The organism is Limnohabitans sp. Rim28, from assembly GCF_000293865.2.
Classification (GTDB): domain Bacteria; phylum Pseudomonadota; class Gammaproteobacteria; order Burkholderiales; family Burkholderiaceae_C; genus Limnohabitans_A.
The window spans coordinates 55,417-165,793 of record NZ_ALKN02000007.1; the positions used below are offsets into that span (position 1 = coordinate 55,417).

Sequence of the window (110,377 nt, forward strand, 5' to 3'; positions counted from 1 at the left end):
TGCTTCTGAAAACTGCGGTGCAGACAAGGCGTCCGTCTTGAGGTAGAGGGTGTCATTGGCGACGAGGCCAATCATCAAGCCTTGGTGGTAGATGCCGTACCCACCAAACATCGGTTTTGAGTTGATCGTCCCGAACAGGCGGAAGACCTCGTGCAGGTGCTCGATGAATTGATTGACTCTCTTCATAAGGGGGCCCAAATTGTGTTTTGAATTCTTGGTGACCGAGGGGTTGGGCCTCACCGCGCTGGCTGACTGCTAACGGGCGTTGCTGCGGAGGGCCCGCGTGACGGAGCGCTTAGTGTTGCCGGTGTAGGTAGTTCGTTGATTGGCACTGGCCGGGTGATGTACCCCGTGAAGATTGAAAGAAACAAGCAGGCGAGATTCATGAAGGCTGCTGGCTTCTGCGATGGTTGCTGGCGCTCCATTCCAGGGGTGAGTAGTAGGACGTAGATCACGGCGGCCATACCGGCGAACGTGAGAAAGGAACTTGGTGGAAGTCGGAGGAAGATGGCCAAAGCTGGAACAGTGAAGAGTGCTGATAGGAATGGGCTGGTTCTACTGCCGCCTGTGACGGCAACAAGGTAACCGACGAAGCCCAAATTGAGCACGAACACGAGAAAAATCGCTTTGCGCGCAGACATAGTGTTTATTCCAACGCCCTGGAAAAGTGGGCTCCAGATGGAATAGAGCTCGTCCGAGATCAATAGCAAGGCGAACGATCCAAGCGCAAGGAGCGTAGTGGGAGAACGCCTTAACTGAGATGGGTGCAGTAGCCTCTCGTCGAATGCCGAGACGGGCGACATAGCCCACCGGGGCGATTGATACAGTGTAGAAGTGACTCCCAGGATCGCTACGAACATCAGCTGTATCAAGAGCGTAGCGGCAGCTACGTTCAGAGGTTGGATTGACTGTTCGGCCGCCATGGGGGTTAGGCCCCAGCCGCGAAGATGAATGTACTGCCAAGGAATGCAAGGAACAGAACAATCTGAATCAAGGCGAACATACCCTGGGCGTTTATCGTCTTGATGAGCAGCAGGTACTTAATCTGTGGATCCCCACTGTTCCTTCTCAGATGTCGGTGTGCCATCCAACGGGCCCAAGCGGGGAAGGGTTTATAAAACTCACTTAACACGCGTTCCATTCGTACGCCAGTCTGTATGGTGATGCCCCAGAACTTTGCGCCTTCTTCAATCCGTTCGGCTTCTTCCTCGTACCGCTTTAGGTGCGCAAGAAATGTCTCCTTGACCCTCGCGCTCATCTCCTTCATGACCCTCGCCCTCAGTGCAAGGGCTTTCGCGAGGATGCCGAATACGCAGGAGAGAACGAGTAGGACTCCAGCCGTTACAAACCCTTCTCTTGTGATGAGCGGAATCAACTGGTCTGCATTCGACACTACAAAGCCACCAACTGCAGCAGTCCCAAGTAGGAGCCATGTTGAGAATGAGTCGATAGGCTCGCTCGCAACCACTGCAGCCTCGAACATTGATGAGACGATCGCGTTCTCGGTGTTTTCTTGCGCAAGGCGGTGCCATTCGCGGAGCGGCGCGGTGCGGGGATCGTCTGTCATCTGGGGCCTAACGTGATGTAGACCGCAAAACCCGGCGGATACATCCGAACCCAGTCGATACATCCTGTGAAAGAAATTGTGACAAATGGCGTGCAGCAAGGCTTTGGGGCTTGCATGTTGTTATTCCATGAAGGTATGAATTTCCCATGAAACCCGGTGTTCCCTTTTTTATTCCACCCGCTGACTGATCCAACTGCGCGCATGGATTCTGAGTAAGCACTATATGTTGAAAACCCCAATTTTCAACTTAATCAGATTCTTTTTTATCCAATTCAATGCCCATTTGCCCGGCTGTGCGCAAGTGATCAAGCTGCCCCGTTGCACACCCGCAGCACTTGCGGGCCATAGGCCTCGAGCTTCTTGACGCCCAGGCCGCTGATGCCTTGCAGCTGGACCAGGCTTTGGGGTGCGGCCTCGGCAATGGCGGCCAGCGTCGCATCGTGGAAGATGACATACGCGGGCAGGTTGTGTTCTTTGGCCACTTCGGCGCGCCAGGCCTTGAGGTTGATGTAGCGCACCATCGCGTCTTGCCCCAGGTTGGCGGCGGCGGGGGATGGGGCGCTGCGGCTGCGCGTGCGTTTGTCGGCGCGTTGGCTGGTGCTCTCGCGCAGCTGCACCGGTACATCGCCCTTCAGCACGGCGCGCGAGCCTTCGGTCAGGTGCAGGGTGCTGAAGCCTTCTTCGGTGTGCACATGCAGCGCGCCAATGGCGATCAGCTGGCGCATCACGGCGCGCAGTTGCTGCTCGCTGTACTCGGCCCCCACACCAAAGGTGCTGATGCTCTCGTGGCCGCGTTGCGCCACTTTCTCGGTTTTTTTGCCGCGCACGATGTCCATGGTGTGCGCTGCGCCAAAGCTGTGGCCGCTGGCCTGGTGGCAGCGGTACACGGTGGACAGCAGTTTGCGCGCCGCATCGGTGCCGTCCCACACTTCGGGCGGGTTCAGGCAGTTGTCGCAGTTGCCGCAATAGGGCATGTACACGCCTGCCCCGGTGTCCGTTTGTCCGGGGTAGATTTCGTCGAAATATTTCAGCAGGCGCACGCGTCGGCAGTCGGTGGCCTCGGCCAAACCCAGCAGGGCGTCGAGCTTGCCGCGCATGACCTGTTTGAACTCTTCGCCCGCCGGGCTTTCGTCGATCATGCGGCGCTGGTTCACCACATCTTGCAGGCCATAGGCCATCCACGCGTCCGACGCCAGCCCATCGCGCCCGGCGCGCCCGGTCTCTTGGTAATAGCCTTCGATGTTTTTGGGCATGTCCAAGTGCGCCACAAAGCGCACATCGGGTTTGTCGATGCCCATGCCGAACGCGATGGTGGCCACCATCACCACGCCCTCTTCGCGCAAAAACTCGTTCTGGTGGCGCTGGCGCATCTCGGGGGGCAGCCCCGCGTGATAAGGCAGCGCATGGACGCCCGCCTCGCACAGCATGGCCGCAATCTCTTCCACCCGTTTGCGCGATTGGCAATACACCACGCCCGCGGCTTCGGGGTGGTCGCGCTCAATGAAGCGCAGCAGCTGGGTGCTGGCTTCTTTTTTCTCAACGATGGTGTAACGGATGTTGGGCCGGTCAAAGCTGCTGATGAACAGCTGGGCGCTTTGCAGTTGCAGCCGCTCGATGATGTCGGCGCGCGTCAGCGCATCGGCCGTGGCCGTGAGCGCCACACGCGGCACGCTGGGGTAGCGCTCGTGCAGCACCGTCAGGCCCCGGTATTCGGGCCTGAAGTCGTGGCCCCACTGGCTCACGCAATGCGCTTCGTCGATGGCAAACAGGCTGAGCAGGCCGCGCTCTTGCAGCGAATCCATCTGCGCCAAAAAACGGGCATTGGTCACGCGCTCGGGTGCGGCATAGAGCAGTGTGATTTCGCCGCGCAACAAGCGTCGTTCTATGTCAGATGCTTCTTCGCTCGTCAGGGTGGAGTTCAAAAAAGCGGCGTTCACGCCCGCCTCGTGCAGCGCGCCCACCTGGTCGTGCATCAGCGCGATCAGCGGCGAGACCACCACCGTGATGCCGTGGCCAGCCCGCTGGCGTGCAATGGCCGGAATTTGGTAGCACAGCGACTTGCCCCCGCCCGTGGGCATGAGCACCAGCGCATCGCCCCCGGCGGCCACATGGTCAATGATGGCCTGCTGCGGTCCGCGAAAGGCGTCGTAGCCAAAGACTTCGCGCAGGATGGGGAGGTGGGGGGACACGGGGGATTGACGGCTTTTTGAAGGCTTGATTGTCCGCTATTGATGGGTCGGATTTTTGCGGGTGTGGTGTGGGTGGGCGAGGGCGGGCACAGGGTTCCTCATGAGGCGGGGGTACGCCAAAATCGTCACCCTCTGCCCGCCCTCACCCACCCACAGCAGACGATGGGCTTCGCGCCTGCGTTTACCATCCTTCCCCATGTACACATCCGCTCTTGTTCTGTTTTCTGGTGGCCAAGACTCCACCACCTGCCTGGCCCATGCTTTGAGCCGTTACGAACGGGTCGAAACCCTGGCGTTTGATTACGGCCAGCGCCACAAGGTCGAGTTGGATGCCCGGCTGAACGTGTTGGCCGCCATCAAGGCGCGCTTTCCGGCTTGGGCCCCTAAGATGGGCGAGGACCACCTGCTGGACGCGGGCATTTTGGGGCAGATCAGCGAAACGTCTTTGACCCGCGACACCGCCATTGAGATGGAAAGCTCGGGCCTGCCTAACACCTTTGTGCCGGGGCGCAACCTGCTGTTCCTCACGCTGGCGGCGGCTTTGGCTTATCGCCGGGGTTTGCAGGTCATCGTCACCGGCGTGTGCGAGACCGATTTTTCGGGCTATCCGGATTGCCGCGACGACACCATGAAGGCCATGCAGGTGGCCCTGTCCCTGGGCATGGACCGCAAGCTGCTGATCGAAACGCCGCTCATGTGGATCGACAAGGCACAGACCTGGCAACTGGCGCACGATCTGGGCCAACAAGCCGACCCGGCGCAAGGTGGGCAGGCGCTGGTGGACTTGATCGTGGAGCACACCCACACCTGCTATCTGGGCGATCGTACGCAGCGCCACGATTGGGGTTATGGCTGCGGCCAGTGCCCGGCATGCCAGTTGCGGGCAGCGGGCTTTGCGCGGTTTCAAAAAAACTGAAACCCCAACTTTTACAATACAGCCCATGAAGACCCCCGTTTACACCCGCGCCCAAGCGCTGCCCGAGATCCTTAAAAACCGCATCGCCATCCTCGATGGGGCCATGGGCACCATGATTCAGCGTTTCAAACTGTCTGAGGCCGATTACCGGGGTGAGCGTTTCAAGGACTTCCCCAAAGACGTCAAGGGCAACAACGAGTTGCTGAGCCTGACCCGGCCTGACGTGATCCGTGACATCCATGAAGGCTATTTGGCCGCCGGCGCCGACATGATCGAGACCAACACCTTTGGCGCGACCACCATCGCCCAGGCCGACTACGACATGCAGCACCTGACCCGCGAGATGAACCTGCAGTCCGCCAAATTGGCCCGCGCCGCTTGCGACAAGTTTTCTACGCCCGACAAGCCCCGCTATGTGGTGGGCGCTTTGGGCCCCACGCCCAAGACCGCCAGCATCAGCCCCGATGTGAACGACGCCGGTGCCCGCAACGTGACCTTTGAAGAACTGCGCGCCGCCTATTACGAGCAGGTCGAGGCTTTGGTCGAAGGCGGCTCGGATGTGCTGCTGGTCGAAACGATTTTTGACACGCTCAACGCCAAGGCCGCGCTGTTTGCCATTGAGGAATTTTTTGAAGCCAGTGGCGAGCGCCTGCCTCTCATCATCAGCGGCACCGTGACCGACGCATCGGGCCGGATTTTGAGTGGCCAGACCGTCACCGCCTTTTGGCACAGCGTGCGCCACGCCCAGCCCCTGGCCATTGGCCTGAACTGCGCTTTGGGTGCCACGCTGATGCGCCCCTACATCCAAGAGCTGAACAAGGTCGCAGGCGACACCTTCATCAGCTGCTACCCCAACGCCGGTTTGCCCAACCCCATGAGCGACACCGGCTTTGACGAAACCCCCGAAGTCACCAGCCGCCTGCTGCACGAGTTTGCGGCCGAAGGCCTGGTCAACATCGTGGGTGGCTGCTGCGGCACCACGCCTGAGCACATCGGCGCGATCAGCAAAGCGGTCAGCCCGCTGGCGCCGCGTGGTGTGCACGGGGGCTTCTTTTACAAAGAAGCGGCCTGATCGGTCACGCTCAGGCCGTTCAGGTCATTCAGGCCAGCGCGCCGAAAGCCTTGCTGAAAAAGTCTTCGGTGCCGAAGTTGCCCGACTTGAGGGTGATGTGCACCCCGCCAGATTCGGTGGGCGCATGGCACCACGGCACACCCGGGTCAATTTGAGGCCCGATCTGCAGCTGCGCAATGCCCAGCGCCTGCACGCAAGCGCCCGAGGTTTCGCCGCCCGCCACCACCAATTGACGCACGCCCAAACCCACCAGGCCACGCGCCACGGCGGCCAGTGCATGTTCGACCAAAGCACCCGCTTGGGCCACGCCCAGTTGTGCCTGCACGGCTTTGACGGCATCGGGCTCGGCGGTGGAGTACACCAGCACCGGGCCGTTTTTCAAAAGCGGCGCGGCCCAGGCCAGCACCTGCTGCACCACGGCGTCGCTTTGGCCATGCATCAAGCTGGCGGGGGCGATGGCCATGGCGGGGCGCCCCGTGGCTTTGAAGTGCGCGACTTGCGCGTTGGTGGCCACCGAGCAACTTCCTGAAACCACCGCCTGCAGGCCTGAGGCCACAGGCAGCTGGCTGGCTTGCAGCGAAGGCTTGAGGCCAAAGTTGGGGGGCAGGCCAATGGCCACGCCCGAACCGGCGGTGACCAGCGGCATGCCTTTCAAGGCAGGCCCGAGCAGGTGCAGGTCGGCGTTGCTGGTCGCGTCCACGATGGCCACGCTCACGCCTTCGGCACGCAGTGCGGCGATGCGCTCGCGGATGGCCGCTTCGCCTTGCCCCACGGTTTTGTGGTCGATCAGGCCCACTTTGCGCTTCGTTTGCGCCTGCATCACGCGCACCAAGTTCGCGTCTGTCATGGGTGTGAGCGGGTGGTTTTGCATGCCCGATTCGTTGAGCAGCACGTTGCCTGCGAACAGGTAGCCCTTGAACACCGTGCGGCCGTTGTCCGGAAAGGCGGGCGTGGCGATGGTGAAGTCGGTGCCCAGCGCGTCCATCAGCGCCTCGGTCACCGGGCCAATGTTGCCTTCGGGCGTGCTGTCAAAGGTGGAGCAGTATTTGAAATAGATTTGCTCGGCGCCTTGCGCTTGCAGCCACTTCAGGGCTTCCAGCGATTGCGCAATCGCCTCGTTAGCCGGGTTGGTGCGCGACTTGAGCGCCACCACCACCGCGTCTACCTCAGCCGCCAAAGGTGCGGTGGGCACGCCAATGGTCTGCACCACCCGCATGCCCGAGCGCACCAGGTTGTTGGCCAGATCGGTCGCGCCGGTCGAGTCGTCGGCGATGCATCCGAGTTTCAGCTGGCTCATGCTTGGCCCTTCGGCAACTCAATGCCCGGGAAAATTTTGATGACCGCGCTGTCGTCTTCTTTGGCAAAGCCTGCGGTGCTGGCCTGCATGAACATCTGGTGCGCGGTGGAAGACAGCGGCAGCGGGAACTTGCTGGCACGCGCCATGTCCAACACCAGCCCCAAGTCCTTCACAAAAATGTCCACAGCCGAGAGGGGCGTGTAGTCGGCCGCCAGCACATGGGCCATGCGGTTTTCAAACATCCAGCTGTTGCCTGCGCTGTGGGTGATCACCTCGTACAAAGCGGCGGCGTCCACGCCTTCGCGCAAGCCCAGCGCCATGGCCTCGGCCGCAGCGGCGATGTGAACACCTGCCAACAACTGGTTGATGATCTTGACCTTGCTGCCCGCGCCCGCGCTGTCGCCCAGCTTGTAAACCTTGGCGGCCATGGCGTTCAAGAACGGCTCGGCCAGGGTATAAGCCTCGGGCTTGGCGGCGGTCATCATGGTCATCTGGCCACTGGCCGCTTTGGCCGCGCCACCCGAGATGGGCGCGTCCACATAGCGCAAGCCCATGGCTTCCAGGCGCGCTTCCAAAGCCACCGACCAGTTCGGGTCGACGGTGGAGCACATCACGAACACGCTGCCAGGCTTCATGCTGGCGGCGCAACCGGGGGTGGTGCCATCGCCAAACAGCACGGCTTCGGTCTGTGCGGCATTCACCACCACCGACACGACCACGTCACACGCCGCACCCAAAGAGGCCAGCGTGTCATGCGCTGTGCCGCCCGCGTTCGTGAACGCCTCGGCCACTTCGCGGCGCACATCAAACACCTGCACGCTGTGCCCAGCGCGTCGCAGCGACCCGGCCATGCCCGAACCCATGGCGCCCAAACCAATCAAACCGACTGTTGTCATCTCACGTCTCCATTGTCAATCGCTGAAATATCAATGTTGCAAACCGCTTGGGTCAGTCCAAAGTGATCTTGGCAAAAGCGGCCACTTTTTTCCATTGCGCTGCATCTGCCTGCATGAAGTTGCCCAGACCTTGGGCGTTGGCCCAAGCGGGTTCGGCGCCCGCTTTGAGCATGGCGGTTTTGACCTCGGGCTGACTGGCCACGCGTTCCAATGCTTGTTCCAGTTTTTGCAGCACGGGGGCAGGCAAGCCCGCTGGCGCGGCCACGCCAAACCAAGCGAACACCTGATAGCCCTTCATGCCCGCTTCTTCCATGGTGGGCACGCCCGGCAAAGCGCTGCTGCGCTGGGGCGTGGTCACGGCCAGGGCCTTGAGCTTGCCACCGTTGATGAGACCCAGCGCCGAGGGCAGGTTGTCAAACATCATGTTCACCTCGCCCGCCATCAGGCCCGTCAGGCCCGCTGCTGCACCCCGGTAAGGGATGTGGGTGACGAACGCGCCCGACTGGCTTTTGTACAGTTCGGCGCTCAGGTGCAAAGAGGTGCCCTGCCCGTTGGATGCGTAGTTGAGTTGGCCCGGCTTGGATTTGGCCAGCGCCGTGAGGTCCGCCAAGGTGTTGATGCCCGAGCTTGGATTGACCATCAGCACATTGGGCACGCGGCCCAGCAGGGCCACCGGGGCAATTTGCTCAGGCTTGTAAGGCAGCTTGCTGTACAGCGCGGGGCTGATCGTCAGCGGGGGCGAGGCCATGAGCAAGGTGTAGCCGTCGGCTGGTGCACGCGCCGCTTCGGCCGCGCCCAGGTTGCCACCGGCACCCGGTTTGTTGTCAATCACGATGGGCTGGCCCAGCTCCAGCGCCAGTTTGGGTGCCACCAAGCGGGCCATGTTGTCGATCAAGCCACCCGGTGGAAAGGGCACCACCAGCTTGATGGGCCGTGTGGGCCAAGCCTGAGCCACAGCGGTCGAGGCCAAAAAGGGCGTGACGGCCAGCCAAAGGGCGGCTGCCGTGGTCCAAGTTCTGCGTTGCATGGGATCTGTTTCCTGATTTGAATTGATCAGGTCATCATACAAATTTTGAATGGGCTTGGTATCAGGGTGATCACGGCGGTGACTGCCGATACTGAGATTGGCCACCACCCCAATAAAGGCGGCTTGGGTTGTGAGCCATGATCTGCTCAAAGGACTCGGCACCTGTCCACGCATGGGCTTGGGCGATGAGTGTTTCAAAATTCGCAAACGCCTCATGGTTGGTGCAGGGCCAGTCGCTTCCCCACAGCAATGCGCCAGGGCCCAGTTCGCTCAATAAAAGAGAAGCCAAAGTTTCTGGATGGACGCCGCCCAATCGGTAAGCGCCACTCAATTTCACGTAAACCGGGGCAAGGCTTGCGTGCTTTTTCAAGGCCATCAAAGTGGGGTCAGAGGCGGAGGCTTCCAAAGGTTTGGCCATGTGGTCCACCACAAGGGGTGTGTCAGAGGGTATTTGACGCAACACTTGGGGCAGCTTCCCTTGATCGGTGTGGATCTCAAGATGCCAACCCAGTGAGTGGATGGCTTCCCAAATGTTGTCCGACAGCGTCCATTCGGGGATGTCATGCGAGACACCCGACAAATTCAAGCGGATGCCCCGCACGCCAGATATGTGCAGGGTCTTCAAGGTTTCAATGTCCACACTTGGGCTGACCACGGCAATACCGCGCAGCTTGTCCGGGTGAGACGCGAGGGCATCGATCATCAGGCTGTTGTCTGTGCCCAGAAAGCTCGGTTGCACCCAAACACCGCGAGCCACTCCCACATTTTGGGCCTGGCGCATCCAATCGGACAGCTTCGCGCAGTATTGCGGTGCGTATCGGGCGCCTTCAACGGCAACCCCTGCGTTGAAAACATGGAAATGGGTATCGATCCAATTTTTTGACATGTTGAAATCCATGATGTACATTCTAGTCCTCTAGATGTCTAGAATCAATGCATGACAACCCTCTTTAAAACCCATTCACTGGGCCAAAGTCGATACGGCAATTTGGCGACTGCTTTGCGCGATCGAATCCTGCAAGGTGAATGGGTGCCGGGTGAGGTTATCCCTGCCGAATCGGCTTTGGCGCAAAGCTATGGTGTGGCATTGGGCACCATCCGGCAAGCTTTGTCACTGCTGGTTCAAGATGGCGTGTTGCAACGCCGGCATGGCAAAGGCACCTTTGTGAGCAAAGGTGTTGATGGCGCCTCCATGATGCGATTTTTCAGATTTCGGGGCACAGACGATGCGGCCAGCATGACGCCTCATTCCCAGATTTTGGGCAGTCGTTTGCGCAGTGCCAGCGTGCAAGAAACTCAGGCCTTTGGCATGGCCAAGGGGGCTCAAGTCCTTCAAATTGAACGCCTTCGAAGCCTGGAGTCTGAACCCTGCCTGCTTGAAACCATCGTTTTGCCTCTGCCACTTTTTGGTGCTTTGGCCGACGCCGACACCGATGGGTGGGACGACTTGCTCTACCCCATGTACCAGCAACGGTGTGGGGTTGTGATTCAAAAAACACAAGACAGTCTGAGCTTTTCGCAACTCAATGCCAGACAAGCCAAGCGCCTCAAACTGGCTGCATCCCACCCCTGCGTTCTGGTGGAGCGTCAGGCTTTTGACATGGCGGGCCGCTGCGTCGAACTTCGCACCACACGTGGCGACGCGTTTTCTTTCAAATACACCGCACAGGTGCAATAACAACTTACTAGGAGATATGTCATGAATGGTTTTTCCCGACGCCAATCCATCGGCTGGATGGCGCTTGTCACCTCTGCCCTGTGCGGGACAGCGACAACTGGTTTTGCACAAACGGCGTACCCCACCAAGCCGATCACTTTGGTGGTGACCTACCCGCCAGGGGGCGGCGCTGATGCCATGGCCAGACTGATTGCGCCCAAAATGGGTGAAGCACTGGGTCAGACGGTCGTCGTTGAAAACAGGGCTGGCGCCAGCGGGCAAATTGGCGCAGCAGCGGTTGCCAAAGCCAACCCGGATGGCTACACCTTGATGCTGGATGCTTCATCTTTTTCCGTCAACCCTTCGCTGTATCCCAAGCTGCCTTATGACAGTCTGAAAGCTTTTCAGCCTGTCGGCGTGGTGGCCTTGTTCCCGAATGTGGTTTTGGTCAACGCCAATTTCCCGGCGAAGAACATGGCCGAACTCACGGCAGCTGCGCGTAAAGCCAAGGATGCCGTGTCCTATGCATCATCGGGCAATGGCTCCGCACAACATTTGGCGGGTGCATTGTTTGAATCTGCTGCCAAAGTGGACATGATTCATGTCCCTTACAAGGGTGGCGGCCCCGCACTCAATGACGTGATCGGCGGCCAAGTGCCACTTTTCTTTGGCAATTTGGCGTCCACCTTGCAGCATGTCCAATCGGGCAAATTGAAAGCCTTGGCCGTGACCTCGGATAAGCGCTCTCCCATCCTGCCCGATGTCCCCACGCTCGGTGAATCTGGCTTGAAAGGCACCGAAATTTACGAGTGGAATGCGGTATTTGCCCCTGCCAACACCCCTGAGCCTGTGATGAAAAGACTGGCAGCGGCGTTTCAACAGGCTTTGGATGCGCCTGAGGTGAAAGCGCGCGTGGCCCAACTGGGTGGCGAGTTGCAAAAAGGCTCCCCCGAGCAGGCCAGAGCATTCATTGAGCAACAAATCAACCTCTGGGGTCGCGTGGTCAAAGAACGCAAAATCACCATTGAATAAGCGAGTGAAAGGGCTTGGGCCACAACTGCGCACACGCCACGGGCCCATCCCAAACCGTGGCATGCTCGCTGTTTTTGGGAAGGGTCCTTCGTGATGCAGTTTTTGGCCCGCTGGTTCAGCCTTTTTGGCTTGTTGCTGTTGTCAGCTTGCAGCAGCGTCCCCACTTCAACCTACGCCCCCAAGTTGGGGCAAATGGGCAAAGACGTGATGTGGCTGCCCACGCGCGATGAGCTGGTGACCCAAATGCTCACGGCAGCGCAGGTGTCACCCGAAGACGAGGTGGTGGACTTGGGGGCCGGTGACGGCAAGATCGCGATCGCGGCCGCACGGCAATTTGGTGCGCGGGCTTGGGGCATTGAGTACAACAAAGACCTCGCCGCCTTGGCGCAGCGCAATGCCGAAAAAGCCGGTTTGGCTGGCCGGGTGCGCATCGTGCAGGGCGACATTTTCAAAGAGGATTTTTCCAGAGCCAGCGTGGTCACCCTGTATTTGCTGGAAGAGTTGAACGAACAATTGCGCCCCACCTTGCTGGGCATGCGGCCAGGCACGCGCGTGGTCTCCAACACCTTTGGCATGGGCGACTGGGAGCCCGATCAGGTGATCCGGGTGGGCAGCAACACCGGGTATTTTTGGAAGGTGCCCGCCCAAGTGGCAGGTCAATGGTCGGTGCAGGGGCTGGACCGCCGTGGTCCGGTTTCGCTTCAGTTGACCCAGCATCACCAGCGCGTGGCCGGCACGCTGAATTGGGCCCCAGCCTCGGGCAACAAGGCACAAGCATTGTTGGGCGCGCGCCTGGACGGTGCCGACTTGCATTTCAGTTTCGTCAAAGAAGACGGGCAATTGCAAGCGGTTCAAGTCCGCGTGCAAGGGGGCACCATGGCGGGCGAATGGGCAGGGCCTTACGGCATGTTCGAGTTTCAGCCCGAAGTGGTGAAAGTCAGCGCCCAGCGTTTGGGCCACTGACTTTGGCTGAGTCCCCTGTGCGCAGGCGACTCACGTCCCGACGGGTTCAGGGCTGGGGACCCCAAGGGGCCGACAACATCAGCTTGTTTTGTTGCTCGGCAATCAATGGACGGATTTTGGCGGCGAAGGCCATGAAGTCGGCATCTCCGTAGACACCGGCCCAAAAGGCACGGCGGTCGGCATCGTCTTCAAACTTCCAAATGTGGATCAGCTGGTTCAAAGCGCCCACATCCCCCGTGAAATAGCCCACCAGCTTGGGTGGGTGCTTGGACAGCACGGGCCAGCCTTCGTTTTTGTACAAGCCGACGAGTTCAGACATTTTGCCGACGATGGCGTTGTAGGTCCGCAGTTCATAGATGGCCATGGAGACTCCAAAAATTTGTGAAAAAGGAACCTCACTTTAGGATCTCAAAGCAAGCCGACCTGTCGGCAAGGTGACGCCTGGTGGTCACTGGCCCTGTAAGATCAAAAACGCCCTCAACGGGCTTTTTGATGGAATCAGACCATGAACGCCCCAATCTCACCCACCGCCTTGGCCCCAGCCGCCGCTGTCCAAGCCGCCGACCTGGCCGCCTTGCCCCTGATCGAAAAATGGATCGCCTTTGCCACCGTCTCGCGTGACAGCAACCTGGCTTTGCTCGATTGGACCGAGGCCTATTTGAAGGATTTGGGCATCACCTGCAGCCGCACCTACGACGACAGCGGCCAAAAGGCCAACCTCTGGGCCACGCTGCCTGCGCACGACGGCGAAACCAAAGTGGGCGGCCTCGTGCTCTCGGGTCACACCGACGTGGTGCCGGTGGACGGCCAGCCCTGGGACACCGACCCGTTCAAGGTCGTGATCCAAGGCGACAAGATGTTCGGCCGGGGCGTGACCGACATGAAGAGCTTTGGTGCCATCTGTTTGATGATGGTGCCCGAGCTGATGAAAAGAAAACTCAAGCGCCCGATTCACTTGGCTTTCAGCTACGACGAAGAAGTGGGCTGCATCGGTGTGCGCCGCATGATTGCCGACATTCAGGCGCAGGGCTTCAAGCCTGCGGGTTGCATCGTGGGCGAACCGACCGGCATGCAGGTGGTGATTGCACACAAGGGCAAACATTCGTACAAAACCACGGTGCACGGTTTTGAGGCGCATTCTTCGCTCACGCCGCTGGGTGTGAACGCGGTCGAGATCGCTTGCGAATTTGTCGCCAAGCTCAAAAGCATGCACCGCGAGTTGGTGCAAAACGGCCCGTTTGACCCGATTTACGACGTGCCGCACACCACCATCCACACGGGTGTGATCGCCGGTGGCACGGCGCTCAACATCATCCCGCGCCAGTGCGAGGTGAGCTGGGAAATCCGCCACCACCACCTGAACACGCCCGAAGAGTTGTTTGCACGGGCCAAGGCTTTTGGCGAGGGCTTGGTGCCTGCCATGCAGGCAGTGGCCCCAGACACCGGCATCACGCACGAGCTCAAATCGGTGCTGCCCGGTTTTGCCACGGCCGCCGACAGCGAGATCGCGCAGCTGTGTTTTGACTGCGCCGAGGTCGATCCGGCCAGTGGCGCGGGCAAGGTGTCGTTTGGCACGGAGGCGGCGCTGTTCCACCAGGCGGGTGTGCCCACCATCGTCTGCGGTCCTGGCCACATTGCCCAGGCGCACCAGCCCAACGAATGGGTCACGCTCGAACAGCTGGCTTGGTGCGAGCGCTTCATGCGCCGCTTGGCCGACCGGGTTTGTGTGTGCTGATGGCGCTCAGGCCGTGTGCCTCAGTGAAACACGTAGCCATCCATGGCGATCACATGGTCGCTGATGCCCCGGAAAAAAGCGCCAGGCTGAGCATCAGCGCCAGCTGCGCCCAAGGCGGTGAACAGCGGCAACAAGTGTTCGTCTGTGGGGTGTGCGCGCTGACCTGAAAGCTGCTGGCGGTAATTCAGCAAACCGGCCACATCGCGCTGCACCAAATGGGTGTGAACCCAGTCGGCAAAGGTCTGCACATAGCCGGGTGTGGCACCGCCGTGCATGCGAATCGCCATCAAGTCCCGCAGGTTGTGGGTGATGTTGCCCGAACCCACGATCAGGATATGGTGTTCAGCCAGTGAAGCGAGCGCTTGGCCGACCCGGTAAGCGTGTGCAGGCCCCAAGTGGCTTTGTACCGACAGCGGCACTACGGGGATGTTGGCGTCTGGGAACATCTGACGCATCGGAATCCAGGTCCCGTGGTCCAGGCCGCGCTGGGCGTTTTGCGCGGCGGGCAAGCCCGCCTCTTGCAGGGCGGCCATGACCAAGGCCGCCACATCGGGGCTGCCAGGCGCAGGGTAGTGCATCTCGTACAGCCGTGGGTCAAAACCACCAAAATCGTGAATGGTTTCGGGTCGGGTGGCAAAACCCACGGTGGGCAGGGCCGTTTCCCAATGCGGGCTGACCACCACGATGGCGCGGGGCTTGCCCAACTGCGGCACCAGCGCGCTCATGGCGGCGCCAGCCGCACCGGGGTACAGGGCAAACATGGGCGAGCCATGGGGGACAAACAAGACAGATTTGGGGGCGTGCATGGTATTCACAGGACGATGAATGGCTCCACTGTAGGGCAAAGCATCGGTGAGCTGTTGCACACCCGCAGCGTCAAGCTTCAAAGCCCCACTTGGCGGTACAGGTCGCTGGCGCGGGTCAAGTGGGCCGACATGGCTTGGGCCGCGCCTTCGGCATCGCCTTGGTCAATGGCGTCCACGATGCGTTGGTGCTCGGCCAGGGTGAGCGACTCGGCGCCCGGTGCCCGCACGATGTGGTGGTAGTACTCGCTGGCCCAGCCAAACAGGGCTTCTACGATGGCCGGGTAAATCGGGTTGCCACCAATGCGGGCGATCTCGCGGTGGAATTCCATGTCGCGTTTCAGAAACTGGTCGAGGGTGCTGAGCGAATCTTGGTGTGCCGCCAGCCGCTCGCGCAGGCGCTGGACGTCCTGCGGCGTGGCCTTTTCTGCCGCTTGCCGCACCATGCTGACTTCCAGAAACAGCCGCGCCTCTTTGAGGTGCTCTAAGGTTTCGGGTTGTATGCGCAGCAAGTGGCGTGCGCCTTCGGCAATCTGTGCAATCAGCAATTGGGCGGTGGGCACCACCACTTTGGCGCGTTCGCCATGCGAGATTTCGACAATGCCCGAGCGGGCCAACTCTTGCAAGGCTTCGCGCACCGCGACGCGGCCCACGCCATAAAACGCCATGAGTTCGCGCTCAGAGGGCAGCGGCTCACCCGGTGCGATTTCGCCAGACGCGATGCGGGCCATCAGGCGGTCCAACACCTCTTGGTAGAGCTTACGCCGCTGGATGTGTTCAGCCATACCTTGGCCCTTCAAGCGACGCGGCCAGCACGCACAGCGCCATAAAACGAGGGCAAGCCCAGTTGCCCACCTTTGAGGGCGATTTCCAGGCCATCGCGGCGCGCATCGTCGGACCAAGCCCGGCACAGCGGTACACCGGGTGCCATGCCTGCAGCCACCGTGAACGCCTGAATGCCCAAGTGGCTGGCCACGGCGCCCGAGCTGTCCCCTCCCGCCACTACCACACGGCGCAGGTGCGTTCGGTCGAGCAAGCGCCGCATGACCTCGGCCAAGGCCATGCCGACGCTTTCGCTGGCTTGCGCTTTGTCCAGGCCCAAGCCTTGCGCCACAGCCTCAAAGCCTTGGACGGCCGGGTCGTCGGGCCCTTTGGCCGAATAAATGACAGGCGACACGCCTTGGGCCACAGCGTCTGCCGCCTGTTGCGTGAGCCGTTCGATTTCTGCTTCGGCATGCACGGGGTCGAGGCACAGGGGCACGCTCATGCGCAAGGTCAAAAAGCCATGCGCCTGTGCCCAATCAATTTGGGCTGCGCTCATGGGCGAACAACTGCCACTGACCACGCCAATGCAGTCATGGGCCTGGGCGATGGGCAAGCCGGGCCATTCAGGCAACCAGCCGCGGCTGCGCCAGTACTCGGCCAAGGCGTATTGCAAGCCAGAGGACGATGCACTGAAGACCCCCGGCCCACGTTGCTCCCAGACCAGCCGCCCGGCTTCACGTTGCGTGGCGGTATCGGCCACATCGAGCATCAGCACGGGCTGGTCTGCGCCCTGCAGGCTTTGCCACACCGCATCGGCTTGGCCTTGCGCCATGTGGGCCAGATTGACCAGCCCGGTGCGGCGTGGGGTTTGTTGGGCCAAGTGCACACGCAAATCGCTCTCGTGCATGGGCGTGACCGGGTGGCGCGACATGGTCGGGTGCCGGTCGATGCGCCAGACCTCGTTGTGTGCCGCGGCAAACAAGTGCCCAAAAACTTGGTAGCGCTGCAGCCTGGGCGCGCCCACCACCATGGGCGACCAAGGGGCACTTGTGCAGCGCACGCCCAAGTCAATGGCTTGCCCGATCGAGCCCACTTCGGGGGACGAATCGAAGGTCGAGCAGACCTTGTATTGGACGACAGGGGCACCCAAGCTGGCGAGGCTTTCAAACACCGCAGGCAGGTGGGCGCGCATCCAGGCAGGGCTTTTGCCCCGAGACTGCCCGGCCACGCCAACACAACGCGCCCCCGGAAAACGGGCCAAGTCTTCGGCGCGGGGGGCGTGTAAAAACAGCACCGTGGGCACCCCTGCGGCGGTGAAGGCTTCGAGCACATCGGTGGAGCCGGTGAAGTCGTCCCCGTAATAGGCCAGCCACAGCCCTTCGGGCAAGCCGTCCTGTTCGCACCTTGGGTTCATCTCATTCACCAAAAACCGAGTGCGCTTTGCAGGGCTGGGCGTGTGGCGGCGTAGGCCTTGAGGTCGATGCCCGCTTGGGCCGCGTCCCAGGCTTCGCGCAGCGCAGCCACACCCGCAGCCACGCCTTGGGGGTGACCAAAAATACCGCCCCCAGCGGTGCACAGCAAGTCCGCATGGCCCAAGGCCTTGAAGGTGTCGTGCGCTTGCAAGCCGGTTTGGGCCGAGCTGAACACCGGCATGGCGGCCATGGGCAGGTCTTGGAACAGGGGGCGTGTCACGGCACGCGCCGAGGCGATGACGGTGTCGTCGCTTTCGCTGAACTTGTTGCGCAGGCCGTTGACATGCAGGTGGTCCACGCCCACCAGACGCCACAGCGATTGCCAAGCTGCAAAGTCCCAACCCAGCGCTGGGCTGCGGCTGAGGTAACCCCAGCCCGCACGGTGTCCGTGGATGGGCAAGGCACTGTGACGGCGCAAAGCGTTCATGCCCACCAGACCCACCGATTGGACGCAGGCCATCACGCAGGTGCCGCCGTGTTTCAGCACCCAGTCGTGGCGCTGGCGCATTTGGTCAAGGTCACCCGTCAGGTTGAAAGCCACCATGACTTTTCGGCCAGTGCGCTGCGCTGCGTCGTTGACCACGCGCATGACGGCGGTGACGCGCTCTTCAAAAGGGCAGTGCGGCCCATCGGCTTGCAGCTCGTCGTCTTTGATGAAATCGATGCCACCGTCCACCAGCATCTTCACTTGCTCGGCTGTTTTATCGGGGCTGAGGCCCACGCTGGGCTTGATGATGGTGCCGATCAGGGGCCCTTGGCGCACGCCGCTCATGCGCCGGGTGCCCTCGATGCCAAAAGCAGGCCCCAGATAGGCCTTGGCAAAGGCTTCGGGCAGTTGCAGCGACAAAAGCCGCAGGCCCGAGACTTGGCGCAGTTCAAACAAATTGCCGGCCACGGTGGACATCAAGGTGGGCAAGCAGGGGCCCATGTTTTCCAGGGGCCACGACAAAGTGAGCAGGCAGCGTGTGTAACGCTCAGACACCATGCCGCCGGGCAGGCTGGGGCGGTCCACCACCTCCAAAATCTCCAGGGCTTCGATGCGTGCGCCTGAGCGCTCTTTGAGTTCAGGCGTTTCGTTGGCCAGCTTCAAAAAAGTCCCGCTGGACTGCTCGCCTGCAATGGTCTCGGCGGTGCGCAGTGGGTCGTCACCGGTTTCAAGCCAGTACTGGGCCACGATTCTGGAGTTCATGGTTTGGCCTGCTTCAGGTGATGCGCTGGATGCTGTCAGCGATTTCTTGGCGGTCAAAAATCTTTTTCCAGTCGTCTCGCATCAGGCGGGGCTTGCCAAAGGTGATGGCTTTGTTGCACGCGTCAGAAAACTGGCCTGGTACCTGCTTGAAGATGACGGCCGACAAAATGGTCATGTGGCCCAACAAAAAGTCGCGTGCCGCATCTGGGGGCACGCCGCGTGCCACCACTTCGTCCATGGCTTCGCGCATGACGTCGAGCAAGGTGGCGCAGACCGTCTCGGACAAGCCAGGCTCCAGCAAGGCCATTTGCTCCACGGTGACACGGTATGAGCGTTCGATGGGTTGGTAAATCAAACGGGCAATCGATTCGCCCAAGTCATACGAGGCTTCGGGGCCCTGCATCAGGGCATTCACGATGGATTGCGAAGCCCGGATGCCGCCGAAATAGTCGGGCGCACCCGCCACATGGACTTCGGGGTTGAAGATGTTGGGGTGGCAGGGGTGGGTGACAAAGTAAACCAAATCGTCCCGCTTGGGCAGGTGTCCGGCGAACGGGGCTGCGGCGTCGAGGGTGATGACCATGGTGCCGGGTGCCAGTTGGGGCGAAATCTCGGCGGCGATGCGCCCGATCAGGGTGTCAGGCACGGCCAAGATCACGGCGTCTACACCGCGCAGGGCGTCGTCCAGGCTGCAGCAGGCGATGCCCAATTCGGCTTTCAGGCGTTGTTGGCCTGCGGCGCTGACTTCGACGTGGCGAATTTCAAAGGCCGAGCCCTGGAGGTTTTTGGCCAAACGGGCGCCCATCTTGCCGCCTGCGCCCAACAATGCAATAGAAGTCATGCTTTCTTTCTGAAATTGAACCAGACCTGCCGTCATCGGCGCTTGTATTGGTCTGATGGTATGACGAGTTGACCCGTTGATGGGCTAATGGCTTACCCCAATATCGGCGTTTCAAGCCACAATCTGCCCCACCTTATGTCCCCTGTTTTTCGACTGGAAACCGCCATGACTTACCCCAACACCCAACTTTTCATCCATGGCCAATGGTGCGATGCCGAAGACGGTCGCACTTTGGCCGTGTTCAATCCCGCGACGGGCACCGAAATTGGCCGATTGGCCCATGCGGGCATTCCCGATCTGGAGCGTGCCGCGCAAGCCGCGCAAAAGGGCTTTGAAATTTGGCGCGATACCCCTGCCAACGAGCGCAGCGCCGTGTTGCGCAAAGCCGCGGCCTTGATGCGCGAACGCGCCCCACAAATTGCCGAGCTGCTCACGCAAGAGCAAGGCAAGCCACTGGCCGAAGCCAAGGTCGAGGCCATGTCGGCGGCCGACATCATCGAGTGGTTTGCCGAGGAAGGCCGCCGCGTGTATGGCCGCATCGTGCCCCCACGCAACGTGAATGTGCAGCAGCAGGTGCTGAAGCTGCCGGTTGGCCCTGTCGCCGCCTTCACGCCCTGGAACTTTCCCATCAACCAGGCTGTGCGCAAGATGTCTGCTGCACTGGCGACGGGCTGCTCGATCATTGTCAAAGCCCCTGAAGAAACCCCAGCAGCACCTGCTGAGTTGATCCGCGCCTTTCACGATGCGGGCGTACCCGCGGGTGTGATCGGTCTGGTTTATGGCACGCCCGCTGAGATCTCGAACTACCTGATCGCGCACCCTTTGATCCGCAAGATCACCTTCACCGGCTCTACGCCTGTGGGCAAGCAATTGGCCGCGTTGGCCGGTCAGCACATGAAGCGCGTGACCATGGAGTTGGGCGGCCACGCGCCGGTCATCTTGGCCGAAGACGCAGACATTGCGTTGGCCCTGAAAACCGCCGGTGCGGCCAAGTTCCGCAACGCGGGCCAAGTCTGCATCTCGCCCACCCGCTTTTTGGTGCACCACAAAATTGCCGATGCTTTTGCGGAAGCATTTGCCGCGCAAGCGCAGGCGCTGAAGGTGGGCGATGGCATGACGGCAGGCACACAAATGGGGCCATTGGCCAACGAGCGTCGCTTGTCGGCCATGCAGGCCATCGTGCAAGATGCCCGCGCCAAAGGTGCCAAGGTGCTCACCGGCGGTGAGCGCATCGGCACGCAAGGTAACTTTTTTGCACCCACTGTGCTGTCGCATGTGCCGCTCGACGCCGATGTGGTGGTCAACGAGCCGTTTGGTCCCATCGCGGCCATCCGCAGCTTTGAAAACATCGAAGACGCGGTGGCCGAAGCCAACCGCTTGCCTTTCGGCTTGGCCGGTTATGCCTTCACCAACTCGATGAAAACCATGCATATGCTGAACCAGCGTCTGGACGTGGGCATGCTGTGGGTCAACCAGCCGGCAGCACCTTGGCCTGAGCTGCCCTTTGGCGGCATGAAGGATTCGGGTTACGGCTCTGAAGGCGGACCTGAGGCGCTGGAGGCATACCTCAACACCAAGACGGTGTCGATTTTTAACGCCTGAACGGCCAGCCAAACGGTTCCGGCATGCGCATTCTTGTCACCGGCTTTGAGCCCTTTGGCGGGCAAAGCGTGAACCACTCATGGGAGGTGGCGCACGCGTTGCAGGGCTTGGTCTTGGCGGGTGCACAGGTCTCGGCCGTGCAATTGCCTTGCGTGTTTGCCCAAGCCCTGCCTGCCGTGCATCAGGCGCTGGCGCAACATCGGCCGGACATCGTGCTGGCGCTGGGGCAGGCCGAGGGGCGTTGTGATTTGTCGCTCGAACGCGTGGCCATCAATGTGCAAGACGCCCGCATCCCTGACAACGCAGGTCGACAACCCATCGACGTGCCGGTGATCCAGGGTGGCCCCGCGGCGTATTTCAGCACCTTGCCCATCAAGTCCTTGGTGGCGGGTTTGAAGGCCGCCGGCTTCCCGGCTTCTGTGTCGCAAACGGCAGGCACTTTTGTGTGCAACCAGGTGTTTTATGGCTTGCAACACGCTGTGGTGGGTCAAGGTCTGCACAGCGGCTTCATGCACCTGCCCTTGTTGCCGGAGCAGGCGGCCCACTGGCCTGGCCCCAGCTTGCCCAGCTGGCCTGTGGCTTTGCAAGTGGCCGGGGTGCGGCAGGCCTTGGCGCTTTTGGTGGCCCACCGACAGCAGGGTCTGAGCGAGTTGAAGCAAACGGGCGGTGCCCTGAATTGAACAGCCTTGAGCGCTTCAAAAAGTTTTGATTTTCAGGTCCATTTGGCGCGCCACCGTACAGACTGAAACACCGGTTCTTTGGATGATCTGGCTCTTGCAAAACAACAGGAGCTTGTATGAACAAACAAAACATTTGCAGCTGCGTCGTGGCCAGCTTGCTCAGCGTGACCGCATCGTCATGGGCGCAAACATCGGTCGCACTGGGCCGGGCCGACTTCAAAGACAACTGCGCCAGTTGCCATGGCCATTCAGGCCGAGGCGACGGCCCGGTGCAATCGTTCTTGGTCAAGCGGCCTTCTGATTTGACCACCATCACCCAAAGGCATGGTGGCAAGTTCCCGCAAGAGCTGATGTGGGAGGTGATCGATGGCCGATGGTCGGGCGATGGCGGGCCCCACGGTTCGCGCGAGATGCCGGTGTGGGGCCAAGAGTTCAAGGCCCGCGCCATGACCCAGCCGGGAGACTCGGCGACCATCGCCGAGTGGTCAGCTCGCCACCGCATCGTGTCTTTGCTTCAATACCTGGAGACGATTCAACGCCCCTGAAGGTGGCATTGGGGTGACATGGCGCCAAGCTGAAGAAGGCTAAACAGGGGTTGGCGCAGAAGCCTGGGGTGTCTGCATGCGCTGGTGCGCGCGAGCGGCCACGCCCGTGTCGGCAAACGCCCAAGCCAAAGACGCCCCCATGCCTTGCAGGGCGGTGCGCACAGCGGTTTGTTCCAGTGCGCAGCGGCGTTCGCGTTCCAACATGTCCAGCGCCCAGTCGGGCAGCATTTGCAACGCGGCCCGCACGATCAGGGTGATCAATGGGCGGTCTAAGGGTTCACAAGGGTAGTTTTCAATCAGGTGCAGTGTTTCGCGCGTGCGCGCGTCGGCCCGCAATTGAGGCCGGTAGTCTTGCAGTTGCATCAGGGCTTGGTGGCGCGTCAGGGGCAAACTGTGTGCGCCCAAGCGCTCGCCAATTTGCGCCATTTCGGCAAAGTACAGGTCTTGCCTGGCCGCGCTCAAAGGCTGCAGCGAGAGGTCTTGGTAAGCCCGCAAGAAACTGGTGGTTTCGCCCAGGTGTACCCAACGGATCAGTTCCGGGTCATTCGCCACATAAGGCGTGCCGTCGGGCAATTGGCCACGAATCTGGGCGTGGATGCGGTTGACCCGCTCGATGGTTTGCAAGGCTGCGGCGGTGCCGCCATAAGTGGTGGTGGCCACAAACAAGGCCGTGCGCCCCAGTCGCGCCTGCAGTTGGGTGCGAAAACGCGAGTGGTCCCACACGGCCCCCAAAGCCTGCGGGTGCAGCGCTTGCAGCATCAGCGAGGACAAGCCCCCGGTCATCATCGCCACAAAATGCGCGTGCACCTGCCACGCGGCCGAGTCGGGGCCGAACAAGCCGGGGTCGCCTGCGGGCTCTAAAAAGTCCCGCGCATCGCCTGTGGCCCCGGTCATGGCCCGAACGCGCTGGCCCAGCCGGTCTTTGACCTCCGATGCCAGGTGTGCCCGCACCTGTTGGGCCAACTGTCCGACCAGGGGATGTCCCAGGCCACACGTCGATTCAGCGCGGCTGTTGGCGTTGGCGGCAGACCGGGCAGCGCCCAGCAGCGTTTGGATCAAGGAGGGGGGTGTCATGGGGCCCGGTGACATTCAAAGAGGTGCCAGTGTGTGACACCGCCCCATACCTTGCAGGGCGCCCGACAAAGGCCATCGGTCAAGGCTGGGTTTGGGCCATTGGCCGTGGTCAATAACCACGTGTCCATCAGGACCATTGAGGGGGCTCATGGCCTGGATCACGGGGCATGAAGGAACATCCGCACCTCAATTTGGAGACATCTGATGGCTTGGCTGGATTTTTTGAAAAATGGCAATGAACTGAGTGAACTCTTGATCGAGGGCGCCAACCCCTACGGCGCGCAGTTGCTGAAAAACGCCGATGTGGACCAGATGCGCGACCACATCCAGCCCACCGAGCGTGTGTTGGCTTATGTGCTGGGCCGTGTGGTCTTGTCTGGCCGCGGTTTGTGGTTGCTGACCGACCAGCAGTTGCTGGTGTCAGAGAACGACAGCGGCAGCTTGGTGCACCGCTTTGCACTGACGGATGTGACCGAGGCCGAGTGCGTGAAGGGCAAGTACGGTTACACCTTGCGCGTGACGGCTGCTGGCCAGCAACGCAGCGTGTACGGCGCATCGGCGCACATGGCCGCTGTTTTCTACCGAGCGCTGGGTCAAAAAGTGCGGTGTATGCCCGTGGCCAAACCCACCGCTTTGAATGCCGATGACGTGGCCGAAGTGGTTCACCATTTCTCGGATGCGGCTTTGCGCCTGCAACCTGTGGCCTTGGTCAATGCCGATGCCCGTGCTTTGATTGCCCAATTGGCCCAAGACGCGGCCCGCCAAGGCTGGCTGCAAGCCAGCGAGGCCAACCAGGTGCGCGTGGCCGAAGCGGCGCACTGAAGCTCAAGGCGGGCTGGCTTCGATCCGTTTGAGGTCAAAGCCCAGCTTGTCCAACTTGCTCAGCAAGGCTTGGTAAGTGGCTGCAGGCATTTGCGGTGTGCGCGACAAGATCCATAAATATTCGCGCCGGGGTTCGCTCACCACCACCCATTGGTAATCGGCGTCCAGATCGATGATCCAGTAATCGCCCCACACCATCGGAATGAAGGACAACCACTCCGGCGCAAACCGGACCTTGAGTTGTGCAGAGGTGGGGCCGCCAATTTGTTTGGCAGCGCCCAGCGCCTCGCGCCATTCACCCTTGGCCGTTTTGCAACGGTTGATGACCTGCACCTGGCCTTGCGCCTGCAGGCTGTAAGTGGCTTGGGTGCTGCTGACACATTTCTTTTGGAACCAGTTGGGGTATTTGGCGATTTCATGCCAAGTGCCCATGTAGCGCGGCACATCGACGGCAGGCACCGTCGGCAAGGGCGCCTGCTGGGCCACGGCCGAGTTGTTGTGCAGGCTGAGCACACAGGCAAGAGCCAGCGAAAAAGTTCGGATTTGGACAAACAGGTTCATACCACGATCGGGTTCAAAGCCCCGTCCATGCTCATGCAAATGCCGGTGACGTAACTGGCTTTGTTCGATGCCAAAAACAGTACGGCGTTGGCGATTTCCTCGGGCTCGGCCATGCGGCCCAAGGGGATTTTGGCCACGGTTTGGGCCATGACCTGGTCTTGGCCGATGCCCTGGAGTCGGGCTTCTGCGGCGAAACCCTCGTGCAGCCGCTCGGTCAGGGTCAGGCCGGGGTTGACCGCGTTGACCCGAATGCCTTGCGCCCCATAGGCGGCGGCCATGCCGGCGGTCACCAGCATCAAGGCCGCATTGGCCGCACCGCCCGGCAGATGGATGGGGCTGGCCACTTTGCCGCCATTGCCGATCACGTTGACCACCGCGCCCTGCCCGCGTGCGGCCATGCGCTGGATCACGGGCGTGAGCATGTGGATGGTGGTGAAGTACTTGGCCTGCATGGCGTCGGCAAAGGCCTCGGGCGTGAGCTCGGGTGCCGGGGTGCGCTTGGCCGCACCGGCCGAATTGACCAACACGTCGACCGGGCCCAGGGCGGTTTCTGCCGATGCCAGTGCCGCCAACGCAGCCGATGCATCGCGCAAATTGGCCGCGACGGTGTGGATGCGCGCGCCCGGGCAAGCGGCCAGCAAGTGCTGCTGGGCCCGAGCCAAATGGGCGCTGTCGCGCGAGACCAGACTGACGCGGGCGCCTTCGGCCAAAAAGCCCTGCGCACACGCCAGGCCAATGCCTTTGCTGCCGCCAGTGATGAGGATGTGCTTGTCGCTTAGGTGCAGGTCCATGGGGGGCTCTTCTGATGAAATCAATGTTCTGATCGTGTCCATTTAATCACTCTTGCAAGCGGCTCGTGCCATGAACAAAAAAACCTCTGCGCTGTGTGCGCGTTTGAAGCAACCTGGCCTGATCGTGGCCCCCGGCGTGTTCGACATGGTGTCCTTGCGCCTGGCCGACAGTTTTGGCTTTGACGCGCTGTACATGACCGGCTACGGCACCGTGGCTTCGCACATGGGTTTGCCCGATGCAGGCCTGGCCACCTACAGCGACATGGTGGGCCGCGTCACGGCCATGGCCGGCATGGCGCGCACGCCCTTGATTGCCGATGCCGACACGGGCTATGGGGGCCTGCTGAACATGCGTCACACCATCCGGGGCTATGAGGCGGCGGGCGCTTGCGCCATCCAGCTGGAAGACCAGGAGTTCCCCAAAAAATGCGGCCACACGCCGGGCCGCCGCGTCATTCCCATGGCCGACATGGTGCGCAAGATCCAGGTGGCGGTGGATGCGCGCGAATCGAAAGATTTCTTGATCATCGCCCGCACCGATGCCCGCACCACGCTGGGCCTGGATGAAGCGCTGCGCCGGGCCGAGGCCTATGCCAAAGCCGGTGCCGACATTTTGTTTGTCGAGTCGCCCGAGTCTGAAGAAGAGATGCGCCGCATTGGCCAAAGCTTTGAGGTGCCTTTGGTGGCCAACATGGTCGAGAAAGGCCGCACGCCTGTGTTGACCCGCCCCGAGCTGGAGGCGCTGGGCTACAAGATCGCCATCTTCCCGGTCACCGCCTTGCTGGCGGGTGTACAGGCCATGACCCAGGTTTACCGGCAGTTCAAGGACACGGGCTCATCGGCCAATGGCCCAACGCCGCTTTACGACTTCGCCGACCTGACCCAACTCATGGGTTTTGAAGACGTGTGGGCGTTTGAAAAGCGCTACGCCGAGACCGATTGATTCCCCCGAAAAACCACCAGGAGACCACGATGCACAAGAAAAGCACAACACCCCGCCGCCAATGGCTCAAAACGGCCCTCAGTACCGGCCTGATGGCCGCCGCTTGCGGCAGCTTGGCGCTGGGCGCCAGCACGGCTGCAGCGCAAGCCGCCTATCCGGCCAAACCCATTCGCTTGGTGGTGCCCTTTGCGGTCGGCGGTGTGACCGACACCAGCGGTCGCCTGATTGCCGAGCAGCTGTCCAAGCGGCTGGGCCAGCAGGTGGTGGTCGACAACAAACCCGGAGCTTCGGGCAACATCGGCACGCAAATGGTGGCCGCGGCCGAGCCGGATGGTTACACCTTGTTGTTGGGTTTTGATGGCACCATGGTCATCAACCCGCATGTGTTTCCCAAGGTGGGTTTTGACACGGTCAAAGACTTTGCCCCGGTTGGCAAAATCGGCGATGCGATCTTGATCTTGGTGTCCCACCCTGGCGTGCCCGCCAAGACGCTGCAGCAAGTGATTGCTTTGTCCAAAACCCAGTCGGGCGGCCTGTCGTATGGCACCTCGGGCACCGGCGGCACGCCGCACATTGCGGGTGAACTGCTCAAGCAGCGCACGGGCGCCAACCTGGTTCACATCCCCTACAAAGGCGGTGGTCAGGCTTTGACGGATGTGCTGGGCGGCAACATTCCTTTGGTGTACACCGCTGTGGCCGGTGCTTTCCCGCACGTCAAGTCGGGCAAGCTGCATGCGGTGGCGGTGTCGAGCGCCCAGCGCGCACCGTCTTTGCCGGACGTGCCCACCTTCATCGAAGCAGGCTTGAATGATTTCGACATCAACTCCTGGGTGGGCTTGCTGGCGCCAGCCAAAACACCGCGCGCCATCGTCGAGCGGCTCAACACCGAGTTGAACGCGGTGCTGAACGACCCGGCTGTGCGCGAGCGTCTTGTGACCCTGGGCATCACCGCCAGCCCCGGCGGCCCTGAGAGATTTGGCCGCGACATGGCACGCGATTTGTCGCGTTACGCAGCGGTCGTCAAATCGGCCAACATCAAGGCCGAGTGATTTGCCCGCCGAACTTCACCAACGACAAACTCCGCGCAGGGGTTTGTTGCAGCAACAGCCATGGGGTCTCGCAGCGACCGGTTTGATTTCATTCCGAGGCCACAAAAGCACCGACTTGCCCGTGGTTTGCCAAACGCGACACCTTGGTGAATTTCGAGGCGCTAAGGCTGTCACCGAGTGGCCAGGCTCGGTGTTTACGGGTCGATTCAATCGGCTTAAACTGAATTTCCATCAGAAAAATCCAAGCAGGAGACCGTCATGATTCGTTTGTGCCTCACCCTTTCCATCGCGCTGCTGGCTGGCTGCGCAACACAACAAGGTGGCCTGGCCATCAAAGACATGGGATCTTTTCATGTAGGGGGACGAGAAGTGACTCTCTCGGGCCTGCCCGTGAAAGAGGTGCTTTTCACGGCGGGGGGTGTACCTGCAAAGCTGGACCCCAATGGCGTGTACCAAGTTGAGCAGATGTATGTGCAGTATTTTGTGCCCAGCCAACAACGCGGCAAACTGCCACTGCTCATGTGGCACGGAGGTGGCCTAACGGGCGTCACCTACGAAACCAAACCCGACGGGGGTGAGGGCTGGGTCAATTTCTTCATCAAACAAGGCTGGACGGTGTACAACTCCGATGCGGTCGAACGCGGCCGTTCGGGTTGGGCCATGTACCCTGAAATCACCAAAACCGAACCGGTCTTCCTTACCAAGGAAAACCCGTTCGAGCGCTTTCGCATTGGTGCCGGCGCCAACTCCTACAGCAAAGACGTTTCCAAAATGAAACCTTTGCCTGGGAACCAATTTCCCCTGGAGGGCTACGACAACTTCACCAAGCAGGTTGTGCCGCGCTGGACCAGCACCGATGCGCCCATCATTGCCGCTTACACCGCCTTGGTCGACAAGGTGTGCCCCTGCATCGTTTTGGCCCATTCACAAGGGGGCCCATTCGCCTATCGCGTGGCACAAGCGCGGCCGGACAAAGTGAAAGCCTTGGTTTTGGTTGAACCCGCTGGCGTGGGTGACGCGGCCAATGTGTCTGCGTTGAAAAACATCCCCAGCGTCAGCATCTACGGTGACTATGTGGAAACCGATTCACGCTGGCCCACCATCCGAGCCAACAACATGAAATTCCAGGACGCGATACGCGCAGCGGGTGGCAAGGCCGATCTCATCAACCTGCCTGCCATGGGCATCAAGGGCAACAGCCACATGATGATGATGGACAAAAACAGCGGTGACATTGCAGCCGTGATTCAAAAGTGGCTTGAAGGCAAAGGCTTGGTGCAGTAAGCGCGCCGTCCTAAACCCCAACCCAAGGGCCCGGCAGAGTTGATTTTTTGGCGATCACTTTGCCGCGACAAAGCTGCCCGACTTGCCCCCGTGCTTTTCGAGCAGCTTCACATCGGTGATGACCATGCCCCGGTCCACGGCTTTGCACATGTCGTAGATGGTGAGCAGGGCGACCTGCACGGCGGTGAGGGCTTCAACAAAATCAACAACTTACAGCACACGGTATTCCATCGCTTGGCCTGATCCTGTGTGTTTAGTTGGACAAAATTTGGACAAGATTTCTTGCCCGATTGCAGTCTACAGTCGAATTCGCATCTGTGTCGCAATAAAGTACGAAGTCAAATTCCTACTGGGAGGAGCTACCCCGTCGCTTTATTTATTACCGGTAGCCACCCCACTCCCCACCCCCCCAGTTTTGATTTGGGTCCCTCCAAGGAAGCTATGCATCAAGTTCTGCGTAAAGGAAGACGTAAAAATTAGTCAGGTTTATCTAAAGGCTTAAAAAATTCACTTATTTCCACATCAAGCTGATTTGCTAACTTCAGAAGAACCTCAAGCGATGGGTTGGTTACAGCCCGTTCTATCTTGCTCACGACAGTACGATCAACACCCGCATCGAGCGCGAGACGCTCTTGCGCAACTCCACAACCATGCCGAATCGACTTTAGATTGACAGCAAGTGTGGCTTTGAGTTCTTCAAGTGTTACGGACTTCATGTCGGATAAACCGACGAGTCTTGCCAAATATGAGAATACTAGCCACGGCTTGACAGGCCACGGTTTAAAAGCAACAATGATCTTTTAAGCTTCAAAAACATATTGTCATGCTGCCCAAAACACACATGCTTGCCCCCCTACTGCTGATATTTTTTTTGGTTGGTTGTGGCGGCGGCGGCGGCGCTTCACCACAATCAAGTAGCTACCCATTACGGACTGGAGTAATGAATATTTACGGGGCGGCATGGCAAAAATCAGGAGTTGTTAAAGGCACATACACTTATCTGTGCACAAATCCACCCCCAGGCACTGGCGGTATGTGCAGTACATCAGTTACCGGAACATTTACAAACACGGTAGCGACCGGCGTACCGGCTAATTTGGGTGGAGTCGCTGTAAATTTGATTTCTGTGAACCGAGTAGAAATAACAAGTATTTCAGGAGGATCAACTGTCTCTTATCAGGTTGGTTTGAAGCCTGATTTTTCTGCAATCGTAGATGCAAATGGTTGCACACTTCCGATTCCCGAGGTTGTCTCAATTGGATATACCGCAATGCTCAATTGCCCGAATGGTGTTAGGGGAAGCGGGATCACACTTTCAGTTACGGCTGATACTTCAAGTGGTGATGCGATGGTTACAGTAACAAGTGGATTTGGCAAAGAGTCTTACAGACTAGCAGCGAATGGGTTTGCAACTCCCGTTGCAATTGGTCCTTTTAGCGTGATGAGTAATAACCAATTTTCATCAAGTCTTAATTACACGCTGTTTTACTAATAGTATTTAGCGTGTTCGCATGTCACTTTCTTAAATAAAAATAAATTCTGGGGTAGGCCTTCTTGATCCGATCTGGTCAGCGACTAGAAGTGGCAGTGCTCTCAACAATTACTCAATATACTTGCAATAAGTCTTTTAATTTTTTTAGCAAGAGACTTGCTGGTGGATGATCGAACGAGTATTTATCTTGAAAGCAAATCTTTTGCAAACCGCTGGCGGAAGAATTCATTGCTTGCGCTGCACTGCACGTAGTAGTCGGACAGGTGATCAATGTGGCCGACCGGCACTCAAAGTCAGCAAAAACCAAAAGTGCCAGTATCACGGTGGTCGCGGGTCAGGTCCTAAGACTGAGAAGGGCATAGCGCGGATTGCTGCTGTGCATACCGTGCATGGTCAAGCGACCAAAGCAGCGAGAGCCGAGCGTTCGTTAGCGTCGGCCAGACTCAACCAGCTTGAGGATGCCATGCACGTACTGGGCATGACCACCGCCGTCCGCAGTCGGGGACGCAAAGCTCAAGGCTACGTTCCTGTGAAAACAGTGGCTGATGTCAAACGCATGGTGATTGACGACTTCCTGCACCGTAATAAAGGCTCAGTCGAGGAGCAGGAAAAAATAAACCGCAAGACCCATCGTCCGTAGCAAATAGCAGGCAGGGCATAGTGGCACTAACAAGGGCTGCCGCTAGTCAGGTACCACTGCTGAAACCCGCATGGATACTGGGTTGCTGCTCATTAGTGGCACCTTTAGGGTGGTTTTTATATAAAAAGAAATGCAGGTAACTGAGGGCGTAGGAGTAGCCGCCCCCTGCATATACCTATTAGAAATACCACTTCAGGTGCCTCTGGTGCCACTGGCTGACAGCCAGAAAGCGGCTACCTATCTTGCTGGTACGTAGTGGTACTTGACGCCATTGGACTCCCGTGGCCGCCGTCCTCCGTTGTGTCGACGAATTGCCTCAGCAAGGCGCATAGTCTGGGACCTAGAGGGTCTTTCAATTCCAATGACGACACAGATATCTTGCATCTTCACTTCTGCCCAATTGGTACAACCTGCAAAAGCGTATTTGGTAAGCAATGTTTCCACATCAGGGTCATTGACGATAAAAATCTCGCTGTATTGCCGCAGCATGTCGGTTTCAGTCTGATTGAGGTACCACTTCTCGCCTGCGTCATACCAAGACTTAACTTCTGCCCACAGCTGCTGGTAGTCAATCGACGTGTCACGGTTTATTGTGTGGACATCAATGGGCCAGAATCGTCTGTTCCCGGTCGGATCATGTAGAAATTCAGCGTCATTGACCGTCCCTGCAAATACGGTCCTGCGTGGAAAAGTTGAATCCTTACGGGCATATGGACGCCGCAGCGTGTCCTGACTTTTGGTAATGAACGCCTTTAGTTGAGCGAGGTCTGCCTTGCGAAACGTCGAGTCAAGCTCACCAAGTTCCACAATCCAGTGACTCACCGTCGACATGACACTGTCCTTGTCAGCGGGGTTGAGTGTTTGACCTTCAAGGAAAACATCAGGAATGTCGGACATGAGGTCTTTGAACAGCAATGTTTTCCCGACACCCTGCGCACCAGTGAGAGCAAGAACTCCAGCGTTGGAGATCCCCTTGTGCTCAAAAACAGCAGCTACTGCCTGAATGAGCCACTTTCGCCACAGCAGTAATGCAACGGTCGGGTTGCCACAAGCAATCTGTCCGGTAAATTGTGAGAAACGCGATATACCGTCCCAAGAAGCGGAGGTGATGTAAGCCTGAACGGGGCAATATGGTCGCTGCGCGGCCAAAGCACTGAGCATTTCCGGTATACGTGAGGGCGTCATGCCTGCCCTCAGTGCATAGTCGGTCACGCTATTCATCGCTGTGTTATCAGTTTCATCCAGAACACAGAACAGGCCGGGAACCAGAACCTCGGACGATTTACTGATCTGGTTGTACCGCACAGTAATCGAATTGGCAGCTAAAACCGCATCCAAATTCTCGCTGACCTGTAGAGGCTTGTTATTCTTGTTCACTGCTGGGAATGCCACTTGCGATGTGGGCATGCCTCCCTGTACTAACTGCACAAGTGGCATTTCAAACTCCACTTGATCCATACGAAGGCCAGACAGTCGAATCAGGTGCCGAACCCCGTACCCATTGGGCTTGCCGGAAAGTTCGCGTATCGCCCTTGTGAATTTTTCGTTTGCCTCTTGGGGGCTGTACTTTGCATATGCCGTGCCTGAGAACTCCCCGCTGCTAAAACGCTGGAACACATCCCGACCTGCTTCGCCATAGACACGCGCCAGTGAATTACATACGGCAAACCATGTCGGTTCGTAGTTGCAGTCAATCATGCCAAGTATTCTGACCAGCGAATCCAGAGTGACTTTTGCATAACTTTGAACGGTTGCGCCCTCATCAGTTCCGCCGTTACCCGTTTCCATCTCATCGAAGGGTTCAGGCATCGGCTCCGGAAACCGACTCATCAAATCATCGACATTAATCACCTTGCCGCTGAAATGAAAAATCTGTGCATCTGGTCCGGGCGAGTAAACCTGCTGTTCATTTTGATAGACGCACTGGTCCAAAGTCACTGCGCCGACGCCAAACACCGATTCCAATAATCGGTCCAGCGCACGACCCAAAGCAATCCCTTCAACACGTGTCACTTCTCTGCCAAGTTCAAACACCGCACGTGCTCTCGGATGTTCATCGGTATGACTCCATGTGGTGTAGCCAAAACCACGGAATGCCTTCAGGTTATCGAATACCTCTGCAAATACGTCTGGGCTGCTGAAACCGTCAAAGTCCATTGCTATGAACCGTCTGGTCTGATGACGTTTCGCCAGCCGGTAATGCGCTGCATATGGATACTTTTCAGGTCTGTCGTGTGGTCCAAATGACAGCGGCCCAGTAAAGTATGTGGTCCCCTTTGAGGGGCTACGGTCAGCCAGTATTGCCTTCTCGAAGGCGTCAAAGTCCTCTGACGTCATCTGTTTGGGCTTGTTGTCGTACTTGTCGACGCCGCGCGAATACCTGATGGTCTGTTGAATTGAGGAGCGGATTTTCATAGTTCCCACTCCCCGCCGTCGAGTTCGCGAAGTGCAGCATCAATCCAAGCGCCATTCTCTGCTGCCCTTTTGGCCAGAGCCTCAGCGGCATACGACTCCTTGAGAAAGTCGCCGTCGCGCATCGCCCAATATTTGCCGTCGGTCCTCCTTCGGCCAACAACAAGTACGACGCCGTTGATGCGTCGCCACTCGTTGCCCTTGGCTGATGTCGCCCAGTCTGTATCGTGGGTCGGGTACATGCGTCATGCCTTTCTGCCCAAAGTGGCAAAGATTTGTCATGACGTAATTTGAAAGCCGAGAGTTACCCTCTTATTTTTTATGTACCCTGATATTTTTTAAGTGGGTCAAGCGTATCGGATCCGCTCAGTATTCAAGAGCTTTGTCCAAGCGTTTTCAAAAACTGAACCGTGCTTAAAAAGCGGTGTGTTTTGCAACCGTTTTTTTATCGCACCCTTAACACCCTTCTTACCCGGCAGGTTTGAGGGAAGGCTCAAAGGGTCATAGCCACTTTGCTTTATCACCTCCAGAATGGCCATGCATGCTACTTCTGATTTCTGAGGCGGGGCAACGATGCCCTCTGGCGCAGTTAGATCATTCTCAGTTTCGATACAAGCGAATATCTCGCCTCCAAGTATTCGCATCTCATGTGGAAGGTCTGCAAGTTGAACATCCGCTACCGCCCAACTGCAAAATTTTTGGAAGTCAATTGTTGTGTGGGCTGCGTCAACGTCAAAACTGCATTTGGCCACTCGTCCAATTACCCACGTTGAACCGAAGATATGTGACTTGGCGATTTGAAAATGGTGCCAATATTTTTCTGCGTATTGCCTTTCCACCTCGTTGTTGTTTTCGTGACCATATGAATTTGGGCAAAGATTAATGCTGAGGACCAAAGCATCACGAAGGGTAATGTCTCGGATTCGACCCCAATGTTCCCAGTTTGGCAGTTCAAGCATTGTTCACCTCCATCACAAAACTTGTTTCGAACGATACCGCCAAATCCATCAGAGCGGAACCCACTACCCCGGCACCCCCAATATCCCAATCAGGAGTCCCTGACTCAGGTTATGCACTGTTTCGGACATACGACAAAACGTGGCAACGATGCCGCAAAAGCGGAACTACCAACCGTAAAAGATTTCCGCCACCCAGAAAAAGGCTCCGCATCAGCGAGGCCCAGCGCCGCAAGCCCATGTAACTCAAAAATTCATCCAAGTTTTTGAGCAAGCTCAGCCGCTGTCGGACGGTAATACCGTTTCAGCACCATAAGACTTTTGTGTCCGCTGACCGCTGCCAGTTCGATTACGTTAGGCAGTTTTTCTGCCATGCGTGTGATTGCTGTACGTCTCAAGTCATGAAATCGAACTCCGTCCAAGCCCACTCGACGAACCCCACGCTTGAAGGCAGCATCCAGCGTGAAATATTTCACCGGAATCACCAAACCACTGATATGCCGGGGCAACTCAGCAAACACCTGAACCGCAACCGAGGAGAGCGGTACTGTCCGAGAGTCACCGTTTTTAGTGTCGGGTAAGAAGGCTGTCCTGCCTTGCAAGTCAACGTTCTCCCACTTTAATGACAACAACTCACCTCGGCGCATCGCCGTTGCTAGGGCAAGCTGCACAGCAGGTTTGGTCCAGTGGCTTCTTCGGCCAATTGGCTCCAATGCCTGCAAAAGCTTCGCGACTTCCTCGTCATTCAAAACCCTTGACCGCGCCTGAGGGCTTTGTGGTTTGCGCACCATCTGAACTGGATTAAGCACATTGATTCCCCACTCCCTTCGGGCGTGATTGATGATGGCCGACAGATATGCAAGTTCCCGGATGACCGTTCCCGCGCTGACCTCCTTGAGCCGCTCATCCCTGTAGGTTGCAATGTGGGCTGCACTCAGGTTTGCCATGCTCCACCGTGCGATTGGTTTGCGCATGATGGCTTTTAGCCTGATCGTGTCTTCCGCTGCGCCCTTCATGGTCGGCGTCACCTCAACCAGATACCGCGCAATCGCATTACCCAAGGTTGTCCGCTGGGCCTCGTTGATGCTTACGAACTGTCCTCTGTCTATCTCCGACTCAACCGAACGCGCCCATTTTTCTGCATCAGTCTTGGACTCAAACGTCTTGGATTGATCGGGATACCCGTTACGCAGGACACGTGCCTGCCACTTGCCGCCACGTTGCCTAAAAGAAGCCATTTCCTGTTCCTCAGTTGGACAGAATTTGGACAAACGACGCTTCGCCGTGCTCCTAAGCTGTTGATTTGTTGGCGATCACTTCGCCGCCACAAAGCTGCCGCTCTTGCCGCCGTGCTTTTCCAGCAGCTTCACATCGGTGATGGTCATGCCCCGGTCCACGGCTTTGCACATGTCATAAATGGTGAGCAGGGCCACCTGCACGGCCGTGAGTGCTTCCATCTCGACGCCGGTCTGGCCGTTGACTTCGGCGGTGGCGGTGCAGGACACGCTGCTGGTGGCGGCTTGCACTTCAAATTCCACCGCCACACGGGTCAGGCCAATCGGGTGGCACAAGGGGATCAGGTCGCTGGTTTTTTTGGCCCCCTGGATGCCTGCGATACGGGCGATGCCCAAGACATCCCCCTTTTTGGCGGAGCCGGAGGTGATCAATTCAAGCGTGGCGGGCAGCATGGTGATCACGCCCCTTGCCACCGCCACACGCCGGGTGCTGGCTTTGTTTCCTACGTCGACCATGTGGGCTTGGCCTTGGGCATCAAAGTGGGTCAGGGCATCGTGGGTCATGCGGGTGATTTTCTGAATGGACGACAGACTTTTAACAAGCGTGCATCATACGGGGCTTGTCAATGACATGGATCGCTTTGAAACGCTCAGACCGTCGACTTCAGTGGGCTCTTGGCATGGCTTTGGCCATCGGTTTGAGCGCGGGCGCCTCTCAAGCGCAAAACACGGGTTTGCCGGCCTTGGGCGATGGCGACAGCATGTCCTTGAGTGCCGAGCGGCAGTTGGGCGACCGCATTGCACGGGAGCTGTTCCGTGACCCGGATTACCTGGAGGATGCGGTGCTGGACGAGTACGTCCAGCAGTTGTGGGCGCCCCTGGTGCGGGCCGCCGTGGCACGCGGTGAGTTGTCGCCTGAACTGCAAGAGCGCTTTGCTTGGCGCATTTTGTTGGGCCGAGACCGCTCGGTGAACGCGTTTGCTTTGCCGGGAGGGTATTTGGGTGTGCATTTGGGGCTGATGGCCGTGGTCAGCACCGCCGACGAGCTGGCATCTGTGCTGGCGCATGAGCTGAGCCACGTCACGCAGCGGCACATTGCACGCGGCATGAGTGACCAGTCCAAGATGACGCCTTGGGTGGTGGGGTCGATGATTTTGGGTGCTTTGGCGGCCAGCAAAAGCCCTCAAGCTGCGCAAGCCCTGATTGTGGGTGGCCAGGCTGCAGTGATTCAAAACCAACTGAGCTACACCCGCGATATGGAGCGCGAGGCTGACCGCGTGGGTTACGGCATTTTGGTGGATGCCGGCTATGACCCCGGTGGGTTTGTCAGCATGTTTGCCAAGCTGCAGCAAGCGGCAGGTCTGAATGACAGCGGTGCATTTCCTTACCTGCGCAGCCACCCTTTGACGACCGAGCGCATGGCCGACATGCAGGCACGTCAACAATTGAATGGGGTCGGACCCAAGCCCTTGCCGGACATGGCCCACGCCATGATGGCTGCCAGGGCCAGGGTCTTGTCGCAAAACAGCCCCGATGCCCTGAAGGCCTGGATTCAAGGGCCGGCGTCATTGGCTGTCACTGCATCGGCTGCTGATCAAGCCGCCGCCTTGTATGCGGCCTGCTTGTCGCATGTGTTGTTGCGTGATGCTTCGGCCACCCAACGCAACTTGCAAGCCTTGGGCGCACTGGTTCAGTCGCAAAGCCACCTGCCCACTTATGCGGCGGCTTTGCGTTGGTGGCGCTTGTTGCAAGCCGAGGTGGCTGAGCGGCAAAACAACCCGGCTTTGGCAGCACAATTGTTGACACCTGAGGTGAGCGTGCAGACTTGGCAGCGCCCCGAGTTGATGCTGCTGGCGCAGGTGTTGCAGCGTTTACCGCAACACGCGTTGGTGCCGACGGTCAAGACGCAGTTGCGCCACGTGGTGCAGCAAATGCCACAGGATGCGCAAGCCTGGGACCGCTTGTCGGGATTGTTGTCGGTACAGGGCCAAACCTTGGCTTCTTTGCGGGCTGCCGGCGAGGCCCAGGCCGCTCGGCTCGATTGGCCGGGTGCCGTTGACCGTTTTCGGGCGGCACAAGAAGTGGCCCTGAAAGGCCGCTTGCAGCCGGGAGAGCACATTGAAGCATCGATTGTGGACGTTCGCTTGCGCTATGCCCGAGAGCGCTTGCGGGGGTTGCAAGCACCAGGGCGCTGAACACAGCCATTGGCGCTATGATCGCGCTCCTCTTCATCAGCTCCCATCATGGCCGGCATCCACATCACCGACATCGAAGCTGCCATCAACCATTGGCGCAGCAAAAATCCTTCTGAGGATGGCGTGGCCTTGCCCCAAGAATTGCGCGCCTTGGCTGAGGTGTATGGCTTGATGGTTTACCACCGTCAGGACCTGGCTGACGAGTTCACCTTGCCTTTGGCGGCGGCCCAGGCTTGGCAAGACTGGTATGCCAGCACGCCCGATACCCCTTGCATTGCGATTTGCTCCACCAGCCAAGGGGATGAGACCTGCAAAGGTTGTGGCCGCAGTTTTGAAGAGGTGCAAATGTGGATCGAGTTGAGTCCCGGTGAAAAGCGAGCGGTGTGGCGCCGCATCACGGTGGACGGGACGTCTTGGCGTTTCAACCGTTATGCCGAGCGCGCGGCCGAAGACCGGCATTGGGCGAAGGCCGCTGCGGATGCCCAAGTGCCACTCGACTTGAAACCCTGAGCCCGAGAACCCAAGCCGAACCAGCACGGCCAAGTCAGCCGAATGAAGCCTTGTGCGGCGAGGGAGCGGCTGCTCACTCGATGTCGGGCACGGTGCGCCTGACCACTTCGGCGTTGAAACCGCGGCTGAGCAAAAAGCGCATTTGTTGAGCCCGTGCCTGCAGATCTTGCGGTGCACAGCCAAATTTTTTTTGCCAAACTTCTTGCGCCCTGCGGGGCTCAGAGTCTTTCAGGTCTGCCATGGCCTCGGCCACGGCTTCGCCACTCAAGCCCTTGGCAGCCAATTCTTGCAGGATGCGGGCATTGCCCAATTTGCCTGAGCGGCGATGGACCACCGAGTCCACAGCCCGGCCGTCGTTGATGAAATCGCGTGTTTGCAGCTCGTCCAGGGCCTTGGCCAGCTCGCCCGGCACCTCTTCGTGCCGGGCCAGTTTGCGCTCGAGCTCGGTGCGGGAGTGTTCACGCTGGCTCAAAAGCCGCAAGGCGCGGCCTTTGAGGGAGGGCTGAAAACCGGGTTTGTTCAAGCTCAGTCACCCTTGGGTTCGGCAATGGCCGACTCGAGCAGGCGGATGCCCAGCGATTCGCGGACTTTGTTTTCGATCTCGCGGGCCAGGGCCGGGTTTTCACGCAAGAATTCGCGGGCATTGTCGCGGCCTTGGCCGATTTTTTCGCCCTGGTAGGCGTACCAAGCACCGGATTTGTCGACGATCTTGGCGGTCACGCCCATGTCGATGACTTCGCCCTCGCGGCTGATGCCTTCGCCAAACAGGATGTCGAATTCGGCCGTCTTGAAGGGCGGCGCGACCTTGTTCTTGACCACCTTGACCTTGGTCTCGTTGCCGATGGCGTCATCGCCCTTCTTGATGGTGCCGGTGCGGCGGATGTCCAGACGGACCGAGGCGTAGAACTTGAGCGCGTTGCCGCCGGTGGTGGTTTCGGGGCTGCCGAACATGACGCCGATCTTCATGCGGATCTGGTTGATGAAGATCACGGTGCAATTGGTTTTCTTGATGGTGGCGGTCAGCTTGCGCAGGGCCTGGCTCATCAAGCGGGCTTGCAGGCCGGGCAGGCTGTCGCCCATGTCGCCTTCGATTTCGGCCTTGGGGGTCAATGCGGCCACCGAGTCGATGACCACCAAGTCCACCGCGCCGGAGCGCACCAGGCTGTCCACGATTTCCAGGGCTTGCTCGCCGGTGTCGGGCTGGCTGACCAGCAGCTCTTGCAGGTTGACGCCCAGGTTTTGGGCGTATTGCACGTCCAGCGCGTGCTCGGCGTCGACAAAGGCGCAGGTACCGCCCAAGCGCTGCATCTCGGAGATGACTTGCAGGGTCAGGGTGGTTTTGCCCGAAGATTCAGGACCGTAGATCTCGATCACGCGGCCGCGGGGCAGACCGCCCACGCCCAGAGCGATGTCCAGGCCCAAAGAGCCGGTGGAAACCACCTGAATGTCAGCGATCACTTCGCCTTCACCCAGACGCATGATGGTGCCTTTGCCGAATTGCTTTTCAATCTGGGCCAGGGCGGCTTGCAGGGCTTTGGACTTTTCGCTGTTGTCGTCGCTCATGAGAATCTCCTTGAATATCAATGGGTTGGGGCATCGGGTTCAGCCGTGATGGGCTGTTTACTGGATGTGTGAACAGTACTGTAAACGACCTGTACAAACGTGTAAACCTTATTTTTGGTCAGTTTGCCTTATCATTTGTCACCATGATCTCAACCCCCAATTTTCACTTTGAAGCAGCAGACAACCGCCCACCCAGCCCGCTGGAAATTCAGGACGACCGTTGGCGACAAACCCATCTGGGTCGGCTTTTAGGGCATGCCATGCGGCGGTTTGACGAGCGTGTGCTGCACCTGATGGCGGGCAACGAGGGCGTACCGCTGGCCTTGGCCAACCTGGCCTCGCGTGACCAGATCAGCGCTGCGCATGTGCACATCACAAGGCATTTGGGGTTGAACGGGTCGCGTTTGACCGATTTGGCCCGTGCCGCGGGCATGAGCAAACAGGCCATGGGTGATCTGGTGGACCAATGCACAGCCTGGGGTTTGGTGCTGCGCGAGCCTGACCCTTTGGATGCACGGGCCCGGCGTGTGGTGTTCACGCCAGTGGGCTTGGCCTGGCTGCAAGCCTTCAAGGATGCGGTGGCCCAGGCCGAAGCCGAATTCCGCCACGCGGTGGGCAAAGATGTGGCCACGGTGGTCGCTTTGGGGCTGGAAGCCTATGCCCATTGACACGAAGGCCGCATTCAGCGGGCCGCAAGGCACATGCCTGACACTAGAATCAGATGGCAGGCGCAGCCAGCCGAGACAGACGACCCAGCGCCGTAGCCACCACAACAGGAGACAGCCATGCGCATTCTGATAGCCGAAGATGACCAGGTGCTTGCCGATGGTTTGTTGCGCACTTTGCGCAGCGCAGGTGCCGCTGTGGACCACGTGGCCAGCGGCAGCGAGGCCGATGCAGCCTTGATGACCAACAGTGAATTCGATTTGCTGATCTTGGATCTGGGCTTGCCCAAAATGCATGGCTTGGAAGTGCTCAAGCGCTTGCGCTCTCGGGGCTCCGTCTTGCCTGTGTTGATCCTCACGGCCGCCGACAGTGTGGAAGAACGCGTCAAAGGCCTGGATTACGGCGCGGACGATTACATGGCCAAGCCGTTCAGCCTGCAAGAGCTCGAAGCCCGAGTTCGCGCGCTGACCCGGCGGGGCATGGGCGGTGCCACATCGCAAATCAAGCACGGCCCCTTGGTTTATGACCAATCAGGCCGTGTGGCCACCATCGACGGCAAGATGGTGGAGCTGTCGGCCCGAGAGCTGGGTCTGCTCGAAGTCTTGTTGCAACGCGCAGGCCGTTTGGTGAGCAAAGACCAGTTGGTGGAGCGCTTGTGCGAATGGGGCGAAGAGGTCAGCAACAACGCCATCGAGGTGTACATCCACCGCTTGCGCAAGAAAATCGAGAAGGGCCCGATTCGCATTGCCACCGTGCGCGGTTTGGGTTATTGCCTCGAAAAAATTCCTGGTTGATCCCGACCGGTGCCGACGCTGCAGGTCGTTTGAGCCATGAAGTCTAAAGGCTTGAACCTGAGGGTCTTCAAACGCGAACAACGCTCGTTGTTCGGCGAAATCCTGGACTGGATGCTGACCCCTTTGCTGCTGCTTTGGCCGATCAGTTTGGCGCTGACGTGGTTGGTGGCCCAAGGCTTGGCCAACAAGCCTTTTGATCGGGCATTGGTGCACAACGTGCATGCTTTGGCGCAGCAGGTCAAATTGGGACCCGACAAAACCGTTGAATTCAATTTGCCCCAACCGGCCAGCGAACTCTTGCGCGCAGATGAGACCGATTTGGTTTACTACCAAGTGCGCGGTGCCCTCAATGAGCACTTGAGTGGAGAGCGTGACTTGCCGCTGCCCCAACCGAATGAACCCAAGGGCAGCAGTTACGAGGTGCACATCCGCGACGATGAAATGCGTGGCCTCGAAGTGCGGGTGGCGTACACCTGGATTCGCCTCGATGCCGAGGGCAAACGACCTGCCTTGGTTCAGGTGGCCGAGACGCGTGAGAAGCGCTCGGTGTTGGCGGCTGAAATCATCAAGGGCGTGATGCTGCCCCAGTTTGCCTTGTTGCCGCTGGCGGTGCTGCTGGTTTGGTTGGCCTTGGTGCGTGGCATCAAGCCCTTGTCCCAGCTGGAAGAGCGAATCCGGGCCCGGAAATCAGACGATCTGAGCCCCTTGGACGACAAGGCGGTGCCGATGGAGGTGGCGCCTTTGGTGGTGTCGGTGAATGACTTGCTGGAGCGTCTCAAGGACTCGATCGTCACCCAAAAAAGGTTTTTGGCCGATGCAGCGCACCAACTCAAGACCCCTTTGGCTGGCTTGCGCATGCAGGCCGACTTGGCCCAGCGCTCGGGCTCGAGCGAAGACGATCTGAAAAAATCCTTGCAGCAAATTGGACGGGCCAGTGTTCAGGCCACGCACACGGTGAACCAGTTGTTGTCATTGGCCCGCGCCGAAGGGGGCGGCCACCATCTGCCGCAACAACGCTGTGACATGGCGGCTTTGAGCACTGAGGTGTTGCAAGACTGCCTGCCCCGTGCCATGGACAAAGGCATTGACCTGGGCTACGAGGGGGTGGCGCCCGGCACGCCCGGCGCACAGGTGCAGGGCAATTTGACCTTGCTCAAAGAGATGCTGCGCAATTTGGTGGAAAACGCGGTCCACTACACCCCCAGTACGTCAGAGCGGCAAGGGGTCATCACGCTCCGTGTCTTGCTGGATCCTTACAGCAAAGTCTTGGTGGTTCAGGTGGAAGACAACGGGCCGGGCATTGCGCCCCAGGACCGGGACTTGGTGTTTCAGCCGTTTTTCAGGGCGCTGGGCACCAACGTAGACGGTTCTGGCTTGGGTTTGCCCATCGTCAAGGAGATTGCACAGCAACATGGCGCCACGGTCAGCATTGACGCGGCCATGGCAGGCACACCCATGCCCGGGGCCTGTTTCACCGTGCGATTCGGCATGGCTTGAGGGGCTGGCCTTTCAAGCCGAAGTGGCCATGTTGAGCTGTAAACGTTCGCGTGCCATCACGCGCGATACGGCGGGGGCAGCGGCCACTTTTTCCACAAAGCGCCACAAAACGGGGTGTTCTTCTGCGGTGATGCCCGCAATCGTTCCCCAACGTGCCAGGGTCAGGGTGTAGGCATCCAGTGCGCCCAAGCGCTCGCCACCCAGCCAGGCTTGGCCTCGGCTTTCAGCGGCTTGCACCAAGGCCTGCAACTCACCCAGCATGCCTCTGAACAACTGCGTGTTGTAGGGTTTGAGTGCCGCCTGCACTTCGGCTTGGTCCGAGAATTTTTGCGGCATGAAAATGTGGGTGAAGGTCGGGTGTACCGTGTTGTTCATCCAGGCCAAGGTCGACAAGGCATGGGCGCGGGCCATGGGTTCGGCCGGCAAAGCCCCCATGCTGGGGAACATCTGGTCCAGGTGCAGCACGATGGCCAAAATCTGCGTGACAGCTTGGCCTTTGTCCACCAGCACGGGCACTTGGCCGCGCGGATTGATGGCTTTGTAGTCGGCGCTGTTTTGCTCGCCTTTGTGCAATTTGACCATGCTGGGCTCAAACTCGGCGCCGCTCAACTCCAGCAAGACATGGGGCACAAAGGAGCAGGCACCGGGGGCAAAGTAAAGTTGTAAAGACATGGCTGTGGTCCTTGAGTTGAAGCGTCTTAGCGTGACGCCGTGTCTGAAGCGCTTGGCGCAAGCACCGGTTGAATGGCTTCAGGGCGCAATTGTTTTTGGAGTCGTTCAGGTTCTTGGTGTTGCTGAGGGCCCAGTCCCCAGGAGGCCAGCGCACCCCATTGCCATGCCAGTGCACCGGCATTGAGCACCACCAAAAGGACCACCCAGTATTTCAACATTGTCCAATGTCCCGTCAGATGAAAGGTCGTACGCTGATCTCGGCGCTGTGAATTTCTTGCACCCCCAGCCCAGTCTGTAATCGTAACGCACCCCCGCTGCTGACACCCAGGGCGATGCCCTCTTGGCCATCCGAGGTGTGCACACGGCGATCTTTCAACACATCGCGCGCTTCGAAACGCTTTTGCAGGGGCGCAAAGCCGGTGGTTTCAAAGGCCAACAAGGCTTGAATCAAGGGAAAAGCCAGCTTGCCCAGTGCATCGGCTGCCGTGCAGTCGGGCCACAGCTCAGACAAGGCCGCAGGGGCTGTGCTCAGGCCTTCTGAGGGGCGGGGGCGAATGTTCAGGCCCACACCCACCACCACTTGGCTGCGCCCGCCCATGCTGGCTGCTTCGACCAAGATGCCGCCGAGCTTGCGGTCTTCAAACCACAAATCGTTGGGCCATTTCAGGCGCACATTGGGGTGCAGGGTTTCGGCCAAACTCAAGCCCACCGCCAAAGACAATCCAGACCAATCTTGGGGGCTCAAAGCCAAGCTGATGGAGAAAGTGAGCGAGTCACCCGGTTGGCTTTGCCAGACGCGGCCTTGACGGCCCCGCCCCGCCGTTTGGCGTTCTGCTACCAGCAAGGTCGGTTCGTGCTGTCCTGCGCGGGCCCGGCGCATGAGCTCGCTGTTGCTGGAGTCGATTTCGGGCAGCACCTCCACGGTGAAATCGGGCAGCAGGGGAAAAACCTGTTCCCAGATCGTTTCGGCGGGCCAGGGGTGGGCCGTGCTGACCAATGGCATGGCTCAGCGCTTTTTGGGGCTGGAGGCTTTGCCCGTTTTATCGGCCTTTTTGGCCTTGGAGGCTTTTGGAGGGGTTTTGGCTTTGACCTTAACTTTGGCCTTGTCTTTGGCTTTGTCTTTGGCTTTGTCTTTGTCTTTGGCTTTGGCTTTGGCTTTGGCTTTGGCTTTGGCTTTGGCTTTGGCCTTGGCTTTCTTTTGCTTGGGCGTCTTGGGCGTGTCTTTGCGCTCTTTGGGCGACAGCAAGGTGCCACGGCAGTTGGCGCTGCCGCACCAGCAAGGGTATTCGGCTTTGAGCTTCTTGGTGTAAGGCTCGTCGATGATCAGGCCGTAGTCGTAATTGAGCTCTTCACCCGCTTTGATGTTGCGGATGGCTTTGATGAAGATGCGGTCGTTTTCTTCGTCGGCTTCGCAGTTGGCATCACAGCTGTGGTTGATCCAGCGTGAGGAGTTGCCGCCATGCAAGGCATCGATGACACGGTCTTCGTTCACATGGAAGTAAAACGTGTGGTTCGGGTCTTGGGGGTCGTGCGGGTGGCGGTCTTGCGCCTCGTCCCAGCTGATGACCTCGCCCACGTATTCGATCACGGTCTCGCCTTCAGCGATGTCCTGCAAAGCGAATACGCCTTTGCCATGCACGCCAGAGCGGCGGGTTTGGATGCGTTTGCCGGACGCGACAGGGATGGGGTGGCTGGGGGGTGAAACAGGGGTTTTGGCCACGACGTCAAAAAATTTGTTATGGTGAATTCATGTGGGCGCGTGCGTGAGCGCGTGCCCGGGCGCGTGCGCGCACGCGAGACAACGGATTGTAATGACATGAAGACACTGGTAATTGCAGAGAAGCCTTCGGTGGCCCAAGACATTGTGAGAGCCTTGACGCCGACGGCGGGCAAGTTCGAAAAACACGATGACCACTTTGAGAACGACCGCTATGTCGTGACCAGCGCCGTGGGCCACTTGGTGGAGATCCAAGCCCCTGAGCAATACGACGTCAAGCGTGGCAAGTGGAGCTTTGCCAACCTGCCCGTCATCCCGCCCCACTTTGACTTGAAGCCTGTGGACAAAACCAAGAGCCGCCTGAGTGCGGTGGTCAAGCAGGCCAAGCGCAAGGATGTGAATGCCCTCATCAACGCCTGTGACGCGGGGCGTGAAGGGGAGTTGATCTTCCGCCTGATCGAGCAGTACGCCGGTGGCACCAAGACCCTGGACAAACCGGTGCAGCGCCTGTGGTTGCAGTCGATGACGCCACAAGCCATCCGCGATGGCTTTGACAACCTGCGCAGCAACACCCAAATGCAGGGCCTGGCCGATGCCGCCCGCAGCCGCTCTGAAGCCGATTGGCTGGTGGGCATCAATGGCACCCGCGCCATGACCGCATTCAACTCGCGTGACGGCGGCTTTTTCTTGACCACCGTGGGCCGGGTGCAAACGCCCACCCTTGCTGTGGTGGTCGAGCGTGAAGAACAAATCCGCAAATTCATCAGCCGCGATTACTGGGAAATCCATGCCGATTTCGCTGCGGCGGCGGGCACGTATCCAGGCAAGTGGTTTGACCCCAAATGGCGCAAAGAAGAAGACGCCGAGAAAAAAGCCGACCGCCAATGGACGGCTGCTGAGGCGCAAGCCATTGTGGATGCGGTCCGCGGCAAAACCGCCAGCGTGACAGAAGAGGCCACGCCCACCACGCAAGCGAGCCCCGGTTTGTTTGATCTGACCAGTTTGCAGCGCGAAGCCAACGGCAAGTTTGGTTTTTCGGCCAAGACCACGCTGGCGCTGGCCCAAAGCCTGTACGAGCGCCACAAAGCCCTGACCTACCCGCGGACCGACTCGCGCCACCTGCCCGAAGACTATGTGCCCGTGGCCAAGCAAACCTTTGAAATGCTGGCCGACAGCGGCATGCGCCACCTGGCCCCGCACGCCCTCACGGCACTCAACAACAACTACGTGCGCAAGATCCCGCGCGTGTTCGACAACAAAAAGGTCTCTGACCACTTTGCCATCATCCCCACCCTTCAAGCACCCAGCGGTTTGTCTGAAGCCGAGCAAAAGCTGTACGACCTGGTGGTGCGCCGCTTCATGGCGGTCTTCTTCCCCAGCGCCGAATACCAGGTGACCACCCGCATCAGCGTGGTGGCGGGCCACAGTTTCAAGACCGTGGGCAAGGTGCTGGTCAAACCCGGTTGGTTGGCCATTTATGGCAAAGAAGCTGCTCAAGAGGTGGAAGACGCCAAAGACGGCGACAAAGGTCAGAACCTGGTGCCGGTGCAGCCGGGTGAGCAAGTGGGCGTCGAGTCGGTGGAAGCCAAGGGCCTCAAAACCCGCCCCCCAGCACGCTATTCAGAAGCCACGCTGCTGGGCGCCATGGAAGGTGCGGGCAAGATGGTCGATGACGATGAGCTGCGCGAAGCCATGCAAGAAAAAGGCTTGGGCACACCGGCCACCCGCGCCGCCACGATTGAAGGCCTGATCAACGAAAAATACATGCTGCGCGAAGGCCGCGAGATGATCCCGACGGCCAAGGCCTTCCAGCTCATGACGCTGTTGCGCGGCCTGCAGGTGGAAGAACTGTCCAAACCCGAGCTCACGGGCGAGTGGGAATACAAGCTGGCGCAAATGGAGCAAGGCAAATTGAGCCGCGCCACCTTCATGGCCGAGATCGCCGCCATGACCGAGCACATCGTCAAGAAAGCCAAAGAGTACGACCGCGACACCGTGCCCGGTGACTACGCCACTGTCACCACGCCTTGCCCCACCTGTGGTGGCGTGGTGAAAGAAAACTACCGCAGGTACACCTGCACGGGTGTCGACGGCGCCAGCGAAGGCTGCGGTTTCTCGTTTGGCAAGACGCCTGCAGGCCGGACTTTCGAGCCTGCCGAGGTCGAGCAATTCATGCGCGACAAGAAAATCGGGCCATTGGAAGGCTTCCGCTCCAAAGCAGGTTGGCCTTTCGTGGCCGAGATGGCGCTCAAGTACAACGAAGAAGAAAAGAACTGGAAGCTCGAGTTTGACTTCGGTGACGACAAGAAAAACGAAGAGAGTGGTGAGATCGTCGAGTTCACCGACGAGGCCTTGGGCGCTTGCCCCAAGTGCGGCAGCCCGGTGCACGAACACGGCAGCAACTACGTGTGCAGCAAAGCTGTGCCCACCATCGAACAGCCTACGCCGAGTTGCGATTTCAAGAGCGGCAAAATCATCTTGCAGCAACCAGTGGAGCGCGAGCAGGTGAGCAAACTGCTGGCCACAGGCAAGACCGACCTGCTCGACAAGTTCATCAGCAACCGCACCCGCCGCCCCTTCAAGGCCATGCTGGCTTGGAACCCCGAAGAGGGCAAGGTGACGTTCGAGTTTGAGCAGCGCGAAGGCGGCAAGAAATACCCGCCCCGCAAAACGGCGGCCAAGAAGACCCCGTTTGGCAAAGTGGCGATGAAGAAAACCACGGCCGCCAAAACACCCGCTGCCAAAAAAGCCGCCAAAACCGCTGTGCCCAAAGCGCCACGCAAAGCCGCAGTGGGCACCTTGAAGCCCAGTGCCTCATTGGCCGCCGTGATCGGTGAAGGCACCTATGCCCGCACCGAGGTGGTCAAGAAAATATGGGATTACATCAAGGCCAACAACCTGCAAGACCCGGCTGACAAGCGCGCCATCAAAGCCGACGGCAAGTTGCAAGCGGTGTTTGGCAAAGACCGTGCCACCATGTTCGAGCTGGCCGGGATCATCGGCAAGCACCTGAGCTGAGGGGCTCAGCCCCTCAGGGGGCGTGCAACACCAGCTTGACCGGCAAAGCGTCCAGCAGGGGCTTGAGCGCCACCCAGACTGCGGCAGGCGTGGCGCGGGCGTCCACCACCACCGGTGCATCGCCTGTTGCCTGCACCTGCGGCCATTGCACAGGTGCAAGCTGCAAGGGTGACATCGCGTTGTGGATCAGTTTCTGCACCACCGCCTCGGTGGCCAGGGTGCGCAGTTCGGGCTTGTAAATTTTGCCCACATTGGTCACGGGCATGGCGCTCAGCACCGTGATCGATTTGGGTTTGGCAGGGCCTTCGTCCACACCCTCGGCCGTGAAGGCGAGCAACTCGGCTTCGGTCACCTGGCTGCCGGGTTTGAGGGTGGCAAAGGCCACAGGCAACTCGCCCGCATAAGCATCCGGCGCGCCCACGGCCGCACACAAGGCCACATCCGGATGCGCACCCAAGGCGTCTTCGATCACTTTGGGGTCGATGTTGTGGCCGCTGCGGATGATCAGGTCCTTGGCCCGGCCCGACAGGTGCAGGCGGCCTTGCGTGTCGATGAAGCCCACATCGCCGGTGATGAGCCAGCCGTCGGGCGTGAAGCTGCGCGCTGTCTCTGCGGCGTCCAGATAACCAGAAAACAAATTCGGCCCTTGGTAGAGCACCATGCCTTTTTCCCCTGCGGGCAGGGTCTGCGATGTGGCCTGGTCATCGCTGTTCAGCGCCACGATGCGCACACGCGCATGCGGCAAAGGCCAACCCACGCAGCCTGCGGGCGCGCTCAAGGCCGGCGGGGCCACGGTGCTCAGGCCGGCGGTTTCGGTCATGCCCAAGCTCTCGTTGATCTGCAAACCGAAGGTTTGTTCAAAGCGCTGCGCTAGCTCGGGCGGTAGTGGCGCCGCGCCGGTGCGCACCGCACGCAGCGTTGAAATGTCGGCCCCCTGCAGTGGCAAGCCCGCCAATGCGGCCAGCACCGTGGGTACGCCCGACATCAGCGTGCAGCGGTGGTGTGCCACCAGCCGCCAATAGTTTTGCACCACCTCGCGGTTGCGAAACAAGGCCTCGGTCGGAATGACCACATGCATGCCAACGGCCAGAGAGCACAATGCACCGGGCAACACGCCCGCCACATGGAACAGCGGGTAGCCGTTGATCGTCACGTCGCTGGCCTGAAAGCCCTGCATCGTGGCGTTGGCCCAAGCGGTGAAGACCTGCGCGCCATGGCTGTGCCTGGCCAGCTTGGGGGCCCCGGTGGTGCCACCTGTGTGAAAGTAAGCCGCGATGTCCGTGGGCTGAAAAACCCGTTGGCTGACCAGGTGCTCGGCCACTTGCGTGGCCCGCATGGCGTGGAAGTCTTGGGCACCTGCAGGCAGTGCACTGGCTTCTTGCAGAGGACCTCCGTCGGGGTTGACCAGCAACACCGTCTTCAAACTGGGCAATTGGGTTTGCAAGCGCAAAGCTGTGGCCCGCAGTTGACTGTCGTCTTTGACGCCATGGGCGATCAGCACTTTGGCTTGACTGGCCCGCAGCAGCGACAGCAGTTTTTCGTCGCTGAGCAAGGGATTGAGCGGCTGCACAATGCCCGCCGCTTCGCCGCCCCAAAGCGCCAGGTGGTAGGCCAGGCCGCCGGGCAACAGAACCCCCACGGCGTCTTGCGGGCCCACACCCAAATGGTGCAGCAAGTTGGCCGTTTGGTGGATGCCTTGCAGCAAGCGGCGGTAGGTCCAGGTGGTGGATGCACCGCCGGGTTGGCCCGTGTGCAAAAAGCTCAGCGCGGGCTGGTCGGCATGAACCTGGGCACTGGCACGGATCAGCGCATAGGTGCTGGCCCAAGGCATGGCGTCGGCCAAGGGTGTGGCCTCGATGCGGTGGATATCGGCCAGGCTTTGAACGGGAGATGAAACAGTCAGGTGCATAGCCGATGTTAGCCGCCCTCTGCCGCACGACGCCTTGTGCGTGTGCTTGGGCGGCGGCGGCCATTCAGGCCAGCCCCGCCGCGTTGCGGTCGTTCCGGTCAACTCCAAAGGCATGGCCTGGCCTTTGTGGCATGGAGAAAGCACACCCAGGCACGCAGGCAGAGTCGGAAACCCCTTGGGTGAGGGGCTAACCGCGTGACCACCACGCGGCTGGCATCACTGGGCTTTGCAAGAGGCCGGCAAGTACTTGGCGGGCAGCCCGTTGGTTGCGGCAGGCCCACATCGCCAGCCCGCAACGGGTTTGCCGCCATCGGTACTGCCGTTGACCGCGGTGGTGCCTGTTTGCAGCGGTGTCAGAGACAGGCTGTTGGCCGAGGCAGAGGTGTTGCCGCGCAGCGCCAGGTGGTTGCCCACCACGGTGATCACGCCATTGGCGTCCACCCCGATGCTGGCGACGTACTTGCTGATTTGCGCATCGCAGGCTCTGGGCAAGCTGGCCGATACATCGGCCTCAGAGGCTGAGCCAATGGCTTCGTTGACGGCCGTTTTACAGCCGCTGGCGGCCAAAAGCATCTCTGAAACTTTGGCCCTGATGCTGTAGTCTTGGTAAGCCGGGAGCGCCAAGGCACCCAGAATGCCAATGATCGCAATGACGATCATCAGCTCAATCAATGTCAAACCCTGTTGCCTTTTTTGCATGGCATTTTCTCCCTGAATTATGGGCATTGATGGTAATCCATTCAACACCCAAATGCCAGAGGGGCACATGGGAGCAGGTGTTCCCATGCGATCCATCGGGGCGCGCTAGACGCCCCTGAAGGTCAGGCGGATTCTGGTGCCGTGCGACGACGGGCCATGATGATCTTGCCAGCGGCCAGAACCAACAAGGCACCTGCCAAGCCCAAACCGTAGCCCCAGACTTTGTCTTGAGGGATGTATTCGATCAAGCCTGGGTCGGTTTGGATCATGGTGCCGGCAATCCAACCCAACAACATACCGCCCGCAACGATGATGGCCGGGAAGCGGTCCATCAACTTGAGCACCAACTGGCTGCCCCAAACAATGATCGGGATGCTGACCAGCAAGCCAAAGATGACCAAAGGCATTTGGTGATCGGGGTTGCCAGAAGTTTGAGCGGCGCCCGCGATGGCGATCACGTTGTCTACACTCATGACCAAGTCGGCAATGATGACGGTTTTGACCGCGCCCCAGAGCTTGTCGCTGCCCTGGATGTTGCTGTGGTCATCGTCTGCATCGGGGGTCAGCAGTTTCACGCCAATCCAAAGCAGCAAAATCGCACCCACAAATTTGAGGAAGGGAATGGCGAGCAGCGTGAGCGCAAAAAAGATCAGGATGACCCGCAAGATGATGGCACCCGCTGTGCCCCACAGGATGCCTTGTTTGCGCTGGTGCTCAGGCAACTGGCGGCAAGCCAGGGCGATCACGACGGCGTTATCGCCCCCCAACAAAATGTCGATCATGATGATCTGGGCGACAGCAACCCAGAACGTAGCGGTCAGAAATTCTTCCACAGTGGTCCTTTTGCCCGTCTGAGCGGGCGCTTACATGTCAAACAAAAAACAAAGCCGGATTTTCCCTCAGAAAATCCGGCTTTCATATTGTGGCAAACCACATCCCTGCACGCGGCAGGGCGTTTCAGTAAAAAAGAAACGTTTTTATTTCAATTGCGCCTTGAGCAACTTGCCCAATTCGGAGGGGTTGCGTGTGACGATGAAGCCACACGCTTCCATGATGGCCAGCTTGGCGTCGGCCGTATCGGCACCGCCGGAGATCAAAGCACCGGCATGCCCCATGCGCTTGCCGGGAGGGGCCGTCACACCGGCGATGAAGCCCACCACGGGCTTCTTCATGTTGGCTTTGCACCACTGAGCGGCTTCGGCTTCGTCCGGACCGCCAATTTCACCGATCATGATCACGGCGTCGGTGTCGGGGTCGTCGTTGAACGCCTTCATCACATCGATGTGCTTCAAACCGTTGATCGGGTCGCCACCGATACCGACAGCGCTGGATTGGCCCAGGCCCACTTCGGTCAGCATGGCCACGGCTTCGTAGGTCAAAGTGCCCGAACGGGACACCACGCCGATGCGGCCTTTGCGGTGGATGTGACCGGGCATGATGCCGATCTTGATTTCGTCGGGTGTGATCAGACCGGGGCAGTTGGGGCCAAGCAGCAAAGTGCGCTTGCCGCCAGCGGCTTCTTTGGCCTTCATTTTGTTGCGCACTTCGAGCATGTCACGCACCGGAATGCCTTCGGTGATACAGATGGCCAGGTCCAGGTCGGCTTCCACGGCTTCCCAGATGGCGGCAGCAGCGCCTGCGGGCGGCACGTAGATCACCGACACGGTGGCGCCAGTTTGCGTGGCGGCTTCCTTGACGGAGGCATAAATTGGGATGTTGAAGATGGACTCGCCAGCCTTCTTGGGGTTCACACCCGCGACGAAGCAGTTCTTGCCGTTCGCGTATTCCTGGCACTTCTCAGTGTGGAACTGACCGGTCTTGCCGGTGATGCCTTGGGTGATGACTTTGGTGTCTTTGTTGATGTAGATGGACATGTTTGTTCCTAATCAGTTGAGGACAGAGCTCAAGATCTGTCCCCAAAGTCATTACTTAACGGCTGCGACGATGGCTGTCGCGGCTTCGGCCATGGTGTCGGCAGAGATGATGGGCAGGCCAGATTCGGCCAGCATCTTCTTGCCCAGCTCGTCGTTGGTGCCCTTCATGCGCACGACCAGCGGAACGGACAGGTTCACGGCCTTGCAAGCGCTGATCACGCCGGTGGCGATGGTGTCGCACTTCATGATGCCGCCGAAGATGTTGACCAAAATGCCTTTGACATTCTTGTTGGCCAGCATGATCTTGAAGGCTTCCGTGACTTTCTCGGCCGTTGCGCCGCCGCCCACGTCCAAGAAGTTGGCAGGCTCGCCGCCGAACAGCTTGATGGTGTCCATGGTGGCCATGGCCAAGCCAGCACCGTTGACCAAGCAACCGATGTTGCCGTCCAAGGAAATGTAGGCCAGGTCGAACTTGGAAGCTTCGACTTCGGCGGGGTCTTCTTCGTCCAAATCGCGGTAAGCCACGATTTCGGGGTGACGGAACAAGGCGTTGGCATCGAAGTTGAACTTGGCGTCCAAAGCCATCACGTTGCCTTTGCTGTCGCGGTTCAGGGGGTTGATTTCCACCAAGGACGCGTCGGTGTCCATGTAGCACTGGTACAGCTTTTTGAAGATGTCCACAGCTTGGGCGGTGGAGTCAGCGGGCATGCCGATGGCGTCTGAGATCTTCTTGGCTTGGGCATCGCCCAGACCGGTCAGAGGATCGATGAACTCGGTGATGATTTTCTCGGGGGTGGAATGGGCCACTTCCTCGATGTCCATGCCGCCTTCGCTCGAAGCGATGAAAGCAATCTTTTGAGTGGCGCGATCGGTGACCACGGACACGTAATACTCTTTGTGGATGTCGGCGCCGTCTTCGATGTACAAGCGACGCACTTTTTGGCCCTCTGGGCCTGTTTGGTGGGTCGTGAGCTGCATGCCCAGGATGTCGCCAGAGATGCGCTTGACGTCCTCAATGGTTTTGGCCACTTTCACGCCGCCACCCTTGCCACGGCCACCGGCGTGGATCTGGGCCTTGACCACCCAGACGGGGCCACCGAGTTTTTGAGCGGCTTCGACCGCCTCTTGAACCGTGAATGCAGGGATGCCGCGGGGGACGGGCACACCGAATTGACGCAAGATTTCCTTGCCTTGGTACTCGTGAATCTTCATGAGGTCTTCTCTCAGAGGGGTGGGTAATTTCGACCGGTCCGTTGCGGCCTTTCGTTCAACGAAAGACCTCTCAGCGTGCGTTGGACACTGCAGACAGCGACTGTATCATGCTGCAATGCACCAATCATGCGCGACGCGTCTTACGTTGACATGACGCATGTGAACTCGATTTCCAGTGAAAGTAATACCCATGGCCAAAATTTTCATCGATGGCGAAGCCGGTACCACCGGTTTGCAGATCCGCGAGCGCTTGGCGCTGATGCCCCAAGTGCAGGTGATGAGCATCGATCCGGCCCGCCGCAAAGACCCCGAAGCCAAACGCGAGCTGATGGCCGCGGCCGATTTGGTGGTGCTGTGCTTGCACGACGATGCCGCCATCGAGTCGGTGGCCATGGTCGACAGCCTGCCGGGCGCCAAGCCGCGCATTGTGGATGCCTCTACGGCCCACCGTTGCCACCCCGATTGGGTCTTCGGCTTTCCAGAATTGGCCGCCGATCAGGCGGCTGCCGTGCGCCAGGCGCAGCGGGTGGCCAACCCCGGCTGTTACGCCACGGGCGCGATCGCCATCCTGCGTCCCCTGATCGATGCGGGTCTCATGTCAGCCGATTTCCCGGTGTGCCTGCCTTCAGTCAGTGGGTACTCTGGTGGCGGCAGAACCATGATCGAAGACTATGAAGCGGGCAGGGCCCCGCTGTTTGAAGCCTACGCCCTGGGCCTGCAGCACAAGCACATTCCGGAAATCATGCGCTACACCGGACTCACGCACCGCCCTTTGTTTGTGCCCGCTGTGGGCAATTTCCGCCAAGGTATGCTGGTACAGCTTCCCCTGCACCTCGACACTTTGCCGGGCAAACCGACGGGCGCCGATCTGCACGAGGCCTTGCGCGCACATTACGCGCCAAGCCGCGCGGCTGGCGGTTGGGTGAGCGTTGAGCCTGCCACCGACAACCTGAAGTTGGACGCCACGGCCCTGAACGACAGCAACCAACTGGAAATTCGTGTGTTTGCCAACGAGGCCGCCCGCCAAGCTGTGGTGATCGCCCGCTTGGACAACCTGGGCAAAGGCGCCAGCGGTGCGGCGGTGCAAAACATCACTTTGATGCTGGGCCTTTAAGACGTCCCATCGGCCGTGGGTCTCAGAAGGGCGGGCAGGGCCAGTGCCACGCAGCTCCTTTTGCGGGCCTTATTTCCAGCGGATCAGCTCGATGTGCACGCTGCCCTTGTCGCTGCTGAAGGTGACGCTGCCTTCTTGAACGGTGGCTTGCAACTGCATGCTGCGCTCGGCCAGTTTGGCCAGTTCTTGCGAACCTTCGGTGGGCACGCGCCAGACCTGCAGTTTGTCCAGCCGGGTGAGTTTGGTCTCGATGCCTTTCCACCAGACTTCGGCCGCATGGTTGAAGCAATACAGCAGCACCTCATCGGCCTTTTGACAGGCCTTCATGATCGGCTTGTCTTCGGGCTGGCCCACTTCCATCCAAACACGGGTGCGACCCGTGAAGTCGCGCAAACTGCAATCGGGGTCATCCGGGTCGGACAAGCCGGCGCCAAAGGCCAGCTTGCCGTCTCCATGGCAAACCGCCTGCAGTTTGTAGGCGTTGATGGCCAGCGCCAGCAGGCGAATCATCATCCGCTCGTCGGTTTCGCTGGGGTGACGCGCCAGTGTGAGCTGGTGGTCTTCGTAACAGCTGTGATCGATGTCAGCGATCGACAGGTTGGCTTTGTAAATGGTGGATTTGAGGGCCATGGTGTCAGACGCGTTTGGCCAGCTCGGCCGCTTTGCCGATGTAGCTGCCCGGCGTCATGGCCAAGAGACGGTCTTTGTCGGCTTGTGGAATGTCGAGCGCAGCGATCAAGCCATGCAAGTCTGCTGCCGTCACCGTTTTGCCCCGTGTCGCGTCTTTGAGTTTTTCGTAGGCACCTTGCACACCATAGCGGCGCATCACCGTCTGAATCGGTTCGGCCAGCACTTCCCATGCACCCTCCAGGTCGGCGGCCAGGGCTTCTTCGTTCAGCTCCAGCTTGTTCAAGCCTGTCATGAGCGAGGCATAGGCCAAGGCGGTGTAACCCAGGCCCACGCCCATGTTGCGCAGCACGGTCGAGTCGGTCAGGTCGCGCTGCCAACGGCTGATGGGCAGCTTTTCAGACAGGTGCTTGAGTATGGCGTTGGCCAGGCCCAGGTTCCCTTCTGCGTTTTCAAAGTCGATCGGATTGACTTTGTGGGGCATGGTGCTGGAGCCGATTTCGCCGGCTTTCAGGCGCTGCTTGAAGTAACCCAGGCTCACATAGCCCCAAATGTCACGCGATAAATCGATCAGGATGGTGTTGCTGCGGGCCACGGCATCGAACAACTCGGCCATGTAGTCGTGGGGCTCGATCTGAATGCTGTAGGGCTGAAAGCACAGGCCCAGGCCCCAAGCGTCTGAAGTGCTCTCGCCAATTTCAGGGGTTTCCACCACTTGGCGGGCAAAATTTTCCCAGTCGAAGTCGGGCCAAGCTGACAGGTGAGCGTTGTAGTTGCCTACAGCGCCATTCATTTTGCCCATCAGTTGAACGGCAGCGATCTTGTTGCGGCAACCGGTCAGGCGCATCACCACGTTGGCCATTTCCTTGCCCACGGTGGTGGGGCTGGCGGTTTGCCCGTGGGTGCGGCTGAGCATGGGGACTTCGGCAAAAGCGTGCGCCATTTCGCGCAGTTTGGCGATCAGGCCATCGAGACCCGGCAGGATGACTTCCGCACGGGCGCCCTTGAGCTGCAGCGCGTGACTGGTGTTGTTGATGTCTTCGCTGGTGCAGGCAAAGTGCACGAATTCAGCGGCTTTTTCCAACTCGGGGCGGTCTTGAAATTTGGATTTGATCCAGTATTCAACCGCCTTCACATCGTGGTTGGTGGTCTTCTCAAACGCCTTGATGGCCATGGCGTCTTCTTCATTGAAGTTTTTCACCAAGCCCGTGAGGTAGCGCCGCGCACCGGGGGTGAGGGGTTTGAATTCGTCAAACCCGGCATCCGACAAAGCGATGAACCAGGCAATTTCAACCTGAACCCTGCGGTGCATATAACCTTGCTCACTCATGAGCGGTCGAAGGGCATTGAGTTTGCTGGCGTAACGACCATCCAGCGGTGACAGGGCGGAAACAGGGGTGAAATTCATTCTTTGATTGTAATTCCCGCTGTGCCTTGGCCGTCCGCCTGGCCAAATGGGCCATTGACAGGCAGGTGGTGGCGTGTTTCACCTAGAATCTGCCATCGTTTACAGGTCCTATCCCTCATCTTTATGAAACTCATCGGCTCCGTTACCAGTCCTTATGTTCGCAAGGTGCGCGTCGTCATGGCCGAGAAGAAGTTGGACTACCAATTCGTCACCGAAGACGTGTGGTCAGCCCAAACCGTGATTCATGCGTCCAATCCGCTGGGTAAAGTGCCCTGCTTGGTGATGGAGGGCGGTGAAGCGGTGTTCGATTCCCGTGTGATCGTGGAGTATCTGGACACCTTGTCCCCTGTGGGCAAGCTGATCCCTGTGGCTGGCCGTGAACGGGCTGAGGTCAAAACCTGGGAAGCGCTGGCCGACGGCTTGTTGGACGCTGCCTTGACGGCCCGCATGGAAGCGGTTTGGACCGGACGCGAAGATGCCCAGCGCAGCCAAGCTTGGATTGACCGCCATTTGGACAAAATCCAGCATGCCCTGAAGGCCATGAGTCACGGCTTGGGCGACAAAGCATTTTGTTCGGGCATTCACCTGAGCCTGTCGGACATCGCGGTGGGTTGTGCGGTGGCCTATTTGGACTTTCGCTACCCCCAAATTGACTGGCGCACCCCTTATCCCAACCTGAACAAGCTTTACGACAAACTGGCGCAGCGTTCAAGTTTTCAGGAAACTCAGCCAGGCTGATCTGTTTCTGGGTGCTTGGCCTTGGGCTGACCGCAACTTTTTTGATCCTCAAAGTAGCCATTTGTCCGGTGCGCGTCTCTCCTAAGCAGCTCGGCTCTCTATGATGAATGACATGGGTTTTAAAGATGCCCATTCACATCGTCATGAGGCAGCGAGCTGCCCGTTTTCAGGAGAGTATTTTGCGCATCGCCACCTTTGTCCACAACAACAAACGCCAAGTCGGTCAGGTCTCAGCCGATGGCCTGCAGGTCACGCCTTTTGCCCTGACAGAGGCTCAAGCCCAGCGCGGCGCCCAGGTGTTGATCGACGCCATGGTGGCGGGTCAGCCCCTGCCCGCTTTGACGGCCCCGCCTTTGGCCGTCTCTTCGGTCAAGCTCGAATCGCCACTGCCTGTGCCGCGCCGCAACGTCTGGTGCGTGGGCCGCAACTACCATGCGCACGCCAAAGAGCTGCAGGCCTCGGTTTTCAAAGACAGCAATGCGGACACCAAGGCTTGGCCCATCGTGTTCACCAAGGTGCCCGAATGCGTGGTGGGCCCGACCGACGACGTGCAGCTGCCAGGCGCTGCCGTTTCCGATCAGATTGATTACGAAGCCGAATTGGCGGTGATCATCGGCCAAGGCGGTAAAAACATCAGCCAGGCCGACGCCATGAAGCATGTCTTCGGCTACACCGTGGTCAACGACGTGACCGCCCGTGATGTGCAGATGCGCCACCAGCAATGGGACATGGGCAAGTCCTTTGACACCTTTTGCCCCATGGGGCCGTGGATCGTGACCGCCGACGACATCGACGGCCGTAAAACCCGTGTGCGCTGCTGGGTGAACGGCGAGTTGCGCCAAGACGGCCCGACCGAGAACATGATCTTTGACATCCCCACCTTGATCGAAACCATCTCACGCGGCATCACCCTTTACCCGGGTGACATCATCGCCACGGGCACGCCTGCGGGTGTGGGCATGGGCCTGAACCCCCCGCGCTACATCGCCAAGGGCGATGTGATCCGCGTTGAAATCGACGGCGTGGGCCACATCGAAAACCGATTCGTTTGAAGCACCTTCAGGAGACAACAATGAAAACAAGACAGTGGCTCAAAGTGGTGATGGCGGCGGCCATCGCCTGTTCCGGTTGGTCAGCCATGGCGCAAGCCTATCCCACCAAGCCCATCACCATGGTTGTGCCCTTTCCGCCAGGTGGCGTGGCCGACACCGTGGGCCGCCCTGTGGCCGAAGCCATGTCGCGCTACCTCAAGCAAAGCATTGTGGTTGAGAACAAAGGCGGCGCTGGTGGCGGCATTGGCATGGCCCAGGTGGCCAAGTCCAAAGGAGATGGTTACACGCTCTTGATGTCGCTGTCTTCTTTGGTGGTGTTGCCAGAAGCGGCTCGCATTCTGCAGCAAACCCCGCTCTATGAGACCCGCCAACTCAAGCCGATCGCGCGTTTCACAGCCGATCCCACCGTGCTGGTGGTGCGTGCCGACAGCCCTTGGAAAACCTATGCCGAGTTCATCGCTTTTGCCAAGACCAACCCGGGCCGCATTTCTTTTGGGTCGTCGGGCAACTACGGCACGATGCACGTCCCCATGGAGCAGCTGAAGGCGGCCACGTCTTCGTTCATGCTGCATGTGCCCTACACCGGTGCCGGCCCTGCGGTCTTGTCTTTGTTGGGCGGTCAAATTGAAGCCCTGTCCACCGGCCCCGCCAGTGTGAAACAACACATAGCCTCTGGCCGTCTGCGGGCCTTGGCGCACTGGGGTGAAGGGCGTTTGGCCAGCATGCCCGAAGTGCCCAGTTTCAAGGAGTTGGGTGTGCCCATCCAGTACTCGCAGTGGTCCGGCATGTTTGTGCCTGCCGACACCCCTCCTGCCGTGGTGGACGCTTTGCGTCAAGCCGCGCGCTTTGCGGCACAAGATGCGCGTGCTGTGGCCGCATTGACATCGGCAGGCACTTCGTTCATGTACCAAGATGCCCCCGACTTTGAGCGCTTTGTCCAAGCCGATGCAAAAGACATGGGTGCTTTGGTCAAGCGCATTGGCAAAGTGGACTGAAGAGCTTCTTTGGTCTCGCTTTAGCCCATTCTTTCTCATTTGAATTCAACAAGGATTTCCCGTGATCTGGAGCCAAGAGTATTTTGTCAATCGCGAAGACGTTCGCCTGTATGTGTACCGCAAACGCACCACCGCGCCCGTGGCTGGCGAAGCCGCCAAACCGGTGCTGCTGTTGGTCCACGGCTCGACCGTGTCAGGGCGCAACACCTATGACCTGCAAGTGCCGGGTGGCCAAGACTATTCGGTCATGGATTACTTTGCCGAGCGCGGCTACGACGTTTGGACGGTTGATCATGAGGGCTACGGCCGCTCCAGCTGGTCAGGTCGAGGCAACAGCGATGTCCGCACCGGCTCCAAAGACTTGGCAGCAGTCGTCCCGTTTATTTTGCAAACAACAGGCGCTGAAAAAATCAATATTTTTGGCTCCTCTTCTGGGGCGCTGCGCGCGTGTCTTTACACCGAAGCGCACCCCCAAACGGTGGCGCGCTTGGGCCTGTCCGCCTTGGTTTACACCGGCGCCGGTTCGCCCACCTTGGAGCAGCGCCGCAAAAAACTGCCCGAGTACAGCGCCAACCCTCGCCGCAAGGTGGACCTGGCCTTTTACGAGGGCATGTTCAACCGTGACAAACCCGGCTCCAGTGAAGACAGCGTGCCCAAAGCGATTGCAGCGGCCGAGCTGCCGCTGGTCAGCGAAGTGCCCACCGGCACCTATGTGGACATGTGCGCCAACTTGCCTTTGGCCAAGCCCGAGGCCATTCCCTGTCCTACTTTGGTGATTCGCGGCGAGTTCGACGGCATTGCCGCTGAGCCCGATTTGTTGGACTTCTTCACACGCCTGCCGACCAAAGACAAACAGTTTGTGGTGTTGTCAGGCATTGCGCACAATCCGATGATGGGCGTCGTTCGCAACAAATTCCACTTTGCTTTGGAGAACTTTCTCAAAGCACCGCTCTGAGTGCACCTTGAACCCCATGCGCCAAAGTGCGCAGCAAGACCCCACGAAAAGCCCAGCAAGAGGCTTGAATGCATTTCAAAAAGCCCATTAGGAGACAAGCACCATGGCAAACGTTGAATGGTCTGGCGGCCAAGAGCACTGGACCCACAAAGGCGACATCCGTCTTTTTTTGTGGCAAAAACCAGCATCCCCCAAAGTCCCGTATGCGGGCACGGTTTTGTTTGTGCATGGTTCGTCCATGGCCTCACAACCCACGTTTGATTTGAGCGTGCCCGGACGACCGCACTCGTCCGTGATGGATTGGTTTGCCGAGCGCGGCTTTGACACTTGGTGCATGGACAACGAAGGCTATGGCCGTTCGGACAAACATCGCCCCATTAACTTTGACATCAGCAATGGGGCCGATGACCTGTCGGCGGGCAGCGCCTACATTCTTGAAAAAACAGGCGCCAAGCAACTGCTGGTCTACGGCATATCTTCAGGCGCCCTGAAGGCCGCCTTGTTTGCACAAAGGCATCCAGAGCGTGTCGCCAAATTGGCACTGGACGCTTTTGTGTGGACGGGTCAAGGCAGCCCAACTTTGGCCGAGCGGACCAAAAAACTGCCCGAGTTTTTGGCCAAAAACAGCCGCCCCATCGACAGAGCGTTTGTGCACAGCATCTTCAACCGTGACCATGCCGAGTGCGCAGACGACGCCACCAAGGATGCCTTTGCCGATGCCATCCTGACCTTGGACTCATCCATGCCCACGGGCACCTACGTGGACATGTGTTCCAAGTTGCCGTTGGTGGACCCCACCCAAGTCAAGGCCGCCACGCTCATCATGCGCGGCGAATACGATGGCATAGCCAGCTTGGACGACCTGATCAACTTCTACAAGTTGCTGCCCTGCACCAACAAGCAATTCAGCATCATGCAAGGCATCTCGCATGCCAGTTTCCAGCAAAAAAACCACCTGATGGTGTACCAAATTTTGCACAGCTTCTTTTCTCAGCCAGACCCTATCTACAAAGGTTAAACATGAAAAAGCTATTGAACACGGTGTGCGCGGCTGCCTTGTTGGTGCTGTCTTTGGGCGCAGCCCAAGCCCAGACCTACCCCAGCAAGCCGGTCAAAATTGTGGTGCCTTTTGGGCCGGGTGGTTTCACCGATGTCGTGGCCCGAATTCTGGGCGTCAAATTGAGCGAAAGCTTGGGTCAACCGGTCGTCATCGAAAACAGACCTGGCGCGGGCTCGATGATCGGCTCTGACCAAGTGGCGAAATCGGCACCCGATGGGCACACCCTGTTGATTGTTTCTTCCACGCATGTCATCAGCCCTTGGATTTACAAAAGCGTCCCCTACGACCCCATCAAGGCGTTTGTACCCGTGACCAAGTTGGTGGATTCGCCCTATGTGTTGTTGACCAATCCGAAAGTGCCTGTCAAAAACGTGCAAGAGTTCATTGCCTTGGCCAGAGCGCAGCCTGACGCCATCCATTACGCATCGTCCGGCAACGGCAGTGCGCAGCATTTGATCGGTGGCTTGTTTGCCTCGATGACCAAAACCCAGCTCAAGCACGTGCCTTACCGCAGCAGCAATTTGGCCGCCACAGACTTGGTCGCCGGCGTGGTGGAAAGCAGTTTTGCGGGGGTGCCCAACGCTTTGGCGCAAGTGCCCAATGGCCGTCTCAATGCCCTGGCGGTGACCAGTGCCAAGCGGATTCCTCAGTTGCCCAATGTGCCCACCATGCAAGAGGCCGGCGTTGCAGGTTTTGATGCCACCATTTGGCTGGCGCTGTTGGCGCCTGCCGGTACGCCTGCCAGCATCGTTAACCGCTTGAACAGCGACGTGGCCAAAATCATGAACACACCCGAAACGCAAAAGGCCATGTTTGATGCGGGTGTTGAAGTCAGTTTGTCTACCCCTGCCGCGATGTCGCAACTCATGGTCTCCGAAATGGAGAAATGGGGCAAAGTCGTCAAAGAGGCAGGCATCAAGTTGGAATAAAGCCTGCACCAAGGCCCCTTCAAATTGTTGAGTTGGTTCAATTTAAAACGCACTGGATACACAGGAGACACATCATGTTCAAGCAACAAAAATTTTTCAAATTCTTAGCCATTGGTTTGGCCATGACCGCCGGCCTCGCCCAAGCTCAAAGCTACCCCAACCGGCCCGTGAAAATCGTGGTGCCATTTGCAGCGGGTGGGCCAGCCGATAACTACGCTCGTTTTATGGCGCAACGACTGACCGAGGAACTCAAGCAGTCGTTCGTGATTGACAACAAACCCGGCGCGGGTTCGATCATCGGCACCGACTTGGCGGCCAAGTCGCCAGCCGATGGTTACACCTTGTTGATGATGTCGAACACGCACACCGTCAACGAGTCCTTGATTCCCACCAAACCGTTTGCCTTGATGCGCGATTTTGTGGGCATCGCACCCATCAATTACTCGGCTTTGCTGTTGGTGGCCCACCCCTCTGTGCCTGTCAAAAACGTGGCTGAGTTGGTGGCTTTGGCCAAATCCAGACCCGGCAAGATCAACTATGCCTCCTCCGGCAACGGCACGCCGTACCACATGGCGGGCGAGCTGTTCAAATTCATGGCGGGCATCGACATGACCCATGTGCCCTACAAAGGCAGCTCCGGTGCACGCACCGACATCGTGGGCGGACAGGTGGATGTGATGTTCGATGCGGAAACCACCATGGCCACTTTGTCACGCGAGGGCAAGGTCCGTGCGTTGGCTGGTACCGGTTTGACCCGTTCCAGCAACCTGCCCGACTTGGCCACTGTCCATGAGTCGGGTGTGCCCCGGTTTGAAGCCAGCATTTGGTTGGGTTTGATGGCGCCCAAAGGCACGCCCGCCGATGTGGTGAACAGGCTCAACGCGGAAGTGCGCAAGATCGTGAACAACCCCGACGTGAAGGCCGCTTGGGCCAAGCAAGGTGCGGTGCCCATGTCGATGACCGTCTCCGAGTTCGACCAGTACCTGAGTGCTGACATCGCCAAGTGGGCCAACATCGTGAAGATCTCTGGCGCCAAACCGGACTGATCCATGCCCCAGGCTGTGGCACAAGGCGTGCGATTTCAGCTGAACGGACGCAGCGTGTCCGTGCAAGGTGAAAGCGGGCAAAGCCTGCTGGACCTTTTGCGCAACACCTTGCACCTCAAAGCCACGCGCATGGGCTGTGGGCAAGGCCAGTGCGGTGCTTGCCGCGTCATGCTGGATGGCCACGCCGTGTCGTCCTGTGAAACGCCTTTGTGGGCGGTCGAAGGGAAAGCCGTGACCACCGTCGAAGGCTTGGGTAACCGGTCAGCGCCGCATGCCTTGCAAACCGCCTTCATGGAAGAGCAGGCCATGCAGTGCGGCTTTTGCACCAGCGGCATCTTGATGTCGGCTGCTGCTTTGCTGCAACGTCAGCCGCAACCCACTCGTCAGGAAATTGTCCAAGCCATTGATGGCAACTTGTGCCGCTGTGGGGCGCATAACCGGGTGGTGCGGGCCATCGAAAAAGCCGCGGCTCGGCTGCTGGCTGCGCCATGACGCCCGAATCTCTCAAATCGCAGCCCTTGCTGCGCCAATGGCTGGCTTTGGGGCCGGATGGTCGGGTGCAGGCGTTCTCAGGCAAGGTTGATTTGGGCCAAGGCATCTCGCACGCGCTGCGGCTGATCGTGGCCGAAGAATTGCGGCTGCCGCCCGAGCAGATCGACATGGTGCCCGCCAGCACGCTTTTCAGCCCGGATGAAGCCGTGACCTCGGGCAGCCTGTCTGTGCAGCATTCGGGCACAGCCTTGCGCTGTGCGGCCGCGCATTGGCGCGAAGCTTGCCGCCAAGCCATGGCCCAGCGCCTGGGTGTGGCGTCTGAGGAGATTCGCTGCGAAGGTGGGCAGTTCATGGAGGCTGGCCCAGTGGCCAACGGCACTTTCAGCGAATGGACCCACGCCTCGTATGCCAGCCTGTCAACGCCAGCGATGTGGGACAGCGCCATCGAGCCGGTGCATGCCCAGGCGGCGCGCGCCGCGCATGACCCGACCAACACAGCGCCAGCCCCCTTGCGTCCCGACGTGGCGGCCAAGGTGTTGGGTGAATTTGAATACATCCACGACCGTGTCATGCCGGGCGCGTCGCACCCCATGTGCCACGGCATGGTGTTTCGCCCCGGCACCCTCAGCGCCGAGCTGATCGGGCACGAGATGCAAGCGCTGGTGGCCGCATTGCAATGCACCGCAGGCGTGCTGCAGGTGGTGCATGATGGTTTGTTGTTGGGTGTGCTGACCGAGACTGAACATGTGTTGAGCCAGATCGCCCGAAAGGTCGAAGATGGCGCTGCACAAGGACAGTTTTGGCGCTGCGAAGCACAAGTGCCAGATCCCTTGGATTTGCCAAATTGGCTCAAAAACCAAGCCTTGGACACCACCGTGGTGGCCGACATTTCAGCCCCCACCCAAAGCGCCATTCACCACCGCGTGAGCGCAGAGTTTCAAAGACCGTTTGTGCAGCACGCCTCGGTGGGTCTGTGCTGTGCTTTGGCGCAATGGTCTGAGCAGCCGTCGGGCCAGCATCTGGAAGTTTGGACCCACAGCCAGGGCATTTACAACCTTCGGCGCGATTTGGCATTGGCCTTTGATGTGCCCCTGCAACGGGTGCAGGTTTCGCATGTGGAGGGTGCAGGTTGCTACGGCCACAACGGCGCAGATGATGTGGCCTGGGATGCCGCCTGGTTGGCGCAACAAGTGCCCGAGCGGCCTGTGCGGGTGCAGTGGACGCGCCAAGCCGAATTGGGCCATGCCCCTTTGGCGCCGGCCATGGCGGTGCGCATCGACGCTGCGGTTGGCGAAGCGGGGCAATTGGTCCATTGGACACAAACCGTGTGGGGCCAAGGGCATGGCACGCGGCCCGGTCGGGGCAAAACGCCAGCCTTGCTGGGCGCGTGGCAAACCGGGCAACCCTCCCCCGTGACCTTGGCCGTCAATGCCGCGATGGCGGTGGGCGGTGGCTCTGAGCGCAATGCCCAACCGCCCTACGACATCCCGTGTGTCAAAGTCCTCAACCACCGCGTGCTGAACATGCCTTTTCGTGTTTCGGCCATGCGCGCCTTGGGCGCGCCGGTCAATGTGCTGGCCGCCGAGTCGGTCATGGACGAATTGGCCCAAGGACTGTCGCAGGATCCCTTGGCGTTTCGGCTGGCGCACTTGCCGGGTGTTGAGTACGCGCGTCAAGCGGCAGTGCTGCAAGAAGTGGCCCGCATGGCAGGTTGGACCCAGCCAAAACCCACAGACCGGCCCGAAGGCTGGGGCAGGGGTCTGGCCTTTGCGCGTTACAAAAACACCGGGGCGTTTTGCGCGGTGGTGGTCGAGTTGGTAGTGGCTGAAAAAGTCAAGCTCCACAAACTTTGGCTGGCCGCAGATGTGGGCCATGTGGTGGATGCGGATGGTGCCATCAACCAGCTCGAAGGAGGCGCTTTGCAAGCGGCCAGTTGGGCGCTGTGCGAAGCGGCGCAACTGAGCCCGCAAGGCGTCACGTCGAACGACTGGAGCCGCTACCCGATATTGAAATTCAGCGACATGCCCGAAGTCACATCCAATTTGATGCCCGGTGACAGTCACCCCTCGCTGGGCGCGGGCGAGTGCAGTGCCGGACCGACCTGCGCGGCCATCGCCAACGCCATCTTCGATGCCATCGGCGTGCGCGTGCGCAGCATGCCCTTCACGCCGGACAACCTGATGCGCGCCATCGACAGCGATGCGCCTGCACATTCTTCAACCCTTCCTTAACCCGAGAGAACAACATGCATGTATTGAGTGGTGGCGCAGCCGCAGCCGTGGTCCAGGGCGTTCAGACCGAATTTGAAAAAATCTCCGGCAGCCGCATCGATGGCACCTTCAGCGCGGTGGGCATGATGCGCGACAAACTGCTGGGCGGCGCGCCTTGTGACCTCATCATCCTTACCAAGCCCCTGATCGAGCAGCTCATCGCCTCGGGCCATGTGGTGCCTGGCAGCGCACGATCTCTGGGCTTGGTCAAAACCGGTGTGGCCGTGCGCAGCGGTGCAGCCCACCCCAGCGTCAAAACGCGTGCTGAGCTGCATGCGGCCATGAGCGCCGCCCAAGGCATCTATTTCCCTGATCCGGACAAAGCCACAGCCGGCATCCACTTCATGAACGTGCTCAAGGCCTTGGGCTTGAACGAAAGTCTGCAAAGTCGTTTTCGTGTGTTCCCGAACGGCGCAAGCGCCATGGCCGCAATGGCCCAAAGCCAGGAGTCTGGCTTGATCGGCTGCACACAAGTGACCGAAATCAATTACACCGAAGGCGTCGACCTGATCGACGTGCTGCCCAGTGAGTTTGAGCTGAGCACCGATTACACCTTGGGCATCTGCACCGCATCGCACAACCCAGCCCAAGCGCAGCTGCTGTCCGATCTGTTGAGTGGCCGCGCATCAGAAGCTGTGCGCAGGCAAGGGGGCTTCGAATTCTGATGCCGACAGCCGGATTTGGCACCTCAGGTGTTGGCGCGTTTTTTGAGCCAGCGCATCAGGCCGCCCACCACCGGTAGTTTCTCGTACAGCTCTTCGGCGGCATCCCAGTAGTCGCGGTGCATCGTGACCAAGCCTTGCCCGTTGAACACCACGTGGCTGGCGCCCCGAACGGCCTGCAGGGTTTGGGTGTCAAAGCGTTTGAAGTGGAAGCGAAACTCCCAGGTCAAAAACGCTTGTTGACCATCCACCACCTGGTGCGTGACAACAAAGTGGGGCTTCTCCAATGCCACGTACATGTGCCGAAAAATCCCTTCAATGGCGGGCAAGCCCTGAACCTCATTGAACGGGTCTTTGAAACTGGCCTCGGGGGCGTAAATCGTGCGCAACTGAGACACGCTTTGCGGTGTCAGTGTTTCATAAAAAGTGGCCAGATTTTGCGTGGCTTGTCGGTTGTCCATGTGGGGCTTTCGGTTCAGATTCACAGCCCCGTGAACTTGCGCACCAGCGGAAAGTACAGGCGGTAAGGCAACAAACGCAGCAGTTTGAGCCACAGGGTGAAGCGTTTGGGAAAGTGGATGTCGAACTGGCCTTGGGCCCAACCCTTGAGCATGTCGCGGGCCGCTTGCTCTGGGCTGATCAAGGCCGGCATGGTGAATTCGTTTTGCGCCGTGAGTGGTGTGGCCACAAAGCCGGGGTTGACCACACTCACACCGATGCCCTGGTCTTGCAAGTCCATGTAAAGGGTCTCGGCCAAATGCGTGAGCGCCGCTTTGGTGGGGCCATAGGCCAAGCCATTGGGCAGGCCACGCCAACCGGCCACACTGCTGAGCAAACTGATGTGACCGTTTTGGCGTGCCAGCATGCCGGGCAGCACCGCATGGAGGACTTGCAAAGCGCCTTGGTAGTTGACCTTGTCGTGTTGCAACAAATCGTCGAGGTCGATGGCTGTGGCGCGTTGGGCGCGGTAATAACCTGCGGCATAGACCACCAGGTCCAGCGGTCCTTCGGCTTGCAGGGCTTTGGCGGTGGCTTGCACCTGTTCTGGGTCGCTCACATCGAGCGCACGCCATTGCACATGCGCATCCTGCGCCGCCCAGTCCAACACACCTTGTGGGTTGCGTGCCGAAACGATCACATGGGCGCCTGCTGCGCGCAGTGCTTGGGCGCAAGCCAGGCCAATGCCGGTGGAAGCACCCACCAACCAGACTCGGCGGCCTTGCCAATCGGTAATGGGGGTGTTCAATTGCAGCCAGCTGCGTGGCGTGGGTTTGGCGTGCGATGGCGCGACACCTGTGGTTTGCGGACCGACTTTGGGCATGGCCATGTCGGCCGATAGGGCGGAATGCCCCAGCACGGTGCCCATGGCGTTCAGTCCTGAATTGGAGGGATTGGGGTTCATGCGCATCAACCCGGCTTGGCCGCCAAAGGCGTGCGCCGCGTGAACGACAAAGTGACCTCACCCAGCTTCACGCCCCATTTGCTCATGGTGGCCTTGTTGAGCATGACACGGTCATCCATCAAGAACATCCAGTCGTCAAAATCGACGTGCCACACCCGACCCTCAACGGGCAAGGCCAGGGTATAGCCCCAGCGAAATGCGTTGCCACTGACTTGGCCTGTGGCCTCGCCCACCACATCGTCGGCGCGCCCCGTGAAAGTGCCGTTGGGTCCGGCTTTGAGCCGCCAGATGCGGCGCTGCGTTGTGCCGTCCGAATACACAAAGGCTTCGTCCAGCACGCCCTCGTCGCCATTCCAGCTGCAGTCCATGACCACGGTGAAGCGCTTGACCACTTGGCCACTGCGGTCGGTGAACACACCCCAAGCGTCGATGGTGCCCGTGAAATAAGTGCGCAAATCCAGGACAGGTTTTTCCTGGGCGTAGTTTTGCACCTGTGGCCCGGCACAGCTGGCCAAAAAGGGCGTGCTTGCCACCATGGACAAAGCGCCCAGTCGGGTCAAAGCTGTGCGGCGGTGGATCATGGCGTTTGGATGGCGCATGGAGGACTCCCGTTGTCTACATTCAAAGCGGCTCATGCCGAAGGGTGGGCCTTTGCGGGCCCCAAAATCAAATCCGGCTGGCGCATCAGGCTGAGGTACAAAGCCAAGCCTGCCAACAACTTGAGCACGCAAGGCAGCAGGCCATAAGCCAGGCCCAGCGCCATCACGGCATCGGCATCTTGCTGACCAGGTGCATAGCCCCACAAACCCAGCAGTGGCAAGGACAAGCCTGCAGCCAAGGCCAAATTCAGTTTGGTGGCCAGATTCCACCAGCCCATGAAAGCGCCGTCTGTGCGGCCGCGCTCGCCGCAGCGGTCAATCAATTGGTTGAGCAAAGCGCCGGGTACCGTGAGGTCCGCGCCCAGCGCCATGCCCGACAAGGCACACACCACCAAAAACCCGGTGGTATCGCCCGCGCCCAAGGTGATGACACTGATAAAAGCCAGCACCGACAAAGTCATGCCAGTGGCCCAGGTGCGCAGCAGGCCGATGCGGTCGATCACTTTGAGCCACAACGGAAACGACAGGGCACCGGCCGCAAAGTACAGACCCAAAAACAGCGGCTCCATCGCCTTGGGCGCTTGCAACAGGTCTTGCACAAAAAACAGCACCAGCGTGGCGGGTACGGCGCTGGCCAGCCCGTTGAGCATGAACACCAGCAGCAGACGCCTAAACCCGACGTGCTTCCAAGGTTGCCAAAGGCTGCTGGCCTCCAAACCCGCGTCTGCCGATGCCAGGACTGCAGGCGCTTGTTGGGCTGTGCGCTGCCAAGTGATCAAACCCAGCGCCAGCATCACCACCAGCAGTGCGGTGGTCAGCGCCCAGCCCCAAATCGCGGGCAGAGCTGACGCCAGCAACACGCCCACCAATGCAAAACCTTCGCGCCAAGCCACCCAGCGGCTTTGCGCGATGCCGCCGCCGCCTTGGCGTGCTGCCCAAGCTTGGTGCAAGATGCCCAGACCGCTGTAGGCCAAGTGGCTGAGCGTCAAGGCGCCACCCACCCACCACAACAAGCCCGCAGGCGACAAAGACGCAGCCGGTGGGAAAAACAGTGCCGCAAAGCCCAGCGCCACCACGGTGGCCAGCAGCAAGGCAGCCATCCAGACCGCTTGCCAAGAGTGGCGGTACAAACGGTCGCCAAAGCGGCCCAGCCAAGGGTCCACCACAGCGTCGATGCTGCGGCTCAGCAAAAGCACTGCACCCAGTGCCGCCAGAGGCACGCCGTACTGCTGCGCATACAGGTTGGGCAAATGCACATAGACGGGCAAAGCCACAAACGCCAAGGGCAAGCCCAGCAAGCCATAGGCGGCCGAGGTCTTGCGCTGCAGGGCGCTGGGGGTCACCGGGGCCATGTCATTCATGGTTGCAGGCCTTGCAAGAGTTGCGCACGCATCTTGGGCTCGGATGTGCGTTCATCGAGCCAGATGCCAAAAAACAAGCGCGCAAAATTCACGTCTTTCACCAGGCCAACGCGTTGACCATTGACCCAAAATTCGGCCCCTTCACCGGGCAGGTTGATGCCCGTGATGCGTTCACCTGCGCTGACGTTGGGAAACATCTCGCGCATGGCCGTCAGCCAAGCCTGTGCTTGCGCATCGGTGAAGCTGCCGACGCGTCGCATTTCGTCAATCGAACGACTGGCAATGGCCGAGCCTTCCAGCTTGCGCAGGTATTGCAACTCCAGGGCAAAAGCTTGCTGCATGGCTTGGGTGTGCCGAAAACCCCGGGGCGTCCACAACCTGGCGTCGTACACCTCAAACCCCCAAACCCGCAAGCGCACCGGCGCTGTGGGCACCACACCGCCCAAGCCGGCCAGTTCGGGGCGGCTGAAGGCGGCGTTGGGGCTGCTGACGCTGGTGCTTTGCGCTTGTGCTGCGCCCAACAGGCCACCCCATAAGACCAGGAAAAAACCGTACCGCCAGCCGTGGTGCACCAGCCAGGACATGGCGCGGGTTGTCAGTGAGGTGTGCATGTTGATTAGCCGGGTTTGGCCAAGGTGAACTGCACCACATCGATGTTGGCCTCATCGAACGCGGCTTCGCAATACGCCAAATAAAACGACCACAAGCGGATGAAGCGGTCGTCAAACTTCAGAGTCCGCACGGTGTCCAGTTGCGACATGAAACGCTCGCGCCAGCGGCGCAGGGTCTCGGCGTAATCGGGGCCAAAGTTCAGTTCATCGACCACCTGCAACCCGGCCGCTTGCGCCTGTTTGCGGAACTCGCTCGGGCTGGGCAAACAGCCACCCGGAAAGATGTACTGCTGAATGAAATCGGTGGATTGCAAATAGCGCTCAAAAAAGCGGTCGTCGATGGTGATGCTTTGCACGCAGGCACGGCCGCCGGGCTTGAGCATGCGGCTGATGGTCTGAAAGTAAGTGGGCCAGTATTCCTGGCCGACTGCCTCGATCATCTCGATCGAGCACACCGCGTCATAAGGCCCATCGTGGATGTCGCGGTAGTCCTGCAGGCGCAAATCGGCGCGCTGCTGCACACCGTGCGATTGCATGCGGGCATTGGCAAAAGCCAGCTGCTCGGTGGACAAGGTCACGCCCGTGATGTGCGCGCCAAACTCGGTGGTGGCCGCCTCGGCCAAGGCGCCCCAGCCGCAACCGATTTCCAGCACGCGGTCACCCGGCTTGGCGTTCACCATGCGCAGGGCGCGGCGCACCTTGGCCTTTTGGGCTTCGGCCATGTCTTGGGTGTGATCGCCCTCGAACCAGGCCGATGAGTAATTCATCGTCCCGTCCAGCCACAGTTCGTAAAACGCATTGCCCAGGTCGTAGTGGGCATGGATGTTCTTGCGGCTGTTGGTTCGGTTGTTGCGGTTGAGCAGGTGCTTGATGCGGTAGAACAAACGCCCCAACCAGTGGCCGTAAATGGCGCTTTCGATGTGGTCGCGGTTGGCAATGGTCAGGCGCAGCAAGGCGGCCAAGTCGGGCGTGGTCCAGTCGCCCGCCATGTAGCCCTCGGCAAAACCAATGTCGCCCGATTTGAGCACCTCGGCGCACATCTCCCAACGGTGGATGTGCAAGGTGGCAAAAGGGGCCGCGTGCGTGCCAAAAACCTGGTGGTTGCCATCGGGCGCTTGCACCGTGAGCGTGCCAATCTTCAGGCGCGTTAACAGGCTCAGCAAGCGTGCAGCGGCTTTGGGCAGGCTGGCGTGCGCAATGGGGGTGGCGCGTTGGCCCAAGGCCTGGGCGTGGTCAGCAGTCTTCATGGAGGTCGGCATCCGGTGGGGTCCAGGGTTCATCGGGTCACAAAATCACGGGGGGGTTCGGGCTTGCGCCAGAACGGTACTTTTTTCAGCCACAGCAAGAGCGCATGCCAGTGGATGCGGGTCACCACGGCCAGTGTGAGCAGCGGAAACCGCCACACCACACGGCGCAGTGCTGCCGCGGTGGCGGGCTCGAGCACACCGCTCCAGCTGGTGTCGATCAAAGGGCCATCGCCGTCGCCATGGTCCACACGCGCCACGATGCGGTCTTGTCCGTTGTGCTCTGTGCGCATGAAACGGAAACGGTATTCGCCTTGCACATCGCAAAAGGGCGAGACGTGGAACACCTTGTGGGCCAAGATGGTTTGACCGTATTGCGGCGCGGGCAACAGGTAACAGTGGCGCTCACCAAAGGTGTTGTTCACTTCGGCCACGATGGCGGCCAAGCTGCCATCGGCGCGCTGCGCGTACCAAAAGCTCACAGGCTTGAAGGCATGGCCCAGCACGCGGGGAAAAGCCTGCAGCCAGACCTCGCCTGTGGCGTCATGGATGCCTTCTTGGTGCAACAAAGCATCCAGCCAAGCCAAGGCTCCGCCGGTCTCTGCTGGACGTCCATCGCCGTGGTCGGCATCGTGAAATGCAAACCAGGCCCGGCGGTTGATGGCCAATGGCGTTGTGCACAGACCTGCCTGCACACTGCGCATGGGCAGCATCAAAAATGCCGTGGTGTAGGCGAAAGCATGGTGTGCCGGGCGGTGGCGCGTGTGCCGCACCTGGCCCCAGCCAATGAGCGCAGTCGCCGCATGGACCTGGGTGGGTGTCATGCGGCCAGTCTGTCCTGAACAGGGTTGGCCTGTTCGTGGATCAGTTTGAGCAAGGAGCGACCCACTTGCAGGCCCGATTTCAGGCCATCTTCGTGGAAGCCATAACCCGTCCAGGCGCCGGCATACCAGGTGTGCCGCTGGCCTTGCAGCAAAGGCAAACGCTTTTGGGCCTCGATGGCGCCCAGATCAAACACCGGGTGTGCGTAATCGTATTCCCCCACGATGGTGGCGGGGTCGATGGCGTGCAGCGGATTGAGCGAGACCACCACAGGCTGCTCAAACGGGATGCGTTGCAAGCGGTTGAGCAAATAGTGCAGGCACACCCGAGAGGACTCGCGCTCGGTGCTGGCGGCGCGTTCGTAGTTCCACGCGGCCCAGGTCTTGGGGTTGGCGGGCAACACGCTGGCGTCGGTGTGCAGCACGGCGCGGTTGTCTTGGTAACGAATGGCCCCGAGCAGGCTGCGCTCTTCGCCCGATGCCTCACGCAGCAAACCCAGCGCTTGGTCGGTGTGGGTGGCGATGACCACTTGGTCAAAGCGCTCGGCGTGGCCGTCGGTGATGATGCGCACGCCTTGTGCGTCGCGCTCGATCAAGCGCACGGGGGTGTTCAGCCGTTTGTCGTGCACACCCGCCAAAATTTTCTCGACGTAGTGGCGGGCACCGCCCACCACGCTGAACCACTGCGGGCGGTTGGTCACCTGAATCAGGCCATGGTTGTGGCTAAACCGGATCATGGTCGCCACCGGAAACTGCAGCATCTGGTCGGTGGGGCAACTCCAGATGCAGCCCAGCATGGGCAAGAAATACCAGTCGCGAAACGGCTCGCTGAATTGGTGCGTGCGCAAAAAGTCTGCGAGGGGCTGCTGCAGTTCTTTTTCGCGCTGCTCTTTGGCAATGCGCGTGCACAGCGCATTGAAGCGCATCACATCCAGCAACATGCGCCAAAAACGCGGGTTGAGCAGGTTGCCGCGCTGCGCGAACACGCTGTTCAGGTCGGTGCCGCTCCACTCCAGCGTGCGGCCATTCAGCGCGCCCGGTACCTTGACCGAAAACGACATGTCGGACGGTGCGGTCTCGACCTTCAGCTCGGCAAACAGGTTGATCAGGTTGGGGTAGGTGCGTTCGTTGAACACCAAAAAACCCGTGTCCACGCCATGTGTGACCGGGCCCTTGGGCGTGGGCAGCGTGATGTCCACGGTGTGGGTGTGCCCCCCGAAATAGTCGCCCGCCTCGAACACGGTGATGTCGGCGTGGTCTTTCAGGGTGTGGGCCACGGCCAAGCCCGAAATACCCGACCCGACGATCGCCAGTTTCATGCGTGGCTTGGTGGTCGGGGTCATGGCTTGGCTTTCAGGGCTTTGTCGATGGCCGACACCAGGGTTTTGCTTTCTGGCCCGGTCATGCTGCTGTACTGGTCAATCACCTTGCCATCACGGCCAATCAGGTATTTGTGAAAGTTCCAGCGGGGCTTTTGGCCGGTTTGTGCGGTGAGTTGTTTGAACAGGGGCGCAGCGCCATCGCCGGTGACCTGGGTTTTGGTGAACATGGGGAACTTCACGCCGAAAGTGCTTTCGCAAAAGGCGGCGATGTCTTTGTTGCTGCCCTTTTCTTGCGAAAAGTCATTCGAAGGGAAACCCAAAACCACCAAGCCTTGGTCTTTGTACTGGGTATTCAGGGTCTCAAGCCCTTTGTATTGGGAGGTGAAGCCGCAAAAACTGGCGGTGTTGACCACCAAAACCACTTTGCCTGCGAACTGGCACAGCGATTGGGGCTTTTCGTCTTGGAGCCTGTCAAAGGTGTGGTTCAAGATGGCTGGACACACGGCTTTTTCTTGGCCAGTGGCGGTGTTGGGGCTGGCCAAAGCGGCCTCCATGCCCAGGCCCAGCACGGCAGCCACCAGCGCCAGCAAGAGGTTGCCGCCCCATTGTTTGACCCATGAGTGATTCATTTGCACTTTTAATTCCATTTTGTGACCGATCAGTTTAAACTTGTTTGGCTTTATTGTCACGCCAGCTTTTCGCGATTGGAAAAATGAATGCCCAAACCCTCTGGTTTTAAGGGAAACAAACAGGATTTGCCGCAAAAACCCTGTGTCGTTTGCGGCAGAGCCATGAGTTGGCGCAAAAGTTGGGCCAAAAATTGGGACCAGGTGCTGTACTGCAGCGACCGCTGCCGGGCCGACAAGCCCAAGTCAGCCCATGCGGGCCCAGCCCAAACCCCCCCCATGCCGGGCAAGAAAGCCGCAGCATGACCCGCCACCTGATCTTGGTTTTGGGTGACCAACTCGGATGGGACAACCCGGCGCTCGCCGACTTTGACCCCGCCCAAGACCGACTCTTGATGATCGAGGCGGACAGCGAAGCGGGCGAAGTCTGGAACCACAAAGCCCGGATTGCCATTTTCCTGTCGGGCATGCGGCACTTTGCCAACGCAGCCCACCGCCGCAAAATGCCGTGTACTTATATGAAGGTCGACGACAAGGCCTTGCCCGCTGACTTTGCCGGTCGCTTGGCCCAGGCGCTGCAAGCGCACCGCCCCCAAGCGCTGGTGGTGATGGAGGCCGGGGCTTGGCGCATGGAAAAGTGCATCGAAGACGCCGCCGAACACGCCCAAGTGTTGCTGCGCTGGGTGGGTGACACCCACTTTTTGTGCAGCCGCGCCGAATTTGCCAAGTGGGCAGGCGACAAAAAAGAGCTGCGCATGGAGTTCTTCTACCGCGAGATGCGCAAGCGCCACGGCATCTTGATGGAAGGGAAAGAGCCCATCGGCGGGCAATGGAACTACGACGCCGAGAACCGCAAGGGCTTTGGTGCCAAAGGCCCGGGCACCGTGCCGCCGCCCGCCCGCTTTGCGCCCGACCGCGTCACGCAAGACGTGATCGACCTGGTCAACACACGCTTTGCCCAGCACCCCGGCACGCTGGACGATTTCGCCTGGGCCGTGACACGAGACGATGCGCTGGTGGCGTTGCAGCATTTCATCGACCAGCGCCTGGAAAATTTTGGCGCCTGGCAAGACGCGATGTGGACCACGCTGCCCTTTGGCTGGCACGCCTTGGTGGGCAGCAGCCTGAACCTGCACCTGCTCAACCCGCGTGAGGTGATCGTGGCGGCCGAGCAGGCTTACCATGCACGCGGTTTGCCCCTGGCCAGCGTGGAGGGCTTCATCCGACAGGTGCTGGGCTGGCGCGAGTTCATCCGGGGTGTGTACTGGCTGGACATGCCCCACATGGCCGAGGCCAACCACTACGGCCACACCCGCGATGTGCCCCAGTGGTACTGGACAGGCAAGACCCAGATGGCCTGCATGCAGGCCACCATTGGCCAAAGCCTGCAGCACGGCTATGCACACCACATCCAGCGGCTCATGGTCACCGGGCAGTTTGCGGTGCTGGCGGGCTTGTCACCGCAGCAGGTGAGTGCTTGGTACCGCGCCATGTATGTGGACGCGGTGGATTGGGTGGAAACGCCCAACACCTTGGGCATGGCCTTGCACGCCAATGGCGGCCGCTTCACCAGCAAACCTTATGTGGCCAGCGGCCAGTACGTCAGCCGCATGAGCAACTACTGCAAAGGTTGTCGCTACCAACCCGAGGTGCGCACCGGCCCCACGGCCTGCCCCATGACCACGCTGTATTGGGATTTTTTGATCCGCCACGAAAAAGACTTTGCGGGTAACCCGCGCACCGCGCTCATGGTCAAGCATGTGGGCAAGATGAGCGAAGACGATAAGGCGCAAATTCGGCAACAGGCCGATGCCACCCGCGAAGGCCTGGACGGCGTGTGAGCCTCAGACCCCGCGTGCCCGGTCTGTTTTGAACTGCGCCCGGAAAGCCGAAAACTGCCCAGCGTCCAGCGATTCACGCACCTCGCGCATCAGGTTCAGGTAGTAGTGCAGGTTGTGGATGGTGGTCAGCATGGGGCCGAGCATTTCGCCGCAGCGGTCCAGGTGGTGCAGGTAGGCGCGGCTGAAACCCTCGCGCCCACCGTTGTCCCACGACACGCTTCCGCTACCGGAGGGCGATCCTGTCGGACTGCCTGCGCAGGCATAGCAGGTGCAACTGGTGTCCAGCGGTTGCGGGTCATTTTTGTGGCGGGCGTTGCGCAGCTTCAGGTCGCCAAAGCGGGTGAACACCGTGCCGTTGCGGGCATTGCGGGTGGGCATCACGCAGTCGAACATGTCCACCCCATCGGCCACGCCTTGCACCAAGTCTTCGGGCGTGCCCACGCCCATCAAGTAACGCGGCTTGTGGGCAGGCAGTCGGTGCGGGGTGTGCGCCATGATTTGCAGCATCAGGTCTTTGGGCTCGCCCACGCTCACGCCGCCCACCGCGTAGCCCGGGAAGTCCATTGCCACCAGCGCTTCGAGCGATTCCTGACGCAGGTTTTCAAACATGCCGCCTTGCACAATGCCAAACAGCGCGTTGGGGTTTTCAAGGCGCGCAAACTCGTCTTTGCTGCGCACGGCCCAGCGGCGGCTCATCTCCATGGATTTGCGCGCTTCGGCCTCGGTCGTCAGGTGACCCTTGGTCTCGTAAGGCGTGCACTCGTCGAGTTGCATCACGATGTCGGAGTTGAGGATGGTTTGGATCTGCATGCTCACTTCGGGCGACATGAACAGCTTGTCGCCGTTCACGGGGCTGGCAAAGGTCACGCCTTCTTCGGTGATCTTGCGCATCTCGCCAAGCGACCAGACCTGAAACCCGCCCGAATCGGTCAGGATCGGTTTGTCCCATTTTTCAAATTGGTGCAGGCCGCCAAAACCTTTCATGATGTCCAGCCCCGGGCGCATCCACAAATGGAAGGTGTTGCCCAGAATGATCTGCGCGCCCATCTCGTGCAGGCTGCGCGGCATCACGCCTTTGACGGTGCCGTAAGTCCCCACGGGCATGAAGATGGGGGTTTGCACCACGCCATGGTTCAGGGTCAGCGTGCCGCGCCGGGCGTGGCTGGACGGGTCGGTCTTGAGCAGGTCGAATTGGAGCATGTAGGGCCTAAAGCTGAGGCCTGAATTGTAGGAGCTGACCCTGTGCGCGATTCTGTAAGAACTCAGGCTAAAAATTCAGGCCATTTGTTCTGCGCTGGTTTTGCTGCCATCGCCAAAGCATTGCGCCACCTGCTCCCGCAACCACTGGTGCCCCGGGTCTTTGTGCAGGCGGGCGTGCCAGAACTGGTGGATGGCGCTGCCGTCTACCGCCAAGGGCAGTGCGCGGGTAGCGAGGGCAAACGGGCGAGTCACGCGCTGGGCAAAGCGCTCGGGCACGGTGGCGATCAGGTCCGAGTGGCCCAGCACATCGCCTAAAGCCACGTAGTGCGGCACCGTGAGGCGTATGCGGCGCTGTAAGCCCTGCCTTTCCAGGGCTTCGCTCAGGGCGCCATCCACCCGCCCATGTCCCGTGCCTGCCGCAATCACGCGCACATGGTCGGCTGCCGCGAAGTCGGCCAGGGTCAATTCGGGTGCACGGGCCATGGGGTGGCCTTCGCGCATCAGACAGACATAGGGCTGGCGAAACAGCGCTTGCTGAAAGAAGCCCGCTTGCAACTGCGGCAGCAGGCCCAGCGCCAGGTCGGTGCGGCCCGTGGCCATGTCCTCGCCCAGACTGTCGCTGGTCACGGCCACCACGTTCAGCGTCACGCCTGGGGCGGTCTGGGCCAGTGCGTCCATCAGCACGGGCAGGAAATACATCTCGCCCACATCGGTCATGGCCAGGGTGAAACGCCGCGCGCTGTTGGCCGGCTCAAAAGAGGCACGCACCTGCAACGCTTGCTGCAGGCCGTCGAGCGCTGCGGCCACGGGTTCGGCCAGCTGCAAGGCATAGGGCGTGGGTACCATGCCGCCCTGGGTGCGCAAAAACAAGTCGTCGTCCAGACTGGCCCGCAGACGGCCCAGGGCACTGCTGACGGCGGGCTGGCTCATGCCCAGCACCGTGGCCACGTTGGACACGCGCTTTTCCCGCAGCAGGTGGTGAAACACCAGCAGCAGGTTCAGGTCGAGGCGGGCAAGTTCCATGGCACTTTCATTATTTGATAATCTAATAATGATTATCTTTGAATTTCGATTTACGAAATTCAAGGCTTTGCGCATGATCCGCATTAAGAAATTTGAGGGCTCACCATGACCGAACACCCCATCCACTGGGAAACGCCCGGTACCAGCCGCGTCCCGTTTGCCGTGTACACCGACGAGGCGCTGCACAAAAAGGAGCTGGAACGCTTCTTTTACAAAAGCCATTGGAGCTATGTGGGCCTGGAAGCCGAAGTGCCCAAGCCCGGCGACTTCAAGCGCACCGTGGTGGGCGAGCGCTCGGTCATCATGACGCGCGCCACCGATGGGCAGATCCATGTGGTCGAGAACGTCTGCGCCCACCGGGGCATGCAGTTTTGCCGCGAACGCCATGGCCACAAAAAAGAGTTTGTCTGCCCTTACCACCAGTGGAGCTACACCCTCCAGGGCGATTTGCAGGGCGTGCCGTTTCGGCGTGGCGTGCGGCAAGACGGCAAGGTCAACGGCGGTATGCCGGCCGACTTTGACCCCAAAGAGCATGGCCTGACAGCCTTGAAAGTCGCCACACGCGGCGGCGTGGTGTTCGCCTCGTTTGACCAGGGTGTGGAGTCGCTCGAGGACTTCATGGGCCCGACCATCCTCAAGTACTTTGACCGCCTGTTCAACGGCCGCCAGCTGGTGGTGCTGGGCTACAACCGCCAGCGCATTCCGGGCAACTGGAAGCTGATGCAGGAAAACATCAAAGACCCCTACCACCCCGGCCTGCTGCACACCTGGTTTGTGACCTTTGGCCTTTGGCGTGCCGACAACAAGAGCGAGCTGCGCATGGACGCGCACCACCGCCACGCGGCCATGATCTCGACCCGCGGCAGCGCGGGCCAGGCCACGGGTGCGGCGTCGCAGGTCACGCAGGTCAGCAGCTTCAAAGAAAGCATGCAGCTGCACGACGCCAGCTTTCTGGACATCGTGCCTGAGGGCTGGTGGCAAATGGCAGACCAGATGCCCACGGCGGTGATGATGACGCTGTTCCCCAGCGTGATTTTTCAGCAGCAGGTCAACAGCGTGTCCACGCGGCACATCCAGCCCGACGGGCATGGCGCGTTTGATTTTGTGTGGACGCACTTCGGCTTTGAAGACGACACCCCCGAGATGACCGAGCGCCGCCTGCGCCAGTCCAACCTGTTTGGCCCGGCCGGCTTTGTGAGCGCGGACGATGGCGAGGTGATCGAGTTCTCACAACAAGCTTTCGAGACCAAGCCCGAGCACCGCATGCTGGTGGAGCTGGGCGGGCGCGATGTGGGCGAGACCGACCACATGGTGACCGAGACCCTGATCCGGGGCATGTACGAATACTGGCGCAAAGTGATGGAGGCATGAATCCCATGAGCACGAACCCCATCGTGAATTTTGAAACCCATATGGCCCTCGGCCGCCTGTACGCCGATTACGCCCTGGCCGTGGACAGCGGGCAGTGGGACTTGTGGCCGGAATTTTTCACCGAGCAATGCGTGTACAAACTCATCCCGCGAGAAAACCACGAGCGTGGCTTTCCGCTGTGCACGTTGTCCTTCACCAGCCAAGGCATGTTGAAAGACCGGGTGTATGGCATTCAGGAAACGCTGTACCACGACCCGTATTACCAGCGGCATGTGGTGGGCGCGCCGGTGGTGCGACGCGTGGAGGGCGAGCGCATCCACGCCGAGGCCAACTACGCGGTGTTCCGCACCAAGCTTGACAAGGCCAGCACGGTTTTCAATGTGGGCCGCTACATCGACACCATTGTGCAAACCCCCGAAGGCCTGAAGTTTGCCGAGCGCCTGTGCGTGTACGACAGCGAAATGATCCCCAACGCCATCATCTACCCGATATGACCATGACCCACTGGATTGACGTGGCCGCCGAGGCCGATTTGTTTGAAGGTGCCGGCATTGCCGTGACGCCAGAGGGCCAAGACATTGCCCTGTTCAGCGTGGAGGGCGAAGTCTTTGCCATCCACAACCTCTGCACCCACGGCAACGCCAAGCTGTGCGACGGCTTTGTCGAGGGCGACCACGTGGAATGTCCGTTTCACCAGGCCCAGTTCAGCCTGCGCGACGGCTCGGTGGCCTGCGGCCCGGCGACCGAGCCGGCCAAGACTTGGCCGGTCAAGGTCGAGGGTGGGCGGGTGTTTCTTCAGCTGGCCTGAGATGCTGGCTCTGTGCGCGTCAGCAGCATCGAATCCCCGTAGCTGAAAAACCGGTACTTCTGCGTCATCGCGTGACGGTACAGGCCCATGATGTGCTCGTAACCTGCAAAGGCGCTGACCAGCATCATCAGTGTGCTTTTCGGCAGGTGGAAGTTGGTGATCAACCGATCGACCACTTTGAACTCAAAGCCCGGGGTGATGAAAATCTCGGTATCGCCGCTGGCTTGGCCAAACTTGGCCCACGACTCCAGCGTGCGCACCGTGGTGGTGCCCACCGCCACCACTTGGCCGCCGCGTGCCTTGCAGGCCGCAATGGCTTGCTGCGTGGCTTCGGGCACTTTGTACCACTCGCTGTGCATGTGGTGTTCGGCGATGTTCTCGGTCTTGACCGGCTGGAAAGTGCCCGCACCGACATGCAGCGTGACGCTGGCCGTCTGCACACCGCGCGCCGCCAGAGCCGCCAACACCCCTTCGTCAAAATGCAGCGCCGCCGTGGGCGCCGCCACCGCGCCGGGCGCGCGCGCAAAAACGGTTTGGTAACGCTCGGCGTCTTCTTCGGTGTCGGCGTGATCGGCCGTGCCCGCAGGGCGTTCAATATAGGGGGGCAGTGGCATCACGCCGTGCTTTTCCATCAGCGCATGCGGCTCATCACTGAGCTGAAGATGAAACAGGGGGCCGTTTGCATCGGGCCAACGGCCCAGCAACACCGCATCGAAACCACCGTTTCGCGCACCGCCTGCCAAGTACATCTTGCCCCCCAGCAGAGGCTTCTTGCTCACCTTCATGTGCGCCACCACCTGGTGGCCGGGCAGCACGCGCTCAATCAGCAGCTCCAACTTGCCGCCCGATGCCTTCTCGCCAAAGATGCGGGCCTTGACCACCTTGGTGTCGTTGAACACCAGCAGATCGCCTGGGTTCAGCAGGTTGGGTAGTTCGTGAAAAATCCGGTCGGTGACCGCCCCGGGCGCGCCATCGAGCAAGCGTGAGCCGCTGCGCTCGGCAGTGGGGTGTTGGGCGATCAGTTCGGGGGGCAGCTCAAAGTCGAAATCGTTGAGCGTGAAGGCGCGGGGGGAGGCAGGAGAGGACATGGTGTGTGGGCTTGACAGGCCCGTTGAAATGAAAACGGCGTGATTGTCGCACGCCGTTTTAGGGGCTCCTTTGAGTGATGATCACTCATAAGTAGTGAAGTCGTATCAGGTCAGTTGCATGCTTGTAAAGTCAGCTTAGTAAGTGAACGTTAACGAAGTTGTTCCTTCAAAGTAGGTTTCACTGATACGAGTTAGTTCGCCAGCAGTTGTTATTCTGAAAGTAATTGTTGTGATTGATGACTGTGTATTGTTGGCGTCTCGCTCGGTCACGATGATTTTCAACAAAGCAGTAGAGGCTGTGTCTGGCTCCAGTGCGTATGTAACAGTTTCGGTACCTCGCTTGACAGCTTTGGTCGATGATGAATACAAAATGGTTGAATACAAAATGCCTGTGTCATTCACTTTGGCGGTGGTGGGGATTGTCGTGCCGTTTGTTACTACAGCGTAATCGTCTCCAACAGTGCCTAGAGGGTTGTAGTTAGAGTCCACATACGCAGTGCCGCTCGAAGATAGGGGGACAGTGACACCGTTTACTGTCATAGAGCCGGTGACTGTGGTTGTTTTTTGTTGTGCCGCTTGCGACTCGAATGATGCGCTTGTTAACGCGCCCTGTGTTGCTGTGCCACTGCCCGTCACGCTGTACCCTGACGATGTGCCTGTCACCGTAAAAGGCAAGGATCGAGTTTCTTTTACGTAGTTCACAAACGCGGTACGAAATTGAAATGTTTCGGTAGATGTTGTTGCGCCTGTGTTTGTGGGGTTGCTACCACCGCCGCAGGCACTGAGTGCTAAGACCAGAGACAGCCAAATGGCGCGAAAAAAATAGTGCTTATTCATGTTTGGAACTCCTATTGGTTTAATCGTATTTAAATTGTAATACAAATATATAAATTATTTACTAAATATCAACCAAAACACAAAAAATTGTAAATTTTCCTGAACGTTTACTTTATGTGGTGGACGTTTGTGGTCAGCGTCACTCACCTACAGCCGTTACCAATGAGTTCATCCTGCGGTAAGAGGGCCGCAGCATCACCCCTCATACGGCGCGCAATTGGTTGTTGGGCAAAGCGATTCCGACGCAGGACAAATTGCGTGTGCTGGCCGATTGGTTGCAGGTCAGCCCAGACGAGCAGAGGTTTGGTCGGACGGGCGGCGCTGTCATGGCCGCAGAGGCTTCGACAGACCCGGTCACATTGAGCATGGCCGATCGTGAAATGCTCAGCCGCTACCTCGGCTTGGATGTGAATGACCGCAAAACGGTGCGCGAGGTGGTCACGGCTTTGTCTATCGCTGCCAGCTTGAAGTCAAGGGGGTAAGAGCCTCTCTGTTGTGCAGACTTGGACGCGGCACAATCGCCCCATGTCCTCCCCGCCCACCCTCGCGTCTGCCAAGCCGCTTAGCGCCCCGCAAAAGGCGTTGATCAAGCTCGGCTTGAAGCGCGACATTGACCTGGCGCTGCACCTGCCGCTGCGCTACGAGGACGAGACCCGAATCGTCAAGCTGCGCGATGCGCGCGAGGGCGATACCGCGCAGATCGAGGCGACGGTGACGGCTTGCGAGATCACGATGCGGCCGCGCCGCCAGTTGCTGGTCACCGTGGACGATGGCTCGGACACCTGCGTCATGCGGTTTTTCAGCTTCTACCCTTCGCACCAAAAGGCTTTGGCGGTGGGCAACCGCATCCGGGCGCGGGGCGAAGTCAAGGGCGGCTTCATGGGCCTGACCATGATGCACCCCACCTTCAAGGCGGCGGGCGGCCATTTGGCCGAGGCCTTGACCCCGGTGTATTCCACGGTGGCCGGGCTGGCGCAGGCGTATTTGCGCCGGGCGGTGATCACCGGACTGAACCATGCCGACCTGAGCGAGACCCTGCCCCCCGGCGTCGCCTGGCCGGACCCGCGTGGCGCCTGGTCGCTGCGCGATGCGCTGCAGTTTTTGCACCACCCTACGCCCGATGTGTCGCTGGCTGCTTTGGAGGACCGCAGCCACCCGGCTTGGATTCGCCTCAAATGCGAGGAGTTGCTGGCGCAGCAGTTGTCGCAGCTGACCGCCAAGCGCGAGCGCGATTTGTTGCGTGCCCCGGCCTTGAAGATGAAGCGCGGTGCTTTGCACGACCAGTTGCACAAAGCGCTGCCTTTTGGCCTGACGAATGCCCAGCAGCGCGTGGGCCGCGAAATTGCCCAGGACCTGGTGCGCAACGTGCCGATGCACCGTTTGCTGCAAGGCGATGTGGGCGCGGGCAAGACGGTGGTCGCCGCGTTGGCGGCCATGGTGGCCATCGATGCGGGCTGGCAATGCGCCCTGATGGCCCCAACCGAAATTTTGGCCACCCAGCACTTCGCAAAATTAGTGGGCTGGCTGGAGCCGCTGGGTGTGAAGGTGGCTTGGCTGATTGGCAGCCAGAAAAAGAAAGAACGCGCAGAAATGCTGGCGCTGATCGAGTCGGGCGAGGCTGCGCTGGTGGTGGGCACGCACGCGGTCATTCAAGAACACGTCAAGTTCAAGTGCTTGGGGCTGGCCGTGATCGACGAGCAGCACCGCTTTGGCGTGGCGCAGCGCCTGGCCCTGCGCGGCAAGATGCAGGCCCCCGGCATGGAGCCGCACATGCTGATGATGACGGCCACACCCATTCCGCGCACGCTGGCCATGAGCTATTACGCCGATCTGGATGTGTCGGTGATCGACGAGCTGCCGCCGGGGCGCACGCCCATCGTCACTCGGGTGGTGTCGGACCACCGCCGTGACGAGGTCGTGTCGCGCATCGGGGCGCAGTTGCAAGAGGGGCGGCAGGTGTATTGGGTGTGCCCGCTGATTGAAGAAAGTGAAGCGCTGGACCTGACCAACGCCACCCAAACCCATGCCGACTTGAGCGAGGCGCTGCCGGGTGTGATGGTGGGCCTGCTGCATTCGCGCATGCCGGTGGCCGAAAAAAAGGCGGTGATGGAACTCTTCACGGCCGGCGTGATGGGCGTGCTGGTCAGCACCACGGTGATCGAGGTGGGGGTGGATGTGCCCAATGCCTCGCTGATGGTGATTGAGCATGCCGAGCGTTTTGGCCTCTCGCAGTTGCACCAGCTGCGTGGGCGTGTCGGGCGCGGCGCGGCGGCGTCGGCCTGTGTGCTGCTGTACGGCACGCCGGAAGGCGGTCGCCTGAGCGAAACCGCCCGCGAGCGTTTGCGGGCCATGGTGGAGACGAACGACGGCTTTGAGATTGCGCGGCGCGACTTGGAGATTCGCGGGCCGGGTGAGTTTTTGGGGGCACGCCAGTCGGGCGCGCCCTTGCTGCGTTTTGCCGATCTGGAGACCGATGGGCACTTGCTCGATTGGGCGCGCGCGCTGGCCCCGCAAATGCTGGACCAGCACGCCCATTTGGCCGAACGCCACATTGGCCGCTGGTTGGGCGGAAAATCCGAGTACCTCAAGGCTTGATGTTCAAATACAGACCATGACCCTGACCGAACTCAAATACATCGTGGCCGTGGCCCGCGAAAAGCACTTTGGCAAAGCGGCCGAGGCGTGCTTTGTGTCGCAGCCCACGCTGTCGCTGGCCATCAAGAAGCTTGAAGAAGAGCTGGAAGTCAAGCTGTTTGAGCGCAGCGCCAGCGAGGTATCGGTCACCCCCTTGGGCGAAGAAATCGTGCGTCAAGCGCAAAGCGTGCTGGAGCAGGCCGCCGAGATCAAAGAGATTGCCAAGCGCGGCAAGGACCCGCTGTCGGGCACCATGCGGCTGGGCGTCATCTACACGATTGGCCCGTATTTGCTGCCCGATTTGGTGCGCCAGATCATCACCGACATTCCACAGATGCCGCTGATGCTGCAAGAGAACTTCACCGTGCGCCTGCTGGAGATGCTGCGCACGGGCGAGCTCGATTGCGCCATCTTGGCCGAGCCTTTTCCCGAGTCGGGTTTGGCCGTGGCGCCTTTGTACGACGAAACCTTTATGGCCGCTTTGCCATTGAACCACACCTTGGCCAAAGAAACGTCCATCACGCCCGAGCAGCTGAAAAACGAAACCATGTTGCTGCTGGGCGCAGGCCATTGCTTTCGCGACCATGTCCTCGAGGTTTGCCCCGAATTCGCCCGTTATGCGAGCCAGACCGATGGCATCCGCAAGACCTTTGAGGGCTCGTCGCTGGAGACCATCAAGCACATGGTGGCGGCGGGCATGGGCGTGACCTTGGTGCCGCGTTTGTCAGTGCCTGACCTCAAACCGGTGCACAAGCGCTCGGGTGGGCACAGCGATTCGCCGGTGCGCTATTTGCCCATCGTGGACCCTGCGGGTGGCAAACCGCCCACCCGCCGTGTGGTGCTGGCCTGGCGGCGCAGTTACACCCGCTACGAAGCGATCGCGGCCATGCGCAATGCCATTTATGCCTGCCCCTTGCCCGGCGTGACCCGTTTGTCTTGAGGCCATTGGAGTGACGTCCAAACTCAAGCTTTACCTGGACTTGATCCGCTGGAACCGCCCTGCGGGCTGGTTGTTGCTGCTCTGGCCGTCTTTGGCCGCGCTGTGGGTGGCGGCGGACGGATTCCCCGGCTGGCATCTGGTGGCGGTGTTCACCCTGGGCACGATTTTGATGCGCAGTGCGGGATGCTGTGTCAACGATGTGGCCGACCGCGACTTTGACAAGCACGTCAAGCGCACCGCCAACCGCCCGGTCACGAGCGGGCGCTTGGGTGTGAAAGAAGCTTTGGCGGTGGGCGTTGTGCTGGCGCTGTGCGCCTTTGGCCTGGTGTTGACCACCAACACCGCCACCATTGCTTGGTCGTTTGCGGCGTTGGCGGTGACGCTGGCCTACCCGTATGCCAAGCGCTTCGTATCCATGCCACAGGCTGTGCTGGGCGTGGCTTTCAGCTTCGGCATCCCGATGGCGTTTGCCGCTGTGCAAGGCCAAGTACCGCTTTTGGCGTGGGGCTTGTTGCTGGGCAACCTGTTTTGGGTGTTGGCCTATGACACCGAGTACGCCATGGTGGACCGGGATGACGACTTGAACATCGGCATGAAAACCTCTGCCATCACGCTGGGCCAATGGGATGTGACCGCGATTGCCTGCTTTTATCTGTTTTATTTGCTGGCTTGGGTGTTTTTGTTGGACGGAGCTTCACGCGGCGTGTGGTTTTGGGCGGGCTTGCTGGCGGCCATGGCGCAGGTGGTTTGGCACGTGCTGCTGATCAAAGACCGCTCACGCGAAGGCTGCTTCAAAGCCTTCAGGCTGAACCATTGGTTGGGGTTCAGCGTGTTTGTCGGCGTGGCGCTTTCTTACTGATAGGCGCCCGAAAGCCCTATGGCGCTTTCATAATTAGAGAATTTAGGCCTTGCCAAACTCGTCTCCCAGCTCGCCGGCCCGCTTTTGGGCGGCTTGCATGGCCACGACAAATGAAGCTTTGATACCTGCGCTGTCCATGCTGGTCAAGGCCGCGTAGGTGGTACCGCCCTTGGAGGTGACACGTTGGCGCAGCACTTCGGGTGTTTCGCTGGAGGCGGCGGCCAAAGCCGAAGCCCCAGAAAAGGTGGCCACTGCCAGTTGGTAGGCCTGGGCGGCGGTGAGCCCCATGCCCACGCCCGCTTCGGTCATGGCTTCTAAAAAGTAAAAAACGTAGGCGGGGCCCGATCCTGACAGCGCGGTCACGGCGTCCAGGTGTGTTTCTTGATCGACCCACACGCTCTGGCCTGTGGTGCGGATGATTTGCTCAACCTCAGCTTTGTCGGCGGGAGTGACCGATGGACAAGCGAACAAGCCGGTGATGCCTTGGCCGACCAGCGCAGGCGTGTTGGGCATGCAGCGCACCACACGCTGTGTGCTCAACCAGCGGCAAATGCTGTCTGTGCGGATGCCTGCAGCCACCGACAGGTGGAGCGCCGGACGGGTGAAAGGCATGACCGGGAGTGCCGCCTCGAGAAAAACTTGGGGTTTGACGGCCCAGACCACCAACTCGGCTTGCGCCAAAGCCGGTCCTGCAGCAGACAAGGCGGTGATGCCAAAGTCTTGTTGCAGCTTGGCGGCCGTTTCTGCAAAAGGCTCAATCACGGTGAATTGTTCGGGCTTCATACCTTGACGAATCAGACCGCCGATGATGGCGCTGGCCATATTGCCGCCGCCAATAAAGGCCATGTGGTGTGCGTGGTGTGTCATGGGTTGCAAACTCCGAAAGTGACGCCAAAGGGCCTGTTGAACGCTGTGATGCGGCGATTGTCGCTGTTTGTGCGGTCGCCATTGGGGTGTCCGTGGCGATGGCCGGCTGCATGGGCGCCCATCGAGAGCCCCGTCCTTTTGAGGCGCTGCCAGGTGGAAAGCGCAGGTTTTGCAAATTATTTGCTCAAGTGGTTGCGCCACGCATTTTTTAAAGGCATAATAGAGGGCTTCGCTTTTCAAAAGGCGTAGGTATCTGCCCAATCTGAAGTGCCGCGAGTGGTTTGCGGTGTGAATGACGGGTCCAAGACTGATTCTTGTGTGTTGGCTATTGGGCTGGCAGGCAAAGAATACAAGTTGGGAACAAAGAAATGATCCAGACAGAATCTCGGTTGGATGTGGCCGACAACACCGGCGCAAAGTCCGTGCTGTGCATCAAGGTGCTCGGCGGGTCCAAGCGTCGCTATGCAAGTGTTGGCGACATCATCAAAGTGAGCATCAAAGAAGCCGCCCCACGTGGTCGCGTCAAAAAAGGCGAGATCTACAGTGCAGTGGTGGTTCGCACCGCCAAGGGCATCCGCCGCGGCGATGGCTCCCTCATCAAATTCGATGGCAACGCCGCTGTGTTGCTGAACGCCAAGTTGGAGCCTATTGGCACCCGCATCTTCGGCCCGGTCACGCGTGAACTGCGTACCGAGAAGTTCATGAAGATCGTGTCCTTGGCTCCTGAAGTACTGTAAGGACGCGCCATGAACAAGATTCGCAAAGGCGACGAAGTCATCGTCATCACAGGTCGTGACAAGGGCAAGCGCGGCAAAGTGTCGCTCCGTGCCACTGACTCGCACTTGGTCATTGATGGTATCAACATCGTCAAAAAACACGCCAAGCCAAACCCGATGAAGGGTACTACTGGCGGCATCATCGAAAAGGCCATGCCGATTCACCAATCCAATGTGGCCATTTTCAATGCCGCAACAGGTAAGGCTGATCGCGTGGGCATCAAGCTGCAAGCTGACGGAACACGCGTTCGTGTTTACAAGTCGAGCGGCGAAGAAATCAAGGTGGCATGAGCATGGCACGTCTTCAACAACTCTTCCGCGAGAAAATCGCTGCCGATTTGACAGCCAAGTTCGGCTACAAGTCACCGATGCAGGTTCCTCGCATCACCAAGATCACCCTCAACATGGGTGTGTCTGAAGCGGTCGCTGACAAGAAAGTCATGGACCACGCTGTCAGCGACTTGACCAAGATTGCCGGCCAAAAGCCTGTAGTGACCAAGGCCAAGAAGGCGATTGCTGGTTTCAAGATCCGTGAGCAACAAGCCATCGGCTGTATGGTCACACTGCGTGGCGTTCAGATGTATGAATTCCTGGACCGTTTCGTGACCGTGGCTTTGCCTCGCGTTCGTGACTTCCGTGGTATCTCGGGTCGCGCATTTGATGGTCGTGGTAACTACAACATCGGCGTCAAAGAGCAGATCATTTTCCCTGAAATCGAGTACGACAAGGTCGATGCCTTGCGCGGTCTCAACATCAGCATCACCACCACGGCCAAGTCTGACGAAGAGTGCAAAGCGCTCTTGACAGCTTTCCGCTTCCCCTTCAAGAACTGAGGTGCCACGTGGCTAAAGTAGCTTTGATCGAGCGTGAGCTCAAGCGTGAAAAACTGGCTGCCAAGTTCGCGAAGAAATACGCGGAATTGAAAGCAGTTGCCAACGATTTCAAGCGCAGCGATGAAGAGCGCGCAGCTGCCCGTCTGGGCCTGCAAAAGCTCCCACGCAACGCAAACCCGACCCGTCAACGCAACCGCTGTGAAATCACCGGTCGCCCACGCGGTACGTTCCGTCAATTTGGTTTGGGTCGCGCCAAAATCCGTGAATTAGCCTTTGCAGGCCACATTCCGGGCGTGACCAAGGCCAGCTGGTAATCGGCAGGAGATAACAACATGAGCATGAGTGATCCTATTGCCGATCTGTTGACCCGCATCCGTAATGCACAAATGGTGGCGAAAGCTGCTGTGATGGTTCCTTCTTCCAAAGTGAAGGTGGCCATTGCCCAAGTGCTGAAAGATGAAGGCTACATTGACGGTTTCCAAGTCAAAACCGAAGACGGCAAGTCCGTTCTCGAAATTGCCCTGAAGTACTACGCCGGTCGCCCAGTCATTGAGCGCATCGAGCGCGTAAGCCGCCCTGGTTTGCGTGTGTACAAAGGCCGTGATGCCATCCCACAAGTCCAGAACGGCTTGGGCGTCGCCATTGTCACCACACCTCAAGGTGTGATGACCGACCGCAAAGCGCGCGCAGCCGGTGTCGGTGGCGAAGTGCTGTGCTACGTCGCTTAAAGGCAGGAGAGACTGAATGTCCCGAGTAGCAAAAATGCCCGTGACCATCCCCGCAGGTGTGGATGTGTCCGTGAACCAAAATCAAATCAGTGTGAAAGGCGCTGGTGGCCAACTGGCCATCGCCGCCAACATGCTGGTGACCGTGAACAACGAAGGCGGCAAACTCAGCTTTGCACCCGCCAACGATTCACGCGAAGCCAATGCCATGAGTGGCACCTTGCGTCAGCTGGTGAACAACATGGTGACTGGTGTGACCAAAGGCTTTGAGAAAAAGCTGAGCCTGGTCGGTGTGGGTTACAAAGCGGCTGCCACTGGCGCCAAGTTGAACCTCGCTGTGGGTTATTCGCACCCCGTCAACATCGACATGCCCGCGGGCATCACGGTAGCCACCCCATCCGCGACTGAAATCGTGATCAAGGGTGCAGACCGTCAACGTGTTGGCCAAATCGCTGCTGAGATCCGTGCTGTTCGTCCCCCTGAGCCCTACAAAGGCAAAGGCATCCGTTATTCGGATGAGAAGATCACGATCAAAGAGACCAAGAAGAAATAAGGAGCTGCATCATGATGACCAAGAAAGAGCAGCGTCTCCGTCGTGCACGTCAAACACGCATCCGCATTGCCCAGCAAGGCGTGGCACGTTTGACTGTGAACCGCACCAACCTGCACATTTATGCCAGCGTTATCTCTGGCTGCGGTACCAAAGTTTTGGCAGCCGCATCAACCGCAGAAGCCGAAGTGCGTACCGCTTTGGGCGCTGCAGGCAAAGGTGGCAACTCCGCAGCAGCAGCAGTGATCGGCAAGCGCATTGCTGAAAAAGCGAAAGCCGCTGGCGTTGAGAAGGTCGCCTTCGACCGCGCAGGTTTTGCCTACCACGGTCGTGTCAAGGCTTTGGCCGAAGCAGCCCGTGAAGCAGGTCTGCAGTTCTAAACGGATCGGAGATACAAATGGCTAAATTTACAGCAAAACCGCAAAGCGAAGGACCTGAAGACGGTCTTCGCGAGAAGATGATCGCGGTCAATCGCGTGACCAAAGTGGTCAAGGGCGGCCGTATCCTCGGTTTCGCAGCATTGACTGTGGTCGGCGACGGCGATGGCAAAGTTGGCATGGGCAAGGGCAAATCGAAAGAAGTGCCAGCAGCTGTGCAAAAGGCGATGGAAGAAGCGCGCCGTAACTTGGCCAAAGTCCACCTTAAAAATGGCACGATTCACCACGCCGTTCACGGCCACCATGGCGCAGCTCGCGTCATGATGGCACCAGCACCAAAGGGTACCGGCATCATCGCTGGTGGTCCAATGCGCGCTGTGTTCGAAGTGGTGGGCATCACCGACATCGTGGCCAAGAGCCACGGTTCGTCCAACCCTTACAACATGGTTCGTGCCACCTTGGACGCTTTGTCCAACTGCACAACAGCTTCCAACGTGGCTGCCAAGCGTGGCAAGTCGGTTGAAGAGTTGTTCGGCTGAACCGGAGAACGAACATGACGACAGCATCTACCGTAAAAGTCCAACTGGTTCGCAGCCCGATTGGCACCAAAGAGTCACACCGCGCTACTGTGCGTGGCTTGGGCTTGCGCAAGCTCAATTCTGTGAGTGAGTTGCAAGACTCGCCCGCAGTGCGCGGCATGATCAACAAGATCAGTTACCTGGTCAAAGTTCTCTAAGAGGCGAATGATGGAACTCAACAGCATCAAGCCCGCAGAAGGCTCTAAGCACGCGCCACGTCGCGTTGGCCGTGGTATCGGTTCGGGCTTGGGTAAAACCGCCGGCCGTGGTCACAAAGGTCAAAAATCCCGTTCGGGTGGTTACCACAAAGTGGGTTTCGAAGGCGGTCAAATGCCTTTGCAGCGCCGTTTGCCCAAGCGCGGCTTCAAGTCCATGACGCTGAAGTACAACGCTGAAATCACTTTGACCTCTCTTGAGCGTCTTGCTTTGCCTGAAGTCGATGTTTTGACATTGAAGCAAGCAGGCCTGGTGGGTCAAATGGCCAAAGTGGTCAAAGTGATCAACACAGGTGAGTTGTCCAAAGCGGTCAAGTTGACAGGCATTGGTGCAACAGCTGGTGCCAAGGCCGCCATTGAGGCAGCCGGCGGTTCCGTGGCCTGATCTTTGAAGACAGAGACGCACTGTGGCAACCATCGCTCATCAGACATCCAAGGCAGGCAAGTTTGGCGACCTGCGTCGTCGGCTTGTTTTCTTGCTGTTGGCGCTGGTTGTATACCGCATGGGTGCGCACATCCCCGTGCCCGGGATTGATCCTGACCAACTGAAGCAATTGTTCAATGGTCAGCAGGGCGGCATTTTGAATTTATTCAACATGTTCTCTGGTGGTGCCTTGTCTCGCTTCACTGTTTTTGCGCTGGGCATCATGCCTTACATCTCTGCATCGATCGTGATGCAGTTGATGACTTACGTGGTTCCCACGTTTGAGCAGATGAAAAAAGAGGGTGAAGCTGGTCGTCGAAAAATTACCCAATACACACGTTTTGGTGCCTTGGGTTTGGCCATCTTTCAATCTTTTGGTATTGCCGTTGCACTCGAAGCTTCGGCCGGCTTGGTGATCAATCCTGGAATGGGTTTCCGGATGACCGCTGTGGTCAGCTTGACCGCGGGCGCCATGTTCCTGATGTGGCTGGGTGAGCAAATCACTGAGCGTGGTTTGGGTAACGGTATTTCAATTTTGATTTTTGCGGGGATTGCTGCGGGTTTGCCCAGCGCTCTCGGCGGCTTGTTTGAGTTGGTTCGTACCGGCGCCATGAATCCTTTGATCTCCCTGTTGATCATTGTGGTGGTCGGCTTGGTGACTTATTTTGTGGTTTTTGTCGAAAGAGGACAACGCAAAATCTTGGTGAACTACGCACGCCGACAGGTTGGAAATAAAGTTTATGGTGGTCAGTCTTCGCACTTGCCACTGAAGCTGAACATGGCGGGTGTCATTCCTCCCATTTTTGCTTCATCGATCATTTTGTTGCCAGCCACATTGATTGGTTGGTTCAGTTCGGGTTCCTCTGAAAGTTCGGTGGTTCGCTTTTTCAAAGATGTGGCCAACGCCTTGGCGCCTGGCCAGCCCGTTTATGTCATGTTCTATGCGGCGGCCATTATTTTCTTCTGTTTCTTCTATACGGCCCTTGTTTTCAACAGCCGTGAAACAGCCGATAACTTGAAAAAAAGTGGTGCGTTCATTCCTGGCATTCGCCCGGGTGACCAAACTGCCAAATTCATCGACAAGATTTTGTTGCGATTGACCGCTGTGGGTGCTGCTTACATCACGTTCGTGTGCCTGCTGCCAGAGTTCTTGATTCTGAAATACAATGTTCCGTTTTACTTTGGCGGTACATCTTTGTTGATCATTGTGGTGGTCACAATGGATTTCATGGCGCAAGTTCAAAACTACATGATGTCTCAGCAGTACGACTCTCTCCTGAAAAAGGCGAGTTTCAAGTCCTGATGGCGTAAGTGGTTTGGGTCAAGCCCCTTGATGCGAGTGTTCAAGGGCCCAGTTTTTAACTTTGTCTGGTTAGACAAATCATTGATAAGTTTTTTGGAGAGAACCATGAGAGTTTCTGCTTCGGTAAAAAAGATTTGCCGTAATTGCAAAGTTATCCGCCGTAAAGGCGTTGTTCGTGTGATCTGCACAGATCCACGTCACAAGCAGCGTCAAGGCTGATTGAACTAGTTTTAGAGGACGAAAATGGCACGTATCGCTGGCATCAACATTCCGCCGCACAAACATGCTGAAATTGGCTTGACCGCCATTTTCGGTATTGGTCGCACCCGCGCTCGACAAATTTGCGAGGCCACTGGCATCGCTTATTCGAAGAAGATCAAGGATCTGACCGACGCAGACTTGGAAAAAATTCGCGACCACATCGCTGTGTTCACCATTGAAGGTGACCTGCGCCGTGAGACCACCATGAACATCAAGCGTTTGATGGACATTGGTTGCTACCGTGGTTTCCGTCACCGTCGTGGCTTGCCCATGCGCGGTCAGCGCACACGTACCAATGCACGTACTCGCAAGGGACCGCGCAAAGGTGCTGCGGCTCTGAAGAAATAAGCAGGACTGAGAGACCAACATGGCAAAAGCACAATCAAACAGCGCAGCACAACGTGTCCGCAAAAAAGTCCGCAAGAACATTGCCGACGGCATTGCTCACGTGCACGCTTCGTTCAACAACACCATCATCACGATCACCGATCGCCAAGGCAATGCTTTGTCTTGGGCGTCTTCGGGTGGCCAAGGCTTCAAGGGTTCACGCAAGTCAACACCTTTTGCAGCCCAAGTGGCCTCCGAAGTAGCGGGTCGTGCTGCGCAAGAACAAGGCATCAAAAACCTCGACGTCGAGATCAAGGGCCCAGGCCCAGGTCGCGAGTCTTCGGTTCGTGCTTTGGGTGCGTTGGGCATTCGCATCACATCGATTGCCGATGTGACGCCAGTCCCGCACAACGGTTGCCGCCCTCAAAAGCGTCGCCGCATTTAATCTCTCACCAAGCCCACCGCCAGGCCTTGCTTGCATCGCCTGGCTCCCGCATTTCTGATGCGGCAGCTGCATAAAGGAAAATCAAGTGGCACGTTACCTAGGCCCCAAGGCCAAACTTTCCCGCCGTGAAGGCACTGACTTGTTCTTGAAGAGTGCACGTCGCTCTATCGCAGACAAGTCTAAATTTGACACCAAACCAGGCCAACACGGCCGTACTTCCGGTCAACGCACATCGGACTACGGTCTGCAGTTGCGCGAGAAGCAAAAAGTCAAGCGCATGTACGGTGTGTTGGAGAAGCAGTTCCGCCGCTACTTCGCCGAGGCTGACCGTCGCAAAGGCAACACAGGCTCGAACCTGTTGGCTTTGCTCGAGTGCCGCCTGGACAACGTTGTTTACCGTATGGGTTTCGGCTCTACACGTGCAGAAGCCCGTCAGATGGTTTCTCACAAAGCCATCACGGTCAACGGCCAATCTGTGAACATCCCTTCATACTTGGTCAAAGCCGGTGATGTGGTTGCGGTTCGCGAAAAATCCAAAAAGCAAAACCGTGTGGTTGAAGCTCTGCAGTTGGCTGCTCAAGTTGGCATGCCTGCGTGGGTTGAAGTCAATGCGGACAAAGCCGAAGGCACCTTCAAAAAGGTTCCTGACCGTGACGAATTTGGTGCTGACATCAACGAATCGTTGATTGTCGAACTGTATTCACGTTAATTCGCTGTTTTGATCGTTCCCAGTGCGTTATTTCTTTCGCCTGGGCGCTTCATCAGCCTTACCGGTGTAACGAACCGGGGGTATTGAGAAGGAAGTCTGAATGCAAACAAATTTGTTGAAACCCAAAGCGATCCAAGTCGAGCAATTGGCTGCCAACCGTGCAAAAGTCACGCTTGAGCCTTTTGAGCGCGGTTACGGTCATACGCTTGGTAATGCACTGCGTCGTGTTTTGTTGTCTTCAATGGTCGGTTACTCGGCGACCGAAGTCACCATTGCTGGCGTAGTTCACGAATACTCTTCCATTGACGGTGTCCAGCAAGATGTTGTGAATATCTTGTTGAACCTCAAAGGGGTTGTGTTCAAGTTGCACAACCGTGATGAAGTCACTCTGAGCCTTCGCAAAGATGGCGAAGGTCCAGTGACCGCGGCGGATATCCAAACGCCTCACGACGTCGAAATCATCAATCCTGAGCACGTGATTGCCAACCTGTCACAAGGCGGCAAGCTCGATATGCAAATCAAGGTTGAAAAAGGCCGTGGTTACGTGCCGGGCAGCATGCGCCGTTACGCTGACGAGCCGACCAAAGCATTGGGCCGCATCGTGCTCGACGCCTCGTTTTCGCCCGTCAAACGTGTGAGTTACACGGTTGAGAGCGCCCGTGTTGAGCAGCGTACCGACTTGGACAAGCTGGTCATTGAAATCGAAACCAACGGTGCCATCACCGCTGAAGACGCTGTTCGCGCATCGTCTAAGATTTTGGTCGAACAACTGGCTGTTTTTGCACAACTCGAAGGCAGTGAATTGTCTGCGTTCGATGCACCAGCCGTTCGTGGTGGTGCAGGCAATTTCGACCCGATTCTGTTGCGCCCTGTGGACGAGCTTGAACTCACCGTTCGTTCGGCCAACTGTCTCAAGGCTGAGAACATTTACTACATTGGTGATTTGATCCAACGCACTGAAAACGAGTTGCTGAAAACACCCAATTTGGGCCGCAAGTCACTCAACGAAATCAAAGAAGTTTTGGCTTCACGTGGTTTGACATTGGGTATGAAACTCGAAGCTTGGCCACCAGCCGGCTTGGAAAAGCGTTAATTGAAAGTTCCCGGATTCGTCCGGGGTGTGCACGGACAGTACCTGATACGGCTGTCTGTTTAATAAAGAAAGGTAAGCACCATGCGCCACGGACACGGCCTCCGTAAATTGAACCGCACCAGCGAGCACCGTCTCGCCATGCTGCGTAACATGATGAATTCACTCATTGAGCATGAAGTCATCAAAACAACATTGCCAAAAGCCAAAGAGCTGCGTCGTGTCATTGAGCCGATGATCACTTTGGCCAAAGAAGACAATTTGTCGAACAAGCGTTTGGCCTTCAACCGCCTGCGCGACCGCGACAGTGTCGTCAAGTTGTTTGCCGATTTGGGCCCTCGCTTTGCCAAGCGTCCTGGCGGTTACACACGCATCTTGAAGATGGGATACCGTGTGGGCGATAACGCACCGATGGCATTGGTTGAATTGGTCGATCGTCCCGAAATCGCTGCTGATTCAGCAGCTGAGTAAGGTATAATCAAAACATACCGCGGGGTGGAGCAGTCTGGTAGCTCGTTGGGCTCATAACCCAAAGGTCGTTGGTTCAAATCCGGCCCCCGCAACCAAACGGTTTGATTCGTTTGAACATTAAAAAAGCCCTCTAACGAGGGCTTTTTTTCGTCCATCTGTTGACTGTCAGGCATTGCTCTTTGCCTGCGTCATCAGTGATTGAACGGCTTCAACGTATTCGATCACTGGAACTTCTTCGGCGCGTCGTTGGAGGTCAAACTGACCTGAAAAACCTTGCTCATCCAACCATCTGCCCAAGGTGTTTCGCAAAATTTTTCGGCGTTGACTGAATGCCACTTGAACCAGGGTTGAAAGTAAATGGACGTCTAACGCAGGTGGCGTACTCAGAGGCACCATGCGAACAATGGCACTGTCAACACGTGGTGGTGGATCAAAGCTGGTCGGTGGAACAAACAAAATATTGGCCATCTCGTAGCGCCACTGCAGCATGACGGAAAGCCTGCTGTAGTCAGAGGTGCAAGGTGCGGCCACCATCCGATCGATGACTTCTTTTTGCAGCATGAAATGCTGGTCTTCAATCACGTCGACCTGATCCAGCAAGTGAAACAAAATAGGCGTCGAAATGTTGTAAGGAAGGTTGCCGACAACGCGCAGTTTGCCATCTGAATGGGAGGATCGCAGAGGGGAGCTGACGGACTGTGGGGCACTTGGCTTGTCGGTCAAAGCAGCAGACACAGCTCTGAAATCGACTTTTAAGACGTCTGATTCAATGACGTTCAAGTGCGGATGCTCACGCAAGCGCACGGCGAGATCACGATCCAGTTCAATCACCGTGAGATGCCCCAAGCGCTCGACCAGTGGTTGGGTCAGGGCGGCTAAACCAGGACCAATCTCCACCATGGCTTGTCCGGGCAAGGGATCAATGGCATCAACAATGCTGTCAATGATGGCGGTGTCGGTTAAAAAATGTTGGCCAAAACGTTTGCGTGCAATGTGTTTCATTGCGGTGGTTCCCGCATTTCAACAAAAGCTTTGCCACGAATTTCTTGGACCCAAGAAGCATAAGCTTCGTCCAGTTTGCCCTCTCGCAATACATTTCTAGCCAAGTTGCGTTGTTCTGCATCGGTCATGGCGGCGTCTCGTCGGTCAACGACTTCAATCAAATGGACACCAAATCGGGAGACCACCGGCTCGGCCAGTTGCCCGGGGCGCAGTTGGTTCATCGGCTGTTCAAACTCAGGCACGAACATGCCGGGATTGGCCCAGCCGAGGTCGCCACCTTGGGCTGCACTGCCATCTTGTGACATTCGTTTTGCCACATCCGCAAAATCAGCGCTGCCAGACAAAATGTCACGGCGAACTGCAGACAACTGAGCAATGGCTTGAGTTTGAGAGAGTTGTGCGCTTGGGCGAAGCAAAATATGCCGAGCGCGAGTTTGGGTGATCAGCAAGGTGGTGGGAAGGGCTTGCCTTTGCAGAACTTTCAAAATGTGAAAACCTGCACCTGAGCGCACCACACCCGAAACGCCACCAACAGGCAAGTCCGCCGTTGCTTGAACAAAGAGTTCGGGGTAACGGTCCAGGGGGCGAAGACCCATGGCCCCGCCGTTGACGCCGCGGTCAGCGGCAGTCGAAAAGGCAGTGGCCAAAGCGGCAAAATCTTCGCCAGTGCGGGCACGCTGAGCCACCAATTGGGCCGTGCCGGAAAGTTGCTTGATTTGATCGGGCGAACTGTTTTCAGGAACGCCAATCAAAATCATGGCCAAATTCACATCAGCCGAGGATTTGGCAGATTGGCGTTGCAACTGTTCATTGAGAAACTGGTTGATTTCTGACTCAGAAATGCGAATCCGGCTTTCAACCTCTCGTTCACGAACACGCGTCAGCAACAGCTGTTGCCGCAATTGTTCTCTGAATCCGGCGAGTCCAATGCCATCTTGTTGCAAGCGAGCGCGCAGGGCTTCCACGGTCAGTTGATTGTTATTGGCCACCCCAGACTCGGCTTGGTTGATGGCCGCATCGTCCACCACAATGCCCAAGGACAGGGCTTGTTGGATTTGGGCTTTTTCGTTGATCAGCTGATCCAACGCCAATCTTTTGGACTCGGCATTTTGGGGGGCACTGCCTAGAGCGCGTGCCTCTCGTTGCAAACGAAGGCTCAATGCCTGAACTTCTTGGTTGGTGATGGGCTCGGAGTTGACCACTGCCACCACATAGTCCACAGAGCGCACAGGCAAGACGCTGGGCTGAGCATTCGTTGTCCACGAAAACGCGATCAACACGACAAAAAGCGATAAACACTTGAGCCCATAAAAGCTGCTGCAATTGAAAGGTTTATTCATAATTCTGAAAACGGCTCGGTTGCAAAGGGTTGTCGCGCAAATCTTGGTAACGAGGGATGTTGTTGCGAAGAGCCGCCAGAGGACTGGAGCCAACGCGTGCCAAGCCAATCAATTCCAATTGGAACAGCAAACGGGTGTTGGATGTTGCGATAGACCGTTGGTTGCGCTCAAAAACGATGCGACCAATCCAACAACCCGCGTCATATTCAAGGCCCATCAGGCTTTCCACCATGCGGCCTTCACTCATGCTGAAATTCATGCGCCCCACGGTAAACCAACGATCCGGGCCCAAGCCTTGGCCTGGCGAACGTGTCCATGCAGATTCTGCTTGGGTATCTTTACGGCCGATCAAATCGCTCAGAGGCCACTGCCAACCTAAATCCAGCTGTTCGCTGATGCCGCGATTCAATCGGTAAGCCGCATTCAAAACTCGATAGGGGCTGGGGTAGTAGCGCAGCTGAAGGGTGTTGCGGCTGATGTCATTGGTTTGGTTATTGATCTGTACTGTGTTGTCCAAAGCCCAGCGATTGTCCCAACGAACACCAGCACCCAACAAAAGGTCACTCAGGCCAGTTTTGGCCGCAAGCTGGTTGTTCAAAGGTGTGTTGTCCAACACAACCCTTTGGTCTGAAAAGCGAATGCGTTGCGCCACGCCCAAGCGCAGCAATTCGGCGCCGTTGACTGAATCGAAAAATCGGCTGGTGACACCCAGGGTCAGAGCGTCGTTGTCGATCAGTCTGTCATTGCCTACAAAAGTGTTTTCGCTGTAAATCGTGGACAAGTTAAAGTCCGTGATGCCTGTGTCATAGAGAGGCAGCATGCTTTGGTCCCGGAAGGGGGTTTTGGCATAAAAAGCACGCGGTTCCAATGTTTGCGCCACCGACCGACCAAACCACTGTGCAGCACGCTCAAAAACCAAGCCAGTGTCCAACGAATAGGTGGGCAAGACGCGGTTGGCTGAATTGGCGCCGTTGTCCATGGCCTGATCGAGTTGATAACGTGTCGCATGCAGTTGAAGTTTGGGCGTGAAAAAGCCCCAAGGCCGAACCCAGGGCCGACTGACTTGAGCTTGCACAAAACTGCGTTCACCGTTTCGAGCCACCATGTTCGTAATGCGACTGAAGTCCGCCTCGAATCGGGTGGTGTCTCCCCGTACTGACCAATCAAAACCATCACCTTGCCATTGACCATATGACATGCCAATTTGAGGCGTCCGGTCGTAGGGCGGAAGAATGGTGGCGTTGATGTCTTGCAGGGTTTGCCAGCGCTGAACCTGAGCCGTCATGTTGAACGCGCCGCGCCCCCAACTGAGAACGCCTGTGGATGGCAACAAGCGCTGCGTCAAGACCAATCCTGTGCGACGAAAATCTCGCCAATAGTTGTCGTCACTGACGCGGTTCAAGTTCAGGCCAAGCCCCAATGCACCGATGCGGTCAATGCCTGTGTCAATGATCCCATTGTGTTGACTGGATAAGCCCCAACGGGCTTGATCACTCAGGGTGTCGGAGGGCATCAGATTCAAACGGGTTTGGCCTTTGTAATCTTTTTCAAGGTAACGAAATTCGGTGTCCACAGCCACGCCGCGTTTGCTCATGACGTGGGTGGTCACCGTGGCGTCCCGATTGGGTGCAATGTCAAAGTAATAAGGCTGAGCAATTTCTGCGCCATTGCGGGTCGTGACGCCCACAATAGGCGGCAAGAAGCCCGAGCGCCGATCTGTGGTCAAAGGAAAGCTGGCTGAGGGCACAGACACTTCCGGAAAGTTTTGAAAGCGAACCTTGACCCCTTCCGCTTTGATGGTCGACTCTTCATCGTCGATGCTCATGCGCGTGGCGGTGAGCAGCCATGCCGGCAGCCAGTCTGGGCCAGGTGTGCGACGGCACGTGGTGTAGTTGGCCTGGTGAACGATGGCACGAGATGAATCGATGAATTCAAGCTGCGAGGCTGAGCCGTGCGCACCGTTGCCAAAAATTTCAAAAGTAGGTTTTTCAAGCGTTCCCTGAAAGCTGTCAACTTGAAGCTGCAGTTCAGTCCCCTGAAATTGACTTCCGGCGCGGTTGATTTGTATGCCGCCAGACGCTGCCAAAACATCTTGGTCTTGTTCGTACACCATGCGGTCAGCCCGCAGACTCAAGCCTGGCTTTCTCAAATTGGCGGCCCCTTCAACCACTGCCCGCAGGTCAGGCTGTACCCGCATGCGTTGCCCTGAGACAAAGACAGCGCCTTCTTTGTCTTGGCGAGGCGAAACCCGTTCTTCCAGCAAGGGACTGCTGCGCAACACAATCGGGTCTGATTGCGCAAGCACTTCGCCCTGCAAGAGCAATGCCACACCCACGGCAATACCCCCAAGCCTCCAGGCAAAAAAGTACTGTGCAGGTCTCAAAATGGGGGGGCAGCTCACAAGGATCAACTGGATTGGGCAAGGCGCACTTGGTGAACAAAGAGGCGCAACTTTGACTTTGTAAAATGGGATTATCCATGAGCCAACTCACACCCCCCACATCTGTTGTTCCTGACGTCACTTGGGCCGACCCAACGCGACAAAAAGCATTTGCCGTTTGGTTATCGGAAAGGGCAGCGGCACAAGGTCTTTTGCCAGACTCTTTGCGCATCGCCTCGGCCGATGCGAGCTTTCGCCGTTATCTGCGAGTGGACACGATCCGGGGCGACAGCTGCATCATCATGGATGCCCCACCCGACAAGGAAAATTCTGAGCCCTTTGTGCGCATCGCTGCATTGATGAAGGCCGCTGGCCTCAACGCGCCAGAGGTGCTGGACTGGCATGAAGCCCACGGCTTCATGTTGCTGAGCGACTTGGGCGACGCCACCATGATGTCGGCCATCGACGCTGAACGCCCCCATGCCAACCACAGCCTTTACATGCAGGCGGTCGACACGCTGGTGCAGTGGCAATTGGCGTCGCGCCCCGGTGTGCTGCCGCCTTATGACGCGGCTTTACTCAACCGCGAACTGAGCCTGTTTCCGGATTGGTATTTGGCACAGCATCGGGGCGTGCCATTGCAAGCTGCGCAGCGTGAGGTCTTCGACAAGGCCTTTGCCTTGATCGTGCAACGCAACCTGGCCGCGCCCAGTGTGTATGTGCACCGCGACTTCATGCCACGCAATTTGATGATGCCTTTGGCAGAGAAGGCGCCCCTGGGTGTGTTGGACTTCCAGGACGCTGTCTATGGCCCCATCAGCTACGACATCGCCAGCCTGATGCGCGACGCCTTTTTGACTTGGGACGAAGATTTTGTGCTCGACATCACCATCCGCTATTGGGAAAAGGCCCGAAAAGCGGGTTTGATGGACTTTGAAGACTGGCACAGCGACTTTGGCGCGTTTTACCGCGCCGTCGAGTGGATGGGCCTGCAGCGCCACTTGAAAGTGGCCGGCATCTTTGCCCGCCTGACTTTGCGAGACGGCAAGCCCAAATACCTGGCCGATGCGCCGCGTTTCATCCATTACATCCGCAGCACCTGCGATCGTTACCGCGAGCTGGGCCCGCTGCTCAAATTGATCGACGAGATCGAGGGCACAACGCCCCAAGTGGGTTTTGCCTACGGGCGCATGTGAGCATGCCGCGCTTTTACTGCCCCACCCCTTTGACCACTGGCCAGCCGCTCAGCCTGCCTGCAGGTGCCGCTCGTCATGTGCAAGTGCTGCGCCTGCAGCCTGGCGATGTCATCACCTTGTTCAACGGCGAGGGTGGCGAGTTTGAGGCCACGGTGACCCGCATGGGCCGCAGCGATGTGGACGTCGACATCGGTGCACACCACGCGGTGGAGCGCGAAGCTGTCCGTGCGGTGCACCTGTTGGCCGGCATCACCGCCAACGAGCGCATGGACTGGTTGGTCGAAAAAGCCACCGAACTGGGCGTGGCCAGCATCACGCCTTTGGTGGCAGAGCGCAGCGTGCTCAAGCTCAAGGGCGAGCGGGCTGAGAAAAAACTGGCGCACTGGCAAGGTATTGCTATCGCTTCTGCCGAGCAGTGTGGGCGCAACCGCGTGCCCCCGGTGCACGCTGCGGTGACGCTGGCCGAATGGCTTAAAAAAGCCCCGCCAGGCGAGCGCTGGGTGCTGTCACTGTCCGAAGGCACGCGGTCCGTGGGGCAGATGTGGGGTGCCGGCCCTGTCACGGTGCTCAGCGGCCCCGAAGGAGGCCTGAGCCCCAACGAGGAGCTTGCCGCTTTGGCTGCCGGCTTTGCCCCCGTGACGCTGGGGCCGCGTGTGCTGAGGGCCGAAACCGCACCTTTGGCGGTACTGGCTGCTGGTTGCGTTTGATCGGTTAAATCGATGGAGCGCGCTTTGTCAGCTGCGATGGAACGCAGCAGGCCAGTGAGCCTAGGCGACAGCTCTTCATAAGCGCTTACCGATAAACTGCCCAGCATGAACGCCAACCTCATTCTCCTTACGCTCTGCCAGGGCCTGTTCTTCACGAACAACGTCACCTTCATCGCCATCAACGGTTTGGTGGGTTTGTCCATGGCCCCGCTGGGCTGGATGGCGACTTTGCCCGTCATGGGCTATGTGGTGGGAGGGGCCTTGTCGACAGGGCTGGTGGCCAAAAGCCAGTCGCGCTGGGGGCGCAAAGTGTCGTTTCAGCTGGGCCTGGTGGTGGCTTTGTTTTCGGCGATGTTGGCCACCTTTGCGGCTTACAGCCACAACTTTTGGTTGTTGGTCGCGGCCACAGTGATTGCCGGCTACTACAGCGCCAACGGTCAGCTGTACCGTTTTGCGGCGGCCGAGTTGGCAGCCGACGGCTTCAAGGAAAAAGCCGTCTCGCTGGTTTTGGCGGGCGGGTTGATCGGGGCCATCGTGGGGCCCAACCTGGCCTCGCGCACCCGCACACTCTACGAAGTGCCCTTTTTAGGCGCCTACATGGCGCTGGGCGTGGTGGCGATTTTGGCCATGGTGTGCATGAGCTTCATCCGCTTTCCGGCGGTGCCTGTCAAAAAGCCTGGCGACAGCACGGGCCGGCCATTGTCTGAAATCATGCGTCAGCCTGTGTTCATCGTGGCGGCAGCCGCAGCGGCCTTGAGTTACGGCGTGATGAACCTGCTGATGGCGGCCACCCCGTTGGCCATGCAGGTGTGCGGCTTCAGCTTTGATGATGCGGCCTTGGTGCTGGAGTGGCATGTGATTGCGATGTTTGCCCCCGGATTTTTCACCGGTCACTTGATCAAAAAATTCGGCACGCTGCAAATCATGGCGGTGGGGGTGGTGATCAATTTCGTCTGTATCGCGGTCGCGCTTTCCGGGGTTGAGTTACACCAGTTCTTGATTTCATTGTTTTTGCTGGGCTTGGGCTGGAACTTTTTGTTCACCGGCAGCACCACTTTGGCCATGCAAGCGTGGACACCCGCTGAAAAAGACCGGGGTCAGGCCGCCATCAACTTCTTTGTGTTTGCCACCATGGCACTCACCTCATTTGCCTCAGGCGCCTTGGTCACCACGCAAGGTTGGGTGTGGTTGAACATCGGATCGCTCTTGCCCGTGAGCTTGACGGGTGTGGCGCTCGTTTGGATGGTGTTCAAGCAGAGGGCGGCGCTGCAAAACGCGCCAACAACCAGCGCTTGAGCGAGGCAAAAACCTGAGCGCGGTAGAGGTCGTTGAAGACCTCGTGGTACATCGCCTCAAAGCATTCGGCTTGCACCACATCTTTCGGGGCTGAGCTGGCAAAGTCAGCGCTGGCTTGCGCATTGACCAAACGGTCTTTCCCCGCATACAGCAGCAAGGTGGGCACCGGCCACTTTGCCGCATCGTCCAGAGTCTTCTTGCCATTCTCCAAAATCCAGGCAGCCAGCCCCATTGAGATTCGCCGGTGCACCATCGCGTCTGCCAGGTAGGCTTTCACCACATCGGGGTCGCGAGACACAAACTCGGCTTTCAAGCCGTTGTCCACGCGCAAGTGCGGCACCACGCGGGGCAAGGTGGCCAACAGTATTTTTTGAAACAAATTGGGGAACGCGCCCAGCGCCGGAGACGACAACACCGCCGCATCCACCGGGCGCAAACCCTCGGCCAGCGTGCGCGCCACCACCAAGCCGCCCAAGCTGTGGCCCAGCAAGATGAGGGGTGTCCCCTGCAAAGGCGGGTGCTGGCGGGTGTCGTCGATCACCCGGCACAAATCGGCTTGCAAGCTGCCGGGGCGCAACATGTCACCGCGCGCGCCTGCCGATTGGCCGTGACCTTGTTGGTCGTAGGCCCGCACCGCAAAACCCCATTGGTGCAAGTGCGCCGACACCTCGCCGTAGCGCCCGGCGTGCTCGCCCAGACCATGCACCAAGAGTACGGTGCCCAGAGGCGGGTTGGCAGGCAAGGCCCAGTCGTACACCGCCAGTTGGCCGGCTTCGCCCTGCAAAGCAGAAACTTGCGGGCGCGGGATGGAGGGGCGCGATGTCACGTTCATCAAGGCATCCGCGCCATGACTTCGGCCACCGCCGCCGTGAGCTTCTTGGCATAAGGCACATGCAAAAACTCGTTCGGTCCGTGCGCGTTGCTCTTGGGGCCGAGCACGCCGCAGACCATCATTTGCGCCTTGGGAAAACCAGCGCTCAGCATGTTCATGAGCGGGATGGTGCCGCCTTGGCCGATGTAGCCCACACCCGCGCCAAAGTGCGCCTGACTCGCGCTGTTCAATGCGTGTTCGAACCACGGTGAAGTGTCGGGTGCGTTCCAGCCCGTGGCGCCGCCGCCGCTTTCAAAGGTGACCTTGGCCTGATAAGGCGCGTTGTCCTCCAGCAGGGCCTTCATTTCGGCCACGGCTTGCGCGGCGTCCACCAGCGGCGGCAGGCGCAGGCTGAGCTTGAAGGCGGTGTAAGGCCGAAGTACATTGCCCGCATCTTTGAGGGCCGGAAAGCCTTCGGCCCCGGTCACGCTCAGTGTGGGTGTCCAGGTGCGGTTGAGCAGGGCATGCGTGGGGTCGGTCGTTGTGGGCAGGGCAAAGCTGGTCGAGCCGCCGCAATCGTAGTGCGCCCAAGGAAAACGCTTGTAGACCTCGTCGCCCAAGATGGCGGCCGTGGCCTGGGCCTGGGCCAGCCGCTCGGCAGGCACTTCGCAATGGAAGCTGGCGGGCAGCAGGCGGCCGGTGGCACTGTCTTCCAGGCGGTCGAGCACTTGGCGCATGATCCGAAAACTCGACGGCACCAGGCCCGAGGCGTCGCCTGAGTGGATGCCCTCGGTTAGCACCTGCACCTTGAGTGTGCCGCTGGCCATGCCGCGCAGGCTGGTGGTGAGCCACAGTTGGTCGTAGTTGCCCGCGCCGCTGTCCAGGCAAATCACCAGGCCCACATCGCCCAGGCGAGTGCGCAGCGCGTCCACATAGGGCAGCAGGTCGTACGAGCCCGATTCTTCGCAGGTCTCGATCAGGCCGACGATGCGCGGGTGCGGTGTCTTTTGACTCTTGAGCGCCTGCACGGCGGCGATGCTGGCATAGACCGCGTAACCGTCGTCCGCGCCGCCGCGCCCATAAAGCTTGCCGTCTTCATACACAGGGGTCCAAGGCCCCAGGTCGCTCCTCCAGCCATTGAACTCGGGCTGTTTGTCCAGATGGCCGTACATCAGCACTGTTTGGCCCGAGCCCTCGCTGGCGGCGCGTGTGGCGGCCACTTCAAAAAACATGACGGGCGTGCGACCTGGCAATTGGATGACCTCAAGCGTCAGACCTTCCACCTTCTGCGCCTCCACCCACTGCGCGGCATGGCGCAGCACGGTCTCGATGTGGCCATGCGCGGCCCAATCGGCGTCAAACGAGGGTGACTTGGCGGGGATTTCGATGTAGTTTTTCAGCTCGGGCAGGATGGTGCTGTCCCAGGCTTGGGTGACGTCGTTCAGAGCGCGGGCGCTGTCGAGCAGGCCATCGGGCGTTTCGCGGTGCAAGGGGGCGTTCATGGTGGGGCTCCTGGTGGCGACACAAAAAAACACTGTAACGCGAATGCACCCCAGCGACCACTGTGCTGCTTCGCAGTGGAGACACCCGGTCATTTGCTGCCCTTGTTTGGCGCAAAATACCCCTGCAACAGTCCCTCAAGCCTGCCCTGGTCCACCTCAATCTCCCCAATCCAAGTGACCCTGCTCGTCCCCCCCACCGTTCCCCATGTTGGCAGACTACGCATGGGCGCCATTGTTTTGGCAGCTGGCGCAGGAAACCGGATGGGGCATCGCCCCAAGTGCTTGTTGCAACTCAGTGGCAAGAGTTTGCTGGAGCGTCAATTGGAGGCCTTGTCTCAAACCCAGCTCGCCCCTTTGCTGGTGGTTTTGGGGCATCACGCTGAACGCATTCAGCAAGAGTCCGCGCTGCGGTATTGGGGTGCTCGCGTGGTGTTAAACCCCCGACCTGATGATGGCCATGTCAGTTCTTTGCGCGCTGGACTTTTGGCCTTGCCCCTTGACTTGGACGCGGTGATGGTTGTGCTCGCGGACCAACCCTTGATCGATGCGCAAGCGATCGATGCACTGATCCAGGCTTATGTCTCGCGCCCTGTGGGCACGAAAATGCTCCAACCGACGGTGCAAGACTTGCCGGGCAATCCGGTGGTTTTTTCGTCTGAGGTGGCCACGCAAATTTTGGCGGAAGACGGTCAGATGGGGGCGCGGCAATGGCAAAAAGCGCATCCCGATGAGCTCTACCGATGGAAAACCCCTGATGCGCATTACCGTCTGGACGTCGACAATGAACAAGACCGCCAGACAGTCGAGTCCTTGACAGGACAAACGCTGCTTTGGCCAAGCGATTTGAGCCGATCACACACAAAACAGACATGAACAGCATCGACATTGACGTCATTCGCACCGCCCTCGACTGGCAAAGCCGGGGCCACCGCGTGGTGCTCGGCACGGTGGTGCGCACCTGGGGCTCGGCCCCGCGCCCGCCGGGCTCGCTCATGATCATCCGGGATGATGGCCAAGTGGCTGGGTCGGTATCCGGTGGCTGCATCGAAGACGACCTGATCCGCCGCGTGGCCGCTGGCGAGCTGGCCCTGCGCCTGCCTGAGACCACCACCTATGGCCAAACCGCCGAAGAGGTGCGCCGCTTTGGCCTGCCTTGCGGAGGCTCGGTGCAGGTGGTGCTGGAGCCTTTGTCGGCCCAGTCGCAACTGCGCGAATTGCTGGTGCTGATCGAGCAACACCAGCGCGTGGAGCGCCGCATGGACATGGCCACCGGCATGGTGCGCATGACCGCGGCCACCGAGGGCGATAAGTTGCAATTCGACGGCCAAAGCCTGGCCACGGTGCACGGTCCGCGCCTGCGCTTGCTCATCATTGGCGGCGGGCAACTGTCGCGCTATCTGTCTGCCATGGCCGTGATGCTCGACTACCAGGTCACGGTGTGCGAGCCGCGTGTGGAATACCACGAAGGCTGGGAAGCCATGAGCGGTGTGACCCTGTCCACCCAAATGCCCGACGACCTGGTGCTGGCCATGCGCCTCGACCACAACAGCGCGGTGGTGGCCGTGACGCACGACCCCAAGCTCGACGATCTGGCCCTCATGGAGGCACTGCGCACGCCTGCCTTTTATGTGGGCGCATTGGGCTCGCTGCACAACAACGCCCAGCGCCGCAAACGGCTTCTTGACTTTGATGTGAGTGAGGCCGAAGTGCAGCAATTGCATGGCCCTGTGGGTCTGAACATCGGTGCGCTCACGCCCCCAGAGATTGCCATGAGCATCGTGGCCGAGATGACCGCCATGCGCCGGGGCACCGATTTGAGTCAAGCGCTCAGCAATTGGGAAGGCTCAAAGACGGTGTGCGGCTCGGTTTGATGGCTTGGTCTCAAGCCCTGAAGACGTCCAGGATCAACTTCAGCGAGATCAGCAGCAAGCCCACTTGGACCCATTTGAAAAACCAGTCGTCAGAGATTTTGCGTGTCAGGTAAGCCCCAGCCACTGTGCCAATCAAGGCAAATGGGATCAACACCAATGCGCCCATCATTTCTTCCATGCCATAGGGCTGCAACAGGTGATAGGGTCCGAGTTTGACCAGGTTGATGATGGCGAAAAACAAAGTTGAGGTGCCTGCAAACACCAATTTGGGGAGTTTCTGGGGGAGCAAAAAAACCTGGAAGGGTGGGCCGCCTGCATGTGAGATGAAGCTTGCAAAGCCCGAAATGCCACCCCAAAAAATCCCGGGACCCCAGCGCGCTGGCTGGGCAGCATGAACGGTTTTGCGTTGCCGCCACGCATTGACCACAAAACCCACCCCCATCAATCCGATCATCCCTTTGACGGCGGCATCCGACACCAAGGACGCCGTCAACCAAGCGACCAAAATGCCCAGAATGCCGGCAGGCACAAGGATTTTCAGGTTGACGGCACT

At 59.1% G+C, this 110,377-nt stretch carries 118 protein-coding genes, 1 tRNA gene and 1 pseudogene (2 of these 120 running past the window's edge); 64 read left to right on the top strand and 56 right to left on the bottom strand.

Annotated elements, in window-relative coordinates; translation table 11 throughout:
* From B472_RS09480 to recQ, 3 genes are all read right to left on the bottom strand, one after another.
* Window positions 1-186, bottom strand: partial view of a TfoX/Sxy family protein gene (locus B472_RS09480; protein ID WP_019427350.1) — the 5' portion only. Its footprint begins 168 nt before the window's first position; 186 of the gene's 354 nt are visible here — the first part of the coding sequence; it begins with the start codon at window positions 184-186; its stop codon lies off the left edge, out of view.
* Window positions 187-928: 742 nt separating this feature from the next.
* On the bottom strand, window positions 929-1,567 hold the full coding sequence (locus tag B472_RS09490) for a hypothetical protein (RefSeq protein WP_019427352.1): 639 nt from the start codon (window positions 1,565-1,567) through the stop codon (window positions 929-931).
* A gap of 305 nt (window positions 1,568-1,872) precedes the next feature.
* Entirely contained in the window at window positions 1,873-3,756 is a 1,884-nt protein-coding gene (recQ, locus tag B472_RS09495) for a DNA helicase RecQ (RefSeq protein ID WP_019427353.1), read from the bottom strand.
* A gap of 196 nt (window positions 3,757-3,952) precedes the next feature.
* Between recQ and queC the strand changes: the two genes are divergently transcribed.
* Both queC and B472_RS09505 read left to right on the top strand, forming a co-directional pair.
* Entirely contained in the window at window positions 3,953-4,672 is a 720-nt protein-coding gene (queC, locus tag B472_RS09500) for a 7-cyano-7-deazaguanine synthase QueC (protein ID WP_019427354.1), read from the top strand.
* 25 nt (window positions 4,673-4,697) lie between these two features.
* Entirely contained in the window at window positions 4,698-5,744 is a 1,047-nt protein-coding gene (locus B472_RS09505) for a homocysteine S-methyltransferase family protein (RefSeq protein ID WP_019427355.1), read from the top strand.
* Between the two features lie 28 nt (window positions 5,745-5,772).
* On the opposite strand, the gene otnK is transcribed toward B472_RS09505, so the two are convergent.
* From otnK to B472_RS09525, 4 genes are all read right to left on the bottom strand, one after another.
* On the bottom strand, window positions 5,773-7,041 hold the full coding sequence (otnK, locus tag B472_RS09510; protein WP_019427356.1) for a 3-oxo-tetronate kinase: 1,269 nt from the start codon (window positions 7,039-7,041) through the stop codon (window positions 5,773-5,775).
* Window positions 7,038-7,937, bottom strand: coding sequence for an L-threonate dehydrogenase (gene ltnD, locus B472_RS09515; RefSeq protein WP_019427357.1), 900 nt, complete (start codon window positions 7,935-7,937; stop codon window positions 7,038-7,040). The genes otnK and ltnD overlap by 4 nt, the downstream gene beginning before the upstream one ends.
* Window positions 7,938-7,989: 52 nt before the next feature.
* Window positions 7,990-8,964: a tripartite tricarboxylate transporter substrate binding protein gene (locus tag B472_RS09520; RefSeq protein WP_040505996.1), complete on the bottom strand. Its 975-nt coding sequence runs from the start codon at window positions 8,962-8,964 to the stop codon at window positions 7,990-7,992.
* A gap of 70 nt (window positions 8,965-9,034) precedes the next feature.
* Window positions 9,035-9,850: an amidohydrolase gene (locus B472_RS09525; protein WP_238147420.1), complete on the bottom strand. Its 816-nt coding sequence runs from the start codon at window positions 9,848-9,850 to the stop codon at window positions 9,035-9,037.
* A gap of 51 nt (window positions 9,851-9,901) precedes the next feature.
* Here B472_RS09525 and B472_RS09530 point away from each other — a divergent pair, with 51 nt between their 5' ends.
* From B472_RS09530 to B472_RS09540, 3 genes are all read left to right on the top strand, one after another.
* A complete protein-coding gene (locus B472_RS09530; RefSeq protein ID WP_019427360.1) occupies window positions 9,902-10,642 on the top strand; it encodes a GntR family transcriptional regulator in 741 nt (246 codons plus the stop codon).
* Window positions 10,643-10,663: 21 nt separating this feature from the next.
* Window positions 10,664-11,653: a tripartite tricarboxylate transporter substrate binding protein gene (locus tag B472_RS09535; protein WP_026039619.1), complete on the top strand. Its 990-nt coding sequence runs from the start codon at window positions 10,664-10,666 to the stop codon at window positions 11,651-11,653.
* Between the two features lie 93 nt (window positions 11,654-11,746).
* Complete coding sequence (locus B472_RS09540) at window positions 11,747-12,616, top strand: methyltransferase domain-containing protein (RefSeq protein ID WP_019427362.1); 870 nt, start codon at window positions 11,747-11,749, stop codon at window positions 12,614-12,616.
* 46 nt (window positions 12,617-12,662) lie between these two features.
* Here B472_RS09540 and B472_RS09545 read toward each other — a convergent pair whose 3' ends face one another.
* Window positions 12,663-12,980, bottom strand: coding sequence for an NIPSNAP family protein (locus B472_RS09545; protein WP_019427363.1), 318 nt, complete (start codon window positions 12,978-12,980; stop codon window positions 12,663-12,665).
* Between the two features lie 141 nt (window positions 12,981-13,121).
* Between B472_RS09545 and argE the strand changes: the two genes are divergently transcribed.
* Window positions 13,122-14,351, top strand: coding sequence for an acetylornithine deacetylase (gene argE / locus B472_RS09550; protein WP_019427364.1), 1,230 nt, complete (start codon window positions 13,122-13,124; stop codon window positions 14,349-14,351).
* Window positions 14,352-14,371: 20 nt separating this feature from the next.
* Here the strand turns inward: argE and B472_RS09555 are convergent, their stop codons facing one another.
* The 5 genes from B472_RS09555 to B472_RS09575 all read right to left on the bottom strand — a co-directional run bounded on the left by B472_RS09555 (window position 14,372) and on the right by B472_RS09575 (window position 19,421).
* On the bottom strand, window positions 14,372-15,157 hold the full coding sequence (locus tag B472_RS09555) for a class III extradiol ring-cleavage dioxygenase (protein WP_026039620.1): 786 nt from the start codon (window positions 15,155-15,157) through the stop codon (window positions 14,372-14,374).
* Between the two features lie 77 nt (window positions 15,158-15,234).
* Complete coding sequence (locus B472_RS09560) at window positions 15,235-15,939, bottom strand: transcriptional regulator NanR (protein WP_026039621.1); 705 nt, start codon at window positions 15,937-15,939, stop codon at window positions 15,235-15,237.
* 11 nt (window positions 15,940-15,950) lie between these two features.
* A complete protein-coding gene (gene oiaK, locus B472_RS09565) occupies window positions 15,951-17,333 on the bottom strand; it encodes a 3-oxo-isoapionate kinase OiaK (RefSeq protein WP_019427367.1) in 1,383 nt (460 codons plus the stop codon).
* A gap of 5 nt (window positions 17,334-17,338) precedes the next feature.
* Complete coding sequence (locus B472_RS09570) at window positions 17,339-18,580, bottom strand: ribulose-bisphosphate carboxylase large subunit family protein (protein WP_026039622.1); 1,242 nt, start codon at window positions 18,578-18,580, stop codon at window positions 17,339-17,341.
* Window positions 18,581-18,593: 13 nt separating this feature from the next.
* On the bottom strand, window positions 18,594-19,421 hold the full coding sequence (locus tag B472_RS09575; protein ID WP_026039623.1) for a phosphogluconate dehydrogenase C-terminal domain-containing protein: 828 nt from the start codon (window positions 19,419-19,421) through the stop codon (window positions 18,594-18,596).
* 165 nt (window positions 19,422-19,586) lie between these two features.
* On the opposite strand from B472_RS09575, the gene B472_RS09580 reads away from it, so the two are divergent.
* The 3 genes from B472_RS09580 to B472_RS09590 all read left to right on the top strand — a co-directional run bounded on the left by B472_RS09580 (window position 19,587) and on the right by B472_RS09590 (window position 22,248).
* Window positions 19,587-21,023 (top strand): NAD-dependent succinate-semialdehyde dehydrogenase, encoded by a 1,437-nt coding sequence (locus B472_RS09580; RefSeq protein WP_019427370.1) that lies wholly within the window; start codon window positions 19,587-19,589, stop codon window positions 21,021-21,023.
* Window positions 21,024-21,046: 23 nt separating this feature from the next.
* Window positions 21,047-21,703, top strand: coding sequence for a pyroglutamyl-peptidase I (gene pcp / locus B472_RS09585; protein WP_019427371.1), 657 nt, complete (start codon window positions 21,047-21,049; stop codon window positions 21,701-21,703).
* 116 nt (window positions 21,704-21,819) lie between these two features.
* Window positions 21,820-22,248, top strand: a complete 429-nt coding sequence (locus B472_RS09590) for a c-type cytochrome (protein ID WP_019427372.1) — start codon at window positions 21,820-21,822, stop codon at window positions 22,246-22,248.
* Window positions 22,249-22,287: 39 nt separating this feature from the next.
* Here B472_RS09590 and B472_RS09595 read toward each other — a convergent pair whose 3' ends face one another.
* Window positions 22,288-23,322 carry an oxygenase MpaB family protein gene (locus tag B472_RS09595; protein ID WP_019427373.1) on the bottom strand — a complete coding sequence of 345 codons (1,035 nt, stop codon included), beginning with the start codon at window positions 23,320-23,322 and terminating at the stop codon, window positions 22,288-22,290.
* 204 nt (window positions 23,323-23,526) lie between these two features.
* On the opposite strand from B472_RS09595, the gene B472_RS09600 reads away from it, so the two are divergent.
* Complete coding sequence (locus B472_RS09600; protein ID WP_019427374.1) at window positions 23,527-24,144, top strand: hypothetical protein; 618 nt, start codon at window positions 23,527-23,529, stop codon at window positions 24,142-24,144.
* Between the two features lie 3 nt (window positions 24,145-24,147).
* Here B472_RS09600 and B472_RS09605 read toward each other — a convergent pair whose 3' ends face one another.
* The gene (locus B472_RS09605; protein ID WP_019427375.1) at window positions 24,148-24,705 is read right to left on the bottom strand and encodes a lipocalin family protein; all 558 of its coding nucleotides are present in this window, start codon (window positions 24,703-24,705) and stop codon (window positions 24,148-24,150) included.
* Entirely contained in the window at window positions 24,702-25,496 is a 795-nt protein-coding gene (locus B472_RS09610) for an SDR family oxidoreductase (protein ID WP_026039624.1), read from the bottom strand. Before B472_RS09610 ends, B472_RS09605 begins: the two co-directional genes overlap by 4 nt.
* Before the next feature lie 70 nt (window positions 25,497-25,566).
* On the opposite strand from B472_RS09610, the gene B472_RS09615 reads away from it, so the two are divergent.
* The 3 genes from B472_RS09615 to B472_RS09625 all read left to right on the top strand — a co-directional run bounded on the left by B472_RS09615 (window position 25,567) and on the right by B472_RS09625 (window position 28,772).
* Window positions 25,567-26,439, top strand: a complete 873-nt coding sequence (locus B472_RS09615; protein WP_019427377.1) for an oxaloacetate decarboxylase — start codon at window positions 25,567-25,569, stop codon at window positions 26,437-26,439.
* A 29-nt stretch (window positions 26,440-26,468) separates the two neighbouring features.
* On the top strand, window positions 26,469-27,488 hold the full coding sequence (locus B472_RS09620; protein WP_026039625.1) for a tripartite tricarboxylate transporter substrate binding protein: 1,020 nt from the start codon (window positions 26,469-26,471) through the stop codon (window positions 27,486-27,488).
* 258 nt (window positions 27,489-27,746) lie between these two features.
* Window positions 27,747-28,772 carry a hypothetical protein gene (locus B472_RS09625; protein ID WP_019427379.1) on the top strand — a complete coding sequence of 342 codons (1,026 nt, stop codon included), beginning with the start codon at window positions 27,747-27,749 and terminating at the stop codon, window positions 28,770-28,772.
* A gap of 54 nt (window positions 28,773-28,826) precedes the next feature.
* Here B472_RS09625 and B472_RS09630 read toward each other — a convergent pair.
* Window positions 28,827-28,970: pseudogene (locus B472_RS09630) on the bottom strand (cyclic pyranopterin monophosphate synthase MoaC); the annotation flags it as partial.
* A 278-nt stretch (window positions 28,971-29,248) separates the two neighbouring features.
* Window positions 29,249-29,488, bottom strand: a complete 240-nt coding sequence (locus B472_RS09635; protein ID WP_019427381.1) for a helix-turn-helix domain-containing protein — start codon at window positions 29,486-29,488, stop codon at window positions 29,249-29,251.
* 107 nt (window positions 29,489-29,595) lie between these two features.
* Between B472_RS09635 and B472_RS16950 the strand changes: the two genes are divergently transcribed.
* Both B472_RS16950 and B472_RS09640 read left to right on the top strand, forming a co-directional pair.
* On the top strand, window positions 29,596-30,264 hold the full coding sequence (locus B472_RS16950; RefSeq protein WP_133176082.1) for a hypothetical protein: 669 nt from the start codon (window positions 29,596-29,598) through the stop codon (window positions 30,262-30,264).
* Window positions 30,265-30,430: 166 nt separating this feature from the next.
* Window positions 30,431-30,904, top strand: a complete 474-nt coding sequence (locus tag B472_RS09640) for an HGGxSTG domain-containing protein (protein ID WP_019427382.1) — start codon at window positions 30,431-30,433, stop codon at window positions 30,902-30,904.
* 237 nt (window positions 30,905-31,141) lie between these two features.
* Here B472_RS09640 and B472_RS09645 read toward each other — a convergent pair whose 3' ends face one another.
* The 5 genes from B472_RS09645 to moaC form a co-directional block, all read right to left on the bottom strand.
* Entirely contained in the window at window positions 31,142-33,319 is a 2,178-nt protein-coding gene (locus tag B472_RS09645) for a VapE domain-containing protein (protein ID WP_019427383.1), read from the bottom strand.
* On the bottom strand, window positions 33,316-33,558 hold the full coding sequence (locus B472_RS09650) for a hypothetical protein (RefSeq protein WP_019427384.1): 243 nt from the start codon (window positions 33,556-33,558) through the stop codon (window positions 33,316-33,318). Before B472_RS09650 ends, B472_RS09645 begins: the two co-directional genes overlap by 4 nt.
* A gap of 105 nt (window positions 33,559-33,663) precedes the next feature.
* On the bottom strand, window positions 33,664-34,275 hold the full coding sequence (locus B472_RS09655) for a hypothetical protein (RefSeq protein ID WP_019427385.1): 612 nt from the start codon (window positions 34,273-34,275) through the stop codon (window positions 33,664-33,666).
* A gap of 251 nt (window positions 34,276-34,526) precedes the next feature.
* A complete protein-coding gene (locus B472_RS09660; RefSeq protein ID WP_019427386.1) occupies window positions 34,527-35,510 on the bottom strand; it encodes a tyrosine-type recombinase/integrase in 984 nt (327 codons plus the stop codon).
* Between the two features lie 75 nt (window positions 35,511-35,585).
* Window positions 35,586-36,071, bottom strand: coding sequence for a cyclic pyranopterin monophosphate synthase MoaC (moaC, locus tag B472_RS09665; RefSeq protein WP_019427387.1), 486 nt, complete (start codon window positions 36,069-36,071; stop codon window positions 35,586-35,588).
* 116 nt (window positions 36,072-36,187) lie between these two features.
* Here moaC and B472_RS09670 point away from each other — a divergent pair, with 116 nt between their 5' ends.
* Together B472_RS09670 and B472_RS09675 are read left to right on the top strand one after the other, a co-directional pair.
* Window positions 36,188-37,702 (top strand): M48 family metalloprotease, encoded by a 1,515-nt coding sequence (locus B472_RS09670; RefSeq protein WP_238147421.1) that lies wholly within the window; start codon window positions 36,188-36,190, stop codon window positions 37,700-37,702.
* 48 nt (window positions 37,703-37,750) lie between these two features.
* Entirely contained in the window at window positions 37,751-38,212 is a 462-nt protein-coding gene (locus B472_RS09675) for a DUF3717 domain-containing protein (protein ID WP_019427389.1), read from the top strand.
* A gap of 73 nt (window positions 38,213-38,285) precedes the next feature.
* On the opposite strand, the gene recX is transcribed toward B472_RS09675, so the two are convergent.
* Together recX and recA are read right to left on the bottom strand one after the other, a co-directional pair.
* Window positions 38,286-38,735 (bottom strand): recombination regulator RecX, encoded by a 450-nt coding sequence (gene recX, locus B472_RS09680; protein ID WP_019427390.1) that lies wholly within the window; start codon window positions 38,733-38,735, stop codon window positions 38,286-38,288.
* Window positions 38,736-38,737: 2 nt separating this feature from the next.
* Window positions 38,738-39,775 carry a recombinase RecA gene (recA, locus tag B472_RS09685; protein ID WP_019427391.1) on the bottom strand — a complete coding sequence of 346 codons (1,038 nt, stop codon included), beginning with the start codon at window positions 39,773-39,775 and terminating at the stop codon, window positions 38,738-38,740.
* Between the two features lie 143 nt (window positions 39,776-39,918).
* Between recA and B472_RS09690 the strand changes: the two genes are divergently transcribed.
* The 3 genes from B472_RS09690 to B472_RS09700 all read left to right on the top strand — a co-directional run bounded on the left by B472_RS09690 (window position 39,919) and on the right by B472_RS09700 (window position 42,732).
* A complete protein-coding gene (locus tag B472_RS09690; protein ID WP_019427392.1) occupies window positions 39,919-40,443 on the top strand; it encodes a MarR family winged helix-turn-helix transcriptional regulator in 525 nt (174 codons plus the stop codon).
* 117 nt (window positions 40,444-40,560) lie between these two features.
* The gene (locus B472_RS09695) at window positions 40,561-41,235 is read left to right on the top strand and encodes a response regulator transcription factor (RefSeq protein ID WP_019427393.1); all 675 of its coding nucleotides are present in this window, start codon (window positions 40,561-40,563) and stop codon (window positions 41,233-41,235) included.
* A gap of 36 nt (window positions 41,236-41,271) precedes the next feature.
* Window positions 41,272-42,732 (top strand): sensor histidine kinase, encoded by a 1,461-nt coding sequence (locus B472_RS09700; RefSeq protein WP_019427394.1) that lies wholly within the window; start codon window positions 41,272-41,274, stop codon window positions 42,730-42,732.
* A gap of 12 nt (window positions 42,733-42,744) precedes the next feature.
* On the opposite strand, the gene B472_RS09705 is transcribed toward B472_RS09700, so the two are convergent.
* The 4 genes from B472_RS09705 to B472_RS09720 are packed head-to-tail and all read right to left on the bottom strand — an operon-like array spanning window position 42,745 to window position 45,124.
* Window positions 42,745-43,404, bottom strand: a complete 660-nt coding sequence (locus tag B472_RS09705; RefSeq protein ID WP_019427395.1) for a glutathione S-transferase family protein — start codon at window positions 43,402-43,404, stop codon at window positions 42,745-42,747.
* 26 nt (window positions 43,405-43,430) lie between these two features.
* The gene (locus B472_RS09710) at window positions 43,431-43,622 is read right to left on the bottom strand and encodes a hypothetical protein (RefSeq protein ID WP_019427396.1); all 192 of its coding nucleotides are present in this window, start codon (window positions 43,620-43,622) and stop codon (window positions 43,431-43,433) included.
* 14 nt (window positions 43,623-43,636) lie between these two features.
* On the bottom strand, window positions 43,637-44,407 hold the full coding sequence (locus B472_RS09715) for a biotin--[acetyl-CoA-carboxylase] ligase (RefSeq protein WP_019427397.1): 771 nt from the start codon (window positions 44,405-44,407) through the stop codon (window positions 43,637-43,639).
* A 3-nt stretch (window positions 44,408-44,410) separates the two neighbouring features.
* On the bottom strand, window positions 44,411-45,124 hold the full coding sequence (locus B472_RS09720) for an SET domain-containing protein (protein ID WP_019427398.1): 714 nt from the start codon (window positions 45,122-45,124) through the stop codon (window positions 44,411-44,413).
* A gap of 96 nt (window positions 45,125-45,220) precedes the next feature.
* Between B472_RS09720 and B472_RS09725 the strand changes: the two genes are divergently transcribed.
* Complete coding sequence (locus B472_RS09725; protein WP_019427399.1) at window positions 45,221-48,139, top strand: DNA topoisomerase III; 2,919 nt, start codon at window positions 45,221-45,223, stop codon at window positions 48,137-48,139.
* Between the two features lie 13 nt (window positions 48,140-48,152).
* On the opposite strand, the gene B472_RS09730 is transcribed toward B472_RS09725, so the two are convergent.
* The 5 genes from B472_RS09730 to sucC all read right to left on the bottom strand — a co-directional run bounded on the left by B472_RS09730 (window position 48,153) and on the right by sucC (window position 53,833).
* Window positions 48,153-50,048: an acyl-CoA synthetase gene (locus B472_RS09730; protein ID WP_019427400.1), complete on the bottom strand. Its 1,896-nt coding sequence runs from the start codon at window positions 50,046-50,048 to the stop codon at window positions 48,153-48,155.
* 216 nt (window positions 50,049-50,264) lie between these two features.
* A complete protein-coding gene (locus B472_RS09735; protein ID WP_026039629.1) occupies window positions 50,265-50,747 on the bottom strand; it encodes a pilin in 483 nt (160 codons plus the stop codon).
* 122 nt (window positions 50,748-50,869) lie between these two features.
* Window positions 50,870-51,580, bottom strand: a complete 711-nt coding sequence (locus tag B472_RS09740; RefSeq protein ID WP_026039630.1) for a TerC family protein — start codon at window positions 51,578-51,580, stop codon at window positions 50,870-50,872.
* A gap of 144 nt (window positions 51,581-51,724) precedes the next feature.
* Window positions 51,725-52,621, bottom strand: a complete 897-nt coding sequence (gene sucD, locus B472_RS09745) for a succinate--CoA ligase subunit alpha (protein ID WP_019427403.1) — start codon at window positions 52,619-52,621, stop codon at window positions 51,725-51,727.
* Window positions 52,622-52,672: 51 nt separating this feature from the next.
* Entirely contained in the window at window positions 52,673-53,833 is a 1,161-nt protein-coding gene (gene sucC, locus B472_RS09750) for an ADP-forming succinate--CoA ligase subunit beta (RefSeq protein ID WP_019427404.1), read from the bottom strand.
* 190 nt (window positions 53,834-54,023) lie between these two features.
* On the opposite strand from sucC, the gene argC reads away from it, so the two are divergent.
* A complete protein-coding gene (gene argC, locus B472_RS09755) occupies window positions 54,024-54,947 on the top strand; it encodes an N-acetyl-gamma-glutamyl-phosphate reductase (RefSeq protein ID WP_019427405.1) in 924 nt (307 codons plus the stop codon).
* Between the two features lie 69 nt (window positions 54,948-55,016).
* Here argC and B472_RS09760 read toward each other — a convergent pair whose 3' ends face one another.
* Window positions 55,017-55,577, bottom strand: coding sequence for a YaeQ family protein (locus tag B472_RS09760; protein ID WP_019427406.1), 561 nt, complete (start codon window positions 55,575-55,577; stop codon window positions 55,017-55,019).
* A gap of 4 nt (window positions 55,578-55,581) precedes the next feature.
* Window positions 55,582-56,982, bottom strand: a complete 1,401-nt coding sequence (gene purB / locus B472_RS09765; protein ID WP_019427407.1) for an adenylosuccinate lyase — start codon at window positions 56,980-56,982, stop codon at window positions 55,582-55,584.
* Window positions 56,983-57,105: 123 nt separating this feature from the next.
* Between purB and B472_RS09770 the strand changes: the two genes are divergently transcribed.
* From B472_RS09770 to B472_RS09815, 10 genes are all read left to right on the top strand, one after another.
* Window positions 57,106-57,720 (top strand): glutathione S-transferase N-terminal domain-containing protein, encoded by a 615-nt coding sequence (locus tag B472_RS09770; protein WP_019427408.1) that lies wholly within the window; start codon window positions 57,106-57,108, stop codon window positions 57,718-57,720.
* A gap of 179 nt (window positions 57,721-57,899) precedes the next feature.
* Window positions 57,900-58,772, top strand: a complete 873-nt coding sequence (locus B472_RS09775; protein WP_026039631.1) for a fumarylacetoacetate hydrolase family protein — start codon at window positions 57,900-57,902, stop codon at window positions 58,770-58,772.
* 20 nt (window positions 58,773-58,792) lie between these two features.
* Window positions 58,793-59,767: a tripartite tricarboxylate transporter substrate binding protein gene (locus B472_RS09780; protein WP_019427410.1), complete on the top strand. Its 975-nt coding sequence runs from the start codon at window positions 58,793-58,795 to the stop codon at window positions 59,765-59,767.
* 61 nt (window positions 59,768-59,828) lie between these two features.
* Window positions 59,829-60,722, top strand: a complete 894-nt coding sequence (locus B472_RS09785) for an alpha/beta hydrolase (protein ID WP_019427411.1) — start codon at window positions 59,829-59,831, stop codon at window positions 60,720-60,722.
* Window positions 60,723-60,825: 103 nt separating this feature from the next.
* The gene (locus tag B472_RS09790; RefSeq protein WP_019427413.1) at window positions 60,826-61,740 is read left to right on the top strand and encodes an alpha/beta hydrolase; all 915 of its coding nucleotides are present in this window, start codon (window positions 60,826-60,828) and stop codon (window positions 61,738-61,740) included.
* A gap of 2 nt (window positions 61,741-61,742) precedes the next feature.
* Window positions 61,743-62,711: a tripartite tricarboxylate transporter substrate binding protein gene (locus tag B472_RS09795; protein WP_019427414.1), complete on the top strand. Its 969-nt coding sequence runs from the start codon at window positions 61,743-61,745 to the stop codon at window positions 62,709-62,711.
* 74 nt (window positions 62,712-62,785) lie between these two features.
* Window positions 62,786-63,757: a tripartite tricarboxylate transporter substrate binding protein gene (locus B472_RS09800; RefSeq protein ID WP_019427415.1), complete on the top strand. Its 972-nt coding sequence runs from the start codon at window positions 62,786-62,788 to the stop codon at window positions 63,755-63,757.
* A gap of 3 nt (window positions 63,758-63,760) precedes the next feature.
* Entirely contained in the window at window positions 63,761-64,249 is a 489-nt protein-coding gene (locus tag B472_RS09805) for a (2Fe-2S)-binding protein (protein ID WP_019427416.1), read from the top strand.
* Window positions 64,246-66,480 carry a molybdopterin cofactor-binding domain-containing protein gene (locus tag B472_RS09810; RefSeq protein WP_019427417.1) on the top strand — a complete coding sequence of 745 codons (2,235 nt, stop codon included), beginning with the start codon at window positions 64,246-64,248 and terminating at the stop codon, window positions 66,478-66,480. Before B472_RS09805 ends, B472_RS09810 begins: the two co-directional genes overlap by 4 nt.
* Window positions 66,481-66,494: 14 nt before the next feature.
* On the top strand, window positions 66,495-67,184 hold the full coding sequence (locus B472_RS09815; RefSeq protein ID WP_019427418.1) for a substrate-binding domain-containing protein: 690 nt from the start codon (window positions 66,495-66,497) through the stop codon (window positions 67,182-67,184).
* 23 nt (window positions 67,185-67,207) lie between these two features.
* Here the strand turns inward: B472_RS09815 and B472_RS09820 are convergent, their stop codons facing one another.
* The 9 genes from B472_RS09820 to B472_RS09860 all read right to left on the bottom strand — a co-directional run bounded on the left by B472_RS09820 (window position 67,208) and on the right by B472_RS09860 (window position 75,170).
* Window positions 67,208-67,642 carry a nuclear transport factor 2 family protein gene (locus tag B472_RS09820; RefSeq protein WP_019427419.1) on the bottom strand — a complete coding sequence of 145 codons (435 nt, stop codon included), beginning with the start codon at window positions 67,640-67,642 and terminating at the stop codon, window positions 67,208-67,210.
* 20 nt (window positions 67,643-67,662) lie between these two features.
* Window positions 67,663-68,433 carry an SDR family oxidoreductase gene (locus tag B472_RS09825; RefSeq protein WP_026039633.1) on the bottom strand — a complete coding sequence of 257 codons (771 nt, stop codon included), beginning with the start codon at window positions 68,431-68,433 and terminating at the stop codon, window positions 67,663-67,665.
* 155 nt (window positions 68,434-68,588) lie between these two features.
* A complete protein-coding gene (locus tag B472_RS09830; RefSeq protein ID WP_019427421.1) occupies window positions 68,589-69,182 on the bottom strand; it encodes a DUF3833 domain-containing protein in 594 nt (197 codons plus the stop codon).
* 32 nt (window positions 69,183-69,214) lie between these two features.
* The gene (locus B472_RS09835) at window positions 69,215-70,543 is read right to left on the bottom strand and encodes an MFS transporter (protein WP_019427422.1); all 1,329 of its coding nucleotides are present in this window, start codon (window positions 70,541-70,543) and stop codon (window positions 69,215-69,217) included.
* A complete protein-coding gene (locus B472_RS09840; protein ID WP_019427423.1) occupies window positions 70,540-71,154 on the bottom strand; it encodes a chalcone isomerase family protein in 615 nt (204 codons plus the stop codon). Before B472_RS09840 ends, B472_RS09835 begins: the two co-directional genes overlap by 4 nt.
* Before the next feature lie 5 nt (window positions 71,155-71,159).
* Entirely contained in the window at window positions 71,160-72,401 is a 1,242-nt protein-coding gene (locus tag B472_RS09845) for a cyclopropane-fatty-acyl-phospholipid synthase family protein (RefSeq protein WP_238147422.1), read from the bottom strand.
* Window positions 72,402-72,430: 29 nt separating this feature from the next.
* A complete protein-coding gene (locus B472_RS09850) occupies window positions 72,431-73,222 on the bottom strand; it encodes a DUF1365 domain-containing protein (RefSeq protein WP_019427425.1) in 792 nt (263 codons plus the stop codon).
* A complete protein-coding gene (locus B472_RS09855; protein ID WP_026039634.1) occupies window positions 73,219-74,538 on the bottom strand; it encodes an NAD(P)/FAD-dependent oxidoreductase in 1,320 nt (439 codons plus the stop codon). The genes B472_RS09850 and B472_RS09855 overlap by 4 nt, the downstream gene beginning before the upstream one ends.
* Before the next feature lie 20 nt (window positions 74,539-74,558).
* Window positions 74,559-75,170: a glutathione peroxidase gene (locus B472_RS09860; RefSeq protein WP_050995462.1), complete on the bottom strand. Its 612-nt coding sequence runs from the start codon at window positions 75,168-75,170 to the stop codon at window positions 74,559-74,561.
* An 87-nt stretch (window positions 75,171-75,257) separates the two neighbouring features.
* On the opposite strand from B472_RS09860, the gene B472_RS09865 reads away from it, so the two are divergent.
* Both B472_RS09865 and B472_RS09870 read left to right on the top strand, forming a co-directional pair.
* Window positions 75,258-75,473, top strand: coding sequence for a DUF2256 domain-containing protein (locus tag B472_RS09865; RefSeq protein ID WP_081504979.1), 216 nt, complete (start codon window positions 75,258-75,260; stop codon window positions 75,471-75,473).
* On the top strand, window positions 75,470-77,008 hold the full coding sequence (locus tag B472_RS09870) for a cryptochrome/photolyase family protein (RefSeq protein ID WP_019427430.1): 1,539 nt from the start codon (window positions 75,470-75,472) through the stop codon (window positions 77,006-77,008). The genes B472_RS09865 and B472_RS09870 overlap by 4 nt, the downstream gene beginning before the upstream one ends.
* A 3-nt stretch (window positions 77,009-77,011) precedes the next feature.
* Here B472_RS09870 and tgt read toward each other — a convergent pair whose 3' ends face one another.
* Both tgt and B472_RS09880 read right to left on the bottom strand, forming a co-directional pair.
* Window positions 77,012-78,208 carry a tRNA guanosine(34) transglycosylase Tgt gene (gene tgt / locus B472_RS09875; protein WP_019427431.1) on the bottom strand — a complete coding sequence of 399 codons (1,197 nt, stop codon included), beginning with the start codon at window positions 78,206-78,208 and terminating at the stop codon, window positions 77,012-77,014.
* 75 nt (window positions 78,209-78,283) lie between these two features.
* Window positions 78,284-79,231, bottom strand: a complete 948-nt coding sequence (locus tag B472_RS09880) for a LysR family transcriptional regulator (protein WP_019427432.1) — start codon at window positions 79,229-79,231, stop codon at window positions 78,284-78,286.
* Window positions 79,232-79,336: 105 nt separating this feature from the next.
* On the opposite strand from B472_RS09880, the gene B472_RS09885 reads away from it, so the two are divergent.
* From B472_RS09885 to B472_RS09895, 3 genes are read left to right on the top strand one after another with little or no spacing between them, the layout of a single operon-like run.
* Entirely contained in the window at window positions 79,337-80,602 is a 1,266-nt protein-coding gene (locus tag B472_RS09885; protein WP_019427433.1) for an aromatic ring-hydroxylating dioxygenase subunit alpha, read from the top strand.
* A 5-nt stretch (window positions 80,603-80,607) separates the two neighbouring features.
* On the top strand, window positions 80,608-81,096 hold the full coding sequence (locus B472_RS09890) for an aromatic-ring-hydroxylating dioxygenase subunit beta (protein ID WP_026039635.1): 489 nt from the start codon (window positions 80,608-80,610) through the stop codon (window positions 81,094-81,096).
* Window positions 81,093-81,410 carry a non-heme iron oxygenase ferredoxin subunit gene (locus B472_RS09895; protein WP_019427435.1) on the top strand — a complete coding sequence of 106 codons (318 nt, stop codon included), beginning with the start codon at window positions 81,093-81,095 and terminating at the stop codon, window positions 81,408-81,410. Before B472_RS09890 ends, B472_RS09895 begins: the two co-directional genes overlap by 4 nt.
* Here the strand turns inward: B472_RS09895 and queA are convergent.
* Together queA and B472_RS16955 are read right to left on the bottom strand one after the other, a co-directional pair.
* Window positions 81,398-82,498, bottom strand: a complete 1,101-nt coding sequence (gene queA / locus B472_RS09900) for a tRNA preQ1(34) S-adenosylmethionine ribosyltransferase-isomerase QueA (protein WP_019427436.1) — start codon at window positions 82,496-82,498, stop codon at window positions 81,398-81,400. The two genes, B472_RS09895 and queA, sit on opposite strands and share 13 nt — an antisense overlap.
* 135 nt (window positions 82,499-82,633) lie before the next feature.
* Complete coding sequence (locus B472_RS16955) at window positions 82,634-83,335, bottom strand: hypothetical protein (protein WP_133176083.1); 702 nt, start codon at window positions 83,333-83,335, stop codon at window positions 82,634-82,636.
* 224 nt (window positions 83,336-83,559) lie between these two features.
* Between B472_RS16955 and B472_RS17345 the strand changes: the two genes are divergently transcribed.
* From B472_RS17345 to ubiA, 4 genes are read left to right on the top strand one after another with little or no spacing between them, the layout of a single operon-like run.
* Window positions 83,560-83,817, top strand: coding sequence for a hypothetical protein (locus B472_RS17345; protein WP_238147423.1), 258 nt, complete (start codon window positions 83,560-83,562; stop codon window positions 83,815-83,817).
* Between the two features lie 43 nt (window positions 83,818-83,860).
* Window positions 83,861-85,930 (top strand): ATP-dependent DNA helicase RecG, encoded by a 2,070-nt coding sequence (gene recG / locus B472_RS09910; protein ID WP_019427439.1) that lies wholly within the window; start codon window positions 83,861-83,863, stop codon window positions 85,928-85,930.
* 16 nt (window positions 85,931-85,946) lie between these two features.
* Complete coding sequence (locus tag B472_RS09915; RefSeq protein WP_019427440.1) at window positions 85,947-86,909, top strand: LysR substrate-binding domain-containing protein; 963 nt, start codon at window positions 85,947-85,949, stop codon at window positions 86,907-86,909.
* A gap of 10 nt (window positions 86,910-86,919) precedes the next feature.
* Complete coding sequence (gene ubiA / locus B472_RS09920; protein ID WP_019427441.1) at window positions 86,920-87,768, top strand: 4-hydroxybenzoate octaprenyltransferase; 849 nt, start codon at window positions 86,920-86,922, stop codon at window positions 87,766-87,768.
* A gap of 42 nt (window positions 87,769-87,810) precedes the next feature.
* Here the strand turns inward: ubiA and proC are convergent, their stop codons facing one another.
* Window positions 87,811-88,635, bottom strand: coding sequence for a pyrroline-5-carboxylate reductase (gene proC, locus B472_RS09925; protein ID WP_019427442.1), 825 nt, complete (start codon window positions 88,633-88,635; stop codon window positions 87,811-87,813).
* Window positions 88,636-89,003: 368 nt separating this feature from the next.
* Between proC and rplN the strand changes: the two genes are divergently transcribed.
* The 18 genes from rplN to B472_RS10015 all read left to right on the top strand — a co-directional run bounded on the left by rplN (window position 89,004) and on the right by B472_RS10015 (window position 97,814).
* Entirely contained in the window at window positions 89,004-89,372 is a 369-nt protein-coding gene (gene rplN, locus B472_RS09930; protein WP_019427444.1) for a 50S ribosomal protein L14, read from the top strand.
* A gap of 9 nt (window positions 89,373-89,381) precedes the next feature.
* A complete protein-coding gene (rplX, locus tag B472_RS09935; protein ID WP_019427445.1) occupies window positions 89,382-89,702 on the top strand; it encodes a 50S ribosomal protein L24 in 321 nt (106 codons plus the stop codon).
* Between the two features lie 2 nt (window positions 89,703-89,704).
* A complete protein-coding gene (gene rplE / locus B472_RS09940) occupies window positions 89,705-90,244 on the top strand; it encodes a 50S ribosomal protein L5 (RefSeq protein WP_026039636.1) in 540 nt (179 codons plus the stop codon).
* A gap of 8 nt (window positions 90,245-90,252) precedes the next feature.
* Window positions 90,253-90,558 carry a 30S ribosomal protein S14 gene (rpsN, locus tag B472_RS09945; RefSeq protein ID WP_026039637.1) on the top strand — a complete coding sequence of 102 codons (306 nt, stop codon included), beginning with the start codon at window positions 90,253-90,255 and terminating at the stop codon, window positions 90,556-90,558.
* A gap of 18 nt (window positions 90,559-90,576) precedes the next feature.
* Window positions 90,577-90,972 (top strand): 30S ribosomal protein S8, encoded by a 396-nt coding sequence (gene rpsH / locus B472_RS09950; protein WP_019427448.1) that lies wholly within the window; start codon window positions 90,577-90,579, stop codon window positions 90,970-90,972.
* 16 nt (window positions 90,973-90,988) lie between these two features.
* Window positions 90,989-91,522, top strand: coding sequence for a 50S ribosomal protein L6 (rplF, locus tag B472_RS09955; RefSeq protein WP_026039638.1), 534 nt, complete (start codon window positions 90,989-90,991; stop codon window positions 91,520-91,522).
* An 11-nt stretch (window positions 91,523-91,533) separates the two neighbouring features.
* Window positions 91,534-91,899 (top strand): 50S ribosomal protein L18, encoded by a 366-nt coding sequence (rplR, locus tag B472_RS09960; RefSeq protein WP_019427450.1) that lies wholly within the window; start codon window positions 91,534-91,536, stop codon window positions 91,897-91,899.
* Window positions 91,900-91,916: 17 nt separating this feature from the next.
* Entirely contained in the window at window positions 91,917-92,435 is a 519-nt protein-coding gene (gene rpsE / locus B472_RS09965; protein ID WP_020424611.1) for a 30S ribosomal protein S5, read from the top strand.
* A gap of 14 nt (window positions 92,436-92,449) precedes the next feature.
* Window positions 92,450-92,632: a 50S ribosomal protein L30 gene (rpmD, locus tag B472_RS09970; RefSeq protein ID WP_019427452.1), complete on the top strand. Its 183-nt coding sequence runs from the start codon at window positions 92,450-92,452 to the stop codon at window positions 92,630-92,632.
* Window positions 92,633-92,642: 10 nt separating this feature from the next.
* A complete protein-coding gene (rplO, locus tag B472_RS09975) occupies window positions 92,643-93,074 on the top strand; it encodes a 50S ribosomal protein L15 (protein WP_026039639.1) in 432 nt (143 codons plus the stop codon).
* A 22-nt stretch (window positions 93,075-93,096) separates the two neighbouring features.
* The gene (gene secY, locus B472_RS09980) at window positions 93,097-94,416 is read left to right on the top strand and encodes a preprotein translocase subunit SecY (RefSeq protein ID WP_019427454.1); all 1,320 of its coding nucleotides are present in this window, start codon (window positions 93,097-93,099) and stop codon (window positions 94,414-94,416) included.
* A gap of 105 nt (window positions 94,417-94,521) precedes the next feature.
* Window positions 94,522-94,635 (top strand): 50S ribosomal protein L36, encoded by a 114-nt coding sequence (gene rpmJ, locus B472_RS09985; RefSeq protein WP_028820150.1) that lies wholly within the window; start codon window positions 94,522-94,524, stop codon window positions 94,633-94,635.
* 24 nt (window positions 94,636-94,659) lie between these two features.
* A complete protein-coding gene (gene rpsM / locus B472_RS09990) occupies window positions 94,660-95,025 on the top strand; it encodes a 30S ribosomal protein S13 (RefSeq protein ID WP_019427455.1) in 366 nt (121 codons plus the stop codon).
* Between the two features lie 19 nt (window positions 95,026-95,044).
* On the top strand, window positions 95,045-95,449 hold the full coding sequence (gene rpsK, locus B472_RS09995) for a 30S ribosomal protein S11 (protein WP_019427456.1): 405 nt from the start codon (window positions 95,045-95,047) through the stop codon (window positions 95,447-95,449).
* A gap of 85 nt (window positions 95,450-95,534) precedes the next feature.
* On the top strand, window positions 95,535-96,158 hold the full coding sequence (rpsD, locus tag B472_RS10000) for a 30S ribosomal protein S4 (protein WP_019427457.1): 624 nt from the start codon (window positions 95,535-95,537) through the stop codon (window positions 96,156-96,158).
* A gap of 100 nt (window positions 96,159-96,258) precedes the next feature.
* Window positions 96,259-97,251, top strand: coding sequence for a DNA-directed RNA polymerase subunit alpha (gene rpoA, locus B472_RS10005; protein WP_019427458.1), 993 nt, complete (start codon window positions 96,259-96,261; stop codon window positions 97,249-97,251).
* 81 nt (window positions 97,252-97,332) lie between these two features.
* The gene (gene rplQ, locus B472_RS10010; protein WP_019427459.1) at window positions 97,333-97,719 is read left to right on the top strand and encodes a 50S ribosomal protein L17; all 387 of its coding nucleotides are present in this window, start codon (window positions 97,333-97,335) and stop codon (window positions 97,717-97,719) included.
* Window positions 97,720-97,737: 18 nt separating this feature from the next.
* A tRNA-Met gene (locus B472_RS10015) sits at window positions 97,738-97,814 on the top strand.
* A 70-nt stretch (window positions 97,815-97,884) separates the two neighbouring features.
* Here the strand turns inward: B472_RS10015 and rsmA are convergent.
* From rsmA to B472_RS10030, 3 genes are read right to left on the bottom strand one after another with little or no spacing between them, the layout of a single operon-like run.
* Complete coding sequence (rsmA, locus tag B472_RS10020) at window positions 97,885-98,721, bottom strand: 16S rRNA (adenine(1518)-N(6)/adenine(1519)-N(6))-dimethyltransferase RsmA (protein WP_019427460.1); 837 nt, start codon at window positions 98,719-98,721, stop codon at window positions 97,885-97,887.
* Window positions 98,718-100,001: a peptidylprolyl isomerase gene (locus tag B472_RS10025; RefSeq protein ID WP_238147424.1), complete on the bottom strand. Its 1,284-nt coding sequence runs from the start codon at window positions 99,999-100,001 to the stop codon at window positions 98,718-98,720. Before B472_RS10025 ends, rsmA begins: the two co-directional genes overlap by 4 nt.
* A 52-nt stretch (window positions 100,002-100,053) precedes the next feature.
* Complete coding sequence (locus tag B472_RS10030) at window positions 100,054-102,390, bottom strand: LPS-assembly protein LptD (protein ID WP_238147425.1); 2,337 nt, start codon at window positions 102,388-102,390, stop codon at window positions 100,054-100,056.
* A gap of 149 nt (window positions 102,391-102,539) precedes the next feature.
* Here B472_RS10030 and B472_RS10035 point away from each other — a divergent pair, with 149 nt between their 5' ends.
* The 3 genes from B472_RS10035 to B472_RS10045 all read left to right on the top strand — a co-directional run bounded on the left by B472_RS10035 (window position 102,540) and on the right by B472_RS10045 (window position 105,640).
* Window positions 102,540-103,637, top strand: coding sequence for an aminoglycoside phosphotransferase family protein (locus tag B472_RS10035; RefSeq protein ID WP_019427463.1), 1,098 nt, complete (start codon window positions 102,540-102,542; stop codon window positions 103,635-103,637).
* A 2-nt stretch (window positions 103,638-103,639) separates the two neighbouring features.
* Complete coding sequence (locus tag B472_RS10040; RefSeq protein WP_019427464.1) at window positions 103,640-104,344, top strand: 16S rRNA (uracil(1498)-N(3))-methyltransferase; 705 nt, start codon at window positions 103,640-103,642, stop codon at window positions 104,342-104,344.
* A gap of 105 nt (window positions 104,345-104,449) precedes the next feature.
* Window positions 104,450-105,640 (top strand): MFS transporter, encoded by a 1,191-nt coding sequence (locus tag B472_RS10045; protein WP_019427465.1) that lies wholly within the window; start codon window positions 104,450-104,452, stop codon window positions 105,638-105,640.
* Here the strand turns inward: B472_RS10045 and B472_RS10050 are convergent.
* Together B472_RS10050 and B472_RS10055 are read right to left on the bottom strand one after the other, a co-directional pair.
* Window positions 105,594-106,472 (bottom strand): alpha/beta hydrolase, encoded by an 879-nt coding sequence (locus B472_RS10050; RefSeq protein WP_019427466.1) that lies wholly within the window; start codon window positions 106,470-106,472, stop codon window positions 105,594-105,596. The genes B472_RS10045 and B472_RS10050 overlap by 47 nt on opposite strands.
* Window positions 106,472-107,953: a M20 family metallopeptidase gene (locus B472_RS10055; protein WP_019427467.1), complete on the bottom strand. Its 1,482-nt coding sequence runs from the start codon at window positions 107,951-107,953 to the stop codon at window positions 106,472-106,474. Before B472_RS10055 ends, B472_RS10050 begins: the two co-directional genes overlap by 1 nt.
* A gap of 222 nt (window positions 107,954-108,175) precedes the next feature.
* Here B472_RS10055 and B472_RS10060 point away from each other — a divergent pair, with 222 nt between their 5' ends.
* Together B472_RS10060 and B472_RS10065 are read left to right on the top strand one after the other, a co-directional pair.
* Entirely contained in the window at window positions 108,176-108,826 is a 651-nt protein-coding gene (locus B472_RS10060) for an NTP transferase domain-containing protein (RefSeq protein WP_019427469.1), read from the top strand.
* Window positions 108,823-109,824, top strand: a complete 1,002-nt coding sequence (locus B472_RS10065) for an XdhC family protein (RefSeq protein WP_019427470.1) — start codon at window positions 108,823-108,825, stop codon at window positions 109,822-109,824. Before B472_RS10060 ends, B472_RS10065 begins: the two co-directional genes overlap by 4 nt.
* A gap of 10 nt (window positions 109,825-109,834) precedes the next feature.
* Here B472_RS10065 and B472_RS10070 read toward each other — a convergent pair whose 3' ends face one another.
* Window positions 109,835-110,377, bottom strand: the 3' portion of a protein-coding gene (locus B472_RS10070) for a sulfite exporter TauE/SafE family protein (RefSeq protein WP_238147426.1). 201 nt of this gene lie beyond the right edge of the window; only the last 543 of its 744 coding nucleotides appear in the window; its start codon lies off the right edge, out of view — the gene reads right to left on this strand; the stop codon is at window positions 109,835-109,837.

What these genes read in the sequence shown, in the direction of transcription:
- B472_RS09575 (WP_026039623.1), bottom strand. Translation starts at nt 19,421, where the DNA reads ATGACTTCTATTGCATTGTTGGGCGCAGGCGGCAAGATGGGCGCCCGT.
- B472_RS09625 (WP_019427379.1), top strand. Translation starts at nt 27,747, where the DNA reads ATGATTCGTTTGTGCCTCACCCTTTCCATCGCGCTGCTGGCTGGCTGC.
- rpsE (WP_020424611.1), top strand. Translation starts at nt 91,917, where the DNA reads ATGGCTAAATTTACAGCAAAACCGCAAAGCGAAGGACCTGAAGACGGT.
- B472_RS10055 (WP_019427467.1), bottom strand. Translation starts at nt 107,953, where the DNA reads ATGAACGCCCCCTTGCACCGCGAAACGCCCGATGGCCTGCTCGACAGC.
- queC (WP_019427354.1), top strand. Translation starts at nt 3,953, where the DNA reads ATGTACACATCCGCTCTTGTTCTGTTTTCTGGTGGCCAAGACTCCACC.
- rplN (WP_019427444.1), top strand. Translation starts at nt 89,004, where the DNA reads ATGATCCAGACAGAATCTCGGTTGGATGTGGCCGACAACACCGGCGCA.
- B472_RS09760 (WP_019427406.1), bottom strand. Translation starts at nt 55,577, where the DNA reads ATGGCCCTCAAATCCACCATTTACAAAGCCAACCTGTCGATCGCTGAC.
- B472_RS10050 (WP_019427466.1), bottom strand. Translation starts at nt 106,472, where the DNA reads ATGAACGTGACATCGCGCCCCTCCATCCCGCGCCCGCAAGTTTCTGCT.
- B472_RS09800 (WP_019427415.1), top strand. Translation starts at nt 62,786, where the DNA reads ATGTTCAAGCAACAAAAATTTTTCAAATTCTTAGCCATTGGTTTGGCC.
- B472_RS09870 (WP_019427430.1), top strand. Translation starts at nt 75,470, where the DNA reads ATGACCCGCCACCTGATCTTGGTTTTGGGTGACCAACTCGGATGGGAC.
- B472_RS09590 (WP_019427372.1), top strand. Translation starts at nt 21,820, where the DNA reads ATGAACAAACAAAACATTTGCAGCTGCGTCGTGGCCAGCTTGCTCAGC.
- sucD (WP_019427403.1), bottom strand. Translation starts at nt 52,621, where the DNA reads ATGTCCATCTACATCAACAAAGACACCAAAGTCATCACCCAAGGCATC.
- B472_RS09915 (WP_019427440.1), top strand. Translation starts at nt 85,947, where the DNA reads ATGACCCTGACCGAACTCAAATACATCGTGGCCGTGGCCCGCGAAAAG.
- rplX (WP_019427445.1), top strand. Translation starts at nt 89,382, where the DNA reads ATGAACAAGATTCGCAAAGGCGACGAAGTCATCGTCATCACAGGTCGT.
- rpmD (WP_019427452.1), top strand. Translation starts at nt 92,450, where the DNA reads ATGACGACAGCATCTACCGTAAAAGTCCAACTGGTTCGCAGCCCGATT.
- otnK (WP_019427356.1), bottom strand. Translation starts at nt 7,041, where the DNA reads ATGAGCCAGCTGAAACTCGGATGCATCGCCGACGACTCGACCGGCGCG.
- B472_RS09570 (WP_026039622.1), bottom strand. Translation starts at nt 18,580, where the DNA reads ATGAACTCCAGAATCGTGGCCCAGTACTGGCTTGAAACCGGTGACGAC.
- B472_RS09555 (WP_026039620.1), bottom strand. Translation starts at nt 15,157, where the DNA reads ATGCACGCCCCCAAATCTGTCTTGTTTGTCCCCCATGGCTCGCCCATG.
- rpoA (WP_019427458.1), top strand. Translation starts at nt 96,259, where the DNA reads ATGCAAACAAATTTGTTGAAACCCAAAGCGATCCAAGTCGAGCAATTG.
- B472_RS09545 (WP_019427363.1), bottom strand. Translation starts at nt 12,980, where the DNA reads ATGGCCATCTATGAACTGCGGACCTACAACGCCATCGTCGGCAAAATG.
- B472_RS09860 (WP_050995462.1), bottom strand. Translation starts at nt 75,170, where the DNA reads ATGAATCACTCATGGGTCAAACAATGGGGCGGCAACCTCTTGCTGGCG.
- pcp (WP_019427371.1), top strand. Translation starts at nt 21,047, where the DNA reads ATGCGCATTCTTGTCACCGGCTTTGAGCCCTTTGGCGGGCAAAGCGTG.
- B472_RS09675 (WP_019427389.1), top strand. Translation starts at nt 37,751, where the DNA reads ATGGCCGGCATCCACATCACCGACATCGAAGCTGCCATCAACCATTGG.
- rpmJ (WP_028820150.1), top strand. Translation starts at nt 94,522, where the DNA reads ATGAGAGTTTCTGCTTCGGTAAAAAAGATTTGCCGTAATTGCAAAGTT.
- B472_RS09690 (WP_019427392.1), top strand. Translation starts at nt 39,919, where the DNA reads ATGATCTCAACCCCCAATTTTCACTTTGAAGCAGCAGACAACCGCCCA.
- B472_RS09865 (WP_081504979.1), top strand. Translation starts at nt 75,258, where the DNA reads ATGCCCAAACCCTCTGGTTTTAAGGGAAACAAACAGGATTTGCCGCAA.
- B472_RS09820 (WP_019427419.1), bottom strand. Translation starts at nt 67,642, where the DNA reads ATGGACAACCGACAAGCCACGCAAAATCTGGCCACTTTTTATGAAACA.
- oiaK (WP_019427367.1), bottom strand. Translation starts at nt 17,333, where the DNA reads ATGAACCCAAGGTGCGAACAGGACGGCTTGCCCGAAGGGCTGTGGCTG.
- B472_RS09795 (WP_019427414.1), top strand. Translation starts at nt 61,743, where the DNA reads ATGAAAAAGCTATTGAACACGGTGTGCGCGGCTGCCTTGTTGGTGCTG.
- B472_RS09780 (WP_019427410.1), top strand. Translation starts at nt 58,793, where the DNA reads ATGAAAACAAGACAGTGGCTCAAAGTGGTGATGGCGGCGGCCATCGCC.
- rplE (WP_026039636.1), top strand. Translation starts at nt 89,705, where the DNA reads ATGGCACGTCTTCAACAACTCTTCCGCGAGAAAATCGCTGCCGATTTG.
- ltnD (WP_019427357.1), bottom strand. Translation starts at nt 7,937, where the DNA reads ATGACAACAGTCGGTTTGATTGGTTTGGGCGCCATGGGTTCGGGCATG.
- B472_RS09830 (WP_019427421.1), bottom strand. Translation starts at nt 69,182, where the DNA reads ATGCGCCATCCAAACGCCATGATCCACCGCCGCACAGCTTTGACCCGA.
- rplO (WP_026039639.1), top strand. Translation starts at nt 92,643, where the DNA reads ATGGAACTCAACAGCATCAAGCCCGCAGAAGGCTCTAAGCACGCGCCA.
- recG (WP_019427439.1), top strand. Translation starts at nt 83,861, where the DNA reads ATGTCCTCCCCGCCCACCCTCGCGTCTGCCAAGCCGCTTAGCGCCCCG.
- B472_RS09600 (WP_019427374.1), top strand. Translation starts at nt 23,527, where the DNA reads ATGGCTTGGCTGGATTTTTTGAAAAATGGCAATGAACTGAGTGAACTC.
- tgt (WP_019427431.1), bottom strand. Translation starts at nt 78,208, where the DNA reads ATGCTCCAATTCGACCTGCTCAAGACCGACCCGTCCAGCCACGCCCGG.
- B472_RS09725 (WP_019427399.1), top strand. Translation starts at nt 45,221, where the DNA reads ATGAAGACACTGGTAATTGCAGAGAAGCCTTCGGTGGCCCAAGACATT.
- B472_RS09490 (WP_019427352.1), bottom strand. Translation starts at nt 1,567, where the DNA reads ATGACAGACGATCCCCGCACCGCGCCGCTCCGCGAATGGCACCGCCTT.
- B472_RS10065 (WP_019427470.1), top strand. Translation starts at nt 108,823, where the DNA reads ATGAACAGCATCGACATTGACGTCATTCGCACCGCCCTCGACTGGCAA.
- B472_RS09610 (WP_026039624.1), bottom strand. Translation starts at nt 25,496, where the DNA reads ATGGACCTGCACCTAAGCGACAAGCACATCCTCATCACTGGCGGCAGC.
- B472_RS10035 (WP_019427463.1), top strand. Translation starts at nt 102,540, where the DNA reads ATGAGCCAACTCACACCCCCCACATCTGTTGTTCCTGACGTCACTTGG.
- B472_RS09640 (WP_019427382.1), top strand. Translation starts at nt 30,431, where the DNA reads ATGATCGAACGAGTATTTATCTTGAAAGCAAATCTTTTGCAAACCGCT.
- rplQ (WP_019427459.1), top strand. Translation starts at nt 97,333, where the DNA reads ATGCGCCACGGACACGGCCTCCGTAAATTGAACCGCACCAGCGAGCAC.
- B472_RS09505 (WP_019427355.1), top strand. Translation starts at nt 4,698, where the DNA reads ATGAAGACCCCCGTTTACACCCGCGCCCAAGCGCTGCCCGAGATCCTT.
- B472_RS09810 (WP_019427417.1), top strand. Translation starts at nt 64,246, where the DNA reads ATGACGCCCGAATCTCTCAAATCGCAGCCCTTGCTGCGCCAATGGCTG.
- B472_RS09605 (WP_019427375.1), bottom strand. Translation starts at nt 24,705, where the DNA reads ATGAACCTGTTTGTCCAAATCCGAACTTTTTCGCTGGCTCTTGCCTGT.
- B472_RS09885 (WP_019427433.1), top strand. Translation starts at nt 79,337, where the DNA reads ATGACCGAACACCCCATCCACTGGGAAACGCCCGGTACCAGCCGCGTC.
- B472_RS09615 (WP_019427377.1), top strand. Translation starts at nt 25,567, where the DNA reads ATGAACAAAAAAACCTCTGCGCTGTGTGCGCGTTTGAAGCAACCTGGC.
- B472_RS09540 (WP_019427362.1), top strand. Translation starts at nt 11,747, where the DNA reads ATGCAGTTTTTGGCCCGCTGGTTCAGCCTTTTTGGCTTGTTGCTGTTG.
- B472_RS16950 (WP_133176082.1), top strand. Translation starts at nt 29,596, where the DNA reads ATGCTGCCCAAAACACACATGCTTGCCCCCCTACTGCTGATATTTTTT.
- rpsM (WP_019427455.1), top strand. Translation starts at nt 94,660, where the DNA reads ATGGCACGTATCGCTGGCATCAACATTCCGCCGCACAAACATGCTGAA.
- B472_RS09535 (WP_026039619.1), top strand. Translation starts at nt 10,664, where the DNA reads ATGAATGGTTTTTCCCGACGCCAATCCATCGGCTGGATGGCGCTTGTC.
- B472_RS09700 (WP_019427394.1), top strand. Translation starts at nt 41,272, where the DNA reads ATGAAGTCTAAAGGCTTGAACCTGAGGGTCTTCAAACGCGAACAACGC.
- argE (WP_019427364.1), top strand. Translation starts at nt 13,122, where the DNA reads ATGAACGCCCCAATCTCACCCACCGCCTTGGCCCCAGCCGCCGCTGTC.
- B472_RS09645 (WP_019427383.1), bottom strand. Translation starts at nt 33,319, where the DNA reads ATGAAAATCCGCTCCTCAATTCAACAGACCATCAGGTATTCGCGCGGC.
- B472_RS09695 (WP_019427393.1), top strand. Translation starts at nt 40,561, where the DNA reads ATGCGCATTCTGATAGCCGAAGATGACCAGGTGCTTGCCGATGGTTTG.
- B472_RS09635 (WP_019427381.1), bottom strand. Translation starts at nt 29,488, where the DNA reads ATGAAGTCCGTAACACTTGAAGAACTCAAAGCCACACTTGCTGTCAAT.
- argC (WP_019427405.1), top strand. Translation starts at nt 54,024, where the DNA reads ATGGCCAAAATTTTCATCGATGGCGAAGCCGGTACCACCGGTTTGCAG.
- B472_RS10060 (WP_019427469.1), top strand. Translation starts at nt 108,176, where the DNA reads ATGGGCGCCATTGTTTTGGCAGCTGGCGCAGGAAACCGGATGGGGCAT.
- B472_RS10040 (WP_019427464.1), top strand. Translation starts at nt 103,640, where the DNA reads ATGCCGCGCTTTTACTGCCCCACCCCTTTGACCACTGGCCAGCCGCTC.
- B472_RS10045 (WP_019427465.1), top strand. Translation starts at nt 104,450, where the DNA reads ATGAACGCCAACCTCATTCTCCTTACGCTCTGCCAGGGCCTGTTCTTC.
- B472_RS09730 (WP_019427400.1), bottom strand. Translation starts at nt 50,048, where the DNA reads ATGCACCTGACTGTTTCATCTCCCGTTCAAAGCCTGGCCGATATCCAC.
- B472_RS09855 (WP_026039634.1), bottom strand. Translation starts at nt 74,538, where the DNA reads ATGAAACTGGCGATCGTCGGGTCGGGTATTTCGGGCTTGGCCGTGGCC.
- B472_RS09895 (WP_019427435.1), top strand. Translation starts at nt 81,093, where the DNA reads ATGACCATGACCCACTGGATTGACGTGGCCGCCGAGGCCGATTTGTTT.
- rpsK (WP_019427456.1), top strand. Translation starts at nt 95,045, where the DNA reads ATGGCAAAAGCACAATCAAACAGCGCAGCACAACGTGTCCGCAAAAAA.
- B472_RS09650 (WP_019427384.1), bottom strand. Translation starts at nt 33,558, where the DNA reads ATGTACCCGACCCACGATACAGACTGGGCGACATCAGCCAAGGGCAAC.
- sucC (WP_019427404.1), bottom strand. Translation starts at nt 53,833, where the DNA reads ATGAAGATTCACGAGTACCAAGGCAAGGAAATCTTGCGTCAATTCGGT.
- rsmA (WP_019427460.1), bottom strand. Translation starts at nt 98,721, where the DNA reads ATGAAACACATTGCACGCAAACGTTTTGGCCAACATTTTTTAACCGAC.
- B472_RS09660 (WP_019427386.1), bottom strand. Translation starts at nt 35,510, where the DNA reads ATGGCTTCTTTTAGGCAACGTGGCGGCAAGTGGCAGGCACGTGTCCTG.
- B472_RS09705 (WP_019427395.1), bottom strand. Translation starts at nt 43,404, where the DNA reads ATGTCTTTACAACTTTACTTTGCCCCCGGTGCCTGCTCCTTTGTGCCC.
- purB (WP_019427407.1), bottom strand. Translation starts at nt 56,982, where the DNA reads ATGAATTTCACCCCTGTTTCCGCCCTGTCACCGCTGGATGGTCGTTAC.
- B472_RS09710 (WP_019427396.1), bottom strand. Translation starts at nt 43,622, where the DNA reads ATGTTGAAATACTGGGTGGTCCTTTTGGTGGTGCTCAATGCCGGTGCA.
- B472_RS09655 (WP_019427385.1), bottom strand. Translation starts at nt 34,275, where the DNA reads ATGCTTGAACTGCCAAACTGGGAACATTGGGGTCGAATCCGAGACATT.
- recA (WP_019427391.1), bottom strand. Translation starts at nt 39,775, where the DNA reads ATGAGCGACGACAACAGCGAAAAGTCCAAAGCCCTGCAAGCCGCCCTG.
- B472_RS09670 (WP_238147421.1), top strand. Translation starts at nt 36,188, where the DNA reads ATGGCTTTGGCCATCGGTTTGAGCGCGGGCGCCTCTCAAGCGCAAAAC.
- B472_RS09835 (WP_019427422.1), bottom strand. Translation starts at nt 70,543, where the DNA reads ATGAATGACATGGCCCCGGTGACCCCCAGCGCCCTGCAGCGCAAGACC.
- B472_RS09595 (WP_019427373.1), bottom strand. Translation starts at nt 23,322, where the DNA reads ATGACACCCCCCTCCTTGATCCAAACGCTGCTGGGCGCTGCCCGGTCT.
- B472_RS09735 (WP_026039629.1), bottom strand. Translation starts at nt 50,747, where the DNA reads ATGCAAAAAAGGCAACAGGGTTTGACATTGATTGAGCTGATGATCGTC.
- B472_RS09715 (WP_019427397.1), bottom strand. Translation starts at nt 44,407, where the DNA reads ATGCCATTGGTCAGCACGGCCCACCCCTGGCCCGCCGAAACGATCTGG.
- proC (WP_019427442.1), bottom strand. Translation starts at nt 88,635, where the DNA reads ATGACACACCACGCACACCACATGGCCTTTATTGGCGGCGGCAATATG.
- moaC (WP_019427387.1), bottom strand. Translation starts at nt 36,071, where the DNA reads ATGACCCACGATGCCCTGACCCACTTTGATGCCCAAGGCCAAGCCCAC.
- B472_RS09560 (WP_026039621.1), bottom strand. Translation starts at nt 15,939, where the DNA reads ATGGCTGAACACATCCAGCGGCGTAAGCTCTACCAAGAGGTGTTGGAC.
- queA (WP_019427436.1), bottom strand. Translation starts at nt 82,498, where the DNA reads ATGTCCTCTCCTGCCTCCCCCCGCGCCTTCACGCTCAACGATTTCGAC.
- B472_RS09880 (WP_019427432.1), bottom strand. Translation starts at nt 79,231, where the DNA reads ATGGAACTTGCCCGCCTCGACCTGAACCTGCTGCTGGTGTTTCACCAC.
- rplF (WP_026039638.1), top strand. Translation starts at nt 90,989, where the DNA reads ATGTCCCGAGTAGCAAAAATGCCCGTGACCATCCCCGCAGGTGTGGAT.
- B472_RS09620 (WP_026039625.1), top strand. Translation starts at nt 26,469, where the DNA reads ATGCACAAGAAAAGCACAACACCCCGCCGCCAATGGCTCAAAACGGCC.
- B472_RS09840 (WP_019427423.1), bottom strand. Translation starts at nt 71,154, where the DNA reads ATGCACACCTCACTGACAACCCGCGCCATGTCCTGGCTGGTGCACCAC.
- B472_RS09520 (WP_040505996.1), bottom strand. Translation starts at nt 8,964, where the DNA reads ATGCAACGCAGAACTTGGACCACGGCAGCCGCCCTTTGGCTGGCCGTC.
- B472_RS09815 (WP_019427418.1), top strand. Translation starts at nt 66,495, where the DNA reads ATGCATGTATTGAGTGGTGGCGCAGCCGCAGCCGTGGTCCAGGGCGTT.
- B472_RS09850 (WP_019427425.1), bottom strand. Translation starts at nt 73,222, where the DNA reads ATGACACCCACCCAGGTCCATGCGGCGACTGCGCTCATTGGCTGGGGC.
- B472_RS09790 (WP_019427413.1), top strand. Translation starts at nt 60,826, where the DNA reads ATGGCAAACGTTGAATGGTCTGGCGGCCAAGAGCACTGGACCCACAAA.
- B472_RS09805 (WP_019427416.1), top strand. Translation starts at nt 63,761, where the DNA reads ATGCCCCAGGCTGTGGCACAAGGCGTGCGATTTCAGCTGAACGGACGC.
- B472_RS16955 (WP_133176083.1), bottom strand. Translation starts at nt 83,335, where the DNA reads ATGAATAAGCACTATTTTTTTCGCGCCATTTGGCTGTCTCTGGTCTTA.
- B472_RS09530 (WP_019427360.1), top strand. Translation starts at nt 9,902, where the DNA reads ATGACAACCCTCTTTAAAACCCATTCACTGGGCCAAAGTCGATACGGC.
- B472_RS09845 (WP_238147422.1), bottom strand. Translation starts at nt 72,401, where the DNA reads ATGAAGACTGCTGACCACGCCCAGGCCTTGGGCCAACGCGCCACCCCC.
- B472_RS09890 (WP_026039635.1), top strand. Translation starts at nt 80,608, where the DNA reads ATGAGCACGAACCCCATCGTGAATTTTGAAACCCATATGGCCCTCGGC.
- B472_RS09580 (WP_019427370.1), top strand. Translation starts at nt 19,587, where the DNA reads ATGACTTACCCCAACACCCAACTTTTCATCCATGGCCAATGGTGCGAT.
- B472_RS09525 (WP_238147420.1), bottom strand. Translation starts at nt 9,850, where the DNA reads ATGTCAAAAAATTGGATCGATACCCATTTCCATGTTTTCAACGCAGGG.
- rpsH (WP_019427448.1), top strand. Translation starts at nt 90,577, where the DNA reads ATGAGCATGAGTGATCCTATTGCCGATCTGTTGACCCGCATCCGTAAT.
- rplR (WP_019427450.1), top strand. Translation starts at nt 91,534, where the DNA reads ATGATGACCAAGAAAGAGCAGCGTCTCCGTCGTGCACGTCAAACACGC.
- B472_RS09770 (WP_019427408.1), top strand. Translation starts at nt 57,106, where the DNA reads ATGAAACTCATCGGCTCCGTTACCAGTCCTTATGTTCGCAAGGTGCGC.